General features: G+C 72.0%; 98 protein-coding genes, 2 tRNA genes, 4 pseudogenes and 1 riboswitch (1 of these 105 running past the window's edge). Of the genes and pseudogenes, 40 read left to right on the top strand and 64 right to left on the bottom strand.

All coding sequences use genetic code 11. The features are described from left to right. From AC3CH1_RS18295 to AC3CH1_RS18285, 3 genes and pseudogenes are all read left to right on the top strand, one after another. Positions 1-37 (top strand): annotated as a pseudogene (locus AC3CH1_RS18295) (UBP-type zinc finger domain-containing protein); its annotated part reaches 161 nt to the left of the window's first position; the annotation flags it as partial. Positions 38-326: 289 nt separating this feature from the next. Then, complete coding sequence (locus AC3CH1_RS18290; RefSeq protein ID WP_003966375.1) at positions 327-740, top strand: ATP-binding protein; 414 nt, start codon at positions 327-329, stop codon at positions 738-740. Between the two features lie 23 nt (positions 741-763). Beyond that, a complete protein-coding gene (locus AC3CH1_RS18285) occupies positions 764-1,693 on the top strand; it encodes an RNA polymerase sigma factor SigF (RefSeq protein ID WP_488464434.1) in 930 nt (309 codons plus the stop codon). Positions 1,694-1,781: 88 nt separating this feature from the next. Here the strand turns inward: AC3CH1_RS18285 and AC3CH1_RS18280 are convergent, their stop codons facing one another. Continuing rightward, positions 1,782-2,231, bottom strand: coding sequence for a hypothetical protein (locus AC3CH1_RS18280; protein WP_488463907.1), 450 nt, complete (start codon positions 2,229-2,231; stop codon positions 1,782-1,784). A 165-nt stretch (positions 2,232-2,396) separates the two neighbouring features. Between AC3CH1_RS18280 and AC3CH1_RS18275 the strand changes: the two genes are divergently transcribed. Both AC3CH1_RS18275 and AC3CH1_RS18270 read left to right on the top strand, forming a co-directional pair. Continuing rightward, positions 2,397-3,365: a diacylglycerol/lipid kinase family protein gene (locus AC3CH1_RS18275; protein WP_329159439.1), complete on the top strand. Its 969-nt coding sequence runs from the start codon at positions 2,397-2,399 to the stop codon at positions 3,363-3,365. 320 nt (positions 3,366-3,685) lie between these two features. Next, on the top strand, positions 3,686-3,943 hold the full coding sequence (locus tag AC3CH1_RS18270) for a WhiB family transcriptional regulator (protein WP_003953983.1): 258 nt from the start codon (positions 3,686-3,688) through the stop codon (positions 3,941-3,943). A 192-nt stretch (positions 3,944-4,135) separates the two neighbouring features. On the opposite strand, the gene AC3CH1_RS18265 is transcribed toward AC3CH1_RS18270, so the two are convergent. Continuing rightward, the gene (locus tag AC3CH1_RS18265; protein ID WP_488464433.1) at positions 4,136-5,602 is read right to left on the bottom strand and encodes a sensor histidine kinase; all 1,467 of its coding nucleotides are present in this window, start codon (positions 5,600-5,602) and stop codon (positions 4,136-4,138) included. Between the two features lie 468 nt (positions 5,603-6,070). Then, on the bottom strand, positions 6,071-7,153 hold the full coding sequence (locus AC3CH1_RS18260; protein WP_488463906.1) for an SIS domain-containing protein: 1,083 nt from the start codon (positions 7,151-7,153) through the stop codon (positions 6,071-6,073). 266 nt (positions 7,154-7,419) lie between these two features. Between AC3CH1_RS18260 and nagB the strand changes: the two genes are divergently transcribed. Further along, positions 7,420-8,205, top strand: a complete 786-nt coding sequence (gene nagB, locus AC3CH1_RS18255) for a glucosamine-6-phosphate deaminase (protein WP_361878963.1) — start codon at positions 7,420-7,422, stop codon at positions 8,203-8,205. Positions 8,206-8,527: 322 nt separating this feature from the next. Here nagB and AC3CH1_RS18250 read toward each other — a convergent pair whose 3' ends face one another. The 4 genes from AC3CH1_RS18250 to AC3CH1_RS18235 form a co-directional block, all read right to left on the bottom strand. After that, entirely contained in the window at positions 8,528-10,057 is a 1,530-nt protein-coding gene (locus AC3CH1_RS18250) for a glycoside hydrolase family 3 protein (RefSeq protein WP_488463905.1), read from the bottom strand. A 9-nt stretch (positions 10,058-10,066) separates the two neighbouring features. Further along, positions 10,067-10,930 carry a carbohydrate ABC transporter permease gene (locus AC3CH1_RS18245; protein ID WP_488463904.1) on the bottom strand — a complete coding sequence of 288 codons (864 nt, stop codon included), beginning with the start codon at positions 10,928-10,930 and terminating at the stop codon, positions 10,067-10,069. Further along, positions 10,927-11,934 carry a carbohydrate ABC transporter permease gene (locus tag AC3CH1_RS18240; RefSeq protein WP_488463903.1) on the bottom strand — a complete coding sequence of 336 codons (1,008 nt, stop codon included), beginning with the start codon at positions 11,932-11,934 and terminating at the stop codon, positions 10,927-10,929. The genes AC3CH1_RS18245 and AC3CH1_RS18240 overlap by 4 nt, the downstream gene beginning before the upstream one ends. A gap of 116 nt (positions 11,935-12,050) precedes the next feature. Further along, entirely contained in the window at positions 12,051-13,349 is a 1,299-nt protein-coding gene (locus tag AC3CH1_RS18235) for a sugar ABC transporter substrate-binding protein (protein ID WP_488463902.1), read from the bottom strand. Between the two features lie 279 nt (positions 13,350-13,628). Here AC3CH1_RS18235 and AC3CH1_RS18230 point away from each other — a divergent pair, with 279 nt between their 5' ends. After that, positions 13,629-14,393, top strand: coding sequence for a GntR family transcriptional regulator (locus AC3CH1_RS18230; RefSeq protein WP_007458216.1), 765 nt, complete (start codon positions 13,629-13,631; stop codon positions 14,391-14,393). An 89-nt stretch (positions 14,394-14,482) separates the two neighbouring features. Here AC3CH1_RS18230 and AC3CH1_RS18225 read toward each other — a convergent pair whose 3' ends face one another. Genes AC3CH1_RS18225 through AC3CH1_RS18170 form a run of 12 tightly spaced genes read right to left on the bottom strand, consistent with a single transcriptional unit; the run spans position 14,483 to position 26,108 of the window. Then, on the bottom strand, positions 14,483-15,493 hold the full coding sequence (locus AC3CH1_RS18225; protein WP_488464432.1) for an aldo/keto reductase: 1,011 nt from the start codon (positions 15,491-15,493) through the stop codon (positions 14,483-14,485). Continuing rightward, on the bottom strand, positions 15,450-16,538 hold the full coding sequence (locus AC3CH1_RS18220) for an endonuclease/exonuclease/phosphatase family protein (protein WP_488464431.1): 1,089 nt from the start codon (positions 16,536-16,538) through the stop codon (positions 15,450-15,452). The genes AC3CH1_RS18225 and AC3CH1_RS18220 overlap by 44 nt, the downstream gene beginning before the upstream one ends. A gap of 58 nt (positions 16,539-16,596) precedes the next feature. Next, a complete protein-coding gene (locus tag AC3CH1_RS18215; protein WP_488463901.1) occupies positions 16,597-17,754 on the bottom strand; it encodes a glycosyltransferase family 4 protein in 1,158 nt (385 codons plus the stop codon). Then, positions 17,751-18,899, bottom strand: coding sequence for an endonuclease/exonuclease/phosphatase family protein (locus AC3CH1_RS18210; protein WP_488463900.1), 1,149 nt, complete (start codon positions 18,897-18,899; stop codon positions 17,751-17,753). Before AC3CH1_RS18210 ends, AC3CH1_RS18215 begins: the two co-directional genes overlap by 4 nt. Next, positions 18,896-19,927: a glycosyltransferase family 2 protein gene (locus AC3CH1_RS18205; protein WP_488463899.1), complete on the bottom strand. Its 1,032-nt coding sequence runs from the start codon at positions 19,925-19,927 to the stop codon at positions 18,896-18,898. Before AC3CH1_RS18205 ends, AC3CH1_RS18210 begins: the two co-directional genes overlap by 4 nt. 28 nt (positions 19,928-19,955) lie before the next feature. After that, the gene (locus AC3CH1_RS18200; RefSeq protein WP_488463898.1) at positions 19,956-20,789 is read right to left on the bottom strand and encodes a UbiA prenyltransferase family protein; all 834 of its coding nucleotides are present in this window, start codon (positions 20,787-20,789) and stop codon (positions 19,956-19,958) included. Continuing rightward, positions 20,786-21,025 (bottom strand): hypothetical protein, encoded by a 240-nt coding sequence (locus tag AC3CH1_RS18195; RefSeq protein ID WP_488463897.1) that lies wholly within the window; start codon positions 21,023-21,025, stop codon positions 20,786-20,788. The genes AC3CH1_RS18200 and AC3CH1_RS18195 overlap by 4 nt, the downstream gene beginning before the upstream one ends. Positions 21,026-21,042: 17 nt before the next feature. Beyond that, positions 21,043-22,089, bottom strand: coding sequence for an NAD-dependent epimerase/dehydratase family protein (locus tag AC3CH1_RS18190; protein WP_488463896.1), 1,047 nt, complete (start codon positions 22,087-22,089; stop codon positions 21,043-21,045). Then, positions 22,077-23,525, bottom strand: a complete 1,449-nt coding sequence (locus AC3CH1_RS18185; RefSeq protein WP_488463895.1) for an aspartate aminotransferase family protein — start codon at positions 23,523-23,525, stop codon at positions 22,077-22,079. Before AC3CH1_RS18185 ends, AC3CH1_RS18190 begins: the two co-directional genes overlap by 13 nt. After that, positions 23,522-24,730: a lysylphosphatidylglycerol synthase domain-containing protein gene (locus AC3CH1_RS18180; RefSeq protein ID WP_488463894.1), complete on the bottom strand. Its 1,209-nt coding sequence runs from the start codon at positions 24,728-24,730 to the stop codon at positions 23,522-23,524. Before AC3CH1_RS18180 ends, AC3CH1_RS18185 begins: the two co-directional genes overlap by 4 nt. Continuing rightward, the gene (locus AC3CH1_RS18175) at positions 24,727-25,755 is read right to left on the bottom strand and encodes a glycosyltransferase family 2 protein (protein WP_488463893.1); all 1,029 of its coding nucleotides are present in this window, start codon (positions 25,753-25,755) and stop codon (positions 24,727-24,729) included. Before AC3CH1_RS18175 ends, AC3CH1_RS18180 begins: the two co-directional genes overlap by 4 nt. Then, positions 25,725-26,108 carry a hypothetical protein gene (locus AC3CH1_RS18170; RefSeq protein WP_488463892.1) on the bottom strand — a complete coding sequence of 128 codons (384 nt, stop codon included), beginning with the start codon at positions 26,106-26,108 and terminating at the stop codon, positions 25,725-25,727. Before AC3CH1_RS18170 ends, AC3CH1_RS18175 begins: the two co-directional genes overlap by 31 nt. A gap of 507 nt (positions 26,109-26,615) precedes the next feature. On the opposite strand from AC3CH1_RS18170, the gene AC3CH1_RS18165 reads away from it, so the two are divergent. The 7 genes from AC3CH1_RS18165 to AC3CH1_RS18135 all read left to right on the top strand — a co-directional run bounded on the left by AC3CH1_RS18165 (position 26,616) and on the right by AC3CH1_RS18135 (position 35,348). Then, positions 26,616-27,608: a helix-turn-helix transcriptional regulator gene (locus AC3CH1_RS18165; RefSeq protein ID WP_488463891.1), complete on the top strand. Its 993-nt coding sequence runs from the start codon at positions 26,616-26,618 to the stop codon at positions 27,606-27,608. 175 nt (positions 27,609-27,783) lie between these two features. Further along, complete coding sequence (locus AC3CH1_RS18160; protein WP_488463890.1) at positions 27,784-30,009, top strand: carbon starvation CstA family protein; 2,226 nt, start codon at positions 27,784-27,786, stop codon at positions 30,007-30,009. Then, positions 30,006-30,209 (top strand): YbdD/YjiX family protein, encoded by a 204-nt coding sequence (locus AC3CH1_RS18155; RefSeq protein WP_488463889.1) that lies wholly within the window; start codon positions 30,006-30,008, stop codon positions 30,207-30,209. The genes AC3CH1_RS18160 and AC3CH1_RS18155 overlap by 4 nt, the downstream gene beginning before the upstream one ends. A 135-nt stretch (positions 30,210-30,344) precedes the next feature. Next, positions 30,345-31,022: a hypothetical protein gene (locus AC3CH1_RS18150; RefSeq protein WP_488463888.1), complete on the top strand. Its 678-nt coding sequence runs from the start codon at positions 30,345-30,347 to the stop codon at positions 31,020-31,022. A gap of 61 nt (positions 31,023-31,083) precedes the next feature. Continuing rightward, positions 31,084-31,593 (top strand): GNAT family N-acetyltransferase, encoded by a 510-nt coding sequence (locus tag AC3CH1_RS18145; protein ID WP_488463887.1) that lies wholly within the window; start codon positions 31,084-31,086, stop codon positions 31,591-31,593. A 64-nt stretch (positions 31,594-31,657) separates the two neighbouring features. After that, positions 31,658-31,781: riboswitch (cobalamin riboswitch) on the top strand. A gap of 136 nt (positions 31,782-31,917) precedes the next feature. Beyond that, entirely contained in the window at positions 31,918-34,332 is a 2,415-nt protein-coding gene (locus AC3CH1_RS18140) for a ribonucleoside-diphosphate reductase subunit alpha (protein ID WP_488463886.1), read from the top strand. Further along, positions 34,332-35,348, top strand: coding sequence for a ribonucleotide-diphosphate reductase subunit beta (locus AC3CH1_RS18135; protein WP_018959144.1), 1,017 nt, complete (start codon positions 34,332-34,334; stop codon positions 35,346-35,348). Before AC3CH1_RS18140 ends, AC3CH1_RS18135 begins: the two co-directional genes overlap by 1 nt. A gap of 23 nt (positions 35,349-35,371) precedes the next feature. Here the strand turns inward: AC3CH1_RS18135 and AC3CH1_RS18130 are convergent, their stop codons facing one another. Further along, positions 35,372-35,587 (bottom strand): hypothetical protein, encoded by a 216-nt coding sequence (locus AC3CH1_RS18130; protein ID WP_488463885.1) that lies wholly within the window; start codon positions 35,585-35,587, stop codon positions 35,372-35,374. A gap of 81 nt (positions 35,588-35,668) precedes the next feature. On the opposite strand from AC3CH1_RS18130, the gene AC3CH1_RS18125 reads away from it, so the two are divergent. Further along, a complete protein-coding gene (locus AC3CH1_RS18125; protein WP_488463884.1) occupies positions 35,669-36,649 on the top strand; it encodes a GlxA family transcriptional regulator in 981 nt (326 codons plus the stop codon). A gap of 43 nt (positions 36,650-36,692) precedes the next feature. Here AC3CH1_RS18125 and AC3CH1_RS18120 read toward each other — a convergent pair whose 3' ends face one another. The 7 genes from AC3CH1_RS18120 to AC3CH1_RS18090 all read right to left on the bottom strand — a co-directional run bounded on the left by AC3CH1_RS18120 (position 36,693) and on the right by AC3CH1_RS18090 (position 42,463). Further along, positions 36,693-37,430: a D-Ala-D-Ala carboxypeptidase family metallohydrolase gene (locus AC3CH1_RS18120; protein WP_488463883.1), complete on the bottom strand. Its 738-nt coding sequence runs from the start codon at positions 37,428-37,430 to the stop codon at positions 36,693-36,695. A gap of 167 nt (positions 37,431-37,597) precedes the next feature. Beyond that, the gene (gene def, locus AC3CH1_RS18115) at positions 37,598-38,236 is read right to left on the bottom strand and encodes a peptide deformylase (RefSeq protein WP_018959148.1); all 639 of its coding nucleotides are present in this window, start codon (positions 38,234-38,236) and stop codon (positions 37,598-37,600) included. Between the two features lie 115 nt (positions 38,237-38,351). Then, positions 38,352-39,347: a tetratricopeptide repeat protein gene (locus AC3CH1_RS18110; RefSeq protein ID WP_018959149.1), complete on the bottom strand. Its 996-nt coding sequence runs from the start codon at positions 39,345-39,347 to the stop codon at positions 38,352-38,354. A gap of 298 nt (positions 39,348-39,645) precedes the next feature. After that, positions 39,646-39,966: a mycothiol system anti-sigma-R factor gene (gene rsrA, locus AC3CH1_RS18105; RefSeq protein WP_018959150.1), complete on the bottom strand. Its 321-nt coding sequence runs from the start codon at positions 39,964-39,966 to the stop codon at positions 39,646-39,648. Beyond that, the gene (locus AC3CH1_RS18100) at positions 39,963-40,619 is read right to left on the bottom strand and encodes a sigma-70 family RNA polymerase sigma factor (RefSeq protein WP_007458152.1); all 657 of its coding nucleotides are present in this window, start codon (positions 40,617-40,619) and stop codon (positions 39,963-39,965) included. Before AC3CH1_RS18100 ends, rsrA begins: the two co-directional genes overlap by 4 nt. 323 nt (positions 40,620-40,942) lie before the next feature. Further along, positions 40,943-41,584 (bottom strand): alpha/beta hydrolase family protein, encoded by a 642-nt coding sequence (locus tag AC3CH1_RS18095; protein WP_488463882.1) that lies wholly within the window; start codon positions 41,582-41,584, stop codon positions 40,943-40,945. Between the two features lie 63 nt (positions 41,585-41,647). Continuing rightward, on the bottom strand, positions 41,648-42,463 hold the full coding sequence (locus AC3CH1_RS18090) for an SOS response-associated peptidase (protein ID WP_488463881.1): 816 nt from the start codon (positions 42,461-42,463) through the stop codon (positions 41,648-41,650). 53 nt (positions 42,464-42,516) lie between these two features. On the opposite strand from AC3CH1_RS18090, the gene AC3CH1_RS18085 reads away from it, so the two are divergent. The 4 genes from AC3CH1_RS18085 (at position 42,517) to AC3CH1_RS18070 (ending at position 46,151) form a co-directional block, all read left to right on the top strand. After that, positions 42,517-43,230 carry a M50 family metallopeptidase gene (locus AC3CH1_RS18085; RefSeq protein WP_488463880.1) on the top strand — a complete coding sequence of 238 codons (714 nt, stop codon included), beginning with the start codon at positions 42,517-42,519 and terminating at the stop codon, positions 43,228-43,230. Positions 43,231-43,334: 104 nt separating this feature from the next. Continuing rightward, positions 43,335-44,687: a 3-phosphoshikimate 1-carboxyvinyltransferase gene (gene aroA, locus AC3CH1_RS18080; RefSeq protein WP_488463879.1), complete on the top strand. Its 1,353-nt coding sequence runs from the start codon at positions 43,335-43,337 to the stop codon at positions 44,685-44,687. Between the two features lie 3 nt (positions 44,688-44,690). After that, positions 44,691-45,707, top strand: a complete 1,017-nt coding sequence (gene rsgA, locus AC3CH1_RS18075) for a ribosome small subunit-dependent GTPase A (protein ID WP_488463878.1) — start codon at positions 44,691-44,693, stop codon at positions 45,705-45,707. Positions 45,708-45,827: 120 nt separating this feature from the next. Next, positions 45,828-46,151 carry a DMT family transporter gene (locus tag AC3CH1_RS18070; protein WP_010061553.1) on the top strand — a complete coding sequence of 108 codons (324 nt, stop codon included), beginning with the start codon at positions 45,828-45,830 and terminating at the stop codon, positions 46,149-46,151. Here AC3CH1_RS18070 and AC3CH1_RS18065 read toward each other — a convergent pair. After that, positions 46,108-46,725, bottom strand: a complete 618-nt coding sequence (locus AC3CH1_RS18065; RefSeq protein ID WP_488463877.1) for a TetR/AcrR family transcriptional regulator — start codon at positions 46,723-46,725, stop codon at positions 46,108-46,110. The two genes, AC3CH1_RS18070 and AC3CH1_RS18065, sit on opposite strands and share 44 nt — an antisense overlap. A 124-nt stretch (positions 46,726-46,849) precedes the next feature. Here AC3CH1_RS18065 and hisN point away from each other — a divergent pair, with 124 nt between their 5' ends. Together hisN and AC3CH1_RS18055 are read left to right on the top strand one after the other, a co-directional pair. Continuing rightward, positions 46,850-47,650 carry a histidinol-phosphatase gene (hisN, locus tag AC3CH1_RS18060; RefSeq protein ID WP_382238841.1) on the top strand — a complete coding sequence of 267 codons (801 nt, stop codon included), beginning with the start codon at positions 46,850-46,852 and terminating at the stop codon, positions 47,648-47,650. 201 nt (positions 47,651-47,851) lie between these two features. After that, positions 47,852-48,250, top strand: coding sequence for a CBS domain-containing protein (locus AC3CH1_RS18055; protein WP_488463876.1), 399 nt, complete (start codon positions 47,852-47,854; stop codon positions 48,248-48,250). Positions 48,251-48,377: 127 nt separating this feature from the next. On the opposite strand, the gene AC3CH1_RS18050 is transcribed toward AC3CH1_RS18055, so the two are convergent. Then, on the bottom strand, positions 48,378-49,847 hold the full coding sequence (locus AC3CH1_RS18050) for a catalase (protein ID WP_488463875.1): 1,470 nt from the start codon (positions 49,845-49,847) through the stop codon (positions 48,378-48,380). Between the two features lie 170 nt (positions 49,848-50,017). Between AC3CH1_RS18050 and AC3CH1_RS18045 the strand changes: the two genes are divergently transcribed. Further along, positions 50,018-50,437, top strand: coding sequence for a Fur family transcriptional regulator (locus tag AC3CH1_RS18045; protein WP_361325496.1), 420 nt, complete (start codon positions 50,018-50,020; stop codon positions 50,435-50,437). Between the two features lie 100 nt (positions 50,438-50,537). Here the strand turns inward: AC3CH1_RS18045 and AC3CH1_RS18040 are convergent. The 4 genes from AC3CH1_RS18040 to AC3CH1_RS18025 form a co-directional block, all read right to left on the bottom strand. Then, a tRNA-Met gene (locus AC3CH1_RS18040) sits at positions 50,538-50,611 on the bottom strand. An 83-nt stretch (positions 50,612-50,694) separates the two neighbouring features. Continuing rightward, on the bottom strand, positions 50,695-52,758 hold the full coding sequence (locus AC3CH1_RS18035) for a tetratricopeptide repeat protein (RefSeq protein WP_488463874.1): 2,064 nt from the start codon (positions 52,756-52,758) through the stop codon (positions 50,695-50,697). 226 nt (positions 52,759-52,984) lie between these two features. Then, positions 52,985-53,058 (bottom strand) — tRNA-Met (locus tag AC3CH1_RS18030). Between the two features lie 42 nt (positions 53,059-53,100). Beyond that, positions 53,101-56,136, bottom strand: coding sequence for a UPF0182 family membrane protein (locus AC3CH1_RS18025; RefSeq protein ID WP_488464430.1), 3,036 nt, complete (start codon positions 56,134-56,136; stop codon positions 53,101-53,103). A 135-nt stretch (positions 56,137-56,271) separates the two neighbouring features. Between AC3CH1_RS18025 and AC3CH1_RS18020 the strand changes: the two genes are divergently transcribed. Then, entirely contained in the window at positions 56,272-56,832 is a 561-nt protein-coding gene (locus AC3CH1_RS18020) for a PPA1309 family protein (protein ID WP_488463873.1), read from the top strand. 48 nt (positions 56,833-56,880) lie between these two features. Here the strand turns inward: AC3CH1_RS18020 and AC3CH1_RS18015 are convergent, their stop codons facing one another. The 3 genes from AC3CH1_RS18015 to AC3CH1_RS18005 all read right to left on the bottom strand — a co-directional run bounded on the left by AC3CH1_RS18015 (position 56,881) and on the right by AC3CH1_RS18005 (position 60,115). Further along, a complete protein-coding gene (locus AC3CH1_RS18015) occupies positions 56,881-57,996 on the bottom strand; it encodes a YlbL family protein (protein ID WP_488463872.1) in 1,116 nt (371 codons plus the stop codon). A gap of 399 nt (positions 57,997-58,395) precedes the next feature. After that, a complete protein-coding gene (locus AC3CH1_RS18010) occupies positions 58,396-58,857 on the bottom strand; it encodes a molybdenum cofactor biosynthesis protein MoaE (RefSeq protein ID WP_488463871.1) in 462 nt (153 codons plus the stop codon). A gap of 106 nt (positions 58,858-58,963) precedes the next feature. Further along, on the bottom strand, positions 58,964-60,115 hold the full coding sequence (locus AC3CH1_RS18005) for an SDR family oxidoreductase (protein ID WP_488463870.1): 1,152 nt from the start codon (positions 60,113-60,115) through the stop codon (positions 58,964-58,966). A gap of 190 nt (positions 60,116-60,305) precedes the next feature. Here AC3CH1_RS18005 and AC3CH1_RS18000 point away from each other — a divergent pair, with 190 nt between their 5' ends. After that, positions 60,306-61,805 (top strand): zinc-dependent metalloprotease, encoded by a 1,500-nt coding sequence (locus AC3CH1_RS18000; RefSeq protein WP_488463869.1) that lies wholly within the window; start codon positions 60,306-60,308, stop codon positions 61,803-61,805. Beyond that, positions 61,802-62,341: an NUDIX hydrolase gene (locus tag AC3CH1_RS17995; RefSeq protein WP_488463868.1), complete on the top strand. Its 540-nt coding sequence runs from the start codon at positions 61,802-61,804 to the stop codon at positions 62,339-62,341. Before AC3CH1_RS18000 ends, AC3CH1_RS17995 begins: the two co-directional genes overlap by 4 nt. 76 nt (positions 62,342-62,417) lie before the next feature. On the opposite strand, the gene AC3CH1_RS17990 is transcribed toward AC3CH1_RS17995, so the two are convergent. The 4 genes and pseudogenes from AC3CH1_RS17990 to AC3CH1_RS17975 all read right to left on the bottom strand — a co-directional run bounded on the left by AC3CH1_RS17990 (position 62,418) and on the right by AC3CH1_RS17975 (position 66,244). After that, positions 62,418-63,173 (bottom strand): AIM24 family protein, encoded by a 756-nt coding sequence (locus tag AC3CH1_RS17990; protein ID WP_488463867.1) that lies wholly within the window; start codon positions 63,171-63,173, stop codon positions 62,418-62,420. 19 nt (positions 63,174-63,192) lie between these two features. Beyond that, positions 63,193-63,873, bottom strand: coding sequence for an AIM24 family protein (locus AC3CH1_RS17985; RefSeq protein ID WP_097935650.1), 681 nt, complete (start codon positions 63,871-63,873; stop codon positions 63,193-63,195). An 11-nt stretch (positions 63,874-63,884) separates the two neighbouring features. Then, a pseudogene (locus AC3CH1_RS17980) lies at positions 63,885-65,500 on the bottom strand (TerD family protein). Between the two features lie 120 nt (positions 65,501-65,620). After that, complete coding sequence (locus AC3CH1_RS17975; RefSeq protein ID WP_488463866.1) at positions 65,621-66,244, bottom strand: M48 metallopeptidase family protein; 624 nt, start codon at positions 66,242-66,244, stop codon at positions 65,621-65,623. Between the two features lie 261 nt (positions 66,245-66,505). Here AC3CH1_RS17975 and AC3CH1_RS17970 point away from each other — a divergent pair, with 261 nt between their 5' ends. Both AC3CH1_RS17970 and AC3CH1_RS17965 read left to right on the top strand, forming a co-directional pair. Beyond that, entirely contained in the window at positions 66,506-67,666 is a 1,161-nt protein-coding gene (locus AC3CH1_RS17970; RefSeq protein ID WP_488463865.1) for a ThiF family adenylyltransferase, read from the top strand. A 64-nt stretch (positions 67,667-67,730) separates the two neighbouring features. Further along, complete coding sequence (locus AC3CH1_RS17965; RefSeq protein WP_488463864.1) at positions 67,731-69,227, top strand: ABC1 kinase family protein; 1,497 nt, start codon at positions 67,731-67,733, stop codon at positions 69,225-69,227. Positions 69,228-69,246: 19 nt separating this feature from the next. Here the strand turns inward: AC3CH1_RS17965 and AC3CH1_RS17960 are convergent, their stop codons facing one another. The 5 genes and pseudogenes from AC3CH1_RS17960 to AC3CH1_RS17940 form a co-directional block, all read right to left on the bottom strand. Next, positions 69,247-69,450: a hypothetical protein gene (locus tag AC3CH1_RS17960; protein ID WP_488463863.1), complete on the bottom strand. Its 204-nt coding sequence runs from the start codon at positions 69,448-69,450 to the stop codon at positions 69,247-69,249. Between the two features lie 98 nt (positions 69,451-69,548). Continuing rightward, entirely contained in the window at positions 69,549-69,908 is a 360-nt protein-coding gene (locus tag AC3CH1_RS17955) for a hypothetical protein (protein ID WP_265599456.1), read from the bottom strand. Next, positions 69,905-70,273, bottom strand: coding sequence for a WhiB family transcriptional regulator (locus AC3CH1_RS17950; RefSeq protein WP_007460056.1), 369 nt, complete (start codon positions 70,271-70,273; stop codon positions 69,905-69,907). The genes AC3CH1_RS17955 and AC3CH1_RS17950 overlap by 4 nt, the downstream gene beginning before the upstream one ends. Before the next feature lie 176 nt (positions 70,274-70,449). Continuing rightward, positions 70,450-70,779: a hypothetical protein gene (locus tag AC3CH1_RS17945; protein WP_361879145.1), complete on the bottom strand. Its 330-nt coding sequence runs from the start codon at positions 70,777-70,779 to the stop codon at positions 70,450-70,452. Positions 70,780-70,946: 167 nt separating this feature from the next. Further along, a pseudogene (locus AC3CH1_RS17940) lies at positions 70,947-73,161 on the bottom strand (ATP-dependent DNA helicase UvrD2). A 240-nt stretch (positions 73,162-73,401) separates the two neighbouring features. Between AC3CH1_RS17940 and AC3CH1_RS17935 the strand changes: the two are divergent. Beyond that, complete coding sequence (locus tag AC3CH1_RS17935; protein ID WP_006127421.1) at positions 73,402-73,656, top strand: glutaredoxin domain-containing protein; 255 nt, start codon at positions 73,402-73,404, stop codon at positions 73,654-73,656. Between the two features lie 79 nt (positions 73,657-73,735). On the opposite strand, the gene nudC is transcribed toward AC3CH1_RS17935, so the two are convergent. The 5 genes and pseudogenes from nudC to AC3CH1_RS17910 all read right to left on the bottom strand — a co-directional run bounded on the left by nudC (position 73,736) and on the right by AC3CH1_RS17910 (position 84,092). Further along, positions 73,736-74,692, bottom strand: coding sequence for an NAD(+) diphosphatase (gene nudC / locus AC3CH1_RS17930; protein ID WP_488463862.1), 957 nt, complete (start codon positions 74,690-74,692; stop codon positions 73,736-73,738). Positions 74,693-74,830: 138 nt separating this feature from the next. Further along, positions 74,831-76,224, bottom strand: a pseudogene (locus tag AC3CH1_RS17925) (dipeptidase). Positions 76,225-76,234: 10 nt separating this feature from the next. Further along, on the bottom strand, positions 76,235-79,729 hold the full coding sequence (locus AC3CH1_RS17920; RefSeq protein WP_488463861.1) for an ATP-dependent helicase: 3,495 nt from the start codon (positions 79,727-79,729) through the stop codon (positions 76,235-76,237). 55 nt (positions 79,730-79,784) lie between these two features. Continuing rightward, the gene (locus AC3CH1_RS17915; protein ID WP_488463860.1) at positions 79,785-83,276 is read right to left on the bottom strand and encodes an ATP-dependent helicase; all 3,492 of its coding nucleotides are present in this window, start codon (positions 83,274-83,276) and stop codon (positions 79,785-79,787) included. A gap of 249 nt (positions 83,277-83,525) precedes the next feature. Next, complete coding sequence (locus AC3CH1_RS17910; protein WP_488463859.1) at positions 83,526-84,092, bottom strand: MGMT family protein; 567 nt, start codon at positions 84,090-84,092, stop codon at positions 83,526-83,528. A 221-nt stretch (positions 84,093-84,313) separates the two neighbouring features. Here AC3CH1_RS17910 and AC3CH1_RS17905 point away from each other — a divergent pair, with 221 nt between their 5' ends. The 3 genes from AC3CH1_RS17905 to AC3CH1_RS17895 all read left to right on the top strand — a co-directional run bounded on the left by AC3CH1_RS17905 (position 84,314) and on the right by AC3CH1_RS17895 (position 90,663). Beyond that, on the top strand, positions 84,314-87,175 hold the full coding sequence (locus tag AC3CH1_RS17905; protein ID WP_488463858.1) for a lysylphosphatidylglycerol synthase domain-containing protein: 2,862 nt from the start codon (positions 84,314-84,316) through the stop codon (positions 87,173-87,175). Between the two features lie 184 nt (positions 87,176-87,359). Continuing rightward, positions 87,360-88,952, top strand: a complete 1,593-nt coding sequence (locus tag AC3CH1_RS17900) for an alpha/beta hydrolase (protein WP_488463857.1) — start codon at positions 87,360-87,362, stop codon at positions 88,950-88,952. Positions 88,953-89,067: 115 nt separating this feature from the next. Continuing rightward, positions 89,068-90,663, top strand: coding sequence for an alpha/beta hydrolase (locus tag AC3CH1_RS17895; RefSeq protein WP_488463856.1), 1,596 nt, complete (start codon positions 89,068-89,070; stop codon positions 90,661-90,663). 87 nt (positions 90,664-90,750) lie between these two features. On the opposite strand, the gene moeZ is transcribed toward AC3CH1_RS17895, so the two are convergent. From moeZ to AC3CH1_RS17860, 7 genes are all read right to left on the bottom strand, one after another. After that, positions 90,751-91,929 (bottom strand): adenylyltransferase/sulfurtransferase MoeZ, encoded by a 1,179-nt coding sequence (moeZ, locus tag AC3CH1_RS17890; RefSeq protein WP_488463855.1) that lies wholly within the window; start codon positions 91,927-91,929, stop codon positions 90,751-90,753. A 99-nt stretch (positions 91,930-92,028) separates the two neighbouring features. Further along, positions 92,029-92,862 carry a spherulation-specific family 4 protein gene (locus tag AC3CH1_RS17885; RefSeq protein ID WP_488463854.1) on the bottom strand — a complete coding sequence of 278 codons (834 nt, stop codon included), beginning with the start codon at positions 92,860-92,862 and terminating at the stop codon, positions 92,029-92,031. Then, positions 92,850-93,815, bottom strand: coding sequence for an NAD-dependent epimerase/dehydratase family protein (locus AC3CH1_RS17880; protein ID WP_003966459.1), 966 nt, complete (start codon positions 93,813-93,815; stop codon positions 92,850-92,852). The genes AC3CH1_RS17885 and AC3CH1_RS17880 overlap by 13 nt, the downstream gene beginning before the upstream one ends. A 304-nt stretch (positions 93,816-94,119) precedes the next feature. Next, positions 94,120-95,286, bottom strand: coding sequence for a hypothetical protein (locus AC3CH1_RS17875; protein WP_488463853.1), 1,167 nt, complete (start codon positions 95,284-95,286; stop codon positions 94,120-94,122). Positions 95,287-95,413: 127 nt separating this feature from the next. After that, positions 95,414-97,303 (bottom strand): DUF3492 domain-containing protein, encoded by a 1,890-nt coding sequence (locus AC3CH1_RS17870; protein ID WP_488463852.1) that lies wholly within the window; start codon positions 97,301-97,303, stop codon positions 95,414-95,416. A 231-nt stretch (positions 97,304-97,534) separates the two neighbouring features. Then, entirely contained in the window at positions 97,535-98,980 is a 1,446-nt protein-coding gene (locus AC3CH1_RS17865) for a DUF3152 domain-containing protein (RefSeq protein ID WP_488463851.1), read from the bottom strand. Positions 98,981-98,988: 8 nt separating this feature from the next. Beyond that, on the bottom strand, positions 98,989-99,954 hold the full coding sequence (locus AC3CH1_RS17860) for an alpha/beta fold hydrolase (RefSeq protein WP_488463850.1): 966 nt from the start codon (positions 99,952-99,954) through the stop codon (positions 98,989-98,991). Positions 99,955-100,065: 111 nt separating this feature from the next. Between AC3CH1_RS17860 and AC3CH1_RS17855 the strand changes: the two genes are divergently transcribed. The 4 genes from AC3CH1_RS17855 (at position 100,066) to AC3CH1_RS17840 (ending at position 101,936) form a co-directional block, all read left to right on the top strand. Beyond that, positions 100,066-100,281 carry a hypothetical protein gene (locus tag AC3CH1_RS17855; RefSeq protein ID WP_488463849.1) on the top strand — a complete coding sequence of 72 codons (216 nt, stop codon included), beginning with the start codon at positions 100,066-100,068 and terminating at the stop codon, positions 100,279-100,281. Positions 100,282-100,448: 167 nt separating this feature from the next. Then, complete coding sequence (locus AC3CH1_RS17850) at positions 100,449-101,090, top strand: TetR/AcrR family transcriptional regulator (RefSeq protein WP_488463848.1); 642 nt, start codon at positions 100,449-100,451, stop codon at positions 101,088-101,090. 140 nt (positions 101,091-101,230) lie between these two features. Beyond that, positions 101,231-101,458: a DUF3107 domain-containing protein gene (locus AC3CH1_RS17845; RefSeq protein ID WP_003966467.1), complete on the top strand. Its 228-nt coding sequence runs from the start codon at positions 101,231-101,233 to the stop codon at positions 101,456-101,458. 205 nt (positions 101,459-101,663) lie between these two features. Continuing rightward, positions 101,664-101,936: a hypothetical protein gene (locus AC3CH1_RS17840; RefSeq protein WP_488463847.1), complete on the top strand. Its 273-nt coding sequence runs from the start codon at positions 101,664-101,666 to the stop codon at positions 101,934-101,936. 7 nt (positions 101,937-101,943) lie between these two features. Here AC3CH1_RS17840 and AC3CH1_RS17835 read toward each other — a convergent pair whose 3' ends face one another. Then, a complete protein-coding gene (locus tag AC3CH1_RS17835; protein WP_007446800.1) occupies positions 101,944-102,690 on the bottom strand; it encodes a ferritin-like fold-containing protein in 747 nt (248 codons plus the stop codon). 474 nt (positions 102,691-103,164) lie between these two features. Here AC3CH1_RS17835 and AC3CH1_RS17830 point away from each other — a divergent pair, with 474 nt between their 5' ends. Together AC3CH1_RS17830 and AC3CH1_RS17825 are read left to right on the top strand one after the other, a co-directional pair. Further along, positions 103,165-105,414 (top strand): DEAD/DEAH box helicase, encoded by a 2,250-nt coding sequence (locus AC3CH1_RS17830; RefSeq protein WP_488463846.1) that lies wholly within the window; start codon positions 103,165-103,167, stop codon positions 105,412-105,414. A 161-nt stretch (positions 105,415-105,575) separates the two neighbouring features. Further along, positions 105,576-106,433, top strand: a complete 858-nt coding sequence (locus AC3CH1_RS17825) for an alpha/beta fold hydrolase (RefSeq protein WP_488463845.1) — start codon at positions 105,576-105,578, stop codon at positions 106,431-106,433. A 73-nt stretch (positions 106,434-106,506) separates the two neighbouring features. On the opposite strand, the gene AC3CH1_RS17820 is transcribed toward AC3CH1_RS17825, so the two are convergent. Beyond that, positions 106,507-107,418 (bottom strand): NYN domain-containing protein, encoded by a 912-nt coding sequence (locus tag AC3CH1_RS17820; protein WP_361883508.1) that lies wholly within the window; start codon positions 107,416-107,418, stop codon positions 106,507-106,509. 207 nt (positions 107,419-107,625) lie between these two features. On the opposite strand from AC3CH1_RS17820, the gene AC3CH1_RS17815 reads away from it, so the two are divergent. After that, on the top strand, positions 107,626-107,778 hold the full coding sequence (locus AC3CH1_RS17815; RefSeq protein ID WP_097870088.1) for a hypothetical protein: 153 nt from the start codon (positions 107,626-107,628) through the stop codon (positions 107,776-107,778). A 116-nt stretch (positions 107,779-107,894) separates the two neighbouring features. Here AC3CH1_RS17815 and AC3CH1_RS17810 read toward each other — a convergent pair whose 3' ends face one another. The 4 genes from AC3CH1_RS17810 to AC3CH1_RS17795 all read right to left on the bottom strand — a co-directional run bounded on the left by AC3CH1_RS17810 (position 107,895) and on the right by AC3CH1_RS17795 (position 111,020). Next, positions 107,895-108,500 (bottom strand): MarC family protein, encoded by a 606-nt coding sequence (locus AC3CH1_RS17810; RefSeq protein WP_488463844.1) that lies wholly within the window; start codon positions 108,498-108,500, stop codon positions 107,895-107,897. A 150-nt stretch (positions 108,501-108,650) separates the two neighbouring features. Next, positions 108,651-109,517 (bottom strand): PHP domain-containing protein, encoded by an 867-nt coding sequence (locus AC3CH1_RS17805; protein WP_488463843.1) that lies wholly within the window; start codon positions 109,515-109,517, stop codon positions 108,651-108,653. A 167-nt stretch (positions 109,518-109,684) separates the two neighbouring features. Continuing rightward, positions 109,685-110,362 carry a DUF6758 family protein gene (locus AC3CH1_RS17800; protein WP_488463842.1) on the bottom strand — a complete coding sequence of 226 codons (678 nt, stop codon included), beginning with the start codon at positions 110,360-110,362 and terminating at the stop codon, positions 109,685-109,687. Between the two features lie 43 nt (positions 110,363-110,405). Further along, positions 110,406-111,020 (bottom strand): suppressor of fused domain protein, encoded by a 615-nt coding sequence (locus AC3CH1_RS17795; protein ID WP_488463841.1) that lies wholly within the window; start codon positions 111,018-111,020, stop codon positions 110,406-110,408. Positions 111,021-111,465: 445 nt separating this feature from the next. Between AC3CH1_RS17795 and AC3CH1_RS17790 the strand changes: the two genes are divergently transcribed. Continuing rightward, complete coding sequence (locus tag AC3CH1_RS17790; RefSeq protein WP_488463840.1) at positions 111,466-112,593, top strand: magnesium and cobalt transport protein CorA; 1,128 nt, start codon at positions 111,466-111,468, stop codon at positions 112,591-112,593. A gap of 34 nt (positions 112,594-112,627) precedes the next feature. Next, positions 112,628-113,164 (top strand): hypothetical protein, encoded by a 537-nt coding sequence (locus tag AC3CH1_RS17785; protein ID WP_488463839.1) that lies wholly within the window; start codon positions 112,628-112,630, stop codon positions 113,162-113,164. 63 nt (positions 113,165-113,227) lie between these two features. Here the strand turns inward: AC3CH1_RS17785 and AC3CH1_RS17780 are convergent, their stop codons facing one another. After that, complete coding sequence (locus AC3CH1_RS17780) at positions 113,228-113,998, bottom strand: hypothetical protein (RefSeq protein WP_488463838.1); 771 nt, start codon at positions 113,996-113,998, stop codon at positions 113,228-113,230. Between the last annotated feature and the right edge of the window lie 95 nt (positions 113,999-114,093).

Genomic DNA, 114,093 nt, shown 5'->3' with positions numbered 1-114,093 from the left:
CGAACACGTCCGGGCGACCGGTCACCCCGTGACGCGGAGCTTCGGGGCGGGCGAGAACCGGCGCCGGCGCTTCGGGGACGGTTCGATCGTCCGACGCCTGGGTACGTCAATGCGGCGCTGGTTCTTCGCAATTGGACGCCGCAGCCCCCTAGCCACTGTCCGTACGCATGGGCTTACCATGAGTGACGGTCGAGGTATGGGGTCCGTACGACACGGCATCATGGATCCGATAACGTCGCCGAGCCGAAGAACCGTCGACGGACCGCATGGCTCCGGGCCACCCTTCCCGGAACCTCGAAAGAGTTTGTGCCACCTTGGAGGTGAGGGTGTCCCAGATCGCAGGCGAGCCCGGGAATCAGGACTTCGTAGAAGTCCGACTGCCCGCTGCGGGTGCCTACCTGTCGGTGCTGCGAACGGCCACGGCCGGTCTCGCAGCGCGTTTGGACTTCACTCTCGACGAGATCGAGGATCTTCGCATCGCGGTCGACGAGGCCTGCGCGATCCTGCTCCAGCAGGCCGTGCCGGGCTCCGTCCTCAGCTGCGTCTTCCGACTCGTCGACGACTCCCTCGAAGTGACGGTGTCGGCGCCCACCACGGACGGCCGGGCGCCCGAGCGCGACACCTTCGCCTGGACGGTGCTCTCCGCACTGGCCGGCAAGGTCGACTCCACGGTCGCCGACGACCGTACGGTCAGCATCAGCCTCTACAAACAGCGCGGCGCGGGCCCCGGGCCGGCGTGAGCGACGGGAACGGGGACGGTCCTGTGCGGGACGAGACGATCCGGTCCGGGGTGGTGCGCCCAGCAGCCATCCCGGAGCAACAGGCCCGGCCGCATCCGGTGGACGGAGCGGACGGGCCCGAGAGCATCGACGTCGCGGTGGAGCAGCAGTCGCAGGCAGAGCGGGCGGGCCAGATGAGCGAGCACGGGCACCACGATCCACACGACCGCAGCGGGGCCCGGGCCCTCTTCTTCGAGCTGCGGGAGCTGCCCGACGGCTCGACCGAGAAGGCCGAGCTGCGCAACAGGCTGGTGCGGATGCACCTGCCGCTGGTGGAGCACCTGGCCCGCCGCTTCCGCAACCGCGGGGAGCCGCTGGACGACCTGACCCAGGTGGCCACGATCGGGCTGATCAAGTCCGTGGACCGGTTCGACCCCGACCGGGGCGTGGAGTTCTCGACGTACGCCACCCCCACGGTGGTCGGCGAGATCAAGCGCCACTTCCGGGACAAGGGCTGGGCGGTGCGGGTGCCGCGCCGTCTCCAGGAGCTGAGGCTGTCGCTGACCACGGCCACCGCGGAGCTCTCCCAGCAGCACGGCCGCTCGCCGACGGTGCACGAGCTGGCCGAGCGGCTGGGCATCTCCGAGGAGGAGGTGCTGGAGGGCCTGGAGTCGGCCAACGCGTACAGCACGCTGTCGCTGGACGTGCCGGACACGGACGACGAGTCGCCGGCGGTAGCGGACACGCTGGGCTCGGAGGACGAGGCGCTGGAGGGCGTGGAGTACCGGGAGTCGCTCAAGCCGCTCCTGGAGGACCTGCCGCCGCGCGAGAAGCGCATCCTGCTGCTGCGCTTCTTCGGAAACATGACCCAGTCGCAGATCGCCCAGGAGGTCGGCATCTCGCAGATGCACGTCTCCCGGCTGCTGGCCCGGACCCTGGCGCAGCTGCGCGAGCGGCTGCTCGTCGAGGAGTAGGCGAGAAGGCCGTCCGTCGGTTCGGAGGCTGTCGGGTGGGCTCGGGACGGACCGCGTCCGCCGTCCGTCGCGAGGTGACCCCGGTCCCTCAGGCCTCGGGGGTCGCCCCGGCGCCCCGGCGGACGCCCAGGTCCTGGGTGGTCGCCGGCTTGAGGGCGAGCACGAGGCCGGTGACGGCGACCACGGCCAGGACGATCCCGGCGGGGATCAGCGCGCCCTGCGAGCGCAGCAGCGTCCAGGCCACCGGCAGCGCCATGATCTGGGTGATCAGCGCGGGTCCCCGGCTCCAGCTGCGCAGCAGCAGCAGCCCGCGGGCGGCGATCAGCGGGATCGCGCCGAGCGCGACCAGCGTGATCCCGACCGTCTCCGCCTGCTGCGTGCTCTCCAGCTTCCCGAGCACCCCCATGACCACCATGTAGACGCCGCCGAGGGCGAGCGCCAGGCCTTCGAGGGCGTTGACCCCGGCGAGGACGGTGATTCTGGTCGGGCGCTCCGCGGCGGAGGGCGACGGCGTGGAGGGGGTCGCTTGAGTACTCACGCCTTTCAGGTTGGCATCCCGGGGACCCGGAAGTGAAGCCGGGGTGCGGAGGAGCCTCCCCCGTTCGGGCGCACGACGGGGCGGTCGGTCACGTTCCGTCACCGGGCCGGAGCGCAGCGAACCGGGACTACGGCCCCGAACCGCCCGGTAGGTAGGCTGGCCGTCATGCGCGCACTCCTCGTGGTCAACCCAGCTGCTACCACCACCAGTGCCCGCACCCGTGACGTGCTCATCCACGCGCTGGCCAGCGAGATGAAGCTGGAGGCGGTGACCACCGAGTACCGGGGGCACGCACGGGATCTGGGACGGCGGGCCGCGGACAGCGACGACATCGATCTGGTGGTCGCCCTCGGCGGCGACGGCACGGTGAACGAGGTCGTGAACGGGCTGCTGCACCGGGGCCCGGACGTGGACGGCCTCCCGAAGCTCGCCGTGGTCCCCGGCGGGTCCACCAATGTCTTCGCGCGCGCCCTGGGGCTGCCGAACGACGCGGTGGAGGCGACCGGCGCGATCCTGGACGCCCTGGAGAACCGGACCGAACGCACGGTCGGGCTCGGCCTGGCGGCCGGCACCCCCGGGACCGAGGACGAGTCCGTCCCCGAACGCTGGTTCACTTTCTGCGCCGGTCTCGGATTCGACGCCGGAGTCGTCGGCCGGGTCGAACAGAAACGCGAGCACGGGAAGCGTTCGACCCATGCCCTGTATGTGCGCCAGGTGGTGCGGCAGTTCCTCAACGAGGCCAACCGCAGACACGGGCAGATCACGCTTGAGGTGCCCGGCCAGGACCCGGTCACCGACCTCGCGCTCTCCATAATCTGCAACACCGCCCCCTGGACCTACCTGGGCAATCGCCCGGTCTACGCCTCACCGAAGGCCTCCTTCGACACCGCGCTGGACGTCCTCGGACTGAAGCGTCTGTCCACCCCGGCGGTGGCCCTCTACGGCACCCAGCTGCTCACTTCGAGCCCCGAGAAGGGGCCGCGCGGCAAGCATGCCGTTTCACGGCATGACCTCACGGACTTCACCTTGCATTCAAAGGTTCCACTGCCCTTCCAGATGGACGGCGACCACCTGGGACTGCGTACGAGCGTGACGTTCACAGGCGTACGCCGTGCACTGCGTGTGATTGTGTGAGTGGAAGGGCCTAAAGTCCTTTAACTCGAACGTTTGGACTGGGTCCCACCCCTAAGAAGTGCGCCTGTGACCTAGTCGACACCGAGGAATCAAAAAAAACTTTCCAGAAGGGGTTGTATCCGCCGCCGAGGTTTGCGAATCTCTACATGGCGATCGAGACGGCCCGCACCACCGGCCTCCACTGAGAGCCAGAACCCCTCCTCACCATCACAGACCACACCCAGTCCTTCTGGGGGTCGGCCCGTCATCTACGGGGGGATTCGTGAAAGCGTTCACATTCACAAGCAACAGACGTGTAATACCAAGGAGAGGTAGCAGCCATGGACTGGCGTCACAACGCCGTTTGTCGTGAGGAAGACCCTGAGCTTTTCTTCCCCATCGGCAACACCGGTCCTGCGCTGCTGCAGATCGAGGAAGCCAAGGCTGTCTGCCGCCGCTGCCCCGTCATGGAGCAGTGCCTGCAGTGGGCGCTCGAGTCCGGCCAGGACTCCGGCGTCTGGGGTGGCCTCAGCGAGGACGAGCGCCGCGCGATGAAGCGCCGCGCCGCTCGCAACCGGGCGCGCAACGCAAGCGCCTGAGCGAGAACCGCACCAAGCCTCAGCCCGGCGGCGCGTACAGAGCGTACGCACAGCCCCGCCTTCGAGTCGCAGCGCGCAGTACCCCGAAGCGCATCGCAACGTGAGCATCACGGAGCGGGCCCGGACCGTCACCACGGTCCGGGCCCGCTCTGCTGTGTGCTCCGCGTTCCGTGCTGGTCGGCGCGGGATGTCCTACTTGTCGGAGCGGACCGGGAGGTCCAGCACCACCTGGGTGCCGCGTTCGGGCGCCGGGACCATGCCGAACGTGCCGCCCAACTCTCCCTCCACCAGCGTCCGTACGATCTGGAGCCCGAGGTTGCCGGCCCGCTTCGGGTCGAACCCCTCGGGCAGCCCGCGCCCGTCGTCGGTGACGGTGATCAGCAGCCGCCCGTCGGTGGGCGATCCGCCGCGCACGGCGGAGACCTCCACCGTCCCGTGGTCGGCCACGGCGAAGGCGTGCTCCAGGGCGTTCTGCAGAACCTCGGTCAGCACCATGGAGAGCGGGGTGGCGACCTCGGCGTCGAGGATGCCGAAGCGTCCGGTGCGCCGGCAGGTCACCTTGCCCGGGGAGATCTCCGAGACCATCGCGATGACCCGGTCGGCGATCTCGTCGAACTCGACCCGCTCGTCCAGATTCTGGGACAGCGTCTCATGGACGATGGCGATCGAACCGACGCGCCGGACCGCCTCGTTGAGCGCCTCGCGGCCCTGCTCGGAATCCATCCGGCGGGCCTGGAGGCGCAACAGGGCCGCCACCGTCTGGAGGTTGTTCTTGACCCGGTGGTGGATCTCCCGAATGGTCGCGTCCTTGGTGATCAACTCGCGTTCGCGGCGGCGCAGTTCGGTGACGTCACGGAGCAGGACCAGGGAGCCGATGCGGACGCCCTTGGGTTTGAGCGGGATGGCCCGCAGCTGGATCACCCCGCCCGCGCACTCGACCTCGAACTCGCGGGGCGCGTAGCCGCTGGCCACCTTGACCAGGGCCTCGTCCACCGGCCCCCGGGACGGGGCCAGTTCGGCGGTGGTGGTGCCGAGGTGGTGGCCGACCAGGTCGGAGGCGAGGCCGAGGCGGTGGTAGGCGGAGAGGCCGTTGGGGCTGGCGTACTGGACGATTCCGTCGGCGTCGAGCCGGATCAGGCCGTCGCCCACGCGCGGGGAGGCGTCCATGTCGACCTGCTGGCCGGGGAAGGGGAACGACCCGGCGGCGATCATCTGGGCCAGGTCGGAGGCGGACTGGAGGTAGGTGAGCTCCAGCCGGGAGGGGGTGCGCACGGTGAGCAGGTTGGTGTTGCGGGCGATGACGCCGAGCACCCGGCCCTCGCGGCGTACGGGGATGGACTCGACCCGTACGGGCACCTCCTCGCGCCACTCCGGGTCGCCCTCGCGCACGATCCGGCCCTCGTCGAGGGCCGCGTCCAGCAGCGGGCGGCGGCCCCGCGGCACCAGGTGGCCGACCATGTCGTCCTGGTAGGAGGTGGGGCCGGTGTTGGGGCGCATCTGGGCGACGGAGACGTACCGCGTGCCGTCGCGGGTGGGGACCCACAGCACGAGGTCGGCGAAGGACAGGTCGGAGAGCAGCTGCCACTCCGAGACCAGCAGATGGAGCCACTCGAGGTCGGTATCGCTCAGAGCGGTGTGCTGGCGGACGAGGTCGTTCATGGAGGGCACGTGTGGAGCGTACCTGGGGTTACCGGAGGCGTTCGAACCGAGCGACCCGCCGGGCCGTGCCATGGGTACGACGGTGGAGCCGTGCCACGGGTACGACGGTGGAGCCGTGCCACGGGTACGACGGTGGAGCTGTGCCACGGGGACGACGATGGACTGGCGCGGTTGGACAGGCGCGGGGCCGATCCAGAATGTCGTGCACATGGATGGACACAGGCAATTGGTCTAGTCCACAATGAATACATCACGACCTCCGCTCTCCCCGCACAGGAGAGCGGACCGAGGCTCCGGCACTCTCTGCCCTGACTGCGCCGGCGCCTCCAGTGGCCGACGGCACCGCACACCGTCGGCCGGTAGCTCCGGGCTGCGGTGCCGGGTGGGCTGAGGGTCCCGCTCTGGCGCCGCGGCCCGCGGGTGCTTACGGGGCCTTCGGCGTTTCCGGGACCCTTCCGCCTCGGCGCCTCAGCGGGTCTCGGTGACCTTGGCCAGGGCGCGGGGCGCGTCCGGATCCTGGCCCCGGGCGATCGTCACCTCGTACGCCAGCAATTGCAGCGGCAGGATCTCCAGGATCGGCTGCAACTCCTCCGGGACCCCCGCCGTGGGCAGGGAGAAGCCGGCCGAGGCCGCCTCCACCTGCGCCTTGGGGCCGACGACGAAGAGGTCCGCCCCGCGTCCGCGCAGCCGGTCCAGCACCGGCTGGAGGGCCTCGCCGCCCCGGCCGTCGGTGACCACGGCGATCACCGGGGAGATGTTGTCCACCATCGCCAGCGGCCCGTGCAGCAGATCCGCGCCGGAGTAGGAGAGAGCGGGGATGTAGCTGGTCTCCATCAGCTTCAGGGCCGCTTCCTTGGCCGTCGGATAGCCGTAGCCGCGCGAGGTGATCACCATGCGTTCGGCGAAACGGTAGCGCGAGGCCAGCGCCTTGACCTCGGACCGGCGGCCCAGGATCGAACCCGCGAGGTCGGGCAGACCCGCGGCGGCCTCGGTGCCGTCGCGGCCGCCCAGGCCCTCCACGAACAGGTAGAGGGAGAGCAGGGAGGCTGTGTACGTCTTGGTGGCCGGGAGCGCCTTCTCCGGGCCCGCCAGGATGTCGATGTGGTATTCGGAGACCGCCGCCAGCGCGGAGTCCGGGTTGTTGGTGACGGCGAGGGTGACGGCCCCGGCCTCCCGGGCGGCCCTCGTGGAGGCCACCAGGTCCGGCGAGCCGCCCGACTGGCTGACGGTGACCACCAGGACGTCCCGCAGGTCCGGCCGGGCGCCGTAGGCCGTCGTGGTGGACATCGAGGCCAGTCCGCAGGGCAGCCCGAGGCGGATCTCCAGGAGGTACTTGGCGTACAGCGCCGCGTTGTCCGACGTACCCCGGGCGGTGAGCAGTACGAACCGGGGCTTGCGGGCCGCGATCTCGGCGGCGACCTCGCGGATGCGGGGCGCACCCTGTTCGAGGATGCGGCGGAGCATCGCGGGCTGCTCGGCCATCTCGCCGGACATGATGCGGCCGGGCTCGTCGCCCTGGCCGCCCGGGCCGGCCGGAGGGGTGGCGGACATGTGGGGGCCTCCTGCGCTGTCGGCGTACGGGACGGCGCGGGCGCGCGGGTGCGCGATCCTCGCCGTCCGGTCGGGCCTCCCCAGTCGACCAGGCAATGCCGTGCGCCGCCAGCGGGCCGGGGCGGGCGTGTGTGCCGGCGTGTGTGCATGCGTGTGTGCGTGCGCCGATGGGCGGACTGTTCACCGTACGGCTGCCCGATTCTGCTAAATTGGGAGACTGATTGGTCTATACCACCGGCTCCCCTAGTCAGATCGGCAGGCACAGCGTGGAAGTTGTCATCGTCCCGGACGCCGCGGCAGGCGGCGAACTGATCGCGGAGGCCATCGCCGCGCTGATCGCCCGCAAGCCCGACGCCCTGCTCGGCGTTGCCACCGGCTCGACCCCGCTGCCCATCTACCGCGCGCTCGCGGCGAAGGTCGCCTCCGGTGCGGTCGACGCGTCGCGCGCCCGGATCTGCCAGCTCGACGAGTACGTCGGGCTGCCCGCGGGCCACCCGGAGTCGTACCGCTCCGTGGTGCTGCGCGAGGTCATCGAGCCGCTCGGGCTGCCCGAGGCCTCCTTCATGGGCCCCGACGGGTCGGCCGAGGACGTCCAGGCGGCCTGCGAGGCCTACGACCGGGCGCTGGCCGAGGCCGGCGGCGTCGACCTCCAGCTCCTGGGCATCGGCACGGACGGGCACATCGGCTTCAACGAGCCGTGCTCCTCGCTCGCCTCCCGTACCCGGATCAAGACGCTGACGCAGCAGACCCGGGTGGACAACGCGCGCTTCTTCGACGACGACATCGAGCAGGTGCCGCACCACGTGATCACGCAGGGCATCGGGACGATCCTGGATTCCCGCCACCCGATCCTGCTGGCCACCGGTGAGGGCAAGGCGGAGGCCGTCGCCCAGACGGTGGAGGGGCCCGTCGCCTCGATCGTGCCGGCCTCGGCGCTCCAGCTGCATCCGCATGCGACGGTGGTGGTGGACGAGGCGGCTGCGTCGAAGCTGAAGCTGGCGGACTACTTCCGCGCCACGTATGCGGCGAAGCCGGGGTGGCAGGGGCTGTAGCTCGCCCTGCCCCTCGCGCCGCTGAGGGCCGGGACGCCTTTACGGTGTCCCGGCCCTCAGCCGTGCTGTGGGGTGCGCCGCTCGTCCGGCGTGAGGTGGTGTCCTCAATCGCCGGACGGGCTTGATGTGGCCGCCTGAAGCTCGGCCCGCGGGCCCGTCCGGCGTGAGGTCCTGTCCTTAATCGCCGGACGGGCTTGATAGGGCCGCCTCAAACTCAGACCGCGGGCCCGTCCGACTTGAGGTTTCGTCCTCAAACGCCGGACGGGCTTGATGTTGCCGCCCGAGGCTCCGTCCTCGCTCGCCGGACGGGCTCGGGAGTGGGTCAGGTCCTCGTGCCGGTGATCTTCTCCGCCGCTGCCAGGCCGCAGACTCGGGCCGCTCCGCGGGTCGCTATGTGCAGCGAGCCGCGCGGGTCCGACTGGGGCAGGCCCATCTCGACCACGATCGTGTCCGGGCGGGCCGCCAGCAGTGCGTCGAGCGCGGCGCCCATCCAGGCGTGCCGGTGCTCGTCGCGGACCACGGCGACGATGCGCCGCTCCCCCGCCGCCGCCAGGATCGCCTCCGCCGGGGAGGCGCTCTGGTCGGTGTACGTGTCCGTGCCGGTGCCGGGCAGGATCCTGTCCAGCTCGGCGGCGATGCCCCACGGGGTCTCGTCGCCGACCGCGATGTTCGCCACCGCGCTGAACGAGGCCACGTACGCCGCCCCGGTCAGCCGGTCGCCGGAGCCGGTCACCCGGACCGCGCGGCGGGCGGCGGTCAGACCGATGTCGGAGCTGACTCCGGTGCCGGGCGCGGTCCCCTCCTGCACTGCCGCGCCCGACTCCCGGATGTCCCCCCGAACCCTCTGCGTCCAGGACGCCAGGGCTCGTACACGGGCGGCCGCGTCGGCGAGCCGCTCCTCCGTCAGTTCCCCGCCGCGCACGGCCGCGACGAGGGCGTCGCGCAACCGCAGCACCGTCTCCTCGTCGGCCAGGCCGCCGCCCACACAGATGGCGTCGGCGCCCGCAGCGAGGGCGAGGACGGACCCGCGCTCGATGCCGTACGTACCGGCGATGGCGTCCATCTCCACCGCGTCGGTGACGATCAGGCCCTCGTAGCCCAGCTCCTGGCGCAGCAGACCGGTGAGGATCTGCGGGCTCAGGGTCGCCGGGCGGTCCGGGTCCAGTGCGGGAAGCAGGATATGCGCGCTCATCACCGATTTGGAACCCGCGGCGATGGCCGCCCGGAAGGGCACCAGTTCACGTGCGTGCAGGGTGTCGAGGTCCACGTCGATGCGGGGCAGCGCCAGGTGGGAGTCGACCGCGGTGTCGCCGTGCCCGGGGAAGTGCTTGGTGCAGGCGGCGACGCCGGCGGCCTGGAGCCCCTCGATGTACGCGGCGGTGTGCCGGGCGGCCAGGCGGGTGTCGGCGCCGAAGGAGCGCACGCCGATGACCGGGTTGCCCGGGTTGGAGTTGACGTCGGCGGACGGCGCCCAGTTGAGGTTGACGCCGCACTCGGCGAGCCGGCGGCCGAGCTCCTGGGCGACGGCCCGGGTGAGGTGGACGTCGTCCACCGAGCCGAGGGCGAAGTTGCCGGGGAAGGAGGAGCCGTGCGTGACCTCCAGGCGGGTCACGTCGCCGCCCTCCTCGTCGATGGCGACGAGGACGTCCTCCCGCTCGGAGCGCAGCCGCTCGGTGAGGGCGGCGAGCTGTTCGGCCGAGGTGATGTTGCGGCCGAACAGGCCGACCGAGGCGAGGCCTTCACCGACGCGGCGCAGCAGCCAGTCCGGTGCGGTGGTGCCGGTGAACCCGGGCTGGAGCACGGCGAGCGCGTCGCGCGTCACGGTGTCCGTGGTGGAAACGAGGGTGGTCATGGGCCCGCACTATCCCTTCACAGCGCCGGAAGTGAGGCCTGCGGCCATCTTCTTCTGGATGATCATGAAGAACACGACGACGGGGAGGGCGATCATGGTCGACGCCGCCATGAGGGCGCCGTAGTCCGTTCCGCGCTCGGTCGTGAACGTCATGAGCCATACGTTGAGCGTGTACTTGGAGTTGTCGTTGATCAGGATGTACGCGAAGAGGTACTCGTTCCACGCGCTCACCAGGGCGAAGATCGACGCGGCGGCCAGCCCGGGGGCGAGCAGCGGGAAGATCACCCGGCGGAAGGCCTGGAAGCGGGTGCACCCGTCCACCATCGCGGACTCCTCCAGCTCCACCGGGATGTTCACGACGAAGCCGCGGATCATGATGGTGGCGAAGGGCAGCGTGGAGACGAGGTAGACGACGATCAGGCCCCAGTACTCGTCGATCCCGCCCATCGCGTTGAGCTGGGCGTAGATCGGGATGAGCATCGCCGTGGGCGGCAGCATCTGGACCAGGATCATGATCAGGACCAGGGCCTTGCGGCCGAAGAAGCGGAACCGGCCGATGGCCAGGGCCGCCAGGGTCGCGATGATCATGCCGCCGACCACCGCGGTGATCGCGACGATCAGGCTGGACTGGATGGCGGTGCCGAAGTTCGGCTGCTCCGTGGCCCGGACGAAGTTGTCGAAGGTGATCGACGTGGGCCACAGGGTCTGGTCGTAGCTGCGGATCTCCCGGTTGGGCCGCAGGGCGCTGATGACCAGCCAGTAGACCGGGAAGACCATGACCAGGGCGATGCCGAGGCCGATCAGGTCGAAGTGCAGCCGGCTCTTCTTGCGGTCGGGCCGCAGCGCCTGTGTCGTCTGGGTCGAGCTGCTCATTCGACCTCTCCCGTCTTCATGAGCTGGCGCAGGTAGTACACGGCCACGCCGGACAGCAGCAGCACCGTGATCAGGGCGATCGCGGTGCCCTGGCTGAAGGAGGTGGACTCGAACGCCTTGGAGTAGGAGTAGAGGCCGAGGGTCTCGTACTCCGGCTCGGGCTTGTTGCCGCGCAGCAGCCAGATCTGGCCGAAGACGTTGAAGTCCCAGATCACCGAGAGCGTGGCGACCATGGTGAAGACCGGCTTGATGACCGGCCAGGTGACGAACTTGTAGATGCCGTACGCGCTGGCGCCGTCGAGGGCGGCGGCCTCCTCCAGTTCCTGGGGGACCTGGGTAAGGGCGGCGTACAGGGTGACGACGACGAACGGGATGGCGCCCCAGACGACCAGCAGGGTGATGATGCCGAAGCCCTGGATCGGGTCGAGGTACCAGTTGTGTCCGAGCCAGTCCTCGCCGACGACCTTGGCGATCAGGGTGTTGATCAGGCCGTAGTCGGAGTCGGCCATGAACCGGAAGATCGAGGCGGCGACCATCAGCGGCATCGACCAGGCGGCGATGAGGCAGGCGGTGAGCACCAGCCGGACCCAGGTGGAGAGCTTGCGCATCAGGAGGGCGACCAGCAGCCCGATCCCCATGGTCAGCGTCACGCAGATGACCATGAAGACGACGGTGCGGAAGGTGACCCACCAGAACTCGGAGTCGCCGAGGATGTTGGTGAACTGCTCGAAGCCGACCCATGGCGCCGGCTCGCCGGACCACAGCTCACGGCGGCCCATGTCCTGGAAGGACATGATGACCGTCTTGCTGAGCGGGTAGAGGTAGACGGCGGCGATCGCCAGGACCGCCGGGAGGATCAGGAAGTAGGGGAGGAGTTCACCCTTCTTCCGCTTCCTCTTCTGCACCCGGGGCGCATCGTCGGGGGAGGACGACTTCCCGGTCGTCTGCGGGTCGGGTGGTACGGGGACCGGCGGCCCGGCGGCCTTGGTATCAGCGGCAGACACGTGGCTGACCTTCCATCGCGGGTCCGGGGCGGGCCCCGGAATTCACGGCGTTCACTTGCGGGGAAAGGAGCGGGGGCCCGGCGCTGACGCCGGGCCCCTGCCTGGCGATCGGAAGGTCAGGCTTCCTTGTTGATCAGCGCGTTGATCTTGTCGTCGGCCTTCTTGGTGGCGTCGGCGACGGAGGCGCCCTTGACGATCTCCAGGAGCATGTTCTGGAGGATCTCCTCCTTCTCCACGGAGGCCCAGCCCGGCGCGATCGGCGTGAACCAGGCGTCCGGCACCGCGTTGGCGATGGCGGCGGTCTCCGGCTTCGCCTTCAGCGGCTCGAGCTGCTTCTCGTTGTTGGGGAGGATGTTCTTCGACGCGAGGACCTCCATGGACTTCGCGTTGGTGAAGAGGGAGATCCACTCCTCGCCGAGGTCCTGGACCTTGGACTTGGAGATCGTGGCGAGGTCCGAGCCGCCGATGAAGGACGGGAGGGCCTTGCCCTCGGGGCCGGGCATACCGGCCGTGGCGATCTTGCCCTCGAGCTTCGGGTTGCCGTTCTCGCCCGTGGTGACGCTGCCGGCCTCCCAGGCCTGGCCGTAGATGACCGCGGCCTTCTCGTTGGCCATGACGTTGGCGTGGTCCTGCTCGTCCTTCGTCACGTCGGCCTTGTTGTACTTCTTGACCAGGTCGACGTAGTGCTGGATGCCCTTCTGGGCCTCCGGGGTGGACAGCGCGGCCTTCCACTCCTTGCTGCCCTCGTCGTACGTGGCTATCTCGCCACCGAAGGCGGCGACGTAGGACATCGCGGCGTACCAGTAACGGCCCGGGAAGTAGAGGGAGGAGGCGCGCTTGTCCTTCTTGCCCAGCTCGGCGGAGACCTTGTCCATCGCGGCGAGGAACTCGGTCTCGGTCTGCGGGAGGGCGTCGCTGCCGGTGCCGGCCTTCAGCATGTCCTTGTTGTACACGGCCAGACGGGCGCTCGCGTAGTAAGGAACGCAGTACGTCTTGCCCTCGAAGGAGCACGTGTCCTTCAGACCCTTGATCCAGGTGTCCGAGTTCTCGTACTTCTTGGGGTCGATTTCTCCGAGCGCACCATTGAGGATGTACTGCATGGTCTCGGTATTGCCGAGTTCCACGACATCCGGGAATTTATCGCCACCGAGGGAGGTGTCCAGCTTCTTGACCTTGTCGGCCCACTGCTGGTACTGAACCTTGACCTTGACGCCCGGGTACTTCTTGTTGAACTCGGCGTTGACGTCCTTGACCAGCTCCGGCCAGGTGGACTGGGCCTCGCCCATGAGCCAGACGGTCAGGTTTTCCTTGCGGTCCTTCGGCTCCGCGGACGACTTCTTGTCGTCGGAACCACATGCCGCGACCGAAACCAACATGCCCGCGACACCGATAGCCGCGATGAGCTTGCGCTTCACGTCAAACCCTCCTCAGGGATGCTGCAACCCCACCCACCGCGAAGACATTCGACGAGTTCTGCTGGGGCTGGACCTGGTCTTTAATGGTTTAGACCAGTACCGGGAGCTTGGCCTAGACCTTTAGGGGTGTCAAGGGTGTATAAGAAGTGCACTCGCGTCCGTTATAGGACCGACACCTAAGGGAGGGCGACGACCCGTGACCGGACCGTGCCACCATGTGAGCCGCGACAGACGGAGGAGCCGGTGACGGCAGCAACGCAGCAGTCGGGAAGGCGGGCCATGGGCGCCGACGGGGGCAGTACGGGGAGCGAGACCGGTGCAGGTACGCGCACAGCGCGCGTACCGAAGTACTACCGGCTCAAGCGGCATCTCCTCGACATGACGGACACCCTGCCGCCCGGCACCCCGGTGCCGCCCGAACGCACCCTGGCCGCCGAGTTCGACACCTCGCGCACCACCGTGCGCCAGGCGCTCCAGGAACTGGTCGTCGAGGGCCGGCTGGAACGCATCCAGGGCAAGGGCACCTTCGTGGCCAAGCCGAAGGTCTCCCAGGCCCTCCAGCTCACCTCGTACACCGAGGACATGCGCGCCCAGGGCCTGGAGCCGACGTCCCAACTGCTGGACATCGGCTATGTGACGGCGGACGACACGCTCGCCGGTCTGCTGGACATCTCGACGGGCGGCCGGGTGCTGCGCATCGAGCGGCTGCGGCTCGCCAGCGGGGAGCCGATGGCGATCGAGACCACACATCTTTCGGCCAAACGCTTCCCGGCGCTGCGCCGTTCGCTGGTGAAGTACACCTCGCTCTACACCGCGCTCGCCGAGGTGTACGACGTGCGCCTGGCTGAGGCGGAGGAGACCATCGAGACCTCGCTCGCCACCCCGCGCGAGGCCGGGCTGCTGGGCACCGACGTGGGGCTGCCGATGCTCATGCTGTCCCGCCATTCGGTGGACGGCCAGGGCGAACCGGTGGAATGGGTGCGCTCGGTCTACCGGGGCGACCGCTACAAGTTCGTGGCCCGCCTCAAGCGGCCGACGGACTGAGCACCCCCGCGGCACAGCGGTACGCACAGGGCGGTGGCCCGGGGACGAGCTCCCCGGGCCACCGCCCGTTTTCGGTCACGCGGGGTGCGTCAGCGCAGTTCGGGGTCGGTCTCGATGACGCTGTACGGGTACGGGAGCACCTGGTCGCTCGCGGCGGTCAGCAGGGCGGCGTCGGCCGGGTCGAGGTCCAGGTCCGCCGCGCCCAGGTTGGTCTCCAGCTGCTCCAGGGTGCGGGCGCCCACGATGGGGGCGGTGACCCCGGGCCGGCCGAGCAGCCAGGCGAGGGCCAGCACCGGCACCGCGAGGCCCGTGCGTCCGGCGACCTCGTGCAGGGCGTCCAGCACCCGCCAGGTGCGCTCGTCCCCCTCGTAGGCGCTCCACGACTCGCCCCAGCCGAGCCGCTCGGCGGTCTCCACGCGGGTGCCCGTGGGCGGCCGCTCCGCACCGCGCCGGATCGCGCCGCTCAGCCAGCCGCCGCGCAGCGGGCTCCACGGGATGACGCCCAGGCCCTCGTTGCGGCTGACCTCCATCAGCTCCCACTCGGCGGACCGGTCCAGCAGGTTGTAGAGCGGCTGGAGGGCCGTGAAGGGCTCCCAGCCGTGCCCCCGGCTCAGGTCGATCGCCTTCTGGAGCTGCCAGCCGGAGAAGTTGCTGGCCCCGATGTAGCGCACCTTCCCGGAGGTGACCAGCGCGTCCAGGGTGGCGAGGGTCTCCTCCAGCGGGGTGCCCGGGTCCCAGGCGTGCACCTGGTAGAGGTCGATGTGGTCGGTGCCCAGCCGGCGCAGGCTCGACTCGACCCCGGCGATCAGGTGACTGCGGCCCAGGCCGCGGTCGTTGGGGCCCTCCCCCGTGCCGTAGCGCACCTTGGTGGCGAGCACCACGTCGTCGCGGCGCTGTCTCTTCAGCCAGCGGCCGAGAATCTCCTCGGAGGCCCCGGCGGAGTAGATGTCGGCGGTGTCCACGAAGGTGCCGCCCGCCTCGGTGAAGCGGTCCAGCAGGGCGTGGCTGGTGGTCTCGTCGGCCTCGCGGCCGAACGTCATGGCGCCGAGGCAGAGTTCACTGACCCGCAGGCCGGTCTTTCCCAGGTAGCGGTAACGCATGGTGAGTTCCTTCGTCGTGGTGGCGGGATCGGTGGTCGGCGAGCGTCCGGTGGGCCGGTTCGGCGAGCGACACGGACACCTCCTGGACGCTGTGGTCGGACAGGCCGCGCGGATCGCGGAAGCGGTAGCGGTGGACCCGGGCGCCCGGTGTGGTGAGCACCCAGTCCAGCCGCCACCAGCGCAGGCCCGGGCGGGCCTGCCACGAGGTGGGGCAGAGGCGTCCGGACAGGGCGACCGCGTCGGAGCCCAGCCGGGCGATGCGGCGGGCGTCCCCGATCGCGGCGGTGGTGTTGAAGTCCCCGGCGACCAGGGCCGGATGGGGGCAGCCGGCGACGTCCCGAGGAGCCCCCGGTACTCCCGTGCCCGGTCGGCGGCCCGGGTGCGGACCGCGCGGTAGAAGTCTGCGCGCAACGGGCTGATCAGTCGCAGCTGTACCGGGATGTGGACGTTGAAGGTGGCGAGAATCCGACCGTCGCCCGGCATCTCCAGGTCCACCCGCAGGGTCCTGCGGGCCGCCGTCTCGACGGTCGCGGCGACCGGCAGCCGGGACAAAGTGATCAGACCGCGGGCGATGACGGCCCGGTGGCCGGGGAAGGTCTCGCGCAGCCGCCGCTCGTCGTCGATCAGGCGGTACGTGCCGTCGAACTCGTCGTGGTGGTACTCCTGGAGGAGGTAGACGTCGGCGTCGAGCCCGCGCAGAAAGGCGTAGAAGGGCTCCGGGTCGGTGGACTGGCACCAGTGCTGGGTGTTCCAGGACACGACGCGCACCGCCCCGTCCGGCGGCGGTGGCGGGCAGCGCCCCGGCCGTACGAGCGCGCCGGGCACGAGGCCGGACTGCCGGCCCCCGAGCAGCAGGGCCGCGCCCGCCACGACGGCGGCCGTGAGGTCGCCCGTGGCCCAGGCGAGCGGCAGGAGCAGGGCGGGCACGACGACGAACACGGGCGGCGGCAGCAGGGAGGGCAGCAGCCAGAACCACCAGCGGCCGTTGAGGACGAGGTGCGCGGCCAGGAAGACCGCCCAGGTCCCGGCCGCCCAGAGCACCCATCCGCCGCCCGGCCAGGCGGCGTTCGCCCCGCCGCCCGCCGCCAGGACGTCCGCCGTTCTCACGCGGGGGCTCCCTGTACGGCCCCGGCCTCCTGGAACAGCGCGTCGTAGGCGTCCAGGCAGCTGTCCGTCCCGTACCGGGCGCGGGCGTCCCGGCCTCCCTCGGCGCGGCACCGCGGCGCGTAGGCGGCCACCTCCAGGAGGGCCCCGGCCAGGGCGCGGGAGTCGCCGGGCGGGAAGAGGCGGCCGAAGCCCGTCTCGGACACCGGCACGCGCATGCCCGGCGCGTCGCTCGCGACGGAGGGGACGCCGAGCATCATCGCCTCGGCCTGGGAGATGCCGAAGGACTCCTCGGCGACGGACGGCAGGGCGAAGGCGTCCAGCGAGGCGTAGAAGCCCGCGACCCGGTCGTCGGCGAGGAAGCCGGTGAACCGGATACGGGTGTCGTCGCCGGCCCGTGCGCGCAGGGCCCCGACGACGCTGCCGCCCGCGACCTTGGAGTAGTCGCCGGCGATCAGCAGCCGGGCCTCGGGGTCCTGGATCGTCCGAAACGCGTCGACCAGGTGGTGCAGCCCCTTCTCGGGGGCGATCCGGCCGAGGAAGCCGAAGTGCGGGCCCGCCGTCTCGCGGAAGGCGGCGGGGGCCGGCTCGCGTTCGCGGCAGGGCGGGGCGATGGCCAGCAGCCGGCGCCCGCGCATCAGGGGCCAGTGGCGCGAATGCTCCGCGTGGTCCACGTTGTTGACGACCACGGCGGCCGATCGGCGCAGCGCCCAGGCCACCGAGGCGTCGACGGCCTTCACCTGGAGCGGGGCGAGAGCGCCCCCGGCCAGCCAGACGTCGTCGTGGTGGGTGGCGACCACCGGGGTGTTCCCGGCGAGGCGGGCGACGAGCCCCGCCTCCAGCATCGGCAGGTGGAGGTTGACGACCCGGGAGGCGCGGGCGATCCGCCCGGCGAGCGGGGCGAACCCCGGGCTGATCACCCCGCGTCCGAGCCGGGCGGCGACCGGGGCGCGGAACACCTCGACCCCGTTCACGGACTCCCGTGCGGGGCGGTCCGGATCGTGCCGGCAGGCGACGACGGCGACCCGGCGGCCCCGCGCGGCCAGCCCCTCGGCGACCGTGCGGGCCACTTCGGTGAGCCCGCTGGTGTACGGGAGGTAGTAGGTGAGCACGATCGTCGCGTCGAAGCGGGGCGAGCGCGCGGTGCGCCGGGTCATGACCGGTCCTTCTCGGTGGCCGGGGCGGACGCCCCGGGGGCGGGCAGGGAGAGGCGGAGATCGATCAGCCGGTGGGTGGAGAGGGCGGCGGGCGGGTCCTGGACGGACTGCCGGTGCAGGTCGATCCGGGGCGAGACGAACGCCCAGTCGAGCCGCCAGAGCGCCGGTCCGCTCACCGGGAACGTCGCCGGGTGGACCGAGTCCCCCGCGTCGGCGGCGTCCCGCAGCCCGTCGAACCAGCGCAGGTCCCCGGTTCCGGGCAGCACGTTGAGGTCCCCGGCGAGGACCACCGGGTGGCGGTTGGCGTCGAGGTCCTCGCGCAGCGCCTCGAAGTGCCGCTCGCGGCGCTCGGAGAGCTGTCGTACGGAGCGGTGGTAGGCGGGCGTCAGCGGGTTGCGGTCGACGTTCAGCAGATCGGGCAGGTGGGTGTTGTAGAGCGACAGGGTCTCGCCGTCGACGGCGATGTCGGTGCGCAGGACGCGGACGTTCCAGTAGTCGGCCCAGGAGGTGTCGGGCGGGGCGAGCCCGTCGGGGCGCAGGGCCCGCGCCGAGGTGATCGGGAAGCGGGACAGGGTGAGGAACTCGCCCTCGGTGGCGATGTGGAAGCCGGGGAACTCCTTCCGGAGCCTGGCCAGGTCGTCGATCGGGGCGGGTTCGTCGCCGCGGGCGTTCTGGTACTCCTGGAGGAGGTAGACGTCGGCGGAGCGGGACTTGAGGTAGGCGTAGAACGCGTCGGTGTCGCTGTCCTGGTCCCAGAAGAAGGTGTTCCAGCTGACCACCCTCAGGGCGTCCGGGGGGACGGCGGGCCGCCCGCGCAGGAGCGCCCCGGGGTGCAGCCCGGTCTGCCAGGAGCCGAGCAGCAGCGAGAGCAGGACGACGCCCACCGCCGCCCGTCTGCCGTGCCGGATCAGCGCGGCCGGAATCAACAGGGCGAGCGGGAAGAGCAGATGGAGGACGGGCGGGGCGAGGCCGAGGCCGTTCCACGCCCACCACCGGCCGCTGAGGAGGGCGCGGGCGGCGACGAACAGGGCCCACAGGACGGCGACGGCGAGCAGCAGGCGGCCGGGCCAGCGGCGGGGCGGCCCTGCGGGCTCGGGCGGCGCGGCCGGATCTGCCACCGGGCCCGGCGCGAGGGTCCCGGTCATGTGGCGGCCCGCACCGGCGCGAGGTGCTCCCCCGGCTCGTACAGCCGGCGGAAGCGGCGGGAGGTCAGCCACTGGAGGACGCCGACGCCCGCGCCCGCCGCGATGACCGCGTTGACCACGGTGTGCGTGAAGGCGAAGTAGGCGGCGAACAGGGGGCCCCGGCGGCGCAGGACGAAGCGGTGGAGGGCGGTGTCGGCGAGCAGGGTGAACGCCAGCAGGGCGGCGGGGGCGAGCAGCCAGGGCAGGGCGATCAGGCCGAGCGGCAGGGTCAGCAGGGCGAGCAGGGCGGCGACGCTGGCTCCGGCGCGGGGGCCGGTGGCGATGCCGCCGGGCAGGTCGCCGCGGCGGACGTACAGCGGGATGTGCAGGCGGGTGCGGTGGAAGACCTTGCGCAGCACGACGCGCCAGGTGTCGTCGTGGTCGTGCCGGCCGCGCACGGTGGTGGAGCTGTGGACCTCGTAACTCCGGCAGATCCGGGCGGCGTAGTCGCCGTCCTCGGTGTGCCGCAGCCGGGGGTTGAACGGGCCGATCTCGGCGAAGACCCGGGCGGGCATGGCGCAGATCGCGGTGTGCAGGGTGCCGATGCGGCCCTCGGTCTCGGCCAGCCAGTAGAACTGGTGGAGGCAGCGGTACTCCTCGATCAGGCTGTCCCTGATGAGGGGTTCGGCGTCGTAGGTGCCGCAGACCGCGCCGATGCGGGGGTCGGAGTCGAGCAGGGCCACCGCGTTCGCGATGGCGTCCTGTTCCATCGCCACGTCGGAGTCGACGAACACGATGATCTCGCCCCGGGCGTGGGCCGCCCCGGTGTTGCGGGTGGTGGCCACTCCGCTGTTGACGCCGGTGCTGATCACCCGGACGCCGCAGGCCCGGGCGACGGCGACCGAGTCGTCGGTGGAGCAGTCGTCGATCAGCAGCACCTCCAGCGGTTCGTAGGTCTGGGCGAGCGCGGCGCGCAGGCAGAGCTCCAGGGCGCGGCCGTAGTTGTAGTTGGGGATGACGACGGAGACGAGCGGTTGCTTCCGGTTCACGGGGCGGCGCCTTCGGGCGGTCGGTGGGTCATGCGGACGCGTGCGGGAGGAGGAGGGCGAGGGCGACGAGCACCGCCCACAGCGCCGCGTTGACGAGCGTGGCGCGGTCCCGGAAGAGGACGTGGACGGGGTTGCCGCCGCCCTCCTCGACGAAGAGGAGCTGGAGGTAGCGGGCGAGGCCGAAGACGGCGCAGGGGGCGGAGAGCAGGGTGACGAGGGAGGCCCCGGCGGCGAGGGCCGCGTCGTCGCGCAGGTAGAGCACGTAACTGACGGCGGTCAGCACGGCGACCAGGACGACGAGGTGGTCGAGGAAGGCGAGCGTGTAGCCGCGCAGGGCGGGGCGGTGGGCGCGGCCCGCCGCCGTCATCTCGTGCCGGCGTTTGCCGAGCGCCAGCATCAGGCAGAGCGAGAAGACGCACAGCGCCAGCCACTCGGACAACCGGGAGCCGACGAGCAGCGACCCCTGGACGAGCCGCAGCACGAAGCCGGTCGCCACGATGAACGCGTCCACCAGCGGTACGTGTTTGAGGCCCTGGGAGTAGGCGAGGCTCAGCGCCAGGTAGAGGGCGGTGGGCCACCACTGCCAGGCGGGCCCGGCCACCGCCCAGCCGGTCAGCGCCAGGGCGAGGCCGCCGGTCAGGACGATGGCCGCGGCGGTGGACACCCGGCCGGAGGCGATCGGGCGGTGGCGTTTGACCGGGTGCAGCCGGTCCCGCTCCCGGTCGGCGAGGTCGTTGACGACGTAGACGAGCGCGGAGGCGAGGGTGAAGCCGAGGACGGCCCAGCCGGTGCGCAGGAAGGCGGCGGTCCCCCAGGGGTGGGTGTCGAGCAGGGCCAGCGGGACGACGGCCAGGTTCTTCACCCACTGGCCGGGGCGCAGGAGCGCGAGGAGGTCGCGGGGGCGGTTGCGGCGGCGCCGGCCCGTACGTCGGTGGTGGTCGGGGTCACGCTGACGCTGACGGTCACGGTCGCGGGCGGAAGCGGCTGAAGCGGTTCTACGGTGGTGGGTTCGGGCAGGGCGGTGAGGTCGGCGGGTTCGGGTTCGGGCGGGACTGCCACCACGCGCGCGGGCGCGGGTGAGGACCGGGTGATGTCCACGGCAGGGCTCCAGGGGATCAGAAGAAGACCTTGGCCAGGCCGAGCGCCCCTTGGCGCCACGGGTCCCGGCTGGTCCGGCCGGCTCCGGGAGCGGGTGTACCGGCCCCCCGCTGGGTGCGCCACCACGCGTACGTGCCGAGGATGGCGTCCTGGTTGGAGAGCGCGGGACGGAAGCCGAGCCGTTCGGTGGCCCGGCCGATGTCCACGTAACTGTCGTCGAGGAGCTTGAAGAGCAGCCGCCCGTAGACCGGGGAGAGCTTGGTGCGCTCCAGCAGGCGCAGGACCGCGAGTGCCGGTGCTGCCGGCAGCGGGACCACGCGTTTGCCGTGCCCGGCCGCGTCCAGCACGGCCTGGAAGTCCTCGCGCAGGGTGCCGAATCGGGCGGCGCCCAGGTTGTAGACGTCGTTGGCGATCTCGGGGGGCGCGTCGAGGGCGAGCACCACGGCGTCGACGAGGTCGGCCATGCCGAACATCTGGATGCGGACGTCGCCCCGGCCGAGGACGGGGAAGTTGCGGCGCTCCTCGGCCCATTCGAAGAGCATCGAGAAGAGGCCCATGCGGCCGGGCCCGAGGAAGGTCTTGGGGCGCAGCACCGGCAGGCACATCCCGCGCGCCCGGAACTCCTCGCAGACCTCCTCGGCCTCGGCCTTCGCCCTGCTGTACGGGTCGACGGGCTCGCGGGGGTGCTCCTCCGGGGTGGGGACCCGCTTGGGCAGTCCGTAGACGGCGGTGGAGGAGATGTGCACGACCCGGTCGACCCGGGCCCGGTGCGCGGCGGTCAGGACGGTACGGGTGCCGTCGACGGTGATGGACCGGATCTGGTCGACCGGGTAGCTGGGCAGCGCCGCGGCGCAGTGCACCAGCGCGTGGGCCCCGTCGAAGGCGCGGGCGAGCGCCGCCGCGTCGCGGATGTCGGCGACGATGTGGCGGGCCCCGGCGGGCGGGTGGGGGTCGTCGCGCAGGTCGACGCCGACGACGTCGTGGCCGTCGGCGGCGAGCCGGGTCACCAGGTGGGAGCCGAGCATGCCGGCGGCTCCGGTCACGGCGATGGTCAGGCCGCCCATCGGGACACCGCCTTGTCCTTGAGGAAGGCGGTGAGCAGCCGGTTCATGCCCTTGGCCAGGGTCTTGTCGAAGGCGTCGAGGAAGATCTCCACCTCGTCGGGTCCGGCGACCAGGCAGGGCGCGGCCACCAGGGGGCTGCGGCCGTTGAGCGTGTAGTACATGTACACGTCGTGGTCGTGGTACATCGCGTTGACGACCGCGCAGGTGATGACCTTGGTGCGCAGCAGCGGGTCGCGGGCCAGTCCGCCGGGGGCGATCTTCGCGGCGAAGTCGAGGATGCGGGGGCCGCCGTCGAGGAAGATCCCGTACAGCGCTCCGGCGCCCCGGACGTCCGCGATGATGTCGGGGTACTGCTTGCGCAGCCGCTCCAGGCCCGGGGCGAGGACGCGTTCGATGGCGCGTGCGCGGGCCGGATAGTCGTCCTCGACGGCGATGTTGACGGCTTCCAGCGCGGTGGCGGTCTCCTCGCCGAAGCCGTAGTAGGTGGTGCTGGTGGACTGGAGCATGGCGTCGCCGAGGCTGTCGTAGGCCTTGCGGAAGACGGGTTCGCGGGCGACGAAGGCGGAGACGGAGGACTTGCCGCCGCCGAAGGACTTCGAGGTGGTGACCACGTCCGGGACGAGCCCGGGGTAGCGCATGAAGTGGAAGAGGCTGCCGGTCTTGCCCCAGCCGGTGTAGATCTCGTCGAAGATCAGCACGATCTTCTCCTCGGTGCACAGCTCCCGCAGGCCGCGCAGGAATTCCTCGGAGCACTCCGTCATCGTGGAGGCGGAGAAGGGCTCGATGAGGATCGCGTAGACGTCGCAGCGGCCCTTGGCGTCCCGGGCTCCGGCGACCGCTTCCCGTACGGAGCCGAGGTCGCCGTAGCGGAAGGCGGAGACGCCGGGGATGCCGGGGAAGGCGAAGGCGTTCTGGGCGCTGCCGGTGAGGCTGCCGGAGCCCAGCAGTTTGCCGTGGAAGCTGATGTCGGCGTGCAGGATCTGCTGCCGATTGCCGCCGTGGTATTTGTACGCGAGTTTCACCGCGCCCTCGACGGCCTCGGCCCCCGAGTTGGGGAAGAACGAGAGGTTCAGGTCGCCGGGGAGGAGCTGGGCGAGGTTGTGGCCGAGGGCGGCGATGTAGGGCGAGAAGTAGGTCTTGTGGACCTCCATCCGGCGCTGTTCCTGGAAGCGGCGGCGGGCGGCGAGGATCCGCGGGTGGTTGTGGCCGTGGTTGAGGACGCCCACGCCGCCGGTGAAGTCGAGGATGCGGCGGCCGTCGCGGGTGTGGATCCAGGACCCCTCGGCGTGGTCGACGAGTTCGCGGCCGAAGCCGAAGGAGGTCATCAGGGAGACCTGGCTCTTGTTGACGTGGGACCGGTACAGCTCGTGCACCTGGCTCGTCGACAGTTGTTCGCAGTCGTCCACGGTGAGCAGGGGGGTGGCGTCGGAGGTCATGCGGCTCCTTCCTGGAGCGCGGGTCGGGGGGTGGGCAGGGGTCCGGCGGCGCGGGCCCAGGCGAGTGCGGCGCCGGTGGCGGCCACCTCGCTGAGCACGCAGACCAGCCGGCTGGCGATGACGGCCGCGGTGGCGGCGGACAGCGGCATGACCGCGCCGAGGGGCGCGAGGAGGACGAGTTCGCGGGCTCCCCAGCCGTCGGGCAGGACGAAGGCGAGGCTTCCGGCGACGGTGGCCAGGGCGAAGCCGCCGACGCAGACCGGCAGGGAGAGCAGCGGCGGGGCGCCGAGGAGGACGACGATCGCCCACAGGTGGAGTCCGGAGACGGCCCAGGAGGCGCAGGCCCAGCCGATGGAGAGCCGCAGGGCCCGGGGCGAGCCCTCGGCGGCTCCGTCCGGGCGGCGGGCCAGTCGCATCGTCCACGCGACGAGGCGGCCCACCCAGCCGGGCCGGGCCACGGCGGCGGCGGCGAGCAGGACGAGCGGGGCGAAGACCCAGGCGCCCGTGCCGAACACGGCCGGTGCGACGAGGAGTCCGGCGGCGGCCCCGGTGGTCATCCCGATGACGAGGCCGAGGCCGAAGGCGGCGATCATCCGCTCGGGGGCGATGCCGACGGCCTTGCCGAGCTGGATGTGGGCGAGGACGCCCCAGATGCGGCCGGGGACGAATTTGCTGATGACGCCGATGAAGAAGATCCGGGCGGTGTCGCTGGTGCGGGCCGTGGAACCGCCGTCCACGACGAGGACCCGCCAGGACAGCATCGACAGGACGAGCCCGGCCGCGTTGGCGAGGAGGGCGGCGATGAGCAGGAGCACTCCCCCGGGCCGTCCGGCGGCCTCGGCCATCTCCGTACCGGCGCCGCGCAGCGAACCGCCCACGGCGAAGGCGGTCGCCGCGATGAGCACGAGGGCGGCGGCCGTGCGCAGCAGCCGGGCGCGGCGGGAGGGCGGGGCGGCTTCCGGCGCCGCGGGTCCGGCTCCCCCCTCTCCGGCCTTGGGCGACCCGGGCCCCGACTCGGGCTCCGGGGGTCCGGCTACCCCCGCCTCGGGCTCCGCGGGTCCGGCGCCCCCCGCTCCGGCCTCGGGCGTATGAGGTCCGGCCTCGGGCGACCCGGGCCTCGCCTCGGGCGTCCCCGCCTCGGGCGTCCCCGCCTCGGGCGTCCCCGCCCCGGCGGCCCCGCGCCCCTGGTCCACTCCGGCGCTCACGGGGCGGCCACCGGGGCGGGCCGTTCGCGGCGGCCCCGCACGGAGGGGCCGAAGCGGGGGTCGACCAGCCAGCGCAGCCCGCCGACCACCGCGCCGAGGACGAGGGCCAGGTGCACCGCGAAGTGCAGCACGGTGAAGCGGAGCAGGAAGGGCCACCCCTTGCGGCGGGCCACGAAACGCGACAGCCCGGGGTCCGCCAGTGCGAAAGCCAGGGCGCAGGCCAGCGGGACGGCGAGCAGCCAGGGGGTGAGCAGGGCGAGCGGGAGGGTCAGCGGGACCAGACCGGCGGCCAGGACGCCGCGGGTCGGATTGGCGCGCAGCCCACCGCCGCGTCGGCGCTCGACGGCGGCGACGGGGACGAGCAGCTGGGAGCGGCGGTACTGCTCGGCGAGCATGGGCAGCAGCCGGTCCACGTCGTCGTGACGGCCGGTCACCCGCTCGCTGAGGCGGATGCGGTGGGTTGCGGCGAGGCGGTCGCTGTACTCGACGTCCTCGGAGTCGCGGAGGTTCTCGTCGAAGGGCCCGGTCGCCTCGAAGACGCCTCGCTCGATCGCAGCCAGCGCGAAGAAGGCGGTGCCGACGACTCCGGCGCTGCGGTGTCGCCAGAAGTGGGCGTGCAGACAGTGGTAGACCTCCACCGGGCCGTCGTCGAAGAGCGGTTCGGGGTCCAGGACGCCGTGGACGCAGCCGGTCTCCGGGTCGTCCATGAGCAGGTCGACGGCGTTCTCGATCGCGTCGGGGGCCAGCGCGATGTCGGAGTCGAGGAAGAACAGCACCTGGCCGGCGGACGCGGCGACGCCGAGGTTGCGGGCGGCGGAGACCCCGCCATTGTCCGGGCGGGCGACGAGGACGCAGGGGAACTCCCTGGCGATGTCGCGCGAGCGGTCGGTGCTGGCGTCGTCCACGACGACCACGTCCCGAGGGCGCAGGGTCTGGGCGTAGACGGATTCCAGGCAGGCCCGCAGGGTCTTCTCGTAGTTGTGGTTGGGGATGATCACCGACACGGTGGGGCGCTCCCGTGGCATGGCGGGTCCGGTCCTTTCGGTTCGGGGGATCGGTGCGGATCCAGGCCTCCCAGGGCCGCGGGCCGCCAGCCGAGGGAGGCGGGGCGCGCGGCGCCCAGGAGGGCCAGGAGGAAGTCCAGCGCGGCCAGTTCGGCGTGCACGAAGTCGGGGCTCTCCATGTAGAGCGCGGCGCGGACCGAACCGTCCGCGCTCTCGGAGACGTACACATGGACCGGGCCCCCGGGGTGTGGTCCGGCGCGTTGGACGCGCGCGCCGACGCGGGGGGCGCGCAGCCGCCCGGCCAGGTCCCGTGCCGTCCACCGGTCGGGGTGCGGGGGTTCGGTACGCACCAGGAGCGCGGTCACCAGGAACACGGAGGCGTCCCGTCCTCCCGGGGTCACCCCCAGGAGAAGCCCTCCCGGCCCGTGGCGGCGAGTGCGGCCGGCGAGGGGCGGCGGGTCGGGGAACGGAACGCACGCATCGGGAACTCCTCGAAGATGTAGCGGTGTGTGAATGGCTTGTGACGGCCTGATCCTGTCGCCATCGCCTCCCCGGAGGCCACGGTCTCCGGGTGGCCGGGAGTTGCGGGGCAGCAGGCTGCCAGCCCCACCGGCGGCCGTATGGGGCCCGCAGCCTGGGACGATGCGGTGATGGCAGGCAACTGCCAGACACCTTGCGGCCATTCACGCCACCGCCGACGCCCGTCCCGGCCGCTCGCCCGCCTCGGCCTTTCCGGCCACGTGCGGCCTCTCGGGGCCCATCCATCCCGTGGACCTGGTCTATACCTTCACAACGGGTCGGCCCTACACTCGCGCCCGGTGCTGAAGTGGCGTCCCGTACCGGAGTGCGGGGACGGCGTGACATCTGCGGGGGAGCCAGAGATGTTAGAGGTACTGGGGCTGGACGCACGGACGGAGCTGGTCTATCGGCTCGTTCTGGAGGAGCCGGAGCTGCGGCTGGACGAGATCGTGGCGCGGCTCGGGCGGAGCGAGGACGATGTGCGTCGGGCTCTGGACCAGCTGGCCGAACTCTGCCTGCTGGATGACGACCCTCGCTGTACGGAGCAGGGCCCGCCGGTCTTCCGCGCGCTGGACCCGGCCGCGAGTCTGCCCTTCCTCCTCTCCCGCCGGGAGGCCGAACTGGCCCGGCAGCAGCGGGGACTCGAGGTCGCGCGGGACGCGATGTCGGCCCTCACGACGGACCGGGGGCGGCGGACGGGCGGGGGCTTCGACGTCGTCAAACGGCTGGAGGGGCTCGACGCGGTGCGCGAGCGGCTGACCGAGCTGGCCGAGCTGGCCCGGGTGGAGTGCCTCTCGCTGCTGCCCGGCGGCGCGCAGTCCCCGGACACGCTGGAGGCCAGCGGGCCGCTGGACCGGCGGGCGCTGGAGCGCGGCGTGCGGCTCCGCAGCATCTATCAGGACAGCTTCCGCAACGATGCGTCGACCCTGCGCTATGTGAACCGGCTGGGCCTGCTCGGCGCGGAGAGCCGTACGCTGCCCACCCTCCCGCTGGTCATGGTCGTGGTCGACGGGGAGGTGGCCCTGGTGCCGCTGGACCCCGACGACGGCCGGGCGGGCGCGCTGGAGTTGCGGAGCAAGGGGGCCGTCGCGGTGGCCCGGCTCCTGTTCGAGCAGCTGTGGGCCACCGCCACCCCGCTCGGCTCCGCTCCCCGCCGCGACGGCAACGGGCTGACCCCGCAGGAGGACGAGTTGCTGTCCCTGCTGGCGAAGGGGCACACGGACGCGACGGCCGCCCGCAGGCTGGGAGTGTCCCTGCGCACGGTGCGCCGGATGAACGCGGAGCTGACGGCCAGGATGCAGGCCCGCAGCAGGTTCCAGGCGGGCGCGGAGGCGGCGCGCCGGGGCTGGATCTGACCGGCCGGAGGACCGACGTATCCCGGGTGAACCGAAACGCGTCGGCGGCCGTGTCCCCGTGCGATACATCATCGTTGCCGGACCGCAATGCGGACGGGGGGTGACGCTGGGCGGACGCGTCCCCTAGATTTCCTGCCCATTGCACCGGTGATCAGCGAGGGGACGGAGTCACCACATGGCGAAAGCGCCCACACCAGCACCATCGGCACCGCAGGTGCCGGGGAAACGGGGCCTCTCCCCCAGGTCCATCGTGGTCTGGAGCCTGGTAGCCCTGGTCGGCGCCATCGGCTGGGCCACCCTCGCGCTCTCGCGGGGTGAGGAGGTCTCCGCCGCCTGGATGCTGGCCGCGGCCCTCGGCTCGTACGCCATCGCGTACCGCTTCTACTCCCGGTTCATCGCCAACCGGGTCCTGAAGGCCGACAGGGACCGCGCGACCCCGGCCGAACGGCTGGACAACGGCGTCGATTTCCACCCCACCGACCGCCGGGTCCTGTTCGGCCACCATTTCGCCGCCATCGCCGGGGCGGGGCCCCTGGTCGGCCCGGTGCTCGCCGCGCAGATGGGTTACCTGCCCGGCACGATCTGGCTCGTCGTCGGCGTCATCTTCGCCGGCGCCGTCCAGGACATGGTGACGCTCTTCTTCTCCACGCGTCGCAACGGCCGTTCGCTCGGCCAGATGGCGCGCGACGAGATCGGCCCGGTCGGCGGGATCGCCGCCCTGGTCGCGGTCTTCATCATCATGATCATCCTGCTCGCGGTCCTCGCGCTGGTCATCGTGAACGCGCTCGCGCACTCGCCGTGGGGCGTCTTCTCCATCGGCATGACGATCCCGATCGCCCTCTTCATGGGCGTCTATCTGCGCACCCTGCGGCCCGGCAAGGTCAGCGAGGTCTCCTTCATCGGCGTCGCGCTGCTGCTCCTCGCGATCGTCTCGGGCGGCTGGGTCGCCGAGTCCTCGTGGGCGGACTTCTTCACGCTGGAGCCGGGCACGCTGGTCATCTGGATGATCGTGTACGGGTTCTTCGCCTCCGTGCTCCCCGTGTGGCTGCTGCTGGCCCCGCGGGACTACCTCTCCACCTTCATGAAGGTCGGCACGATCGGGCTGCTGGCCCTGGGCGTGGTCGTCGCCATGCCGACGCTGAAGATGCCCGCGGTCACCGACTTCGCCTCCAGCGGCGCGGGCCCGGTCTTCGCCGGCTCGATGTTCCCGTTCGTCTTCATCACCATCGCCTGCGGCGCGCTCTCCGGCTTCCACTCCCTGGTCTCCTCCGGCACCACGCCGAAGATGGTCCAGAAGGAGACGCAGATCCGGATGATCGGCTACGGCGCCATGCTGGTCGAGTCGTTCGTGGCGATCATGGCGATGATCGCCGCCTGCATCATCGACCCCGGCCTCTACTTCGCCATCAACGCACCCGTCGGCGTGATCGGCGACAGCGTCCAGTCGGCCTCCCAGGCTGTGGCCGACTTCGGCTTCACCATCACCCCGGACGCCCTGGCCCAGGCCGCCAAGGACGTCGAGGAGGGGAGCCTGCTCTCCCGGACCGGTGGAGCGCCCACCTTCGCGCTCGGCATGGCGGAGATCTTCTCGGCGGTGGTCGGCGGGACCGCGATGAAGGCGTTCTGGTACCACTTCGCCATCATGTTCGAGGCGCTCTTCATCCTCACGACCGTGGACGCCGGCACCCGGGTCGGGCGCTTCATGCTCCAGGACATGCTGGGCAACGTCTACAAGCCGTTCCGTGAGGTCAGCTGGAAGCCGGGCGTCTGGTTCGCCAGCGCCGTCGTGGTCGGCGGCTGGGGCTACTTCCTCTGGGTCGGCGTGCACGACCCGCTGGGCGGCATCAACCAGCTGTTCCCGCTCTTCGGCATCGCCAACCAGTTGCTGGCGGCCGTCGCGCTGGCCGTCTGCACCACCCTGCTCGTCAAGTCCGGCCGTCTGAAGTGGGCGTGGGTCACCGCGGTCCCGCTCGCCTGGGACGTGGCGGTCACCCTCACCGCGAGCTGGCAGAAGATCTTCTCCGAGGACGTCAAGATCGGGTTCTTCGCCCAGCGCGACAAGTACCAGGCGGGCATCGACGCGGGCGAGGTGCTGGCCCCCGCGAAGAACATGGACGACATGCGGACCGTCGTCACCAACTCCACCGTCGACGGGGTGCTGAGCGCACTCTTCGCGCTCCTCATCATCGTGGTGCTCGTGGACGCCGGGCGGGTCTGCTACAAGGCCATCCGCGACCCGGAGAGCGTCAAGCTCCACGAGACGCCCTACGTCGAGTCCAAGCTCGTCGCCCCCGCCTCGCTCTTCGCGACCAAGGAGGAGAAGGCCGAGCTGGTCGCCGCCGGTGTCGGCCCCGAGGGCGGCATCCGCAAGGACGCGGCGGAGACGGGGAGCCGGACATGACGGTCGCGGACGTACGACGGGTGGCCGGACGGATCCGCTGGTACGTCCGTGAGCTGACCGGTGAGTCCACGTACGACCGCTATGTGGCGCACGCGAGGACCCACGCCCCGGACACGCCGGTGATGAGCCGTCGCGCCTTCGAACGCAGCCGCATGGACGCCCGCGAGGCGGACCCCCGCGAGGGCTTCCGCTGCTGCTGAGCACCACCGGCCGGAGATCGGGCCGCCGCACCCCTCCCAGGGGCGCGGCGGCCCCTTTTCGCACCCTCGCACGGTCCCGGGCGGCCGCTCGATTTCCCGGTGCGCGGAGCCCTCACCGTACGAAAGAATGTGCCCATGACATCGCATCCCCGGCCGCCCCGGCTCCGTCCCGTACTCACGACCGTGGCACTGGTGCTGAGCCTGGCGGCGGCGACGGGCTGCGGCACCGAGGTGGCGACCGGCACGGAGGCGACGCGGAGCGGATCGGCGGACCCCGCGCCCGACCGGGCGGAGCTGGAGGCGCGGGCGCAGGCCGTGCAGACCGTCGCGGAGCACGTGTGGGTGACCGAGGTCCCGGGGTACACCCTGGCCCGCCAGTCGGTCGGGGTGATCGGCGACGACGGGTTCGGCAGCGTCTACACCACGCCCGACGGCGGGCAGATCCAGCTGCGGGTGGAGCGCCGGGCGCACGCCGGGGCCGACTGTACGAAGGACCCCGCGCCCGCCGGCGGCCAGGAGCCCCTGAAGACGTGCGAGCGGGACGGCGAGCAGTGGTACCGGGCCACGGAGTCGGGCCACGCGTACGCGCGGGAACAGGGCGGACTCGTGGTCACGCTGAGCGGGTCGCCCGAAGAGGTGGACCGGGCGACGCTGCGGTCGGCCGCGCGGGCCGCCCACCGCGCCGACGACCACGAGCTGGACCGGGTGCTGCCGCCGGCCGACGAGGCCGGGGGGCGGCAGCCGGTCGAACGCGGCGACCTGCCGCCGGTGGGCGACGGCGCGCCCGACAACGACGTGGGGGCGAGTGGCTGACAGGGGAACGAGGGGCTGACGTGGGAGCCGGCGTGGGAGTCGACGTGGGAGCGAGTGGCTGATGGATCTGACGATCAGGGCGGCGGAGCCCGGCGAGTACGCCGCCCTCGGCGGGATCATCGCCGAGGCGTATCTCGGCGACGGTCTGCTGGACGGCCCGCGGGACCCGTATCTGCTCAAACTGCGCGCGGTGGAGCAACGCGCGGCCGAGGCCGAGGTGCTCGTCGCGCTCGATGTGGACGGGGCGGTGCTCGGTGGCGTGACGTATGCCGCACCCGGCACCCCGTGGCGCGACATCGCCGGCCCGGACGAGGCCGAGTTCCGGATGCTGGCGGTGGCCCGCGAGGGGCGTGGGCGGGGCGTGGGAGAGGCTCTCGTGCGGGCGTGCGTCGAGCGCGCCCGGTCCGCCGACGGGGTGCGGGCGCTGGTGCTGTCGACGCAGCCGGCCATGCTCGGAGCCCATAGGATCTACCGTCGGCTCGGCTTCGTACGGACCCCCGAACGGGACTGGGAACCGGTGCCGGGACTACGGCTCATGACCTTCCGGCTGGGGCTGGAGGCGCCCTCCTGAGGGGCGTGTTGGATCGTCGCGACACAACATGTGGGGGCCGCTTCATCCGGCGGCCCCCACATGTATGCTCGACCTCGCTGTCGCCGCAGGGGAATCCGGTGCGAATCCGGAACTGTCCCGCAACGGTGTGATCGGTGCGCTTTTGCGCACCCGCAAGTCCGAAGACCTGTCGACAGCGCGTCCGGCTCGACCGAACCGGACGCCAGACGTCCGGGTCTCGCGGATAGGCCGGTGGACGCCGTGAGCTGTGCTGCCCTGCCCCGGGTCTCGCGCTGCCCGGCTTCCCCGCCTGCCGCCGGCCCCTGCCGAGCGAGGGAAAGCCCAGTGACCATCGCGCCCGCCGATCCGGTTTCAGCCACCGAATCCGCTGCCTCCACCACGTCCGGAGCAGGTACGAACGACGGACCCGGGACCGCCCTGCTGCGGACCCTGACCGACCTCACCGTCGATCTTCCCGACACCGACCCCGGACGGGTCGCCGCCGCCGCGCTGCGCGGACGCAACGCCCGCTCCGACGAGGCCGAGCTGCGCTCGCTGGCCACCGAGGCCGCCGCGGGGCTCATCTCCGAGGACCCGGCGTACTCCCGACTGGCGGCCAGGCTGCTGACCCGCTCGATCGCGGACGAGGCCGCGGGCCAGGGCGCGACGTCCTTCTCCGCCTCGGTCGCCGTGGGCCACCGTGAGGGCCTGATCGCCGACCGCACCGCCGCGTTCGTCGCGCTCCACTCGGCCGCCCTCGACAAGCTCGTCGAGCAGGCCCTGGCGGACGGGGCCGACGACCGCTTCGGCTACTTCGGTCTGCGGACGCTGCACAGCCGCTACCTGCTGCGCCACCCGATCACCCGGCAGGTCATCGAGACCCCGCAGCACTTCATGCTGCGCGTGGCGGCCGGTCTCGCCGAGGACGAGTCGGTGCGGGCGCTGGACGAGGTCGCCGCGCTCTACGGGCTGATGAGCCGGCTGGACTACCTCCCCTCCTCCCCCACGCTCTTCAACTCCGGCACCCGGCACCCGCAGATGTCCTCCTGCTATCTGCTGGACTCGCCCAAGGACGAGCTGGACTCGATCTACGACCGCTACCACCAGGTGGCGCGGCTCTCCAAGCACGCGGGCGGCATCGGTCTTTCGTACTCCCGCATCCGCGCCCGGGGTTCGCTGATCCGGGGCACCAACGGGCACTCCAACGGCATCGTGCCGTTCCTGAAGACGCTGGACGCCTCCGTCGCGGCGGTGAACCAGGGCGGCCGGCGCAAGGGCGCGGCGGCGGTCTACCTGGAGACCTGGCACGCGGACATCGAGGAGTTCCTGGAGCTCCGCGACAACACGGGCGAGGACCAGCGGCGTACGCACAACCTGAACCTGGCGCACTGGATCCCGGACGAGTTCATGCGCCGGGTCGACGCGGACACCGAGTGGTCGCTGTTCTCCCCCGCCGACGTGCCGGAGCTGGTCGACCTGTGGGGCGACGCGTTCGACGCGGCCTACCGGGCGGCCGAGGCCAAGGGCCTGGCGCGCAGGACGATTCCGGCGCGCGAGCTGTACGGCCGGATGATGCGGACCCTCGCGCAGACCGGCCAGGGCTGGATGACCTTCAAGGACGCCTCCAACCGGACGGCGAACCAGACCGCCGAGCCGGGCCGGGTCGTCCACTCCTCGAACCTGTGCACCGAGATCCTCGAAGTCACCGACGACGGCGAGACGGCCGTCTGCAACCTGGGCTCGGTCAACCTCGGCGCGTTCGTGGCGGACGGCTCGATCGACTGGGACCGGCTGGACGCCACGGTCCGTACCGCGGTGACCTTCCTGGACCGGGTCGTCGACATCAACTTCTACCCGACCGAGCAGGCCGGGCGCTCCAACTCCCGCTGGCGGCCGGTCGGCCTGGGCGCGATGGGCCTCCAGGACGTCTTCTTCCAGCTGCGGCTGCCCTTCGACTCCCCCGAGGCCCGCGCGCTCTCCACGAAGATCTCCGAGCGGATCATGCTCGCCGCCTACGAGGCCTCCTGCGACCTGGCGGAGCGCTCCGGCCCGCTGCCGGCCTGGTCCGAGACCCGCGCCGCGCGTGGTGTGCTGCACCCCGACCACTACGACACCGAGCTGAACTGGCCGGAGCGCTGGGACACCCTGCGCGCCCGGGTCGCGAAGACCGGCATGCGCAACTCGCTGCTGCTGGCCATCGCCCCGACCGCCACGATCGCCTCGATCGCCGGGGTGTACGAGTGCATCGAGCCGCAGGTCTCCAACCTGTTCAAGCGCGAGACGCTCAGCGGTGAGTTCCTCCAGGTCAACGCCTACCTGGTGGACGAGCTGAAGAAGCTCGGCGTGTGGGACTCCCGCACCCGTGAGGCGCTGCGCGAGGCGAGCGGCTCCGTGCAGGGCTTCGGCTGGATTCCCGAGGACGTCCGGGCGCTCTACCGCACGGCGTGGGAGATCCCCCAGCGCGGCCTGATCGACATGGCGGCGGCCCGTACGCCGTTCCTCGACCAGAGCCAGTCGCTCAACCTGTTCCTGGAGACGCCGACGATCGGCAAGCTCTCCTCGATGTACGCGTACGCCTGGAAGCAGGGGCTGAAGACGACGTACTACCTGCGTTCGCGCCCGGCGACCCGGATCGCCCGTGCCGCGTCCGGCCAGGCGTCGGCCGCCGCCCCCATTCCCGTACAGCAGGCGTCGGCTCCCGACGCGGACGCCATCGCCTGCTCCCTCGAAAACCCCGAGTCCTGCGAGGCCTGCCAGTAATGAGCACCAACGACCACAAGAACCTGCTCGACCCGGGCTTCGAACTGACCCTGCGTCCCATGCGCTACCCGGACTTCTACGAGCGCTACCGGGACGCGATCAAGAACACCTGGACCGTGGAGGAGGTCGACCTCCACTCGGACGTCTCCGACCTCGCCAAGCTGTCGCCGGGCGAGCAGCACATGATCGGCCGGCTGGTGGCGTTCTTCGCGACCGGTGACTCGATCGTCTCCAACAACCTCGTGCTGACGCTGTACAAGCACATCAACTCCCCCGAGGCGCGGCTGTACCTGTCGCGGCAGCTCTTCGAGGAGGCCGTGCACGTCCAGTTCTATCTGACGCTGCTGGACACCTATCTGCCCGACCCGGACGACCGGGCGGCGGCGTTCGACGCGGTCGAGGAGATCCCCTCGATCCGTGAGAAGGCGCAGTTCTGCTTCAAGTGGATGGATTCGGTCGAGAAGATCGACCGGCTGGAGACGAAGGCCGACCGCCGCCGTTTCCTGCTGAACCTGATCTGCTTCGCGGCCTGCATCGAGGGGCTGTTCTTCTACGGCGCGTTCGCGTACGTGTACTGGTTCCGCTCGCGCGGTCTGCTGCACGGTCTCGCCACGGGCACCAACTGGGTGTTCCGTGACGAGACGATGCACATGAACTTCGCGTTCGAGGTCGTGGACACCGTCCGCAAGGAGGAGCCGGAGCTCTTCGACGACGCGCTGGAGCAGCAGGTCACCGACATGCTGCGGGAAGCGGTCGAGGCGGAGCTGCAGTTCGGCCGTGACCTGTGCGGCGAGGGCCTGCCGGGCATGAACACCGAGTCGATGCGGCAGTATCTGGAGTGCGTCGCCGACCAGCGGCTCGCCCGCCTCGGCTTCCCGACGGTGTACGGCTCGGAGAACCCGTTCTCCTTCATGGAGCTCCAGGGCGTCCAGGAGCTGACGAACTTCTTCGAGCGCCGCCCGTCCGCGTACCAGGTGGCCGTGGAGGGCTCGGTCGGGTTCGACGACGACTTCTAGACCCTCCGGGCCCGAGGGGTCTCTCAGACCCCGGCCCACTTCCTGAGGTAGGGGCGCCGCGCAGCCGTCACCGGTCGCGCGGCGCTCCGCGTTTCCGGGGGCCCGGCAATCGGCCGCCCGCGTTCCGCCTCCCGCAGCTGGCGGTCGATGCGGCGTTCGCGGACGACGCCGAGGGCCACGGGCGCGAGGACGAAGGCGAAAAGTGCTGCTACGACCAGGTAGTTCAGGAATGTGTTCATGCCTCTACTCTGGACCGCCGGAACGAAGAACATCAGTGGCAGGACTGCCATGGGACATCAAATAGCTGCCACACTCGGGCCATGCTGACCAATGTCGCCGCCCTCCTCCTCGATGAGGTCCACCCCTTCGAACTCGGCGTCCTGTGCGAGGTGTTCGGCCTGGACCGCAGCGAGGAAGGCCTGCCGGTGCACGATTTCGCGGTGGTCTCCGCCGAGGGGCCCGTCCTGAACACCCACGCGGGCTTCACCATCTCCACGCCGCACGGCCTGGAGCGGCTGGAGGAGGCCGACCTCATCGCCGTGCCGGCGGGCAGCCACTTCGCACGGCGGGAGTATCCCGAGGAGGTGCTCGACGCCCTGCGCCGGGCCGTCGCGCGCGGTTCGCGGGTGCTGAGCGTGTGTTCGGGGTCCTACGTCCTGGGCGCGGCCGGGCTGCTGGACGGCCGCCGCTGCACCACGCACTGGCGGCACGCGGCGGAGCTGTCGCGGCGCTTCCCGAAGGCGATCGTCGAGCCGGACGTGCTGTACGTGGACGAGGGCGCGGTGATCAGTTCGGCGGGCACCGCCGCCGGGATCGACGCGTGCCTGCATCTGATCCGGCAGGAGTACGGCCAGGAGGTGGCGAACACCCTCGCCCGGCGAATGGTGGTGCCGCCGCACCGGGACGGCGGGCAGGCGCAGTACATCAGCCGCCCGCTGCCCCGGAGCTCCTGCGACACGGTCGGCTCGACCCTGGCCTGGATGGAACAGCACCTCGACCAGGAGATGAGCGTGGAGCAGCTGGCGGCGCTGGCGCACATGTCGCCGCGCACCTTCGCCCGGCGGTTCCAGCAGGAGACCGGGACGACGCCCTACCGGTGGCTGCTGCGGCAGCGGGTGCTGCTGGCCCAGCATCTGCTGGAGACCTCCGACCTGACGATCGACACGATCGCGGGGCAGACGGGCTTCGGTACGGCGGCGACCCTGCGACACCAGTTCGTGCGGTCGCTGGGCACCACGCCGAACGCCTACCGCCGCACCTTCCGGGGTCCGGCGGCCACCTCCGTGCCCGACGTCGCCTGAGCGCGCCGGGCACGGTCACCGGCTGCCCGCCATCCGATGCGGGTCAGATACCGCAGCTGGGCGCCGACCAGAAGCGGCTGGGGCCCTGGTTGACGTGCACGTGGTCGTTGTGGCCGCTGTAGCCCGGGCCGAGGATTCCCCGGAAGCCGTGGTGGCGGGCCTGCTTGGCCAGCGTGCACAGCGAGTGCGGGGAGGCGCCGAGGTCGACCGCGTCGCCGTACATATGGCGGCTGTTGGAGGCTCCGCCCACGGCCGCGTTGCAGGAGGCGGAGCGGAAGCCGCTGGTGACCCGGATGGACTGGTCGCCCAGCGCGTGGCGCAGTGCCTCCAGCTTCCACATGCTGCTCAGCGCGTTGGCCTTGGCGGTGCCCGCGGCGACCTTCCCGCCGGCCCAGGTGCTGTTGCACTGGTTCAGCTCGGGGTACGTGAAGTGGGCCGGGGTGCAGTCGTTGTCCTGGAGCGCGTAGAGCTTGGACTGGGTGGCGGGTCCGGCGACCCCGTCGGCCGCCAGGCCGTAGGCCGCCTGGAACCGCTTGACGGCGGCGGTGGTGGCGGGGCCGTAGGAGCCGTCGATGGCGAGGACCGCGTCGTAGCCCGGGTAGCCGGCCACCCGGATCTGGAGCTGGGTGACATCGTTGCCGGTGGCCCCGGCTTGCAGGGTGCGGGTCCAGGTGTAGCAGCCGTCGGCTCGGGCGGTGCCGGCGGTCAGCACCGCACCCCCCAGAGCGAACGTAATGGTCATGACAAGTCCGAGCAGAACGCGTGCGGTACGTCTCAGCACAGGGGTCTCCCTCTGAACGTCACGGTCGATGTGCGGGCGAGCCTGGCCCAGACAGCTACGCGCGTCAACTACCCCTGGGGAAATTGCGGTTATCTGCCAGGGGGTGGAGCGGAAACCGCCAGGGGCCCGGCGCCGGCGAACCGGTACCGGGCCCTGCGGGGGCGTCCTCAGGCGTTCGGGACGACCTCGTAGCGCGGAGTGCCCTCGTCCATCTGCCGCAGCGCGTCCTTGCGCTCCCGCTTGGAGAGCCGGTCGATGTACAGGTAGCCGTACAGGTGGTCCGTCTCGTGCTGGAGGCACCGCGCGAAGTAGCCGCTGCCCCGCACCTTGACCGGATTGCCCTGCGCGTCCTGCCCGCGCACCACCGCGTAGTCGGGGCGGGCGAGCGAGGCGTACGCGGTCGGGACCGAGAGGCAGCCCTCGTTGGAGTCGTCCAGCACCCGTGCCTCGGGGGCCAGCTCCTCCAGGACCGGGTTGCAGATGACGCCGGTGTGGCGCACCCCGTCGTCGTCGGGGCAGTCGTAGACGAAGACCTTCAGGTCCACGCCGATCTGGTTGGCGGCCAGGCCGACGCCCTCGGCCGTCTTCTGGCTGGCGAACATGTCGTCGATCAGCCGCGCCAGCTCGTCGTCGAACGCGGTGACGTCCTTGCACTCCTTGTGCAGCACCGGGTTGCCCACGACCGTGATCGGACGGGAGGTGCCGCGCTCGCGGTAGGCCGCCTCGCGCTCCTCGCAGTCCTCCGTGTCGACGAGGAACCCCTCGTCGTCCACTCCGATGCGCCCGTCCGTCTCCTGCTGCGACATGTCCGCCGTACGCCTTCCTGCAAAACCTCAGACTCGGTGACCCGAGCGCCCCGGATACCCGGGCGCTCGGAGGAACAGCACCGCGATCGGTGCGCGTACAGCCTACGGGCAGAGGTCAGCAGACTTCTTCGAGATCCCGCCACTCGCGGCTGTCCGGGCTGTCGGCGACCCAGCCGTCCAGCAGCCCGCGCACCAGTCCGGCGGGGGCCGCGAGACCGCACTCGCGCTCCGGGACCCACAGGTCTCCGGCGCCCGCGGTGCGGTGGCCCAGCGGCCCGGGGTGGCCCGGCTCGCTGTGATCGTGCGGGTCCAGGTGCTCCCCGTCGCCCTCGTCGCTCTCCATCCGGCTCTCCGAGCACGCCCGGCACAGCAGCCGTACGGAGGAGGACCAGTCCTCGGCGGCGAACCCGGCGTCCGAGGCCAGCTTCTCCAGCGCGTCCCGGTCGTCCTCGGTCGCCGCCTCCAGCAGCACCACCCAGGTCGGCACGGGTGAGGGAGCCCACAGCTCGATCTCGTCGAACACCGGATACGAGGGCCCGGCCGCGGTGACCCGCTCGCCGTTGGGCACCCCGTCGTGCAGGACGACCTCGCCCCAGCGCCGCCCGGAGGACGGCAGCGGGATCGAGAGCACCTCGATCCGGGCCGGGTCGAGCCGGCGGCCCCAGACCACCTCGGCCTCACCCTCCGGCGAGAGCCGCACGGCGGCGCTGCCCAGCTCCATACCGGTCGGCTCGGTGGTGGCCGCGCTGTGCTGACCGCCGCCGGGGACCTTCAGTCCGTACGCCTGCCAGGCCCGCCGCGCCAGCGGCCAGTCCTGGAGCGCGGTGGCCGCGATCCCGACGTTCCACCAGTCCGGGGCGCCCGACTCCCGGTCGAGCAGCGCGACGGCCCGCAGACCCGCCGCCCTCGCCTGCTCCCAGTCGTGCCGGAACTTGTGCAGCAGCGCCAGATTGAACCAGGACTCCGAGAGCCAGGGCTCCAGATCCGCCGCGCGCGTCAGCAGCGCCCCCGCGTCCTCGTACCGGCCGTCGCCGATCAGCGTGAACGCGCGGTCCGTGGCCTGCCGCCAAGAGGCGGACGGCCGATGCCGTACCTTCCCGAAGATCCTCACGATTCCCGCCTGTCCCGACTGGACACCCTCGTCATCCGCTCTGCTTTCGCATCCAACCATGCCCGGCCGGACGCCCGCTCATTACCCATGGGTTACCCAGCTCCCGCCGAGTCAGACCGCCCGCGCGAGGGCGCGTCCCAGCGCCTGGACCACCGGTTGCCGGTGGTCCCGCCCGGTGCCGGGGCCGAGCCGCTCCAGCGCTGCCCCGGACATGCGTGGGCCGCTGTGCCCGGGCGATCGGGGCACAGCGGCCGTCCCACCGGACCTGTCGGGATCCGCCGGTGCGTCTGCGGGTGGACTACTCGGCGGCGGACGCCGACCGGTCGGTGTCCTGCACGGTCAGATCCTGCTCGGGCACGGCCTCGCCGGCCCGGATCAAGTCGATCCGGCCCATCACCTTGGAGCGCAGGTCGGTGGGGACGTCGTCCTGCCCGCAGCAGCGCTTGACCAGCTTCTTCACGGCCTGTTCGAGGCCGTACTTCTCCAGGCACGGGGAGCACTCCTCGAAGTGCACCTCGAACTTGGTGCAGTCGCCCTCGGGCATCTCCCGGTCGAGAAACTCGTAGAGATGGTCGAGGACCTCCGAGCAATCCGTCTCGTGCGGCTCTCCGCAGCTCATGAGGCCGAGCCCTTCCGATCGTCCGAGTCACCGGCGCCGGCCGCGACGAGCCCGCGCTCACGGGCGTAGTCCTCCAGCATGCCGCGCAGCTGGCGGCGGCCACGGTGCAGCCGGGACATCACCGTACCGATGGGAGTCCCCATGATGTCCGCGATCTCCTTGTAGGCAAAGCCCTCGACATCGGCGAGATACACGGCGATGCGGAACTCCTCGGGAATCGCCTGGAGCGCCGACTTCACGTCGGAGTCCGGGAGATGGTCGAGCGCCTGGGACTCCGCCGACCGCAGACCGGTCGACATGTGCGACTCGGCCCGTGCCAGCTGCCAGTCCTCGATCTCCTCGGCCGCACTGCGCTGGGGCTCCCGCTGCTTCTTGCGGTACGAGTTGATGAAGGTGTTGGTCAGAATGCGGTACATCCACGCCTTGAGGTTCGTGCCCTCACGGAACTGGTGGAAGGAGCCGTACGCCTTGGCGTAGGTCTCCTGTACCAGGTCCTCGGCATCGGCCGGGTTACGCGTCATGCGCAGCGCGGCCGAGTACATCTGGTCGAGAAAACCGAGGGCGTCCCGCTCGAAGCGCGCGTTGCGCTCGGCGGACGTCTCCGGTGCACGGCCGTCGTCGGTCCCTGTGTCGGTCCCAGTGACCGGACCCACCTCCTCCAACGATGTGGCGGAGCCGAAACCGGACCCGCTCGCATCGGAGAATAGTCGACCTTGCTTCGGGACGGGCGCTCGATCGGCACCGCCCGGGGGCCGCTCGTGGCTGGTCCTCGCCGCGGGCAGCACGGTCCACTCCAGATCAGCGGCTTTCGAGCGACTGGGGCAGATGGTCGAACCCATGCGACGGACTCCCTCTCCACGGTGTGTGGGGTACCACGTGTCTGTACCGACGTCCCGAACAACAGCGCCCCCGGGCGGAGCATTCCCGGGCCTGCGCCACGTGCGTGAGGCCCCGGGCCGCCCCGGGGCCGATCCGGTCAGCCGAGTGACGCGATCCACCCGGCCACCGCGCCGGTGAGGACGCCCATCGTCTGCTCCTCGGTCGCCCCGGACCTCTTCGGCACCGCGAACCCGTGGTCGCCGTGGTCCACTTCGGCCAGCTCGTAGGGGCCGGGCGGGAACTCGTCGGGCCGGCCGAACGGATCGTTGCCGCCCTGCACCACCAGGGTGGGCACTCCGGCGCCGAGCAGTTCGTCGGCGCGGGACTTCTCGGGCCTGCCCGGGGGGTGCAGCGGGAAGCTGAGCGCGAGGACGGCGGCCGCGCCCAGCTCCCTGGCCGTACGGCAGGCGACCCGGGCCCCGGCGCTGCGGCCCCCGGAGACGACGGGGAGCCCGGGAGCGGCCAGGGCGGGCCACAGGCCGCGCCAGCCGGTGTCCAGGGTCTTCGGGGCGGGCGCGACCTTCTTTCCGGCCACCCGCCAGGGCTGCTCCACCAGGGCGACGGTGACGCCGTGCCCGGGCAGGGTCGCGGCCAGGGCCTTCAGATCGCGGGCCTCGATGCCGCCGCCCGCCCCGTGGCTCACGGCCAGCACGAGGCGGGGCGCGGGCGCTCGGACCCAGGTGATCCGGGCCTCACCGGCGTCGGTGGTGACGTTCTGGGTACGTGGTTGACGGCTCACACCGCCATCCTCTCCCGCGCGGCCTCCCGGGTCCCGCGCGGCCGCCCGCATCCCGCCCGCCGCTCAGAACAGCGTGGACTCCTCCGGCGCGGCCAGCTCCTCCAGCAGTTCGGGTCCGTTGTTGCGCACGTTGCTGACGGTGGTGGCGACCGGGTAGGCGCGCATCAGCCCGCCGGGCGGCGGCTCCAGCAGCGCCCGCAGCTCGTCGAGGCCCGTGTGCGTGGGGTCCAGCCAGGCGTCCCAGCGGTCGGGGGTGAGCATCAGCGGCATCCGGGGGTGGATGTCGGCGAGCGCGCCGGGCCCCTCGGCGGGGGCGACGGCCAGCGGGGTGGTCTCCGCCTCGGTGGTGATCACCGAGCACGTCACCCACCAGGCGTGTCCGTGGTCGCCGGGCAGGGTCGCGTCGCGCCAGAACTCGTACAGTCCGGCCATGGCGAGGACCGACCCGTCGGCGGGGGTCACGAAGTAGGGCTGCTTACGGGCCCGCTTCTTGCCCTTCGTCTCCTCCAGCCGCCGTTCCTCCGAGCCGGTGACCCACTCGTAGTAGCCGTCGGCGGGCAGGATGCAGCGGCGCTGGGCGAAGGCGCGGCGGAAGGAGGGCTTCTCGTGCACGGTCTCCGCGCGGGCGTTGATCATCCGGGCGGCGCCCTCGGGGGACTTCGACCAGGACGGCACGAGCCCCCATTTCAGGGCGCGCAGCTGGCGAACCGGACGCTGGTCGTCGGCGTCCTTAACAGGACGCTCCAGAACCGCGTAGACCTCTTTGGTCGGCGCCACGTTCCAGTCGGGCTCCAGGGCCTCGGTGGGTTCCCACTTCTCGACGCCGAAGAGCCCGGTCAGGTCCTCGGGGTTCCGGCTCGCCGCATACCGTCCGCACATAAGTGCCAGACTGCCACGACCGCCCACCCCGACCGCAAGGAGCCGCCCGGCCGATGAACAGCACCGAATTGGGCGATCTGTGGGATCGCGTCATCGGAACCCAGTCCGCTCCCGAGCAGTGGCTGGTGGTGGTGACGGCCACCCTGGCGCTCATCGCCGTCGTGCCCAACCCGATATGGCGGCTCGCGCGCAACACCATCACCATCGCGCACGAGGGCGGCCACGGTCTGGTGGCCCTCCTCACCGGGCGGCAGCTCTCCGGCATCCGGCTGCACTCGGACACCAGCGGCCTGACCGTGAGCCGCGGCAAGCCGACGGGGATCGGCATGATCCTCACGGCGGCGGCGGGCTACACGGCCCCCTCGCTGCTGGGCCTGGGCGGCGCCTGGCTACTGACCAACGGCAGGATCACCCTCCTGTTGTGGGTGGCGACAGCCCTGCTCGCGGTGATGCTGGTGATGATCCGCAATGTGTACGGGGCCCTCACCGTCATCCTGACCGGCGCCGCGTTCCTGCTGGTGTCCTGGCTGGCCTCCTCGGACGTCCAGTCGGCGTTCGCATACGCGGTGGTGTGGTTCCTGCTGCTGGGCGGGGTGCGGCCGCCGTTCGAGCTCCAGTCCAAGCGGCGCCACGGCGGCGCCCCGGACTCCGACGCGGACCAGCTGGCCCGGCTGACCCACGCCCCGGCGGTGCTGTGGCTGTTCCTCTTCCACGCGGTGTCGCTGTGCTCGCTGATCGGCGGCGGGCGGTGGCTGCTGGGGTGGTGAGAGCAGATTGGACCGCCGCGGTCCGTACCACCCCTTCACTACAGGCCGGTTTCCGCCCTTTTGATCAGGATCCGGGTCGGCGCGGAGCCACTAAAGTAAAGGCCATGACCGAGAGTTCCGTGCACCCCGCCCTCTGGCCCGCCCCCCACGCGAGCGGCGCCGTCGACGCGACCGTCACCGTGCCGGGATCCAAATCGGTCACCAACCGCGCGCTCGTGCTCGCCTCGCTGGCCGCCGAGCCGGGCTGGCTGCGCCGCCCGCTGCGCTCCCGCGACACCCTGCTCATGGCCGACGCGCTGCGCGCCATGGGCGTCGGGATCGAGGAGACCGTCTCCTCCTCGTCCGCCTCCAGCCCGTCCGCCGCGGCCTCCCCGGACAGTTCGGGCGAGGCCTGGCGGGTCATCCCGGCGGGGCTGCACGGCCCGGCGGCCATCGACGTCGGCAACGCCGGCACGGTCATGCGCTTCCTGCCGCCCGTCGCCACGCTCGCCGACGGCCCGGTCCGCTTCGACGGCGACCCCCGGTCCTACGAGCGCCCGCTGACCGGCGTGATCGAGGGGCTGCGGGCGCTCGGCGCGCGGATCGACGACGACGGGCGCGGGGCGCTGCCGCTGACCGTGCACGGAGGCGGGGCGCTGGAGGGCGGCCCGGTGGCGATCGACGCCTCGTCCTCCTCGCAGTTCGTCTCGGCGCTGCTGCTGTCGGGACCGCGTTTCAACCAGGGCGTGGAGCTCCGGCACACCGGGTCCACGCTCCCCTCGATGCCGCACATCCGGATGACCGTCGACATGCTGCGGGCCGTCGGCGCGCAGGTGGACGAACCGGAGACGGGTGGCGAGCCAAATGTGTGGCGGGTCTCCCCCTCCGCCCTGCTCGGCCGGGACCTGACGATCGAGCCGGACCTGTCCAACGCCCAGCCGTTCCTGGCCGCCGCCCTGGTGACCGGTGGCCGGGTCACGATCCCCGACTGGCCCGAGCGCACCACCCAGCCGGGCGACGCGCTGCGCGAGATCTTCACCGCGATGGGCGGCAGCTGCGAGCTGACCGAGCGCGGGCTGACCTTCACCGGCACGGGACGCGTCCACGGCATCGACGTGGACCTCGGCGAGGTCGGCGAGCTGACCCCGGGCATCGCGGCGGTCGCGGCGCTGGCCGACTCCCCCTCCACGCTGAGCGGCGTCGCCCATCTGCGGCTGCACGAGACGGACCGGCTGGCCGCGCTGACCAAGGAGATCAACGAACTGGGCGGCGACGTCACCGAGACGGCCGACGGGCTGCACATCCGCCCGCGCCCGCTGCACGGCGGCGTCTTCCACACGTACGACGACCACCGCATGGCCACCGCCGGGGCGATCATCGGCCTGGCGGTGAAGGGCGTGGAGATCGAGAACGTGGGCACGACCGCCAAGACCCTGCCGGACTTCCCGGACATGTGGACCGGAATGCTCGGGGCCTAGAAGATGCGCCGTTACGGGAAGAACCCCGACGAGGACGACATCCGCGTCCGCCCCAACCGCAAGGGCAACCGGCCGCGTACGCACATCCGGCCCAAGCACGAGGACGCCGAGGACGGCATGGTCCTCACCGTCGACCGGGGCCGGCTCACCTGCCTCGTCGAGGGCCGGACCGTGGTGGCGATGAAGGCCCGCGAGCTGGGCCGCAAGGCCGCCGTGGTGGGCGACACCGTCTCCATCGTCGGCGACCTCTCCGGCGAGAAGGACACCCTGGCCCGGATCGTGCGAATCTCCCCGCGCCGTACGGTGCTGCGCCGCACGGCGGACGACGACGATCCCTACGAGCGCGTCGTCGTCGCCAACGCGGACCAGCTGGCGATCGTCACCGCGCTGGCCGACCCGGAGCCCCGCCCGCGCATGATCGACCGCTGTCTGGTGGCGGCGTACGACGGCGGTCTCACCCCGCTCCTGGTGCTGACCAAGTCGGACCTGGCGTCTCCGGACAAGCTGCTGGAGGCGTACACCCCGCTGGGCGTCCCGTACATCGTGACCAGCCGCGAGGAGCTGGAGAGCGGGGACGCGGCGGACCGGGTGCGCGCGTTCCTCAACGACCGCGTCACCGCCTTCGTCGGGCACTCCGGGGTCGGCAAGACGACGCTGGTCAACGCCTTGGTGCCCCCGGAGCGGCGACGGACCACCGGCATCGTCAACGCGGTCACCGGGCGGGGGCGGCACACCACCACCTCGGCCTTGGCGCTGCCGCTGCCGGGCGACCGGGGCTGGGTGGTCGACACCCCGGGCGTGCGCTCCTTCGGGCTGCACCACGTGGACCCGTCCCGGGTCATCAACGCCTTCCCGGACCTGCAACCGGGCACCGAGAACTGCCCGCGCGGCTGCACCCACGACGAGAACCAGCCGGAGTGCGCGCTGGACGCCTGGGTGGCGGAGGGGCACGCCGACCCGGCACGCCTGGACTCCCTGCGCCGGCTGCTCGCCACCCGGGAACGGCGCGAGGGAGACTGACGGCTCGTCCGGCCGGAATCGGCCGGGCGGCGCGGGCATGTTTGCGAGCTTCAACGACCGGTAAAGGCATAATCGCACCGAGCGGGACGAAGCCGTCACCTACGCGGGAGGCAACTGACGATGCCCTGGCTGCTGGTCGTGGTCGCAGGACTGCTGGAGACCGGCTTCGCCGTGTGTCTGAAGCTCTCCCACGGATTCACCCGGCTCTGGCCGACCATCGCCTTCGCCGCGTTCGCACTGGGCAGTTTCGGCCTGCTTACCCTGGCGCTGAAGAAGCTCGACGTCGGTCCGGCGTACGCGGTGTGGACCGGGATCGGGGCGGCCGGGACGGCGATCTACGGCATGATCTTCCTCGGTGACGTGGTCTCCACGCTGAAGCTGGTGTCGATCTCGCTGGTGATCATCGGGGTGATCGGCCTCCAGCTGTCCGGCTCGGCCCACTGAGACCCCCCAAAACCGCGGCCCGCGCCCCTTCCCGTACGAGCCCGAGCGCACGGCTGTCCGCGGCGTCGTCGCCCGGCACCGGAACGATCACACAGGACAGCGCGAGGCGTAACGCGATCTCGCAGCGCCCGGCGGCGGCCCCGGGCGAGACCGCCGCCATCCGGTCCCGTACGAGCCCGAGCAGCTCCTCGGGGGCCGGCAGCGGTCTTGCGCCCGTACCTCCCCGGGGGCCCGGCAGGTGTTCCGGGCGGGGCAGCCCCTCCGCCCAGTATCCCGTGAGCAGCGCCTTGACCAGCACGTTCTGGCGGGCGGCCCGCACGGTCCAGAGCGCGACGGCGGCCGGACGGTCGGGGGCGGGGGCGGTCAGGGCACGGTCCACCCCGGCGAGATAGCCGTCGACGGCCCGTCGCATCAGGGCCCCGGCCAGTCCGCCCTTCGTGCCGAACTCGTTGTAGAGGGTCTGCCGCGAGACTCCTGCCAGGGCCGCGACGTCAACCATGCGCACCGTGCGCCAGGGCCTCTCGTCCAGCGCCCTGAGGGCGGCGTCCAGCAGTGCCTGCCGCGCTGTCGGCATCGTCGCCTCCCCGGCCCCGGGACCCTGCGGTTCAGAGTTGACGCGCTCCCGGGGGCTGTCAAGGGTCCCGGGAGGCGCGGGGGCGCTGTAGCCCGCGCCCGGCGGCGCTGGATACTGTGACGCCATGCCCGACTACCACGATGATCTGCGCCTGGCCCACGTACTGGCGGACGCCGCCGACGCGGTGACGATGGACCGGTTCAAGGCTCTCGACCTGAAGGTGGAGACCAAGCCGGACATGACGCCGGTGAGCGAGGCCGACAAGGCCGCCGAGGAGCTGATCCGGGGCCACCTGCAGCGGGCCCGCCCGAGGGACGCGATCCTGGGCGAGGAGTACGGGATCGAGGGCAGCGGACCGCGGCGCTGGGTGATCGACCCGATCGACGGCACCAAGAACTACGTGCGCGGCGTACCGGTGTGGGCGACGCTGATCTCGCTGATGGAGGCGGGCGAGGATGGCTTCCAGCCGGTGATGGGCGTGGTCTCCGCACCGGCGCTGAACCGGCGCTGGTGGGCGGCGAAGGGCGCGGGCGCCTTCACCGGCCGCAGCCTCACCTCCGCGACCCGGATGCACGTGTCGAAGGTGGAGCGGATCGCCGACGCCTCGTTCGCGTTCTCCTCGCTGTCCGGCTGGGAGGCGCAGGGTCGGCTCGACGGCCTCCTGGACCTCACCCGGGCCTGCTGGCGGACGCGGGGGTACGGGGACTTCTGGCCGTACATGATGGTCGCCGAGGGTTCCGTGGACATCTGCGCGGAGCCGGAGCTCTCGCTGTGGGACATGGCGGCGACCGCGATCATCGTGCAGGAGGCGGGCGGCCGCTTCACCTCGCTGGACGGGGTGGACGGTCCGGGCGGCGGGAACGCGGCGGCCTCCAACGGGCCGCTCCACGACGAGCTGCTGGGCTATCTGAACCAGCGCTACTGACCGTACCCCTCGGGCCCGTCCGAAACCGTGCGGTCCGTGAAACGTGCCGGGGGGGGCGCGTTGTGTGCTTTTCGGGCGCCCTCCCCACACTTCACCCACCCCTTGTCGACCCGCCCCAGGGGTGCGACTCTGAGAGTCCCCACACTTGTGAACTTGTGAATCGACTCACGCAGTCGGCTCGCCGAGGAGGTGGCTCGTTACATGCTCGTCCGTGACGCCATGAGCACGGTGGTCCTCACCATCGGCCCCACCCATACGCTCCGCCAGGCGGCCCGGCTGATGTCGGCCCGCCGCATCGGGGCAGCTGTCGTCCACGATCCGGACACCTGCGGGCTCGGCATCCTCACCGAGCGCGACATCCTCGACGCGCTCGGATCGGGGCTGGACCCCGACCGGGAGACCGCGTCCGCCCACACCACCACCGACGTGGTGTTCGCCGCCCCGGCCTGGACGCTGGAGGAGGCCGCGGAGGCCATGACGCACGGCGGGTTCCGGCATCTGATCGTGCTGGACGGCGACGGGCCGGTGGGCGTCGTGTCGGTGCGCGACATCATCCGCTGCTGGGCGCCCGTCCGGCGTACGGTCGCGGTCGCCGGCTGACCGCTCGCCCGGCGTCCGGTCGGCGCGGTCGGCGCGGTCGGCGCGGTCGGCGCGGTCGGCGCAGGAACGACCGGTGGGCCGGACCCCCGCGAGGGGATCCGGCCCACCGTCGACGACAGGCGTCCGGTCAGCCGCGGAGGGCCTGGACCGCGGCTTCCAGCCGCTTGCCGAAGTCGCCGTCCGCCTGGCGGAAGTTGTTGATCGCGCGCTCGGCGATGTCGTCGCGCGAGACCTTGGCGATGAACCCGGCGAGGTTCTCGATCAGCCGGCTCTTCTCGTCCTCCGAGTAGAGCCGGTAGAGGTTGCCCGCCTGCACGAAGTCGTTGTCCTCGGCGTGGACGGGGGCCTCGGTGTTGCCGGTGGTGCCGGTGACCGGGAGGGGCTGCCACAGCGGGCGGTCCGTCTGGGACGGGCCGCCGAAGCTGTTCGGCTCGTAGTTCTTGGCGCCCTGGTGACGGCCGTCGTAGAGGAAGCCGTCCCGGCTGTTGGTCCGCGCCTCGGTGGCGTGCGGGCGGTTCACCGGCAGGTGGTCGGCGTTGATGCCGACGCGGTAGCGGTGGGCGTCGCCGTACGCGAAGAGGCGGCCCTGGAGCATCTTGTCGGGGGACGGCCCGATGCCCGGCACGAAGTGCGCGGGGCTGAAGATCGACTGCTCGACCTCGGCGAAGATGTTCTGCGGGTTGCGGTTGAGCTCCAGCTTGCCGATCTCGATCGGCGGGTAGTCCGCGTGCGGCCACACCTTGGTGAGGTCGAACGGGTTGAAGCGGTAGCCGGCCGCGTCCGCCGCGGGCATGATCTGGACCTGCACCGTCCAGGACGGGAAGTCACCGCGCTCGATCGACTCGCGCAGATCGCGCTGGTGGCTGTCGGGGTCGACACCGGAGAGCCGGACGGCCTCCTCGGTGGTGAGGTTCTTGATCCCCTGGTCGGTCTTGAAGTGGTACTTGACCCAGAAGACCTCGCCGGCCTCGTTGTTCCACTGGAACGTGTGCGAGCCGTACCCGTTCATGTGGCGCAGCGTGGCCGGGATGCCCCGGTCGCCGAAGAGCCAGGTCACCTGGTGCGTCGACTCGGGCGACAGCCCCCAGAAGTCCCAGACGTTGTCCGCCTCCTGCGAGCCGGTGTACGGGTCGCGCTTCTGGGTGTGGATGAAGTCGGGGAACTTGATGGCGTCCTTGATGAAGAACACCGGGGTGTTGTTGCCGACGAGGTCGTAGTTGCCCTCCTCGGTGTAGAACTTCAGCGCGAAGCCGCGGGGGTCGCGCGCGGCGTCTGCGGAGCCGAGGTTGCCCGCGACGGTGGAGAAGCGCAGGAAGGTCTCGGTCTGCTTGCCGACCTCGGAGAGGAACTTCGCCCGGGTCCACTGCGAGACGTCGCGGGTCAGCGTGAAGGTGCCGTACGCACCGGCGCCGCGGGCGTGCACGATCCGCTCCGGGATGCGCTCGCGGTTGAAGTGGGCGAGCTTCTCCAGCAGCGCCTGGTCCTGGACGAGAACCGGACCGCCGACGCCAGCGGTCTCACTGTTCTGGTTGTCGGCTACCGGCGCGCCGGCCTCCGTAGTGAGCGGTCCCTGCGTCACGTGCGCCTCCTGCGTCATGTCCTGCACTTCCGAGATCGGCCGACTTCGATCGTCGGTCCGATGTTCCGCACAGCCTGTCCCTTGGCGTATGCCGGTCTCGATCCTACAATGGACATTGTCCAAGTCAAGTGAACATCCAAAGTCACACCCGATCGGGACTCGGTTCCCCCACTGTTAGGCTGGGCTGCATGAGCGACCTGCTGGAACGACTTCGTGGACGCGGCTGGCGCATGACGGCACAGCGGCGCGTCGTGGCCGAGGTCCTCGACGGGGACCACGTACACCTGACGGCGGACGAGGTCCACGCGAGGGCCGTTTCCCGGCTGCCCGAGATCTCGCGCGCCACCGTCTACAACACCCTCGGCGAGATGGTGTCCCTCGGTGAGGTGCTGGAGGTCTCCACCGACCGCCGGGCCAAGCGCTACGACCCGAACGCACACCACCCGCACCACCACCTGGTGTGCGCCCGGTGCGGCGCCATAAGGGACGTGCACCCGGCGGGCAACCCGCTGGCGGACCTGCCGACGGACGAGCGCTACGGCTTCATGGTCTCCGGCGTCGAGGTGACGTACCGCGGCATCTGCCCGAGCTGCGCCGCCACCGCCTGACCCCGTCCCTTCGGGCCCGCCTCCGGGCGGGCCCGGCTTCCCGGGTCGCCGGACATGACGAAGGCCCGGATCTCGATGAGATCCGGGCCTTCGTCTTCAGTAGCGGGGACAGGATTTGAACCTGCGACCTCTGGGTTATGAGCCCAGCGAGCTACCGAGCTGCTCCACCCCGCGTCGGTGAATGCAACATTACGTCAGCAGGTCGGACGGCGCAAATTCATTCACGCCGCCCCGTGGGCCCCACGGGGTCACACCGGTTACGCCGTCAGCTCCTGGTGCAGCGCCTCGCGCAGCCGCGCGGCCCGCTCCGCCACCTCGGCCGGGCCCAGCTCCACCGCCCGGGCACACCAGCGCTGCCCCTCGGTCAGCTCGCCCCGGCGGGCGGCGAGGAGCGCCAGGCGCAGTGCGGCCCGGCCGTGCCCGGCGGCCGCCGCACGGCTCCACCACAGGGCGGCCTCGCGCTCGCTGCCCTCGCGGGCCAGCAGCAGCCCGAGGTTGAAGGCACCGTTGCGGCTGCCCGCCTCGGCGGCCTCCCGGTACCAGTGGGCGGCGCTCTCCCCGTCCCCGCGAGCCGCGGCGAGCATGCCGACCCGGACCTGGGCGCGGCGGTGGCCCTGCTGGGCCGCCCGCTCGTACCACTCCTCGCACTCGGTCTTCTCCGGCATCGGCTCACCCAGCGCGGGCGGTCCCGGCGGCGGCTGGCGTGCGTCCAGCACCCCGGCCAGCCGGAACGCGGCCTCGGCGCTGCCGCCGCCCGCGGCGCAGCGCAGGTGCCGCTCGGCCTCCCGGTCCTCGCCGTCGCGCAGCAGGGCCATGCCGACCTGGAGCGCGGCGTCGGTGTGCCCGGCCGCCGCGGCGCGCTCGTACCAGCCCAGCGCCGTACGGTCCTCGTCGCGTCCGGCGTGCAGGATGCCGAGGTTGAAGGCCGCGTCGACGCTGCCCGCCTCGGCCGCCTTGGAGAACCAGGGCTCGGCCCCGGTGTGGTCGCCGGCCTGGAGGAGGAGCACCGCGAGCGCGTTGGCGGCCTCGCGGTGTCCGGCGTACGCGGCGCGGCGGTACCACTGCTCGGCCTGCGGGGTGCGGTCCTGGGCGGCACAGAGCAGGCCGAGGTTGTACGCCCCGTTGACGTCGCCCGCGTCCATGGCCGCCCGGTACCAGCGCTCGGCGGTCTGCTGCTCGCCGCGTGCGGCGTGCAGCGCGCCGAGCGCGTTGGCCGCGTTGCCGTCGCCGTCCTGGGCGGCGCGCAGCCACCACACGGCGGCGCTCTCCTCGTCGCCCGCGTCACGCAGCAGGAAGCCGAGCGCGCAGGCGGCGCGCGGCTCGCCGTCCTTGGCGGAGGTGAGGTACCAGCGTCCGGCCTCCTTGAGCTCGCCGCGCTGCTCCAGGATCGCGCCGAGGTGCAGGGCGGCGCGCCGGTGGCCCCGGGCGGCGGCCTGGCGGTACCACTGCTCGGCCTCGCCGACCCGGCCGGCGGCGGGTCCCGCCACGGGACTGTCGCCGTCGGCCGCGCTCCTGGCGCCCGTCGTCCGTCCGCCCCGGGCGGGTGCGGGCGGGTCGCCCGGCAGGCCGAGGCCCGTTCCGGTTCGCCCGGAAGCGGGGCCCCGGCCCAGGCCGAAGGCCTCGTGCGGGTCCTCGACGGCCTTCCGCTCCAGGGCGCGGGCCAGCCGGTAGGCGGCCTCACGGTGCCCCTGTTCGGCGGCGGCGCGCAGCCAGCGCTCGGTGCCGACGTCGCCGCGGTGCTCCAGCAGGTCGGCCAGCGCGTACGCGCCCAGCGCGTGGCCCTGCTCGGCGGACTGGCGCAGCCAGTACTCCGCGCCGGGCTCGTCGCCGCGCTCGCGGAAGTGCCGGCCGAGCGCGTGCGCGGCGGCGGCGGATCCGGCCACGGCGGCGATGCGCCACCAGCCGGCGGCCTCGTCCGGGTAGCCGCGCTGGTGCAGCAGGACGCCCAGGTTGTTCGCGGCGGCGCGGTCCCCGTCGGCGGTCGCGGCGCGCAGATACCGCTCGGCGCCGTCCAGCTCGCCGCGGCGCAGCAGCAGCGCGCCCAGGACGCTCATGGACGCGGTGTCCCCCGCGTCGGCGGCGCGCCGGTGGCGTGCCTCGCTCTCGGCGCTGTCCGCGGCGTCGACCGCGTCCGTGGTGTCCTCGTCGGACGCGCTCGCGGTGGCGCTCGCGTCGATGGCGGCGGTCCGCTGGACCGGTGCGCCCACCCCGGCGATGGCAGCAGCGAAAGCCGCGTCTACCGCGCTTTCCCCATCTTGGCCGCGCTGCTGCACAAACCGCCCTGTCTCCAACAGAGTTGCCCTGTCCCCCATAAATACCATCGTCGCACCACCTGTAACCCGCGTACACCTGGTATATCGCGGGCAGTAAGGTCACTACAGCGTTTTGTCGACATGCCCACAGAGAGACAAGTCAAACACGTTCCGAAGCAACTGCTGCCCAGCGAACCGCACTTCACGCCCACAGCTTGGGACCGACACGGCCTGCACGCACAACGGGCACGACGAAGGCCCGGATCCCTTGGGATCCGGGCCTTCGTCTTTTCAGTAGCGGGGACAGGATTTGAACCTGCGACCTCTGGGTTATGAGCCCAGCGAGCTACCGAGCTGCTCCACCCCGCGTCGTTGTGTTCAAACCGTACCACGACGCGGGGTGGACTCTGCTCAGCTGCCCTGGTCGGAGCCCTTCTCGGCCCCATCGCCCGCATCCGGCTTCCTCGCCGGATCCGCCGTGTCCGCGTCCGTCGGCTTACCGGCGCTCGCGGGCTCGGCCGAGCTGTCCGGCTTGGCGTCGCCCGCCGGCTTCTCGGCGCCGTCGGCCTTGTCCCCCTCGCTGCCCGCCTTGGGCTGCGCGGCGGCGGCTCGCTCCAGGGCGTCCTGAAGAGCCTCCTGGGCCTTGCCGTAGGCCGGCCAGTCCTGCTCCTGCAGCGCCTTCTCGCCGTCGGAGTACGCCTTCTGGGCATCCGCGATGGCCTTCTTGAGCGCTGCGCTGCCGGTGGCCGGGGGCTCGTCGGTCTCGCCCGGCGGCTCACTGGGATCGGGCGGCGTCGTGGCCCCGTCGTCCTCGACCCCGAAGACGGCGTTGAGCGCCTCCCCGAGGCTGTTCTCGAAGACGATCTTCGAACCGTACGAGGCGGCCACCTTGCGCAGCAGCGGGTAGTTCTGGTTGCCACCGCGCGTGTAGACCGGCTCGATGTAGAGGAACCCGCCCTCCAGTGGAACCGTCAGCAGGTTTCCGTACTCGATGTCCGAGTCGGTGCCCTTGAGGTTCCTCACGAACTCGGCGACGTCGTCGTTGCCGTTGAGCTCACTCTGTACCTGGCCCGGGCCCTTCACGGTGGAGGTGACCCGTAGCAGCCGCATCTCGCCGTAGTCCTTGCTGGCCGCGTCCGCGTTCACCGCCATGAAGGCACCCAGGTTGGGACGCCCTCTGGGAGTGAACGTGGTGGTCAGCGAGAACTGCTGCTCGTCCTGGCCCGGCATCTTCATGCTCAGGTAGTACGGCGGGACGGAGCCGGGCTCCTTGTTGGTCGGGTCGTCCGGCACCTGCCACGCGTCACTGCCGCTGTAGAACTGCGCGGGGTCCTCGACGTGATAGCGGGTGAGCAGCTCGCGCTGCACCTTGAAGAGGTCCTGCGGATACCGCAGGTGGTCCATGAGCTCCCGCGGAATCTCCCCGCGGGACTCGACCGTCCCCGGGAACGCCTTGCGCCAGGTCTTGAGGACCGGGTCCTTGGTGTCCCACTCGTAGAGCTTGACCTTGCCGTCATAGGCGTCGACGGTGGCCTTCACCGAGTTGCGGATGTAGTTGACCTGGTTCTGCTGGGCGACGACCGCGCGCTGGTTGGTGGTCAGCGAGTCGGCCGTGGTGTCGCCGAGCGTGGTCCGGGACGCGTACGGGTAGCCGTTGCTCGTGGTGTACGCGTCGACGATCCACTGGATCCGGCCGTCGACGACCGCCGGGTAGGCGTCGCCGTCGATGGTCAGCCACGGGGCGACCGCCTCGACGCGCTCCTTGGGCGTGCGGTTGTACAGGATCCGTGAGCCCTCACCGATGGCTCCCGAGTACATGATCTGCGGCTCGCTGAAGGAGACCGCGTACGCGGCACGGTTGAAGGTGTTGGAGAGGTTGACCCCGCTGTCGCCCTTGTAGCTGGTGGTCTTCTCACCGTCCTCCTCGTAGTCGAGCTCCTTCTGGGGCCCGCCGACGATGGAGTACTGCTGGGTGTTCTCGCCGTAGTAGATCCGCTGCTCGTACTTGTCGAACTCACCGGTGGTGGGCAGCCCCGACTCGCTGAAGTCCGGGGACCCCGTCGGGTTCGTCCCGGTGGTCGTGCCCCGGGCCGCGATGGCGCCGTAGCCGTGGGTGTACGTGAAGTGGTCGTTGATCCAGTTCCGCTTGGGCAGGCCCTGGATGTTCAGCTCACGCAGACCGATGACGGTGTCCTGCTCCTTGCCGTCCTTGTCCTTGTAGCGGTCGACGTCCAGCGTCTTGGGGAACTGGTAGTAGTTCCTCCGCTGCTGGAGCTGCTGGAAGGCCGGGGAGACGACGTTGGGGTCCATCACGCGGTAGCTGGCCGCCGTGTTGGCCGCCGCCCGCAATTTGGTGTCGTCCTCCGTCGTCGCCTGGCCCTCGTAGTCGTCCACCGTGGCGTCATCGATGTCATACGCGTCGCGTGTGGCATTGATGTTCTTCTGGATGAACTCCGCTTCCTTGGCCTGCTCGTTCGGCTGGACCTGGAACTTCTGCACGATCGCCGGGTAGAGCCCGCCGATCAGGATCGCCGAGAGCACCATCAGACCGAAGCCGATGACCGGAAGCTGCCAGGTGCGGCGCCACAGCGTCGCGAAGAACAGCACGGCGCAGATGGCCGCGATGCAGAACAGGATGGTCTTCGCCGGGAGGTAGGCGTTGGCGTCGACGTACCGCAGGCCCGTCCAGTTGTCCGCGGCCTTGAAGTCACTGGACTTCACCGCCAGCCCGTACCGGTCGAGCCAGTACGCCACGGCCTTCAGGGAGACGAAGATGCCCAGCAGTACCGAGAGGTGGCCGGTGGCCGCCCCGGTGGCGCGGGCGCCGGGGCTGGTGATGCGCAGCCCGCCGTACAGATAGTGGGTCAGCGCGGCGGCGATCAGCGACAGCACGGTCGCCGCGAAGCCGAAGCCCAGCAGGAAGCGGTACCACGGCAGGTCGAACGCGAAGAAGGCGACGTCCAGCTGGAACTGGGGGTCCTTCTGTCCGAACGGCACGCCGTTGACGTACAGGAGCCACGTACGCCACTGACCGGAGGCGGAAGCTCCGCCGATCAGTGCGACGAGCGCCGTGACGGCGAGCAGCACCCACTTCTTGTAGGGGGCGATGCTCATCCGGTAGCGGTCCAGGCTCTGCTGCTCCAGGGACATCGCGCTCAGCGGCGGCCGGAGCCGGTGCGCGAGCCAGATGTTCACTCCGATGGCGATCGCCATCAGCAGTCCGAAGACGAGGAACAGCCCGATCTTGGTCCACAGGGTGGTGGTGAAGACGGATGAATACGCGACCGACCTGTACCAGAGCCAGTCCGTCCAGAACCCGGCGAACATGACGAAGGCCATGGCGAGAACCGCCAGGACACCCAAAGTCATGAGCAGGGTACGGGCGCGCCGGGACGGGCGGCCGACTCTGATCCGTGGCCCGGTCGGGCCTCCGCCGCGGTCCGGCATCTGGAAAGCCAACGTGCGCACCTCGTAGTTCGCGGTCGTGTGGACAGGCCCAGCGATCCTAGAGCCCACCTATGCAACTTACTGAGGCTTTACCTAGTTCCCGTTCCCGGGGCGGAAGGAGGCAGGATATTGCCCATGCCCAACGTTTCCCCCGCAGGACCCCCGATGGCCGCGAGTCCGCTCACCGTCGCCGTCCTCGAAATCGACGCCTATGCCTCCCAACTCGGCTGGGACCAGCCCGCCCGGCTGTTCGCCCTGGTCGACACCGCGCAGTTGCGGGTCCAGGAGCCCTCTCTCGCCGTTCAGCTGGGTCTTGAGGACCCCAGCTCCTCCGTCGCCGCGCTCACCCCGGTCGAGCAGGACGAACTCCCGCCGGGCACCGCGCTCGACGACTTCCTCGGCACGATCGCCTGGCCCGACGCCGTGGTCGGCTGCGCCATGACGGTGGAGCGGCTGATGCTGCCGCCGTCCGCCGAGACCTCCGTGCCGGACGGTCTGAACGACAAGCAGCTGACCCAGTGGGTCGCCAAGCACCCCGACCGGCAGGAGGTACGGATGACCGTGGCCGTCCTGCGGGACGGGGCCCGCGAGTCCGCCGTACGGCTGCGCGAGAAGGACTCCCCCACCGAGGTTCTGACCGGCGCCGGTCTGGTGCCCGGCCTCGCCGAGGCGCTCGCGGCGACGTTCGAGTCCTGATGGGGCCGCTGCCCGGGGCCGTCGTACGGTTCCCGGGCGGCGCGGCCGTCAGCCGGTCGAGCAGCTCGGCAGACCCGCGGTCTTCCCCGTACGGATCTGCTCCATCGACTTCGTGGCGTCCTCGATGGTCTTGACCCGCACCAGGGTGAGCCCGCCGGGCGTGTCGGCGGCGGCCGACGCGCAGTTGTCGTCGGGCGTGAGGAAGTAGCGGGCGCCGGCGTTCCGGGCGCCGACCAGCTTCATGTTGATGCCGCCGATCGGGCCGACCGTGCCCGCCTCGTCGATGGTGCCGGTGCCCGCGACGAACTTGCCGCCGGTCAGGTCACCCGGGGTGATCTTGTCGATGATGCCGAGGGAGAACATCAGGCCGGCGCTCGGTCCGCCGACGTCCGCGAGCTTGATGTCGATCTCGAACGGGAACGTGTGGTCCGTCCCTGCCCTGATCCCGACGATCGCCCGGTCCTTGCCGCCCTCCGCGCCGTCGCCCTCGGCGGCGGGGGCCTTCGCGGTCCTGATGGTGATCTCCTCGCCGCCCTCGGGGGCACGCCCGGCCTTCTCGGCCGCGGCGGCGGTCTTCGCCGGGATGATGGTGAAGGTGACGTCTTCGCCGGGCTGGTGCTTGGTGACGAGTTTCGCGACGTCGCCGGGCTCCTTGACCACGGTGCCGTCGACTGCCTTGATCACGTCGCCCGCGTGCAGCTTGTCCTCGGAGGGGCTGCCCTTGACCACCGTGGAGACCACGACCTGCGTGGCGACCGGGATGTCCAGCTCCTTCAGGGCGGCCACCTTGGCGCTCTCCTGGGACTGGCTGAACTCCTCGGCGTTCTCCTGGGTGGACTGCTCCTCGGTCTTGCCGTCCGGGTACAGCGTGTCGTGCGGCACCACGACGCTGTCGTGGGCCAGCCAGCCGTAGACCGCCTCGAAGATGTTCATCCGGTAGTCCGCCCCGGTGACGCGGACCGTCGTCATGTTGAGGTGCCCGGATGCCGGGTACGTCTTGCGACCGGAGATCTGCAGGACGGGCTCGCCACGCGCGTCGCCCAGCGTGTTCACCGTCGGTCCGGGGGACATCTCCGAATACGGCACTTTGACCAGCACGCCTGCGCAGAGCAGCGCGATGAGGACGAGGGCGGAGGCGAGCATCGTCGCGGTGCTGCGTGGCATGGAACGACAGTACGGGAAGGGCCTGTCAGTGCACCGCCGGGGCCGGTCCGTACGGGGGGACCGGAACGCGGCGGAAGGTGGTCACGCGGCGTGCGTCGGTCTTCAGAGAGCCCCGGAACCGGAGTGCGATTTCTCCATCGCGTCACGGAACCTGGCGTAGCCGGCGAGTTCGGTGACATCGCCGGTCGTACGATTGCGGGCAGCCCAACTCGCCCATATCGCACCACCGACAGCAGCGAAAAGTGGAATCAACAGCCAAGCGAGTGCCGCCATCACGACCTCCCTACCCCATGAGCGACCGGATGCCCGATCAGCAGATTAACGATCCGGAAGACCAACGCTCATGGCGGGGGTGCCATTACGCAAATCGGGGCGGATGCGCTCCGGTCCGGTTTGCGCTCAGCAGGCTCCGACCCACTCCTCCGTGCCGTCCGAGAAGCGCTGGTGTTTCCAGATCGGAACCTCGTGCTTGAGGTCGTCGATGAGCTTGCGGCAGGCGTCGAAGGCCTCGGCGCGGTGCGGGCAGGCGACGGCGACGACCACGGCCAGGTCGCCCACCTCCAGTTCACCCACTCGGTGGACGGCCGCCAGTGCGCGGACCGGGTGGTCGGCGACGACCTTCTCCGCCACTCGGCGCAGTTCGTCCTCGGCCGTGGGGTGACAGGAATAGCCGAGCGCGCCGACGTCCTGTCCCGCGTCGTGGTTGCGCACGGTGCCGACGAAGAGCGCGATGCCGCCCGCCGCGTCGTCGCCGACCGCGCGGAAGACCTCGTCGACGGAGAGCGGGGTGTCCCGGATCGCCAGCAGCCGGATGGGGTCGGCCGCCGCGTGCTCGCCGGGATGGTCGTGGGTGGGTGCCATGCTCCCATCGTGCCGTACGGCTCCGACATCCCGGAATTGCCTGTTCTTCCGGCGGCCGACCGGCCGCTTTGGAGCCTCCTACAGGGCCACGGGCGCCGTTGCGCGGTCAGATGCGGCGGCGGGCCTTGCGGGCGCGGCGCACCACGGCGGCCGCGCCGAGCAGGGCGACCGTCGCTCCGGCGGCTCCGGCGGCGGTGGCGTCCTTGCGCCCGAGGCGGCGCCCGGCGAGCGTGTGGCGGCCCTCGACCTCTTCGAGGAGGGCGCCGAGCACCTCCTCGTTCGTCCACTTCGGCCGCCAGCCCACGTCGTGCAGCCGGCTGACGCTGACCACCCAGGGGTGCATCGTGTACGCCAGGTCACCCGCAGGGGACGGGGTGAGGCCGATCCGGTGCAGCCGGGCGGCGGCCCCGAGTGCCACGGCGGAGGGCAGCTCCATCCGGCGCACACCGCTGAGCTCCTCGACCTCCTCCTGCTCCAGCCAGCCGTCGCAGCCGACCGCGAACTCGCCGTCGATCTTCTCCAGGGCGGCGTACTCCAGCGCCGTCACCAGGTCCTCGACGTGGCAGAACTGCCAGGTGGGGCGCGATCCGGCGACGACCAGGAGGCGCGGGGACTCGAAGTAGCGGGTCAGGGCGGTGTCGGTGCCGCCGACCAGGACGGTGGGGCGCACGACGGTGACATTGAGCCCCGGGTGAGCGCGCGGGGCCCGGCGGCCGAGCCGCTCGATCTCCAGGAGGTCGCCGACGCCGGTGGCCTCGGCGGTGGCCCGCAGTTCCGCGTCCTCGGAGAGCGGCACGTCGTTGTCGGCGAGCGCCCCGTAGACCATCGCCGAGGTGCACAGCACGACCCGGTGGACCCCGACGGCCGCCGCGGCGGTGAGCACGGTCTGGGTGCCACGTACGTTGTACGCGGTGCGGGCCGCGGGGTCGGTCTCCAGGTCGAGGTCGAGGGCCAGGTGGACGACGACGTCCGCGCCGCGCAGCTTCTCGGCGATCGCCGGATCGCGTACGTCCAGGATATGCCAGGTCGCCTCGGACACGTCTCCCCGGCGCTCGTCGATCGCGATGACCTGCTTGATCGCGTCGGATGCGGCGAGGTGGGCGGTCAGCAGTTCGCCGATGCCGGTGGCGGCGCCGGTGACCGCGACGACGGGGCCCCGGTTTCTGGGGGTCCTGGGGCGTTTCGTCTCGGGTGTGCTCTCGGGCGAGGGGTCGGTCAGGTTTCGCGCTGCGCGAACCTGCGGATCTGGGGAACTCACCGGGCGTCTCCAGCGGTTGTCTTCAGTACGTACCCGAATGACGCGTACGTACCAGGTGGCGTCCATCCTGCCGCAGGCCGGGAGTCGGCGGAGCACTGAGGCCCGAAGCGGGCGTGGTGTCTACGCTGGATGGTGATGTCGGGCAGTCGCCGTCGGTTCGAGCCGGCGGCCCTACGAGCCGAGGAAACCCGTGAGTGACACCCCATTCGGATTCGGCCTTCCGCCGGAGGAGCCGGAGAACGGCGACGAGGGCAAGAAGAAGGACCCCACCGAAGGTGGGCAGGGCGCGGGCGGGCCCGGAGGCCCGTTCGGATTCGGTCCGGGAGCGGGCGGGGACAACCCGTTCGCCGCGATGTTCGGCTCGATGAATCCGAACGATCTCGGTGCCGCCTTCCAGCAGCTCGGTCAGATGCTGAGCTACGAGGGCGGTCCCGTGAACTGGGACATGGCCAAGCAGATCGCCCGCCAGACGGTCTCGCAGGGCGCCCCGGACGGCTCCAAGGACGCCAGTGTGGGCCCGTCCGAGCGCACTGCGGTCGACGAGGCGCTGCGGCTGGCCGATCTCTGGCTGGACGGTGTGACGTCGATGCCGTCCGGTTCGGTCTCCACCGTGGCGTGGAGCCGCGCGGAGTGGGTCGAGGCCTCGCTGCCGGCCTGGCAGCAGCTGGTCGACCCGGTGGCCGAGCGGGTGGGCCTGGCGATGGGCGATGTGCTGCCCGAGGAGATGCAGGCCATGGCGGGCCCGCTGATCGGCATGATGCGGTCGATGGGCGGCGCCATGTTCGGCCAGCAGATCGGGCAGGCCGTGGGCGTGCTGGCCGGTGAGGTGGTCGGTTCCACCGACATCGGGCTGCCGCTGGGGCCGGCGGGCAAGGCCGCGCTGCTCCCGCTGAACGTGGAGAAGTTCGGCAAGGACCTCAGCGTCCCGCAGGACGAGGTGCGGCTGTATCTGGCCCTGCGCGAGGCCGCTCACCAGCGGCTCTTCGCCCATGTGCCATGGCTGCGGTCGCATCTGTTCGGTGCTGTCGAGGCGTACGCCCGCGGTATCAAGGTCGACACCAGCAAGCTGGAGGACGTCGTCGGCCAGTTCGACCCCTCCCAGCCGGAGCAGTTGCAGGACGCCCTTCAGCAGGGCATGTTCCAGCCGGAGGACACGCCCGAGCAGAAGGCGTCCCTGGCCCGTCTGGAGACGGCTCTCGCGCTGGTGGAGGGCTGGGTGGACGCGGTGGTCCACGAGGCCGCGAAGTCCCGGCTGACCTCGTCCGACGCGCTGCGCGAGACGATGCGCCGGCGCCGTGCCTCCGGTGGACCGGCCGAGCAGACGTTCGCCACGCTCATCGGTCTCCAGCTGCGCCCGCGCCGGCTCCGGGACGCCTCGCGCCTGTGGGCCTCGCTCACGGACGCCCGGGGTCTGGAGGGCCGGGACGCGCTCTGGGCCCACCCGGACATGCTGCCGACGGCCCACGACCTGGACGACCCGGACGGTTTCGTCCATCACGAGCAGGCCGACTTCTCCGAGCTGGACAAGATGCTCGGCGAGGCGGCGAAGGGCTCGCGGAAGCCCGCGGCGGAGGACGAGGCGAAGCCGAAGCCCGTCGAGGGCGAGGACGACGGCAAGGGCAACGGCGACGGCGACGGCGACGGCGACGACAAGGGTACGGACGAGGGCAAGGACGGCCGCGACCAGTGACCCTGCGCGACGACGCCGTTCTCGTACTGAAGGGCTATGCCCAAGGGGACGAGGCCGGTGACCAGGCGGAGCTGCGTCAGGCCTACCTGGATCACCTGGCACAGCACGAGGACGGCATGTGGAAGGCGTGCGGGGCCGGGCATGTCACGGCCGGCGCCCTGGTGATCGATCCGGAGCGGGAGAGGGTTCTGCTGACCCTGCACCGGAAGCTGCGGATGTGGCTCCAGATGGGCGGTCACTGCGAGGAGCGGGACGTCACCCTGGAGGCGGCGGCGATCCGTGAGGCGACGGAGGAGTCCGGCATCACGGGGCTCACCCTGCTGCCCGGCGGACCGGTCCGGCTGGACCGGCACCCGATTCCGGCTCCCTGCAACCGGCACCTCGATGTGCAGTACGCCGCGCTGGCCCCGCCCGGAGCGGCGGAGCGGATCAGCGAGGAGTCCCTGGAGCTGCGCTGGTTCGGCTACGCGGACGTGCCGGGGGTGGCCGACGCGTCCGTGGTGCGTCTGCTGGCGGCAACGCGGTCCCGGTTGTAGCGGCGGGCCGCAGGGATGTGCGTAAGGGGCGGCCTCCGAGAGGCCGCCCCTTATTGCTTCGGCTTGCGGGTGCGGGTCAGTTCCAGGCGTTGTTCTGGTTCTGGCCGTGGGAGCCCTGCTGGCCCGCGCCGAACTGGGCGCGGGCGCCCTGGCCGATCTGGGCGTTCTGCGGCGGCATGACCTCGCTCGGCTGGACCAGGGCGAAGCCCTGGCCGAGGAAGCTCAGCTCCCAGCCCTCTCCGGTGTTGCCGCGGCGCCTGAAGACACCCGAGGAGTGCGTCTGGGCCTGCATCTGCACACGCAGGGAGCTGGACCAGGCGACGATCGCGTCCGCGTCGACGTTGACGTACTTCTCGGGCGTGACCTGCATCATCAGGGGCTGGCCCGAGGTCATGAGGGCGACCTTGCCCGAGCCGGAGATGTTGAGCTGGTACTTGCCGCTGCCGGAGATCCCGTACTGGCTGTCCACCGCGATGACCTCGGTGTGCAGCGAGGAGTCGAGCGCGAGGACGTAGGAGCTGTCCACGGTCATCCCCTCGCGGTCGACGTCCACGACGTGGATGTACTGCGCGAGGTTGGCGAGGTAGACGGTGCCCTGGCCGGACACGCGCATCAGGTCGAGGCCCTCGCCGGTGTTCGCGCGGGCGCGACGCCGGTCCTGGGACTGGTACTCCCCGTCGAAGTCCATCAGGCCCTGGTAGGCGACCATGGCGCCCTTGCGGGCGAGGACGTCGTCGTGGCCGGTCAGCGAGACCCGCAGGAGCTGCGGGTTCTGGATCGCGTAGCGGTCCTGGGTCTGCTGCTCGGTGTGGCTGAAAAGCGGACTCTGCATGATGTGTTCTCCCTCCCCGTCAGTTCCGGATCCGCAGCCGGTCCGTGCTGTCCTCGCTGGGCTGGACGACGACGATGCCCTGGCCGGAGAAGGCCATCTGGTACGCCTCGCCGCTGCCGCGGCCGATCAGCGAGCCGGCCTTGAAGCTCCGCTTGCCCTTCACCTTGAGGTTCGGGGACCAGGCGACGAGCGCGTCCGGGTCGACGTACGTCTCGTCCTCACCGCGTCCGCAGTCGACGACGATCGGGGTGCCGCGCGAGGTGATGGCGACCCACCCGGTGCCCTGGACGACGACGTTCCACAGGCCCTGTCCGGCGAACTTGGCGAGCCCCTTGACCTTCTCGACGCCCCAGGTGAGGTGGGCGTCGAAGGCGAGGAGGTTGGTGCCGTTGACGGAGATGGAGTCGTTGTCGAGGTTGATGACGACCACGTCGGCGCCGTAGTCGGCGAGGTAGAGCAGTCCGTCGCCGGAGCACTTCATGACGGGCGCGCCCTCGCCGGTGATCCACTGGGAGGCGATCTGCCGGGCGGCGGGCGGGTTGGGCTCGTACTGGATGAAGCCCTCGTACGCCACCATCGAGCCGGTGCGCGCGAAGAGGTCCTGCCCGGAGGCCATGGCGACCTTGAGCATGGTCTTGCCGTGGTTCTCCATACGGGCCGTGACAGGGGTCGGGGCGAAGCCCGCGAGTTGCTGGTTCATGACGGGCTCCCTCAGACCTCGTAGGGCTGGACGACGATGAAATTGCCGGGGGCTCCCCGGAACTGGAGGTTCACGGTCTCCCCGCTGTGGCCGGGGTACGCGTTGCGGCGCAGCCGGACCTGGCTGGAGACGATCACCTGGGAGGCGGCCGACCAGGCCACCACCGCGTTGCAGTCGGCGAAGGTGGTGGGCGTGACCGGCAGGACGACCGGGGTGCCGTGGGTCTTCACGATCACGGTGCCGGTGCCCTGGAACTGCATGGTGAACAGGGCGCCGCCGGGGATCCCGTGCCCTTCGACCCGGCGGACCTCGTACTGGAGGGATTCGTCGAAGGCGAGGACGCTCTCGGCGGAGACGCAGATGGCATCGCCCTGCAGCTCGATCGGGTGCAGGTGCGAGCCCTCCTCGGCGAGGAAGACCTGGCCGCGGCCGGTACAGCGCATCAGCTGCATCTCCTGGCCGGTGGCGTTGCCCACGGCGCGGCCGACGAATCCGGCGCTCTTGTAGCCGAAGTCCACCTTGCCCTGGTACATCACCATGCTGCCCTGGCGTGCCAGGACCCCGGAACCGCCCATGGTCAGGTCGACCCGCATGAGCTGCTGGTTCTGCGGGGTCCAGCGCTGCCCGGTCGCGGTCTCCTTGTACGGCTGCAGAGCCGCCTGGAGACCCGCGCCCGTGGCCGGCACTCCCTGGGGCACGCCTTGCGGCATCCCGACGGGGGGCTGCTGGCCGTACGGGGCCGGCGCGGGCTGACCGTAGGGGGCGGGGGCGTGCTGACCGAAGGGAGCGGCGGGCGGTGCGCCTTGGCCGGGGATCTGGCCGAACTGGGGCTGCTGCGGCTGCTGGGGTTGGCCGTACGGGGACGGGGCGTGGGGCGCCTGCGGCGTCTGGGGAGCGAGCGGCGCCGCGATCGTCGGCGCCGCGTGCATCGGCTGCTGCGGTGCGGGCGGCGGCGTGGGCGCGGACGGGGCGCCGAAGGCCGGTGCGGGCTGCTGGGCCTGGGCCGAGGGCGGCGCGCCGAAGGCGGGGGCGCCGCGGCCTGGGCCGGCGGGGCGAATCCCGGAGCGGCGGCCGGTTCGGCGGCGGGCGGCGCCTCTTCCTCGGCGACCTCGCCCCCGAAGTTCTTCAGGAGCGCGTCGAGACCGCCGTCGAAGCCCTGGCCGACGGCGGCGAAGCGCCAGACGTCCTTCAGGTAGAAGTCACCGAGCATCACGGCGCGCTCGGTGGTGAACTCCGACCCGGTGAAGGCGTACCTCACCACTTCCTCGCCGCCCGCGACGATCCGGATGTATCCCGGGCCGATCTGCGACATCTGCCCGGAACCGTCGAGCGTCGCGGTGAAGGAGAGCTTCTGGATGGCTGCCGGAATGCGGTCGAGCGTGACGCGGAAGGACTCGGTGTCACCGGACTGCGCGCCGAGGAGCTGAATGGACTCCTCGGGCGATTTCGGCTGATTGAAGAAGATGAAGTACCGGTCGTCGGAGAGCTGCTCATGGGCGTCGAGGCCGAAGCAGCTGATGTCGAAAGTCAGCCCCGGGGCCGCGATCTGCACGCCTACGTACAGATCCGTCCCTGCCGTGAGATCACTGATCTTGGCCTTGTGGCCGCGTTGGAATTCCCTGGCCATGCGTAACGACCGTCCCCCATCCCGAAGGTAAATGCGTCGCGTCAGGCTAACCGCAAAGGACGACATCCGACCAAGCCGGTACACACCCGGTACAGAATCGGCGAACGCGACCGGCCCGGGTCACTCCTCGCGGGCGGCGGGCAGGTGGGGCAGCCGCCCGGCCGCCACGACGCCCTCCAGGTAACCCCGGGCGCGCTCGGTGCGCGGATAGGCCTCCAGCAGCCGCCAGAACCCGGGACCGTGTCCGGGAACGAGCAGATGTGCCAGCTCATGGAGGAGTACGTAGTCGACCACGTACTCCGGCATGCCCTGCAGACGGTGCGAGAGCCTGATGCTGCCCTCGGCAGGGGTGCACGAACCCCAGCGGGTGTTCTGGTTGGTCACCCAGCGCACCGAGACGGGCCTGGCGCGACCGTCGAAATACTGGGCGGACAGCCGCCCGGCACGCTCGACGAGTTCGGTGTCACCCAGGACGCGCTTGCTCTCCTGGGCGGCGAGCTTGTCCAGCATCACGCCCACCCAGCGTCGTTCCTCCGCCTTTGACATCCGGGCGGGGATGAGCACGATCGTGCGGTCGCCCTCGCGGTACGCGGAGACCGACTTCCGGCGCCGGGTGCTCCTGCGGACCTCGACCGCGCTCGTCGCCGAAGCGCGGGCCGCATGGGCTGCCGCGCCGCGCTGATGGCTTCCGGCACTGGGCGCGGGGGTCTCCCCGGCGAAGCCGGACGACGGGTCGGCGGACACGCCACGACGTTACCCGCTGTCCGTAGGGGTAGTCCCGCCCCCGGGAACGGTCGGCGCGATCTGCACCACGGCACGCGCCATGTGAACGATCACACGCTTGAACGACTGAGGGCTTGAATGACTAACGACCTGTGCCTGTGGACAACTCCGGGCGAGGTTCGGCGCGGGCCCGCATTCTGGCGGAGGTCCTACGGAAAGACTCGTGGATCAACCGGTCTGCGGGCACAGCTGTGCCCGCGACACCGCTCGGGGGGAGAAATCATGTATCCGATGCTGAAGCCCGCACTGCGCCGCGCCTGGCGCGGACGGAACACCGTGCAGTTCGGTGTGACACCCGCACATGCCGTGACGCTCGGACCGGTGGACCTCGCCACGGGGAGCTTCCTGGAACTGCTCGACGGCACGCGAGGACTGCCACTGCTGCACGAGGAGGCCCGCGCCCTGGACCTGTCGGAACGTCATGTGGACACCCTGCTGTCGCGGTTGGCGGAGGCCGGGCTCTTGGACGACCCGAAATCGGCCGGTCCGGGGGCCGATGTCCTGTGCCGTCGCGCCGAGATGATGGACCGCCAGCGTCCCGATGTGGCCTCTCTGTCGGTCGTCCGTCCCGAGCCGGGCGGCGGGACGCTCCGGATGGCGGCCCGGCGGGCGATGCGGGTCCAGGTGCGAGGAGCGGGCCGGGTCGGGGCGTCCATCGCCTCGGTGCTGTCGGGCGCCGGAGTGGGGCACGTGGAAGTGCTCGACGGGGGCCGGGCCGAGCACTGGGACGTGGCGCCCGGGGGGCTCCCCCCGGAATCCGTGGGGGAACGGCGCGACGTGGCGGCCCGTCGGCTCGTCCGCCGGTGCGCGCCCGGGCCCGCTCCCCGGCGGGCGAGGACGGACGGAGCGGTGGCCGACCTGCCGGGGAGCGCCGGGCAGCCCGGTCTGTCCCTGATCGTCGTCGCCCCCCGGGACGGCCTCGCGGTGTACGCACCCGTCGCGGACACGGCCGGTCCCTGGATCGCCTCGGGCACTCCCCATCTCTATGCGGGAGTGATCGAGGCCACCGGCGTGGTCGGGCCTCTCGTCCTGCCCGGGGGCACCGGGTGCGCGGGCTGCCTGGAGCTGCACCGCGCGGACCGGGATCCGCAGTGGCCCCGGATGCTGGCGCAGTGGCGTTCCGGGCGGCGGGGAGCGGTGCCCGCCTGCGATCTGGGACTCGCGACGGCGGTCGCCGGTCTGGCCGCGGCACATGCCCTGGCCTTTCTGGACGGGGACCTCCCTGCCTGTACCGGGGCTCGCTGGGAGGCCGCTCTGCCCTTGCTGGACTGGCGTTCCGAGCCGATCGGCCCGCATGCGGACTGCTCCTGCGGGGCGGCCGGGGGCGCTACGAGGGAACGGCCCTCCGGTGCTCTTCCGGCGCAGGACACAATGGCAGGGTGACCGCCGTCGCCGGAGAGATCCGGGAGGCCGGAGCGGCACGGCAGTCTGGGAACTGGAGGGGCACATGTCTGATCTTCCCCGGAAGGCGGTTACGCGTACGGCCAAGCTGGCCGCGCTTCCGCTCGGCTTCGCCGGTCGTGCCACATGGGGTCTGGGCAAGCGGATCGGCGGAAAGTCGGCCGAGCTGGTCGCCCGTGAGGTGCAGCAGCGCACGGCGGACCAGCTGTTCAAGACCCTGGGCGAGCTGAAGGGCGGGGCGATGAAGCTGGGCCAGGCCCTCTCCGTCTTCGAGTCGGCCCTGCCCGAGGAGGTCGCCGGCCCGTACCGTGCTGCGCTGACCAAGCTCCAGGAGGCCGCGCCGCCGCTGCCCGCGCGCACGGTCCACGGGGTTCTCGCGACCCGGATCGGGGAAGACTGGCGGGAGTATTTCCTGGAGTTCGAGGACACGCCGGCGGCTGCCGCCTCGATCGGGCAGGTGCACCGGGCGGTGTGGCACGACGGCCGCGAGGTCGCGGTGAAGGTGCAGTATCCCGGCGCGGGCGAGGCGTTGCTCTCCGACCTCTCCCAGCTCAGCCGTTTCGCCAGGCTGCTCGGCCCACTGGTCCCGGGGATGGACATCAAGCCGCTGATCAAGGAGCTGCGGGACCGGGTTTCGGAGGAACTGGACTACGAGCTGGAGGCCCGGTCGCAGCAGGAGCACGCGGCGGAGTTCGAGGGCGACCCTGATGTGGTGGTCCCTCAGGTGGTGCACCAGTCCGACCAGGTGCTGGTGACGGAGTGGATCGATGGGATCCCGCTGTCCGAGGTCATCGCGGAGGGGACGGCGGAACAGCGGGACCGTGCGGGACAGCTGCTGGCCCGCTTCCTCTTCTCCGGTCCGGCACGCACCGGCCTGCTGCACGCCGACCCGCACCCGGGCAACTTCCGGCTGCTGCCCCCGGCGCCGCAGAACGCCGAGCATCCGGAGAACGCGGAACATACGGAGGGCGCGGAGCATACAAAGGGAGCGGCGCTCGCGGAGGAGGACGACGGCTCGTTCGGGTCGTGGCGGCTGGGGGTGCTGGACTTCGGCACGGTCGACCGGCTGCCGGGCGGGCTGCCGCGGACCATCGGCGACTCCCTGCGGCTGACGCTGGAGGGCGACGCGGCGGGAGTGTACGGGCTGCTGCGCGAAGAGGGCTTCGTGAAGGAGTCGATCGACCTGGACCCGGACGCGGTGCTCGACTACCTGCTCCCGATCATCGAGCCCACGCAGGTGGAGGAGTTCACCTTCAGCCGGGGCTGGATCCGTGAACAGGCGGCCCGCATAGCCGATCCGCGCTCCCCCGCCCATCAGCTCGGCCGGCAGCTGAATCTCCCGCCGTCCTACGTCCTCATCCACCGGGTGACGCTCAGCACGATCGGGGTGCTGTGCCAGCTGGGCGCGACGGTCCGGCTGCGCGACGAGCTCGAGGCGTGGTTGCCGGGGTTCCTCGCGGAGGACGCCGAGGAGACCGAGGTGGAGGGGGCGGAGTACGCCGAGGAGGGGGGCGAGCCGGAGGGGGAGCCCGTCCAGGCGTAGGAGAGGTCAGGAGCCTCGGTCACCACCAGAGTGAGTCGAGGCGGCTCTCGATGGCACGGATGTGGAGGCGGGCACAGCCCTCGCAGAAGAGGAGACGGCGTCCGTCCTCCACGGAACAGAGCCAGGTCCCAGGGGCTGTGTCGCCCTCTGCGGCGGTGCCGCAGCGGGCGCACACCACGCTGTGCTCGGCCGGTCGTTCGGGGGGATGGGTCTCCTCGTCCACGGTCTGACGATATCCCCGTGACCGGATGGGCGGCGGTACAAAGCACCGCGGGGCCGTCCGTGTCCGGACGGCCCCGCGGCGAGGTGACGGGTGCACGGTCAGTGCATGACCGCCATGGCCAGCGCGCGGCGGGCGCGCAGCGAGGCGCGCTCCGCTCGGCGCTGCATCCGGCGGGCGGCGATCAGGCGGGCCGACTGGCGGTCCTCCTGGGCCTCCCGCAGGCGGTCGCGCATATGCGCACGCGCCATGGCTTCTGGGATGAGTTGCATTTCGCGGGTCCTGTTCTGACGCGAGTCGTTCGCGCCGATGATGGTGACGTCGGGGGTGGCGGAGCCGACGGGCTCCTTCGTGGGGGTGATCATCGGTGCCTGATTCCGGGGGTCATGGGTCTGGGGACGGTCGATCGTTCCGAGGCGGAGCCTGCGTGTGGGGGCGGGGACCCCACAGGTCGCGGTCACGCTGCGACCGGGTTCTTGCGCGGACGGCCACGCGGACGCTTGCGGGCCACGACGACGCCCTGGACGAAGAGCTCGCCACCCCAGACGCCCCACGGCTCGCGGCGGTCCTTCGCCCCGGCGAGGCAGGCCTCGACGAGCGGGCAGGTGCGGCAGAGGGACTTGGCGTACTCGACGTCGGCGGGCGACTCGGCGAAGAAGACCTCCGGGTCGTAGGAACGGCAGGGAACGGGTACGCCGAGGTTCTCGATGGCGTCGTCGAGCGCGGTGAGCGTGGTGAGCGGGGTCAAGGCGGAGTCCTCCGTGGAGCCGGGCGGCGAGATCGGGGTGGAAAGCGGTACTGACGGGGCGTGCGTTTCGATGTGCACGGTGGGTGGTGTCCTCGTCTGGTCGTGCCGGCCTGTTGGCCGGTTGGCGGCTGCTGGTACCAGGTCCTGCTTGTCCCGAGGCTCCTTCGCTCCGTCCTGTCCGTTCGGACAAAACAAAAGGGCCGCGGATCCCGAGTGGGGTTCCGCGGCCCTGAAGGCGCCGGCCTGATGCTGGATCAGGCTGGATCGCTCCAGGGTTCAGGCCCACGGAAGGCCCACATCGTGTGGTGGTGCTGCGTCTGCTTCTCGGCTCCGGCACCGGCTGCCGCAAAGGCATAGGCCTGAGCCTGTGCTGCCTTCGCTACTGCTGCCGCCGGTGCCTCGATCGGTCGCTCATTACGCTCCCGCGTCACGGGGAGGCTCACCAGGGACAGCGGACGGACGGCGGAGACGCCGGACAGACCGGTGGCACGAAGCGAGGCAACCGAGGAGCGGGTGAGGCCGAGCGAGCAGGCGGAGACGACCGAGAGATCGGTCATTTTCTGGGTTTCGATGATGCTGATCACTTCAATCGCCTCCTCTCGGCGTCTCAGGGGGACCGGCCGGGACCGGTCCTGCGTATTCGGATAAGTACAGCACGGAATCAGGGCTTCAGAGAAGTCGCTGTTCCCGTGGTTAAGAACCTATGGTGACGACTGGGGCGGGCGCAAACTATTTTCTGGACGAGTTTTCCTCAGGTCTCGTCCGCGCCCTCCTCGGACTCGCCATCAATCGCCTCACCTGCGCAGATGGCCAGAACATCGGTGCCGAAGCGGCTCAACTTCCGGTTGCCGACACCGGCGATGACGACCAGCTCGCCCGCGGTGGACGGCACGGCCTCGGCGATCGCCATGAGGGTCTTCTCGGTGAACACGCAGAAGTCCGGCTGCCCCAGCAGGGCCGCCTGTGCGGCACGCCAGTCGTACAGCCGCCCGTACAGCGCCTCGTCCATGTCCGAGGGGCACTCCTCGCAGCGCATCAGCTTCATCTCGCCCGCGTCGGTGAGTGTGCGTCCGCAGACCCGGCAGCGCACCGGGCTCCTGGGCTTGCGCTCGACGGCCGGGGTCCGCCCGACGGCGGACCGGCCGGTTCCCCGGTCGATCCCTCCGCCGCCGCCCGCGCCGCTCCGCGCGCCCGAGGCCGTCGAACCCGGGCGCAGCCCGTTCAGGAAGCGGGTCGGCCGTCGGCTCGCCCGGCCGCCCGGCGACCGGGACAGCGCCCAGGAGAGCGAGAGGTGGACGCGGGCGCGGGTGATTCCGACGTACATCAGGCGCCGCTCCTCCTCGACCTGCTCGTCGGTCCTGGCGTAGGCGATCGGCATCATGCCCTCGGTGAGTCCGACCAGGAACACGGCGTCCCATTCGAGGCCCTTCGCCGCGTGCAGCGAGGCCAGGGTCACCCCCTGGACCGTCGGGGCGTGCTGGGCGGCGGCCCGCTCGTCCAGCTCACGGACCAGGTCGGTGAGGGTCGCCCCCTCTCGCCGTCTCGAAGTCCTCCGCGAGGCGCACCAGCGCGGCCAGCGACTCCCAGCGGTCGCGCACGGCTCCCGATCCGGCGGGCGGCCGGCTGGTCCAGCCCTTGGTGGAGAGCACCGCCCGCACCTGGGAGGCCAGGTCCTCCGCCCCGTCGAGGAGCGAGTCGTTGCCTCCGGCGCGGGCCGCGCCGCGCAGGGCGGTGCCCGCCTCGCGGACCTCGGCCCGCTCGAAGAACCGCTCGGCGCCGCGCAGCTGGTAGGGCACCCCGGCGTCCGCGAGTGCCTGCTCGTAGACCTCGGACTGGGAGTTGACGCGGTAGAGGACGGCGATCTCACCGGCCGGCACGCCCGCGGCGACGAGATCGCGGATCCGCCGGGCGGTGCCCTCGGCCTCGGTGGGCTCGTCGGAATACTCCGTGTATACGGGCTCGGGCCCCTTGGCGCGCTGCGAGACCAGCTCCAGCCGGTGGTCGGCCGCCTTGCCGTGGGCCTGGCTCAGCAGGTCGTTGGCGAGGTGGACGACCTGAGGGGTGGAGCGGTAGTCCCGCACCAGCTTGACCACGGTCGCCCCGGGGTGGCGGGTGCGGAAGTTCAGCAGGTGGTCGGGGGTGGCCCCGGTGAAGGAGTAGATCGTCTGGCTGGCGTCGCCGACGACGCAGAGATCGTCCCGGTCCCCGACCCAGAGATCGAGCAGCCGCTGCTGGAGCGGGCTCACGTCCTGGTACTCGTCGACGACGAAGTGCTGGTACTGGCCGCGCACGTGCTCGGCGATGTCGGCCCGGTCCTGGAGGATGCCGACGGTGAGCAGCAGGACGTCCTCGAAGTCGATCACCGAGCGGTCGCGCTTGAGCTGTTCGTACGTGGAGTAGATCTGGGAGAGGACCGCCGGATCGCGGGGGGCGTCGCGCTGGGTCTTGGCGACGGCCGCCGGATAGTCGGCGGGGACGGTCTGGGTGACCTTGGCCCACTCGATCTCGCTGGTGACGTCCCGCAGCTCGTTGCGGTCGAGCCGGAGCTCGCAGCGGGCGGCGGCCTCGGCGACCAGCTGCACCTTCCGCTCCAGCAGCCGGGGCAGCTCGCCACCGACGGCTTTCGGCCAGAAGTACTGGAGCTGGCGGAGGGCGGCGGAGTGGAAGGTCCGTGCCTGGACGCCGGTCGCGCCGAGCTGTCGCAGGCGGCCGCGCATCTCTCCGGCGGCCCGGTTGGTGAAGGTGACGGCGAGCACCGTGGCCGGCTGGAGGATGCCCGCACGCACCCCGTACGCGATGCGGTGCGTGATCGCGCGGGTCTTGCCCGTACCGGCTCCGGCCAGCACGCACACCGGTCCGTGCAGGGCCAGAGCCACCTCGCGCTGCTCGGGGTCGAGCCCGTCGAGCACGGCGTCCGGGGTCTCGGGGACCTGGGGGAAGAGGGTGGAGTGCGTTGCTGCTGTCACCCCGCCATGCTGCCAGGTCCCACGGGGCGGATGCGGCGGTCGTCCACAGGGGTGAGGTATTCGTCGTACCGGCTGCCGCGGCACGGGGGCGGCTACCGGGCCGATACGGGGGCGTGGTGGGAATGGTGGCCGCGTCCCGTACGTTCCCTATCCAAGCGGAGGGGCCGTCGACAGCGGCCCGACCGCTGGTGACGCTGCCGGCCGCGCAGCGTACGGACGAGACGAAGGAGCGCCAGCGACATGGCGGGCACTGTGACGATGTACAGCACCACCTGGTGCGGCTACTGCCGTCGGCTGAAGAGCCAGATGGACCGCGAGGGCATCGCGTACAACGAGGTCAACATCGAGCACGACCCGGAGTCGGCCGCGTTCGTCGAGAAGGCGAATGGCGGAAACCAGACGGTCCCCACGCTGCTGATCGTGGCCCCCTCGGGCACCGAGTCGGTCATGACGAACCCGTCGCTCGCCCAGGTGAAGCAGGCGCTCGCCGCCTGATCCCGGCCGATGGACGACCGCCCGCCGCGCACACCGCTGCCCCCGGCACCGCCGGGGGCAGCGGTGTGTCCGGGGGTGCTCAGTCGGTCCGCTTCGCGCTGCCGGGCCTCGGGAGCGGCCTGCCGTACCAGAGCTCGATCAGGCGGGCCGCGATCGAGATGCCGAACGGGGGCATGACCTCGCCGGACTCGAAGGCGGCGGTGAGGTCCTCGCGGGAGAACCAGCGGGCCTCCTCGATCTCCTCGCCGTCGACGGTGATGTCGAAGGTGGTCGCCCGCGCCATGAAGCCGAGCATCAGGCTGGAGGGGAACGGCCAGGGCTGGCTGGCGATGTACTCGACCTCGCCGACGGTGACCCCGGCCTCCTCGTACACCTCGCGGGCCACGGACTGTTCGATCGACTCCCCCGGCTCGACGAATCCGGCGAGCGTGGAGAAGCGGCCTTCCGGCCAGTGCACCTGGCGGCCGAGCAGGGCCCGGTCCTGGTCGTCGGTGACCAGCATGATGACCGCCGGGTCGGTGCGCGGGTAGTGCTCGGCGCCGCAGGCCTGGCAGCGGCGGATGTGGCCGGCCGCCGCGATGACGGTGCGCTCGCCGCAGCGGGAGCAGAAGCGGTGCAGCCGCTGCCAGTTCTCCAGGGCGACGGCGTGCGCCATCAGGCCCGCGTCGCGGGGGCCGAGGAGGAGTCCCGCCTCGCGGAGCCCCGCGGGCCGGGCCGACTGGTCCATGCGGCCGGGCAGCGAGTCCTTCTGGAGCGCGAAGTAGCTGACGCCGTCCTCGTCGGTGCCGAGGAAATACCGGTGGGTCTCGGTGACCGGGGCCTCGAAGGCCTGGGTCATGACGATCTCGGTGCCCCCCTCGGGGGTGTCGTCGATCAGCACCTGCCCGCCGGAGACGACGAAGACGCGGGTCGTCGGGTGGCTCCACGCCACGGCCAGCCACGCCTCGTCGAGGCGGTGGTGTGCCGCGCGGTCGATGCCACTCGGCGCGGTGAGGCCGATCGGGCGGTCTGCGGTGGCGTTGTCGAAGGTGCTCACAGGTGCTTCCTACTCCCCCTGGGTGGATCGGGTGTGCACAGGTACGTGGAGGGTGTGCAGAGGATTCAGCGGAGTGCCGGTTCCGGCGTCCAGCAGTTCCGGGCGTTCAGCAGGTACGGGCATTCAGCAGGTACGGGCTCAGCGCAGTGCCGTGGCCAGTTCGCCCCACAGGTGGGCGGTCGTCTCCACGCCCTTGAGCAGCAGGTCGAGCTCGACCTTCTCGTCGGGGGCGTGCCAGCCGTCGGAGGGTACGGAGATGCCGAGGAAGAGGACGGGTGCACCGAGCACGTCCCTGAGGTCGGCGGCGGGGCCGGAGCCTCCTTCGCGGGTGAAGAGGATCTTCTTCCCGAAGGCCCGGCCCATCGCGCGGGCCACCGCCTTCAGGGCGGGGTGGTCCAGCGGGGTCAGGCAGGGGCGGGTGGCCGGCTGGAAGGCGATCCGGTGGCGGACGCCCGCCGGGATACGGGACTCGGCCCAGCTCCGGACGGCCGCCTGGACGCGGTCGGGCTCCTGGCCGTCGACCAGCCGGAAGCTGATCTTCACCAGGGCCGAGGAGGGGATGATCGTCTTGCTGCCGGCGCCCTGGTAGCCGCCGCCGATGCCGTTGACCTCGGCGGTGGGGCGGGCCCAGACGCGCTCCAGCGTGGAGTACCCGGCCTCGCCGGCCGCGGCCCCCGACTTCGCGGTGCGTAGCCAGGTGGCCTCGTCGAAGGGCAGCTCGGCGAAGAGGGCCCGCTCGGTGTCGGTGAGGTCGGTGACCCCGTCGTAGAAGCCGGGGACCGCGACCCGGCCGTCCGCGTCGTGGAGGGCGGCGACGAGGCGGGCGATCTCGGTGGCCGGGTTGGGGACGGCTCCGCCGAACGATCCGGAGTGGATGTCCTGGGCGGGGCCGTACAGCTCGATCTCGCACTCGGCGAGGCCGCGCATCCCGGTGCAGACGGTCGGGGTGTCCTCGTCCCACATGCCGGTGTCCGAGACGATCACCGCGTCGGCGGCGAGCCGGTCCGCCCGCTGCTCGGCCAGGGCGCGGAAGTGCGGGGAGCCCGACTCCTCCTCGCCCTCGATCAGCAGCTTGAGGTGGACGGCGGGAGTGGAGCGGCCGGTCGCCGCGAGGTGGGCGCGGACCCCCAGGGTGTGGAAGAACACCTGGCCCTTGTCGTCGGCCGCGCCGCGTCCGTACATCCGGCCGTCCCGGATCACCGGCTCGAACGGGTCGGTCGCCCAGCCGTCCTCGCGGGCGGCGGGCTGCACGTCGTGGTGCCCGTAGACCAGGACCGTCGGGGCGTCCGGGTCCTCGCTGGGCCACTCGGCGAAGACCGCCGGCGCCCGGGGGTCTCCCAGATCTCGCTGACCGGGAAGCCGGTCTCCTGGAGCTTGGCGCTCAGCCACTCCGCGCTGCGCCGTACGTCCCCGTCGTGCTCCGGCTGCGCGGAGACGGACGGGATGCGCAGCCACTCCGCGAGGTCGTCGAGGAAGGCTGCGCGGTGCTGTTCGGTGTACGTACGGACGGCGCTGTCCGGGGTCTCGCTCATGCTCTTGAGCCTATCCGTCCCCGGGGGCCGGCTCGTCCAGCAGGATCCGCTCCAGCTCGGCCCGGCCGGGCAGTCCCCGCGGGTGGACGGTCTCCCCGCTGCGTACGTAGAGGAAGGTGGCGGTGACCTCTTCGAGCGGCAGGTCGTGCAGTTCGGCCCAGGCCAGCCGGTAGACGGCGAGCTGGAGCGGGTCGGCGGTGCGGTGGCGGGTGGTCTTCCAGTCGACGATCTCGTACCGGTCGCCCGTGCGGTAGACGGCGTCGATCCGGCCCCGGATCACGCGGCCCGCCAGGGTGATCTGGAACGGGGTCTCCACCCGGTACGGCGTGCGCCGGGCGTAGGCGGTGCGCTCGAACGCCTCCTTCAGCTCGGCGAGGTCCCGCTCGTCGGCGATCTCCGCGTCGCTCTCGTCGCCCCCGGGCAGTTCGTCGGGGCCGAGCATGGGCAGCGGCAGTTCCTCGTACCGCGACTCCACCCAGGCGTGGAACCGGGTGCCCCGGCGGGCGGCGGGCTGGGGCGGGCGGGGCATGGGCCGGGCCAGCTCCCGGGCGAAGGCGTCGGGGTCCTCGGCCAGGCGCAGCAGCTGGGTGGCGGAGAGCGCGGCGGGCACGAGGACCTCGCGCACGGTGGCGCGGGCGCGGCGCAGCTCCCCGGCCAGCGAGTCCAGGTCCCGGTCCCAGGAGGCGAGGGTGCGAGCCTCCTCGGGGGTGAGCCGTTCCGCGGGACCGGACTCCTGGGGGTGGCGGGCGGCCGGGATGCGCGGGGGCGGTGCGGTGCCCGTGCCTGGCAGGGTCTCCGGGGTGACCTGCGCGGTCTCCGGTCCCGTATCGGGTGCGTCCCGGGGGCGTTCGGTGGGGAGCGCGTCCCAGTCCCAGTCCTCGTCCACCGGTTCCTCCTCGGACAGTTCCTCGTCCACCGGTACGTCGGCGGGCGCCGGTCCGTACGCCGGTGACTCCTCGTCCCCGTGGACGGCCAGCCGCTGCAGGTGGGCCAGCACCGTGTCGCGGGCGGCGCGGCGTCGGGCGAGGGCGTCGGCGTCCAGCGGGAGCGGCCAGGCCAGGTCGGCGTCCCGTTCCGCGAGGGCCGGGTTCTCCTCGTCCTCGGCGGGTTCGTCCGCCCAGGCCTCGATCTCCCCGTGGCCCGCCGCGCAGTGCTCGTACAGGGCGTCGAGGAAGGCGGACGGGCCGCGGGTGCGCTTCTGGGACGGGCCCCACCAGTGGCCGGAGCCGAGGAGCAGGGAGCGGGGGCGGGTGAAGGTGACGTAGCCGAGGCGCAGTTCCTCCGTGTGCTGGTGCTCCTTCATCTCCGCCTTGAACGCCTTGATCTCCTTGGCGTCGAGGCCGTCGCGCGGGTCGAGGGCCGGGAGCGTCTCGGCGTCGCCGCGCAGGGCGTGCGGGAGCACCTGGGGCTGGGCGGTCCACGCCTCCCGGGCCCGGTCGCTCGGGAACTGGCCCGTGACCAGTCCGGGTACGGCGACGACGTCCCATTCCAGGCCCTTGGACTTGTGGGCGGTGAGGACCTTGACGGTGTTCTCGCCGCCGGGCAGCGCGTTGTCGAGGCCTTTCTCGTACTGTGCGGCGGTCCGCAGGAAGCCGAGGAAGGCGAGCAGGGTCGCCTCGCCGTCCAGGGAGGCGAACCGGGCCGCGGTGTCCAGGAAGTTGGCGAGGGTCTCCCGGCGGCGGGCGGCCAGCGCCTGCGGGGACGCGGACAGCTCGACCTCGAGGCCGGTGGTGGCCAGGACCCGGTGCAGGACGTCCATCAGGGGGTCCGCGAGCGAGCGGCGCAGGTCGCGCAGCTCCCGGGCGAGGCGGGCGAAGCGGACGCGGGCCTCGGCGGAGAACGGCAGCCCGTCGTCGGCCGCGTCCCCCACGACCAGGAAGGTGTCCAGCGCGTCCGCGAGCGATATCACCTCGGCCGGGTCCGTGCCCTCGACCGCGTCCGCGAGCCGCTGGTCCGCGTCGGCGTCGTCCGCGTGGCCGGCCCGGTGCACGAGGAGGCGGGCGCGGCGGCCCAGGAGCGCTAGGTCGCGGGGGCCGATGCGCCAGCGTGGTCCGGTGAGGAGGCGGACCAGGGAGGCGTTGGCCCCCGGGTCCTGGAGGACCTCGCAGACGGCGACCAGGTCCGCCACCTCGGGCAGGTGGAGCAGTCCGGCGAGGCCGACGACCTCGACCGGGATGTCCCGGGTGACCAGCGCCGCCTGGATCTCGGGGAAGTCCCCGGCGGTGCGGCACAGGACGGCGATCTCGCCCGGCGGGGTGCCGGTGCGCACGAGGTGGGCGAGGGAGTCGGCGAGCCAGTCGATCTCCTCGGTGTGCGTGGTCAGCAGGGCGCAGCGGACCATGCCGTCCCGCTCGGCTCCCGGGGCGGGGCGCAGCGCCTCGACGCCCTCGTGCATCGCCCGCAGAGGTTCGGCGAGGCCGTTGGCGAGCTGGAGGAGACGGCCGCCGCTGCGCCGGTTCTCGCTGAGGCTGTAGCGGGTGGCGGGGGCGCCGTCCGCGTGCGGGAAGTGTTCGGGGAAGTCGTCGAGGTTGGCGACGGACGCGCCGCGCCAGCCGTAGATCGCCTGGCAGGGGTCGCCCACGGCGGTCACCGCGTGGCCGGTGGGCGTGCGGCCGCCCTCCCCGGACTCCGTACCGGCTCCGAACAGCGCGGAGAGCAGCAGCCGCTGGGCCACCGAGGTGTCCTGGTACTCGTCGAGGAGGACCACCCGGAACTCCTCGCGCAGGATCCTCCCGACCTCGGGCCGGGTCAGGGCCAGCTCGGCGGAGAGGGCGATCTGGTCGCCGAAGTCCAGCAGGTCCCGGCTGCGCTTGGCGGTTCGGTAGCGCTCGGTGAGGCTGAGGAGGGAGCGGCGGGCCTCGGCCGTCTCGGGGATCTTGCGGAGGTCGGCGTTGCTGAGTTTCGTGTGCTCCAGGGCGCTCAGCAGCTCGGTGTCGTGACGGTGCAGCGCGCCGGGGCTCACGAGGTGTTCGGACAGCTCCCCGTCGAGCGCCAGGAGATCGTTGACCAGGGTGGGGAAGGACCGGGTGAGCGCCGGATAGGGGCCCGGGGCCTCGCGCAGCACCTTCGCGGCGAGCTGGTAGCGGGTGGCGTCGGCGAGGAGGCGGGTGGTCGGCTCCAGGCCGATGCGCAGGCCGTGCTCGGTGAGGAGGCGGCCGGCGAAGGCGTGGTAGGTGGAGATGGTGGGTTCGCCCGGGGGGTTGTCCGGGTCGATGACGTCGGGGTCGGTGACCCCGGCGGCGATGAGCGCCCTGCGGACGCGCTCGGCCAGCTCGCCCGCCGCCTTGTTGGTGAAGGTGAGGCCGAGGACCTGCTCCGGCGCGACCTGTCCGGTGCCCACCAGCCAGACCACGCGGGCGGCCATCACCGTGGTCTTGCCCGACCCGGCCCCGGCCACGATCACCTGCGGGGCGGGCGGCGCGGTGATGCAGGCCGTCTGCTCCGGGGTGAACGGGATCCCGAGGAGCTCCTTGAGCTGCTCGGGATCGGTGAGGCGTGGGGACACGTGAGAAACGGTAACCGGAGTCACTGACAACCCGGGCCGATGCTCACGAAAGGCCCTACTCCACCACCTGCCGACCTTCCGGCTGCGCGCTGCACGAGGCGCGGAAGGCGCAGTGGGCGCAGTGGGCGCCGGTGGTGGGGGTGAAGCGTTCGTCCAGGACCTTTCCCGCGGCGGTGGCGAGCAGGCCGGAGACCCACTCCCCCGCCAGCGGTTCCTGGGCCTGGACCTTGGGGAAGGCGTCGCCGCCCTCCTTCCGGGGCGCGGGCTGGCGGAGCTGGACCAGCTCGGCTCCGCCCGGCTCGGGGCGCCGGCCGTCGAAGACCTCGTCGACCGCGCCCTCGCGGACGGCGAGCTGGTAGACGGCGAGCTGGGGGTGGGCCGCGACCTCGTCCTTGGTGGGCGCGCTCTTGCCGGTCTTGAAGTCGACGACGTACGCCCGGCCCTCGGCGTCCTGTTCGACCCGGTCCATCGAGCCCCGGATGCGGACGGCGTACTCGCCCGCCTCCAGCGTCACGTCGAAGTCGTGCTCGCTCGCGGTGGGTGTGCGGCCGCCCCGGTCCAGGACGTGCCACTTGAGGAAGCGTTCCAGGGCGGCACGCGCGTGGTCCTTCTCCTGCTCGGACTTCCAGGGGGCGTCGAAGGCGAGGCCGTTCCACACGGAGTCCAGGCGTTCCATGAGGACGTCCAGGTCGGCGGGGGTCCGGGAGGAGGCGACCTCGTCGGCGAGTACGTGGACGACGTTGCCGAACCCCTGTGCGGCGGTGGCCGGGGCGTCGGCCTTCACCTCGCGGCCCAGGAACCACTGGAGGGCGCAGGTGTTGGCGAGCTGGTCCAGCGCGCTGCCGGAGAGGGTGACGGGCTGGTCGCGGTCGCGCAGCGGCACGGCGGAGCGGGTCGGCTCCTCCAGGCCCCACCAGCGGTACGGGTGGGCCGCGGGCACCAGCGGCTGCCCCTCGTCGTCGGTGAGCGCGGCGAGCCGGGCGAGTCGGTGGGCGGCGGCCTCGCGCAGCACGTCGGACGCGGCCGGGTCGACCGTGGTGGCGCGCAGCTCGGCGACGAGCGCGGCGACGGCGAGGGGGCGGCGGGGGCGGCCGGTGACGTCGCGGGGTTCGACGCCCAGCTCGGTCAGGAAGCGGGAGGGCTGGTCGCCGTCGTCGGCGGGGGCCTTCACGGCGGTGACGACCAGGCGGTCGCGGGCGCGGGTGGCGGCGACGTAGAAGAGCCGGCGCTCCTCGGCGAGGAGGGCCCCGGGCGTGAGGGGTTCGGCGAGCCCGTCGCGGCCGATCCGGTCCGCCTCCAGCAGGGAGCCCCGGCGGCGCAGGTCGGGCCAGACGCCTTCCTGGACCCCGGCGACGACGACGAGCCGCCACTCCAGGCCCTTGGAGCGGTGGGCGGTCATCAGGCGTACGGCGTCGGGGCGGGCGGTCCGCCGCGAGAGGGTGTCCGCGGCGATGTCCTGGGCGTCGACCTCTTCGAGGAAGTTGAGGGCCCCGCGCCCGCCGGTGCGCTCCTCGGCGCGGGCTGCCGTCTCGAACAGGGCGCACACCGCGTCGAGGTCGCGGTCGGCGTTGCGCCCGCCCGCCCCGCCGCGCAGGGCGGCCCGCTCCAGTCTGCCGGGCCAGGGGGTGCCGTTCCACAGGGTCCACAGGGCCTCCTCGGCGGTGCCGCCGCCTTCGAGGAGTTCGCGGGCCTTGCGCAGGAGCGCGCCGAGGCGCTGCGCGCCGTGGGCGTACGCCGGGTCGTGGGTGACGAGCCGCTCGGGCTCGGCGAGCGCGCGGGCCAGCAGTGCGTCGGAGGGTGCGGGGACCCGGATCCCGGCGGCGCGCTCCTCGTCGCGCAGGGCCCGGCCGAGGCGGCGCAGGTCGGCGGCGTCCATGGAGCCGAGCGGGGAGGTGAGAAGGGTGAGGGCGGTCTCGGAGTCGAGCCAGGGGGCCGCTTCGTCCCGCTCCTCGTCGGCACGGGCGGCGCGCGACCCCTCGTCGCCAGGGGCGGTGTCCGGCCCCTCGTCGGCACGAGCAGTGTCCGGCCCCTCGTCGGCGCGAGCGGTGTCCGGCCCCTCGTCGGCGCGAGCAGTGTCCGGCCCCTCGTCGGCGCGAGCAGTGCGCAGCGCGGCCGCGGCCACCGTCCGCAGCGCCGTCAGCAGGGGGGCGACGGCCGGTTCGTGGCGCAGCGGCAGGTCGTCGCCGTCGACCTCCAGGGGGACTCCGGCGGAGGTGAGGGCGCGGCGGACGGCGGGCAGCGAGCGGCCTCCGGCCCGTACCAGCACGGCCATCTCCTGCCACGGCACCCCGTCCTCCAGGTGGGCGCGGCGCAGCAGGTCCGCGATGTTCTCCAGCTCCGTGGACGCGGTCGGGTAGGTGTACGTCTCGACCTGGCCGCCGTCCCGGACGGCGGCCGGGTCGCGGTGGGCGCGGACCATGTCGGCGGGCAGCCGGGTCAGCGGCATCCGGCGAGTGAGCAGCCGGGTCGCCGCGAGCAGTCCGGCCCCGGAGCGGCGGGAGGTGGTGAGGACGCCCACGGGCGCGGGGCCCCCGTCCGCCCGGCGGAAGGTGTCCGGGAAGTCGAGGATGCCGTTCACGTCGGCGCCACGGAACGTGTAGATCGACTGGTCGGGGTCGCCGAAGGCGATCAGCGTCCGCCCGCCGCGCGCTGCCGCCCCGCGCTCCTCGGCGTACCCCGGCGCTGGCCCCCGGTTGCCCGCCAGCGCGTGCAGCAGGCGCACCTGGGACGGGTCGGTGTCCTGGTACTCGTCGACGTACACCGCGTCGTAGCTCCCGGCCAGCCGCTCCGCCACCTCGGGGCGCTCGGCGAGCAGGACCGCGCGGTGCACCAGCTCGGCGTAGTCCAGGACGCCCTGGGCGTCGAGGATGTCGAGGTACTCGGCGAGGAACTGGGCCGCCGCCGTCCAGTCCGGGCGGCCGGTGCGGCGGGCGAAGGCGGCCAGCGCGTCCGGGCCGAGGCCCAGTTCACGGCTGCGGGCCAGCACGGCGCGCACCTCGTCGGCGAAGCCGCGGGTGGTCAGGCAGGACCGCAGCTCGTCCGGCCAGCGGACGTGGGCCAGGCCCTCCTTCTCCAGGTCGAGCTGGCCCGCGAGCAGCTCGCGGACGGTGACGTCCTGTTCGGGGCCGGACAGCAGACGCAGCGGATCGGCGAACAGATCGGCGTCCTGGTGGGCCCGGACCAGGGCATAGCAGTACGAGTGGAACGTGGTGGCCTGCGGGCCCCGGGCGGCCCCGAGGCGGGCGGCCATCCGGTCACGCAGCTCGACGGCGGCCTTGCGGCTGAAGGTGACGACGAGGATGCGGGCGGGGTCGGTGCCCCGGTCGACCCGCGCGGCGACGGATTCGACGAGGGTGGTGGTCTTCCCGGTGCCGGGCCCGGCGAGGACCAGCAGCGGGCCGCCCGGGTGGTCAACCACCGCGCGCTGGGCTGCGTCCAGGAAGGGGGGATCCACGGAACCCGGCGGAGTGCGGACCAGGCGGTACGCACCCGTGGTCCGCGGCCGTGACTCACGGTGCGGACTGTGCCGGGTGGAGGAGGAACTCACGTGGATCGCCGGTCCTGGTGGGTGTGCGCGGGTGTACGAGTGACGGATGAGGGACGGGGTCGGTGCGGGCGGAGAAGCGGGGTGGGGCGGAGCGTGCCGCGCGATGACGACGCTACGCCAGCGACGGCACGGGAGGCATCGGCTGTGCCGCGTCGCTCGACACGTGCGCTGCCGCCATCACGTGCGCTGCCGCCGTCACGTGCGCTGCCGCGTGGGGCCGTATCCGTCGGGGGCCGATGGCGGAAGCTGTCAGGTGTGAGCTTTCTCGCCCCGACCGCCCGCGCCGCCGGCGTCACGGCCCGCGCCGCCGACGTCACCGCCCGGATCGCGCCCGTCACCGCCCGCACCGCCGACGTCACCGCCCGCACCGCGCCCGTCACCCCCAGCATCGCCGACGTCACCGCCCGCACCGCGCGCGTCACCATCGGCGTCACCGTCCGGTCGTACGCCGCCGTCCCAGCGGGCGCGCCGCATGTCGATGCGCGGAATGTGCCCCTCCGCCCGGTGCGACGCCTCGCGCAGCGGGGTGCCCTCGGCGCGGTAGTGGTCCAGCGCCCGCAGCTCGTGGGCGGGGAGCAGGGTCCCGTCGGAGCGGACGACGCGCCACCACGGCACGGCCGATCCGTACAGCGCCATGACCCGGCCGACCTGGCGGGGTCCCCCCTCGCCCAGCCACTCCGCGATGTCGCCGTACGTCATCACCCGGCCGGGCGGGATCAGGTCGGTCACATCGAGGACGCGCTCCGCGTACTCCGGCAGTTCGGCGCCGGTCGGGGCGGTGCCGGAGACGCCCTCGTCCGTCTGGTCCTGGCTCATCCGTCCCATCCTGCCGTACGCCACCGACAGCCCGGCCGGAACGGTGACCGTCCGGGCACACCGCGTGCACACGGGTGGAAAGGGGCGTATGTTGCGCTTCCCGCGCCCGTGCGATGCACCCTGATGCCCTCCTCCGTCTACGGGCCGTGCCACCATCATGCGGGCGGTGACCGGTGATACCAGAACACGAAGACGGACCAGAGGCGATGAAGGAGCAGGGCGTGCAGCCACCGAAGGCGGCGGACGCCTCCGATGCCGGGGAGCGCCCGCAGGGTGATTCCGAGTCCTCCGGAGCGCCCCGTGCCGACGGCCCCACGGCGTCCACCACCGGACATCTGGCCGGCTCCACCCTGGCCTCGGCCGAGGCCGCTCTGACCGACCGCGTCTCCGGCGACGAGCCGCTCCTCCCCGCCCGGGTGCACCGCCCCTCCGACCTGATGCGCCTGCTCATCGGGGTGCTCGCGATCGCGGTCCTGTTCTCGATCGCCGCGTTCGCCCAGGGCACCACCACCGGCCTGGAGGACGACATCTCCAAGGGCACCGAACAGGCGCCCGATCTGTTGATCAAGATCGCCGGTCTGGTGTCCAGCATCGCCGTGCTGCTGGTGCCCGTCGCCTTCGCCATCGAACGCCTCATCAAACGCGACGGGCTGCGCATCGCGGACGGTGTGCTCGCGGCCGTGCTCGCCCACGGGGTGACGCTCGCCACCGACCTCTGGGTCTCGCGGTCCGCGCCCGGCACCATCCAGGACGCACTGACCCAGCCGCAGACGGCCGGCGGTCTGACCGACCCGGTGCACGGCTACCTCGCGCCGGTCATCGCGTACATGACGGCGGTCGGGATGGCGCGGCGGCCGCGCTGGCGCGTGGTGCTGTGGGTGGTGCTGCTGCTCGACGCGTTCGCGATGCTGGTGGGCGGGTACACCACCCCGTTCTCGATCATCCTCACCGTGCTGATCGGCTGGACCGTGGCGTACGGGACGCTGTACGCGGTCGGCTCGCCGAACGTCCGCCCCACCGGCCAGCACCTGATGGCGGGGCTGCGGCACGTGGGCTTCCGCCCGGTCGCGGCGATGCGCACCGAGGACGCCCCGGACCACGCCGACCAGAGCGACCGGGGACGGCGCTATCTGGTCACCCTGGAGGACGGCCCCCCGCTGGACGTCACCGTCGTCGACCGGGAACAGCAGGCCCAGGGGTTCTTCTACCGGGCCTGGCGGCGGCTCACGCTGCGCGGGATCACCCAGCGGCGCTCGATCCAGTCGTTGCGCCAGGCGCTGGAGCAGGAGGCGCTGCTCGCGTACGCGGCCATCGCCGCCGGGGCGAACGCGCCCAAGCTCATCGCCACCTCGGAGCTGGGCCCCGACGCGGTAATGCTCGTCTACGAGCACATCGGCGGCCGGACGCTGGACTCGATGGAGGACGAGGAGATCACCGACGATCTGGTGCGTGGCACCTGGCGTCAGGTGAAGGCTCTCCAGTCACGCCGGATCGCGCACCGGAGGCTGACCGGTGACGCGCTCCTGGTGGATCGGTCCGGCAGGGCGTTCGTGACGGATCTGCGCGGCGGTGAGATCGCCGCCGGTGATCTGGTGCTGCGGATGGACGTGGCCCAGCTGCTGACCACGCTGGGGCTGCGGGTGGGGGCCGAGCGGTCGGTCGCCGGCGCGCTGGCCGTGCTGGGCCCGGACGCGGTGGCGGACTGTCTGCCGCTGCTCCAGCCGATCGCGCTGAGCCGCTCCACCCGGGCGACGCTGCGCCGGATCGCCCGCGAGCGTTCGCAGCGCGAGCGGGAAGCGGTGGTGGAGGCCTCGCAGGCGGCCAAGCAGGCGAAGGCGCAGGCCGCCGCGGAGTCCACCGGGGATTCCACCGCGGACTCCATCGGGGACTCCGCCGGTGGGACTCTCCCGGATCACGGCGCGGACCGGGAGTCCGAACCGAAGGCGGGCCCCAGGACGAGCCCCAAGGCAGACCACAAAGCGGACCACAAGGCGGAGCGCAAGTCGCTGCGCACCGAGAAGCAGGCCGAGAAGCGCGCCATGGACGACGCGCTGGAGGAGGCCCGCGAGGAGGATCTGCTCGCCCAGATCCGGCGTCAGGTGCTGCTGATCCGCCCGCAGGCCCCGGTCGAACCGGTCCGTCTGGAGCGCATCAAACCGCGCACCCTGTTCAGCTTCATCGCCGGGGCCATCGCCGCGTACTTCCTGATCTCACAGGTCACCCAGGCGAACTTCGGGGTGGTCGTGGAACAGGCGGAGTGGGGCTGGGTGGCGGCCGCCCTCGGATTCTCGGCGCTGAGCTACGTGGCGGCCGCGATGAGCCTGCTGGGCTTCGTGCCGGAGCGGGTGCCGTTCTCGAAGACCGTGCAGGCGCAGGTGGCCGGCTCGTTCGTGAAGATCGTCGCGCCGGCCGCCATCGGGGGCGTGGCCCTGAACACCCGCTTCCTCCAGCGCGCCGGGGTGCGCCCCGGGCTCGCGGTGGCGAGCGTCGGGGCCTCGCAGCTCTTCGGGCTCGGCGCCCACATCATGCTGCTGGCGCTCTTCGGGTATCTCACCGGTACGGAGCGGACCCCGGACTCGCTGACCCCGTCCCGGACGGTGATCGCCGGTCTGCTGACGGTCGCGGTGCTGGTGCTGGTGGTGACGGCGGTCCCGTTCCTGCGGAAGTTCGTGGTGACGCGGGTGCGCTCGCTGTTCGCCGGGGTCGTGCCGCGCATGCTGGACGTGGTGCAGCGGCCGCAGAAGCTGCTGACGGGCATCAGCGGCATGCTGTTGCTGACCGGCCTGTTCGTGCTCTGCCTGGACGCCTCGATCCGGGCGTTCAGCGGCCCGGACGTGCCCCAGCTGAGCTACGCGAGCATCGCGGTGGTCTTCCTGGCGGGGAACGCGATCGGCTCGGCGGCCCCGACGCCGGGCGGAATGGGTGCGGTGGAGGGCGCGCTGACGCTGGGCCTGATCGCGGTCGGCCTGCCGGCGGAGGTCGCGGCGCCCGCGGTGCTGCTCTACCGGGTGATGACGCTGTGGCTGCCGGTGCTGCCGGGGTGGATCGCCTTCAACCAACTCACCCGCAAGGGCGAGCTGTAGCCGTAGGCCGTGGCCGGGCGAGCAGACCCGCCGCCGGGCCCCCGCTCGGGCGAGCTGTGTCCCCGGCCCTGACGTCGAACTCCCGTCGTCGCCCGGAGGGCGGTCCGGCAGGGGCAGTGGGGCCCGCCACCCGCATGGACCGCGCCCGGCCGCGCTCCCCGGCGCCCCGCCGCACGATGGGGGCATGAGGACTTCCCCCGCTCTGCGTGCCGCCGCCCTCGCCGCCACGGCCACCGTGTTGCTGCCGCTGGCCGCCTGTTCGGACGACGGTGACGGGGAGGGGTCCTCGACGCCCACCGGGGCCTCGACCGCCTCTCCGTCGTCCACCGCCGACGACCTGGCGTCGCAGCAGCTCGCATGGTCCCCGTGCCCGCCCCCGAACTCGGCCCAGGGCGGCGGCGAGTCGCCGTCGCCGCTGCCCGGCGGCGTGGTGTGGGAGTGCTCCTTCATGGATGTACCCCTCGACTACGCGGAGCCGGACGGCCGCACGATCGAACTGGCGCTGGTGCGGGCGAAGGCCAAGGAGCAGAAGCGGCGGATCGGCTCGCTGGTGTTCAACTTCGGCGGACCCGGCGCGTCCGGCGTCGCGACGCTGCCCGCGTTCGGCACCGAGTACGACAAGCTCCGCACCCGGTACGACCTGGTGAGCTTCGACCCGCGCGGGGTCGGCCGCAGCGAGGGCGTCGAGTGCGCCGACGACGCCCAGCTCGACGCCTTCTACCAGGAGGACTCCACCCCGGACGACGCGGCCGAGGAGAAGCAGTTCGTCCAGGGGCAGAAGGACTTCATCGCGGACTGCGAGGAGAACTCCGGCCCCGAACTCCCCTTCGTGGGCACGACGAACGCCGCCCGCGACATGGATCTGATGCGCACGGTGCTGGGCGACGACAAGCTGCACTACTTCGGCATCTCGTACGGCACCGAGCTGGGCGGCGTCTACGCCCACCTCTTCCCCGACAAGGTCGGCCGGGCGGTCTTCGACGCGGTGGTCGACCCCACGAAGGACGCCGAGCAGTCCTCCATCGGCCAGGCCCAGGGCTTCCAGCTGGCCCTGGACAACTTCACGAAGGACTGCGCGGAGCGCGACGACTGCGCGCTGCCCGGGGCCACCCGGCAGGAGGTCGAGCAGGGCATCGCCGATCTGCTGGCCGAGCTGGAGGAGGAGCCCGTCGACGGACTCGGCGACCGGGCGCTGACGCAGACGCTGGCCACCACCGGCATCGCGTCCGCCCTGTACTCCAAGGAGACCTGGCCGTTGCTGGAACAGGGCCTGGACGAGGCGGGCGGCGGGAACGGCGGGCTGCTCCTCGCCCTGGCCGATTCGCTGAACGGCCGCTCGGAGGACGGGCGGTACGACAACTCCAACGCCGCCAACATCTCCATCAACTGCGCGGACAGCGAGCAGCGGTTCTCGCTGGAGCAGACGAAGGCGGCGCTGCCCGCGTTCCGCAAGGCGTCCCCGCTGTTCGGGGACTACCTGGGCTGGGGCCTGATGAGCTGCACCGGCTGGCCGGTGGCGGGCGCCTGGAAGACCCCGGATGTCAGCGCCCCCGGCTCCGCCCCGATCCTCGTCATCGGCAACACCGGTGACCCGGCGACCCCGTACGCGGGTGCGAAGGCGATGGTGGAGAAGCTGGGCAAGGGCGTCGGCGTCGAGCTCACCTACGAGGGCGAGGGGCACGGGGCGTACAACAGCAAGGACGCGTGTGTGCAACGGACGGTGGACGGCTATCTGTTGAACGGTACGGTGCCGAAGTCCGGCACGGTCTGCGGGTGACTTCGACCCCCGACTCCCGTGTCGCGCAAGGCGGTTAGCATGGCCGCACATCTCAGCCGCCCGACGCGCCACCACCGGCTCCGGGCAGGACGCCCTCAGGGAGGGAAGCCGGATCATGCGTGCGCACCGTCGTGGCCAGCGGGCCGCCGTCTCGACAGGAGCAGCCCTCCTCGCGGCGGGACTGCTCGCCGGCTGCGGCCTGTTGCGCTCGGAGCCGGAGGTGAGCGAGCCGGCCCACGGCCGACCCGGAGGCGCCTTGGCCGCGCCCACGCCTTCGGACCTCAGGGACTCCCCCAGGACACGGGAGCTGCCCTCCGCCCTCACCTCGCAGCGCCTCGACTGGAAGCGCTGCCCGGCCCCCCGGGGCGGCGAGGCCCCCGGCTCCGCCTGGCGTTGCGCGAGCGTGGACGTACCGCTGGACTACGCGGAGCCGTCGGGGGAGACGCTCTCCGTCGCGCTGGTCCGCAAGGAGGCCCGGGACAAGGAGCGGCGGCTCGGCTCGCTGCTGTTCAACTTCGGCGGACCGGGCGGATCCGGCGTCGGAATGCTGCCGCGCTCGGGCGACGCGTACGCGAACCTCAACTACCGCTACGACCTGGTGAGTTTCGACCCGCGCGGGGTCGCGGCCAGCTCCGGGGTTCGCTGCCGCACCGACAAGGAGCAGGAGCAGGCCCACCGGAACGTCGACCTGACTCCGGACACGGCGGCCGAGGAGACGGCGTTCATCGAGGACGCCGCGGACTTCGGCGCCGGCTGCGAGCGTCGCTCGGGCGCGATCCTGCCGCACGTCGGGACGGTCGACGCCGCCCGCGACCTGGACCTGATCCGCGAGGTCCTGGGCGACGAGAAACTGTCCTACTTCGGCTTCTCCTACGGTACGGAGCTGGGCGGAACGTACGCGCACCTCTTCCCGCACAAGGTGGGACGCACCGTGCTGGACGCGGTCGTCGACCCGACGGCCGATGGGCCCGGGCACGCACGCAACCAGACCACGGGCTTCCAGCGCGCCCTGGAGAACTACCTCAAGGACCGCGGCCAGGACCCGGAGGCAGGCTCCGAGCGCATCGCCCGGCTGCTGGCCCGCATGGACCGGAGCCCGCTGCCGACCGATTCGGGCCGCGAACTGAGCGAGTCGCTCGCCATCACCGGCATCGTCACCCCGCTGTACTCCGCATCCGACTGGCCCGCCCTGACGGCCGCGCTCGACGAGGCGGAGAACGCCGGAACGGGCAACGGTCTGCTCCGGCTCGCCGACTCGTACAACGGCCGGGACGAGCAGGGGCGTTACGACACCCAGAACCACGCGCAGCGGGCGATCTCCTGCGCCGACTCGGCGTCCCGTCCCACCGTGGACGAGGCCCGTGCGCTGTTGCCGGAGTTCCGGAAGTTGTCACCGGTCTTCGGCCCGTTCTTGGCCTGGGACACCGTGGGCTGGTGCGCCCAGTGGCCGGTCGAGGGGGAGCACGAGACGCCGGAGACCAGCGCGCCGGGCGCGGGCCCGATCCTGGTCGTCGGGACGACCGGCGACCCGGCGACCCCGTACGAGGGGGCGCGGCGGATGGCGGACGAGCTGGGCAAGGGCGTCGGCGTCCTGCTGACCAACAAGGGCGAGGGGCACGGGGCCTACGGCGGCAACGACTGTGTGACCTCGACGATCGACGACTACTTCCTGGACGGGAAGGTCCCCGAGGACGGCACGACCTGTTCGTAGGAGGGGCCCGGGAGCCCGGGCACACGGAAGGGGCCGGCCCGCGCGTGCGCGGACCGGCCCCTTCCGTACGGCATCGGTACGGAACGTCTAGTACACCGGCTTCTCGGGCTCGATCTGGTGGACCCAGCCGATCACGCCGCCGCCGACGTGCACCGCGTCGGCGAAGCCCGCGGACTTGAGGACCGCGAGGACCTCGGCGCTGCGGACGCCCGTCTTGCAGTGCAGGACGATGCGCTTGTCCTGCGGGAGGTCCTGGAGGGCGGTGCCCATGAGGAACTCGCCCTTCGGGATCAGCTTCGCGCCGGGAATCGAGACGATCTCGTACTCGTTCTTCTCGCGGACGTCGATGATCTCGATCTTCTCGTCGCCGTCGATCCACTCCTTGAGCTGCTTGGGAGTGATCGTCGCGCCGAGCGCCGCCTCCTGCGCCTCCTCGGACACGACACCGCAGAAGGCCTCGTAGTCGATGAGCTCGGTGACGGTGGGGTTCTCGCCGCAGACCGCGCAGTCGGGGTCCTTGCGGACCTTGACCTGGCGGTACTGCATCTCCAGGGCGTCGTAGATCATCAGGCGGCCGACCAGCGGGTCGCCGACCCCGGCGAGCAGCTTGATGGCCTCGGTGACCTGGATGGAGCCGACGGACGCGCAGAGCACGCCCAGCACGCCGCCCTCGGCGCAGGAGGGGACCATGCCCGGCGGCGGGGGCTCCGGGTAGAGGCAGCGGTAGCAGGGCCCGTGCTCGGACCAGAACACGGAGGCCTGGCCGTCGAAGCGGTAGATCGAGCCCCAGACGTACGGCTTGTTCAGCAGCACCGCGGCGTCGTTGACGAGATAGCGGGTGGCGAAGTTGTCCGTGCCGTCCACGATCAGGTCGTACTGCGCGAAGATCTCCATCACGTTCTCGGCTTCGAGCCGCTCTTCGTGAAGGACCACGTTGACGTACGGATTGATGCCCAGCACGGAGTCCTTGGCGGACTGCGCCTTGGACCGGCCGATGTCGGCCTGGCTGTGGATGATCTGGCGCTGCAGGTTCGACTCGTCGACCTCGTCGAACTCCACGATGCCGAGCGTGCCGACACCGGCCGCGGCCAGATACATCAGGGCCGGCGAGCCGAGGCCGCCGGCGCCGACACACAGCACCTTGGCGTTCTTCAGGCGCTTCTGCCCGTCCATCCCCACATCCGGGATGATCAGATGGCGGGAGTACCTGCGGACCTCGTCGACGGTGAGCTCAGCAGCTGGCTCGACCAGGGGTGGCAGCGACACAGGAACCTCAACAATGCAGGTGGTCGGATTCTACGTAGACCGACTTCTTACGGTCGACTACGTACGGTTGTTCTCCCCGTAACACTGCCACGCCCCTTCTCATTCCGAGATACCAGGTCCGATCCGCGAGACGATTTCGTCCCAGTACCTGGGCAGTGCCGCGAATGGGTCTCTTTGTCCGCTTCGCTCGTCCCGGTCGTTCCGGTCCGTGAAGAAGATCGTCCCGGCTCCCTGCCAGCGGGCGATGCGCATGGCCTCCTCCAGGTGGGTGCGCGGCACCCCGTGGACGAGGTGGGCGAACCGCTCCGGTGGATACGCGGCCGTCCACTCGGCCACCTGGGACCAGCGGTAGTCGGTCCAGGGGCCCTGGAAGGTGACCAGCTGGTCGGCCGCCTCCGCGTACCCGGGATACGGGTGCGTGCCGTGGCCCAGCACCAGCCGGCCCCCGTCGTCGGCGCTGTCGCTCTCCGCCAGCAGGGCGTGGAGCGTACCGGTGAGCCTGCGGACGGCCGGCAGCTCGGCCCGCTCGGCGGGGCAGCGGGCGAGGTAGAACCCGCCGATCCGGTACCAGTCGATGAAGGAGCGGGCGTCCGCGATCAGCTCCTCGAACGGCCGCTCGCCCCAGACCAGGTCGAGGTGGCCGAGCAGCCTGCCGCCGGAGGCCCGGACGGTGTCGTCCGGGGAGCAGCCGTGCAGGGCCCGTTCGCGGGCGTTGCGCAGCCGGCCCGCCGCCTCCAGGCAGTGCGGGTCGGGCCGGGAGCCGGGGCCGTCCGCGATGTTGAGGACGGCCCAGTGCAGCGGGGTGCCGGGGCGGGCCAGTTCGGCCCATTCGGCGGGGGCGAGCAGCGGGTGGGCGTAGCCGGGGACGCCGAAGCCGAGCTGTTCGCCGCCCGCGGTGCGGCGGGCGTCGGCGGGAGCGGTCAGATACGGCACGCCGCCTCCATCCAGATGTCCGCCAGGGACTCCTCCAGATTGATCCGGGGCCGCCACCCGAGCCGGTCCCGCGCGGTACGGACGTCGGCCTGCTGCCAGGCGCCGCAGCCGTCGGGGTACGGGGACGGGGTGGCGGCGAGGTGCTCCATGACGGACTCGGCGGAGGTGCGCGGAGCCCCGATGGGCAGGCGCGCGGGGGGCGTGTCCAGCTCGTGGAGCGCGCCCGCGTACCCGGCGACTCGCGCCAGGACGGCGGCGGCGTCGCGGAGGCGGACGGCCCGGCCGGTGCCGATGTTGACGACACCCTGGGCGGCGGAGAGCGAGGCGGCGTGGACGGCCCGCGCCACGTCCCGTACGTCGACGAAGTCCCGCTGCACACCGAGACCGCTGAGTTTCAGCTCGCCGTCGCCGGACTGCATGGCCCGGCGCATCGCCTCGGCGAGCCGGCCGAGCGGGGAGCCGGCGGGGGTGCCGGGGCCGACGGGCGAGAAGACCCGCAGGACGACGGCGTCGAGGCCGGAGCCGAGGACCAGTTCGGTGGCGGCGAGCTTGCTGACGCCGTACGGGCCGCCGGGGCGCGGGACCGCGTCCTCGGCGGTGGAGGACCCGGGCTGCGAGGGTCCGTACTCCGAGGCGCAGCCGACCTGGACGAGCCGCGCCCCGCAGCCGCTGCGGCGCAGGGCCTCGCAGACGGTGGCGACGGCGACGGTGTTGTGCCGGGTCAGGTCGCGGGCACCGCCGCGCGTGGCGCCCGCGCAGTTGACGACGACTCCGGGGTGGACGGCGTCCAGGAAGCGGGTGAGCGCCCCGGGGCTGCCGCCCGCGAGGTCGAACCGGACGTCGGCGTCGTCGCCGCGGCCCAGAGCCGTGAGGTGGACGGCCGGATCGGCGAGCAGACGGTCGGCGACGAAGCGGCCGAGGAATCCGTTGGCTCCGAGCAGCAGCACCCTCATCGCGCACCGCCTCGGTGCCGACGGCTCACTGCCGGTGCGGGGGATTGGGGGGTCATGGCGGGTTTCTCCTAGGTCATCGAGTCGGTCGTGCGGTGCTGGACGAGCCCGCGGCGTCGGCTCCGCGGAAGCAGGGCGGTGAAGCGGTGGAACGGTCGGAGGGGCTGGTGCGGTGGTCGGTAGGCGGGTCGCGCGGTGGTTCGTGGGCACGTCGGGCGGAGGAGGTACGTCGGTGGGTCGGGCGGTGGTACGTCGGTGGGGCCGGCTCAGGTCCGGGTGTGGGCGGAGGCAGGTCGGTGGGGCGGGCTCAGGTCCGGGTGTGGGCGGAGGCGCGGGAGAGCGCGAACGCCGCGTGCAGCAGGAGGCCGACGGCGGCCCCGCCGCACGCGAGGGCGGACACGGCTCCGGTCCCGCCCGCCGAGACGAGGGCGTTCACGGGCCGGGCGAGGGGTTCGAGTCCGGGGAGCCGGGCGGCGAGGACGAGGGCCGGGGCCCCGGCCTCGACGGCGCAGGCGGCGGCGAGCGCGACGGTGCCCGGTTCGGGCAGCCCGTGCGCGGCGAGCAGCCGGGCCACGAAGAACAGGACCCCGAGGGCGACGGCCGCGACGGGCGTGCCGCCGCCGAGGCCGAGGTCGGCCAGGTACAGCAGGGGCAGCAGCGAACCGAGGAAGAGGGTGACGGCCGCCAGGAGCAGGGGGCGCACGCCCGCGCCGAACTCCTCCAGGGCGCGGCTGCCGGTCAGTTTGCGGTGGGCGTTGACGGTGAAGAGGTGGGCGCACCAGGCGGCCGGGGCGACGGCGGCGGCGAGACCGAGCAGCGGGGCCGGGGTGCCGTCCCAGGGGCCGTCCGGGCCGCCGGTCATGACCTGGGCGAGCAGTTCCTCGCCGTACACCGCGTAGCTCAGCAGCCAGCAGCCGTACATCCCGGCGCGGCCCGCTCCGTCGGGGGCGCGCAGCGGGCCCCGGCCCAGGCACGCCCGGAGCGCCAGGCAGGCCAGGACGGCGCCGACGACGGTGACGAGGGCCCGCGTCCCGTCGCCGAGGACGCCCTCGGTGATCCGGAGCACCCCGGCGGTCGCCAGGCAGGCGGCGCCCGGGAGCAGGGCGAGGAGCGTCCACGCGGCCCGCGCGTCGGTGTCGGGACCGGGGCCGGGAGGCCCGTCGGCGACGCGCTCCCGCGTACGGGGCGGGATGCGGGCGTACAGCTCCTCGGCGAGGGCGAAGACGTCCCGGTGGCGGTAGCGGGCGGCGGTGCGGTCGGTGAGGCCGTGCGCCTCCAGTCCGGCGGCGATCTCCAGGGGGTCCACGGCCCGTTCGCACAGGTCGCGGTGGTGGTGCAGGAGGGACTTCACCGGGTCGGCCGGGCCCCGGCGGGCGGCGGCGCCCGGCACCCGGCGCGCCGTGGTGCGAGGCCGGATCTCCGCGGGGCGTTCCGGGGCGGCAGCGGGGGTCGCCGGGTCGTCCGGACGGGTCATCGGGGGGTCTCCGTGGTCGGGGCGGCCTCCGGGGCCGGGGAAGCTCGCTTCGTGGAAGGCCGGTTCGTGCAAAGCCGGTTCATGCACAGCCGGTTCATGCACAGCCAGTTCGTGGAAGGCCGGTTGGTCACGCATCGCCGTCCCCCGCCGGTCCGGACGCGATCGCGCAGACGCCCTCGGGCTCCGGCTCCCGCGTTTGCTGCGGCTCGGGCTCCCCGGGCCCGGCCGGCAGTCGGCTCCCGGGCGCGGACGCCCGGCCCGGCACGGAGGCGTCGGACTGCTCCGGGCCCGGCCGTGGACGGAGATGCGGCCCGGACTGCATCCAGTGGCCGAGGAGGCGGGCCTCCGGCGGGGTGGCGAAGGGCAGCGGGTCGCCATGGGCGTCCAAGGTGTCGGCCTCGCGGCGCACCGGGGTGTGCGAGATCAGCTCCAGGTAAATGCCGCGAAATGCCGCGAGGTTCTGTTCGACGGTGAAGAGTTCGAGCGCGCGGGCCCTTGCGGCGGCGCCCAGGCGTGCTCGACGCTCGGGGTCGCGCAGCAGGGCGACGCAGGCGTCGGCGAGCGCCTTGGGGTTGCGCGGGGGCACCACCAGGCCGGTGCCGCCGATGACTTCGACGACCGCTCCCACGTCGGTGGAGACGGTGGCCCGGCCGCAGAACATGGCTTCGACGAGGCTGACCGGGAAGCCCTCGACGACGCTGGACAGCACGATCACGCCGCCCGCGCCGTAGGCCTCGGCGAGGTCGGGGACCTCGGGGCCGCCGATCTCCTCGAAGGTGACCGGACTGACGCCCTCGGTGTGCGCGCCGACGGCCTCGTCCGGGAAGAGCTGGGCGGCCAGGGCCGTGCAGTGGGCGAGGTAGGCGGTGGCCTCGTCGCCGTCCGCCGGGGGGCCGAAGACGCGCAGCCGGGCGCCGGGCTCGGCGCGGCGGACCTCGGCGAAGGCGTGGAGGAGGGCGATCAGGTCCTTGGCGGGCTCGATTCTGCCGACCCAGACCAGCGTGTCGGGGTCGCCCGCGCCTTCGCCCCCGCCGACCGCGGCGAGGCGCTCGGCGTCCTCGCCGACCTGGCCGAAGCGCTCGGCCGCCATGCCCGGGTAGACCGTGCGCTGCTTGGCGGGGTCCGCTCCGCAGCGCTGCTGCCAGCGGCGGACGTGGGTGTTGCCGGGGGTGACGATGGCGGCCTGCCGGTAGACCTCGGTGGTGAGGCGGCGGTGGAAGCCGGCGAGGAGGGCGCGCACAGGGGTTCCGTACGGGGTGTCGCGGGAGGCCAGGTAGTGCGCGCGCAGCGGGACGCCGTGCTCGGTGACCAGCAGCGGCACCCCGAAAAAGTGTTTGGCCAGGAGTCCCGGGAGCGCGGCCGCTGCGCCGGAGGCCGCATGGCAGAGGTCGACCGCTCCGAGGCTCTCCTGGTCGTACCAGTCCAGCGAGAGCGGGCGCAGCGCGCGTTCCAGTTCGGCGGCGAAGGCGAGGTGGTCGGGGACGGTGGCACTCTGCACGGTGCGGCCGGTGCCCCGGGCGCGGGAAGCGGCCTCCAGGATCCGGACGGTGTCCTCGGAGCGCAGGGCGAGATGGAGTCCGCCACGCTCGCGGGCCAGCTCGGCGAGGCCGTAGAGCCCTTCCGCGAACAGCTCCGCGCCGATTCCCTCACCCGCTCCCGTACCGGCCACGTCGGGGGTGCAGATCGCGGTGGCGAGGGCGGTGAGGCGGTCGGTGAACCGCCTGCGGTCGCGCCGCCCGTAGGACTGTTCGCCCCCGGTCACCAGCCGGGCCAGCAGGCCGCGTTCGCCGCTGCCGCGCAGGGTGCCGTCCTCGGGGGTCCACAGCGGCGCGGTGCGCACCCGGCTGACCTGGGGCGGCAGCCGGACCCAGCCCTGGTCCTCCTGGTGGGCGGAGCGGCTCAGGGCGAACAGGTCGAACTCGTGCTGCGGCAGCCCGCGCACCAGTCGGTCGCACCAGAGTCTGGACTCACCGGTCGCATACGGATAGCCACCGTCGGTGAGCAGTCCGATCCGCACGATTACACCCCCGATCTCCCTTGTGGGCGGCCGCCGTTGAAATGGCGACTCGCAGCGGGACGACCGTAAGCGGATACGTCGGTGGCGCGACGGACGGTTGTCCGTCGCGCCACCGAAAGGGGTGAACCGTCGTAACTTTCCCGCCCCGGTCGCGTTCCGTCGCGATACAGCGGTCGGTTGTTACGGAGAGTCAGGCCCGGGCCAGCCCCTTGCGGGCCGCGCGTGCCGGGGTCAACCGGTGGGGTGCACCCACGGGTTGGGCTTGCACTTGATGCCGTCGATCTCAAGGGTCTTGGTCTGCTGCTGCATGACCGGAGCCAGGGCGCCGGGGGTGCGGCAGTTCACGTGGTTGTGGTGCAGGCGGTGGCCGACCTCGTGATTGATGAGCATCTGACGGTAGGGCAGCAGTTTGTCCGGGCCGAAGGTGGCGGCGCCCTGTGCCCAGCGATAGGCGTTGATCATGACGCGGTCGGTCGCGGCGGAATCACAGGAGACGTTGTCGACCGTGGTGTCGAGACCGGACTTGGCACACCAGTCGCCGGTGGTCCCGGGGCTGGCGAGCGTGATCACGAAGTCCGGGGTCCCCGACGAGATGCGCTCGAAGGTCATCGCGCCGTTGTGCGCCCAGCTCCGGTCGTCGTTGAGCGTCTTCTGCACGGCTTCGGCGAACAGACCGGCGTCGAGGCCGAGGCCCTTCTCCACATCGATCCGGTAGCGGTGCTTCTGCCCCTTCCCCGGGGCCTTCGCGAGCCCGGGCACCGCCTCGAACGTGCCACTCGCCTTCAGGTCCGCGGCGAGCGGAAACGGCTGCGCCATCTTGTCCGCGTACGAGAGGGGTTTGACCTCGGGCTTCACCGAGGGCCGCTGCGGGGTCGGTCGGGCGTCGGAGCGCGAGGCAGCGTCGCCCGGGCCCTGCCGCTCCACCTCGGCGGCGCGCGCGGCGGCCGCACGGTCACCGGAGTCCTCGGCGACCTGACCGGCCACCACGACCGCGAGCACGGTGGTCACCGCGGCGGCGGCGATGCCGGTGAACGTCCGCCCCTTGCCACCCCGGGTCGCGGCGCGTTCGTCCGGCTCCCCGGCCTCAGCCTCGGTGTCGGTGTCGGTGTCGGTGTCGGTCTCGTCCACGCCGTCCGGAGGTCCGGCCGGCGGCGCGGCGGGTGCGCCCGGCGCGGCGTCGGCGTCGAAGGCGTCGACGAACTCCCGACGCGGGCCCGGCACCGAGGGGCCGGCGGGCGTCGGCTGCTGCGCCGCCCGGCCGTCCGCGGCGCGCTGGGCCGCGCGTTGGGCGGACACCTGGCGGGCCACGGCCCGCTGCCGGGCGGCGGTGTCCTGGGGCGCGGCCGGCCCGCTGTCCGGATCGGAGTAGCGGCCCGGGTGGGACGGCTGGGGATGGGGGGCGCCGTGGGGCGCGGGGGCGCCGGGCGCTTGGTCGGAACGGGGTACCGGTCCGGTGCCCCAGCCGCCGCCCCGCTCACGCTGTTCGGGGTGGCCGCCGCGCACCTGCGGAGCGTCGGCGGAGAACGGGCCCCGCCCGTCACCGGTCGGCGTGGGAGCGGTCCGCCTGCGCCGGCCGCCGCCGACCGCGGGCCTCGCCGCGGCGCGCTCGCCGCCCGGTTCCGTCGCGGCCGCGTCCGGGCGGATCGCCCCGGAGCCCTTTCGACTGTGTCGTCCCACGCCCCGGATCAGCTCCCGCCGCAATCGTCCAGCAGTTCCCGGAACGCCTGGGCGACCGTCTCCGGGTACTCCATCATCGCCACGTGCCCCGCGTCGGGCAGCGTCAGCAGCCGGGCGCCGCGGAAGGCCGCGGACGCCCTGCGTGCCATCCGGTACGAGACGAGCTGGTCCCGTCCGCCGTACACGAGCTGGGTCGGTGCGAGCACCCGCTCGGCCTGGCGCCACAGTCCGTGCTGGCCGCCCAGGGTGTACGCGTCGACGAGGCCCCGGGCCGAACGCGTCATCGCGTCCCAGAAGTACGGCAGCTCCAGCCGTCGCTCCATCTCGGCCACCGCGTTGCGGAAGGCTTCGTCGGAGACCCGTGCCGGATCGCCGTAACAGAGTGCCATGACTCCGCGCGTCCGCTGCTCCGCCGTCCAGCCCTTCGTCAGTCGGGCGAACAGGGATGCGATTCCCGGCACCGCGAGGAGGCCGGTCGGGACGGCGGGTCGCTGCACCCGCCACTCCGGCAGGGCGGGCGAGATCAGGGTGAGGGTGCGCACCAGGTCGGGGCGGACCGCGGCGACCCGGGTGGCGACGGCGCCGCCCAGCGAATTGCCGAACAGGTGGACGGGCCCCCGCTCCTCCGCGTCCAGCAGCCGGATCACCGCACGGGCGTGCCCGGTCACCGAGTAGTTGCCGTCGTCCGGCGGCGGCGAGTCCCCGAATCCGGGCAGGTCGACCGCCTCGCCGTCGACCAGGTCGGACAGCAGCGGCATCAGCGCGGACCAGTTCTGCGACGAGCCGCCGAGCCCGTGCACGTACAGCGCGGGGGGCAGTCCGGTCCGGTCGCCCGGCCGGCAGCGGACGTTCAGGCCGATCCCCGGCAGCGACACGGAGCGCAGCCGTTCGCCGTCGGCGACCCGGACGGCACTGACCGTGGGAGCCACCGCGGCGGCGGCGGCCTGGACACCCGGCAGCTCGGTCGAAGACATACGGCAATGTTACGAGACGATCACGCCCCCATTCATGTGTTCGCTATCACAGGCCGCATCGCGGGGTAGGCGGGTAGCTCCTACGCTTCAGGGAAGGAAGGGAGCTGCGACATGACGGTCGACCCGAGCGACCCGGACACCTTCGAGAACGCCGAACCGGACGAGGCGGGGCCCGAGGCCCCGGAGGCCGACGCCGCCGAGCAGCGCACGGATGTCCGGCCCGAGGACGACGATCGGGCGGAGAGCGTCGAGCCGGGCACCGCCAATGAGGCCGATGTGGCGGAACAGCGCAGGGTGATTCCCTTCGATGAGGACGATTACCGGTAGTACGCCCCGGTTTGCTCACGACCAGGGAGAACTGTGGCTTCCACAGCCGTCCGGTCCATGAAATTCTGCGTCCGCGCCGCGCATACCCGGGTTACCCAAAAGTACGATGGCTGTACGGCGCAGCGTGCACGGACCGGCTGTGCTGGAACACATATTTGGGAGGCGGCGTGACAGCCATCGAGCAGACAGAGGCCGCGCGCCCGCGGGGTACACGCCTTCCCCGCCGCGCCCGGCGCAATCAGCTGCTGGGCGCCGCACAGGAGGTCTTCGTCGCACAGGGCTACCACTCCGCCGCGATGGACGACATCGCCGAGCGGGCCGGAGTCAGCAAGCCGGTGCTCTACCAGCACTTCCCCGGAAAGCTGGAGCTCTACCTGGCCCTGCTCGACCAGCACTGCGAGTCCCTGCTCCAGGCCGTGCGCACGGCGCTGGCCTCCACGACGGACAACAAGCTGCGCGTCGAGGCGACGATGGACGCCTACTTCGCGTACGTGGAGGACGAGGGCGGCGCGTTCCGGCTGGTCTTCGAGTCCGACCTGACCAACGAGCCCGCCGTGCGCGAGCGGGTCGACCGGGTGTCCCTCCAGTGCGCCGAGGCCATCTCCGACGTGATCGCCGGGGACACCGGGCTGTCCAAGGACGAGTCCATGCTGCTGGCCGTGGGCCTCGGCGGGGTCTCCCAGGTCGTGGCCCGCTACTGGCTCTCCAGCCGGTCCACCATCCCCCGCGACACGGCCGTCCAGCTCCTCACCTCGCTGGCCTGGCGGGGCATCGCGGGCTTCCCGCTGCACGGCGCCGACCAGACCTGAGCCCTCCGGCGGGGGACGCCTGCCGCCGTGTTCGCTGCGGGCGTTGCCGGTCGGGCCCTGAGCCCCGCTCCCGCCGGGCTAATGTGGCTGCGTACGGCGCGGTTCGCCGCGCGAGGACTGACCGTCGGAGGGACATAGCCGTGGAGGTCAAGATCGGGGTGCAGCACACGCCCCGCGAGATCGTTCTGGAGAGCGGGCTTTCCGCCGAGGACGTCGAGAGCGCGGTCGCCGCGGCACTGGGCGGCAAGGCGGAGCTGCTCAGCCTCACGGACGACAAGGGCCGCAAGGTCCTGGTGCCGGCCGACCGGATCGCGTATGTGGAGATCGGTGAGCCGACCACCCGGCGGGTGGGGTTCGGGACGCTGTAGTCCACCGGACGCGTTGATCACAGGAGCGGCCCGGCGGGGATGTCCCCGCCGGGCCGCTCCTGTGTTTTTCCGCCGGTCTCTCTGCCCGTCCCGGATCCCGTACGGGTCGGAACGGTCCGCCGGAGGGTTGCTCCTCACGAGCTGGGGGTAGTACCGCCTACGACCGATTTGCCCGCCCCGCACACCCCTCGCGAGGTGATCCTCTGTGATCTGGGAATCCTTCGGCGCCGCCGTCCTCGGACTCGCCCTGTCCTGGGCGGCGCTCCGATCACTGGCCGACCGACTGCCGTCCGGCCGTGCGGTATATCTCACGGGCGCGCTGGGCGCCTTGTTCGGCGCGTATCTGACGCATGCCGCGCTGGGTACCGGCCACGTCCTGACGACGCTGATCGGAGCCGTGTCCGTCGGGGCGGTGACGCTGTCGCTCCTGATCCGACCACGCGGCCGCCGCCTCGGCCGGTCGGCGGCGGCCCAGTAGCCGGGTGTTACGCGGCCAGTCCCAGCGCGGCCATCCGCTTGGTGTGGGCCTCGGTGATCCGGGAGAACATCCGGCCCACCTCGGCCAGGTCGAAGCCGTCCGCGACGCCGCCCACCAGCATCGTCGAGAGGGCGTCGCGGTCGGCGACCACCCGCTGGGCCTGCGACAGCGCCTCGCCCATCAGCCGACGCGCCCACAGGGCGAGCCGTCCGCCGAGCCGCGGGTCGGCCTCGATCGCGGCGCGCACCTTCTCCACGGCGAAGTTCCCGTGGCCCGTGTCGTCGAGCACGGACAGCACCAGGGACCGGGTGTCGGTGTCGAGCCGGGCCGCGACCTCGCGGTAGAAGTCACTCGCGATCGAGTCGCCGACGTACGCCTTGACCAGGCCCTCCAGCCAGTCGGACGGCGCCGTCTGGCGGTGGAAGTCGTCGAGCGCCTTGGCGAAGGGCTCCATCGCGGCGGTGGGGTCCTCGTCCACGGCGGTGAGCCGCTGGTTGAGCTGCTCGAAGTGGTGGAACTCGGCAGCGGCCATCTTCGCCAGCTCCGCCTTGTCGCCGAGTGTCGGCGCGAGCTTCGCGTCCTCCGCCAGCCGCTCGAAGGCCGCCAGCTCTCCGTAGGCGAGGGCGCCGAGCAGGTCCACGACCGCGGCGCGGTACTGCGGGTCGGCTGCCGCGGTGGCCCAGTCCTGGGCGGCGATCCCGGTGGCTGCGGAAGCTTCGGCGGGGGTCTCAGTGGCGTGGTCAGGCGTCTCCATGAACGGAACGATAGCCCGCTCCGCGCAGGGCGGAAGGGCCTGGTCAGCCGGGGACCTCATACCGTTCCGATGAATTCGTCCAACACACATGCGCGAATCCGGGGTACAGTGGTATTGCGCTTACTGAGCACTGTGCTGTGCCAGAGGCGCGCCCTTGAATGAGGATGCCCGGTCGGTGGCCCGATCGGCTCCGACCCGACAGCCCTCCACGCGGTGCGTACGACACGTACGACCGCAGCTGAGGGGCCCCCTCAGCGGCACGAGCGCTCGAGCGACGGCAGTGGTCCCGCGCCACCCGGCCCATCCACGGCCGGATGACCAACCCCGGCACGGTACGACCCCCAGCGTTCGCCTCGGACCGCGTCTCACAGAAGAGGCAGCACCCTGACTACGTTCCGCGACCTCGGTATTCTTTCCGAGACGGCCGAAGCCCTTGAGGCTGTCGGCATCACGTCCCCCTTCCCCATCCAGGAGATGACGCTCCCCGTAGCGCTCTCCGGCTCGGACGTCATCGGCCAGGCCAAGACCGGCACCGGCAAGACGCTCGGCTTCGGCCTCCCGCTCCTGGAGCGTGTGACCGTCCCCGCCGACGTCGAGGCGGGCCGCGCCAAGCCCGAGCAGCTGACCGACGCGCCGCAGGCGCTCGTCGTCGTCCCCACCCGCGAGCTGTGCCAGCAGGTCACCAACGACCTGCTCACGGCCGGCAAGGTCCGTAACGTCCGCGTTCTCGCGATCTACGGCGGCCGGGCGTACGAGCCCCAGGTCGAGGCCCTCAAGAAGGGCGTCGACGTGATCGTCGGCACCCCGGGCCGTCTCCTGGACCTGGCGGGCCAGCGCAAGCTCGACCTCTCCCACATCCGCGGGCTCGTCCTCGACGAGGCCGACGAGATGCTGGACCTGGGCTTCCTGCCCGACGTCGAGCGCATCATCACGATGCTGCCGCCCAAGCGTCAGACGATGCTGTTCTCGGCCACCATGCCCGGCGCCGTCATCAGCCTCGCGCGCCGCTACATGTCGCAGCCGACGCACATCAACGCCACGTCGCCCGACGACGAGGGCACGACCGTGAAGAACACGGTCCAGCACGTCTACCGCGCCCACAACATGGACAAGCCGGAGATGCTCTCCCGCATCCTCCAGGCCGACGGCCGCGGGCTCGCGATGATCTTCTGCCGTACGAAGCGCACGGCGGCCGACATCGCCGAGCAGCTGGAGAAGCGCGGCTTCGCCTCCGGCGCGGTCCACGGCGACCTCGGCCAGGGCGCCCGCGAGCAGGCGCTGCGCGCCTTCCGCAACGGCAAGGTCGACGTGCTGGTCTGCACCGACGTCGCCGCGCGCGGTATCGACGTCGAGGGTGTGACCCACGTCGTCAACTACCAGTCGCCGGAGGACGAGAAGACCTACCTCCACCGCATCGGCCGCACCGGCCGCGCGGGCGCCAAGGGCATCGCGATCACGCTGGTCGACTGGGACGACATCCCGCGCTGGCAGCTGATCAACAAGGCCCTGGACCTGAAGTTCCCGGACCCGCCCGAGACGTACTCCACCTCGCCGCACCTCTTCGAGGAGCTCGGCATCCCGGCGGGCACCAAGGGTGTGCTGCCGCGCGCCGAGCGGACCCGTGCCGGTCTGCGCGCGGAGGAGGTCGAGGACCTCGGCGAGACCGGCGGCCGCGGCCGCAAGGCCGCCGCACCGGCCCCCGCCCGCGAGGAGCGCGAGCCCCGCACCCGTACGCCGCGTCAGCGCCGCCGCACCCGTGGCGGCTCCGCGGCGGAGGAGGGCGCCGCCACGGTGCCCGCACCCGCCAAGGAAGCAGCCCCGGTCGCACCGGCCGGTGCCGAGGCGTCCGACGACGCGCCGCGTACGCCGCGCCGTCGCCGCCGTACCCGCGTCAGCGCCACCGACGCCGTCACCGAGGCGGCCGTGGCCGTCGCCGAGGCTCCGGTGGTTCCCGCGCCGGTGGTTCCCGCTCCGGTGGCCGAGGCCGCACCCGTGATCGAGGCCGCACCGGTGGCCGAGCCGGTCGCGGAGGCCGTGCCGGAGACCAAGCCGCGCCGCCGTCGCAGCCGTGCCGCCGTGAAGCCGGTGGCCGAGGAGACGGCTTCGCCCGTCGCCGCGGCTCCGGCCGCGCCGGCCCCGGCCGAGTTCCAGACCGTGGCCGCCGCCGCGGGCGTCGCGGAGCCGGTCGCCGAGCCGAAGGCGCTCAAGCCCCGCCGCCGCACCCGGGTCGTGAAGCCGGCCGACGAGGTCGACTTCCAGATCGCCCCGGCCGCCGAGCCGGAGCCCGACGTGAAGACGCGTCGTCGTCCGGCCCGCGCCACGACGAAGGCCAAGTCGGAGCCGAAGGCCGCGGCCGCGTCGGCCGAGCCGAAGGCCCGGGCGACCAGGACGACGAAGTCCCGGGCGAAGGCGGAGACGGAGGAGATCGCGGAGACCACGGAGAAGGTCACCGCGAAGGTCGCCACGAAGGCCACGGCGAAGAAGGCCACCGCGAAGGCAGTAGCCGTCGAGCAGCCCGTCGTCGAGGCCCCGGCCGCCGAGGCGGACGCCAAGCCGCGCCGCCGCCGCGCCACCCGCAGCGTCACCTCGACCGCGACCCAGGAGGCCGCCGTGGTCTCCGAGGCCGAGGCCGTGGTGAGCGAGGCCGCCGCCGAGACGAAGCCGCGCCGCCGTCGCGCCACCCGCCCGGCGGGCAAGGCGTCGGCGACGACGACCGAGAGCTGACGCTCACGGCGATACAGCACCACCTACGGCCCCGGCCCCCGCGCACGCGGGGGCCGGGGCCGTTCCGCTGCCCGGTGCCGCCGTGAGGGCCTCCCGGCGCTTCTCGCCGGATGAGCTGCCCGGTGAGGCGAGGACGGGTGCGGCGGGGATAGCCTCGCCGTATGAGCCGCCCGCCCACCTTCACCCCGCCGCCCTGTGCCCGCGCCCGTGTCCTTGAGACCGAGCGCGGGGACTTCGCCGTCCTGGACGCCGTACCGCGTACCCCGGAACGGGCCACCGCCCTGCTGCTGCCCGGATACACCGGCAGCAAGGAGGACTTCATCGCGCTGCTGGAGCCGCTGTGCGCGGCGGGCTACCGGGTGGTCGCGGTGGACGGCCGGGGGCAGTACGAATCGAAGGGGACGAACCGTCAGGAGAGTTACGCACAGGCGGAGTTGGCCCGCGATGTACTGGCCCAGGCGGCGGCTCTGGGCGACGGGGACGGTCGGCTGCACCTGCTCGGGCACTCGCTCGGCGGTCAGATCGCCCGCGCCGCCGTACTGCTGGACGCCACCCCGTTCCGCTCGCTGACCTTGATGTCCTCGGGCCCCGCCGAGGTCGTCGCGGCCCAGCGGGACAAGGTGAGGATGCTGAGCGACGCGTTGTCCGTGCTGTCCATGGACGAGGTGTGGGAGGCGATGCGGGCACTCGATCCGCCGCAGGACGCGGACACCGGCGACGGTGCGGACATGCGCCACCGCTGGCTCGCCCACCACCCCGCCCAGTTGATCGCCACCGGGGCCCAACTGGCCGCCGAACCGGACCGGGTGGACGAGCTGGCCGCCGTCGGCCTGCCCGTCCACGTCCTGTCCGGGGAGCGCGACGACGTGTGGCCGGTGGAGCTGTTCGACTCCATGGCGCTGCGTCTCGGCGCCCGCCGCACCACGATCGCCGGCGCCGAGCACTCCCCCAACACCGCCCGCCCGTCGGAGACCGCGAAGGCGCTGGCCGCGTTCTGGGACGGTCTGCCGGCCGTCTGACGCGCCCGAGGCGCCCCCGACGCGTCCCGCCGGTCGTCGGAGGCACCACCACCGGCCGGCCGCCCCTCTTCCGTCAGTACTGCGACTGCAGGTGCTGCCAGAAGCCGTCGCGGAGCGCCCGTCGCAGGTGCGCGTGGCCGCGCAGCGAGTGCTGGAGCAGGCGTTCCGCCTCCACCAACAGGTCCTGGTCGACGGAGCCCGGCAGATAGGGGTGGCCGGGCAGCAGGTCGGCCAGGGACTCCCGGCCGCGCGCGGCGAGCCAGGCGGCCGCGATCTGTGCGCCGACGAAGCGGACGTCCTCCCGGGAGGGGGCCGGGCTGTCGTCCTCGTACGTGGTGACGGGCCGCCGCGTGACGTAGGGGCGGCAGAAGTCGAGTTCGAAGGTGCGCTGGCTGTCGACCTCCCACAGCAGCGGTTCGGCCTGGTTGCGTCCGTCGGCGGCCTCGATGCCCCAGAGGTGCACACGCGCCCCGTAGCCCTGGGCGGCCTCGACCGCCGAGACCAGGTCCTCGTCACCGCCGACGAGCGCCGCGTCGCTGATGGCGCGGTGCCGGGCGAGGGATTCGAGGTCGGTGCGGATGAGCGAGTCGACGCCCTTCTGCTGGTTGTTGGCGTTGAGGTTGCCGAGCCGCACCTTGACGTCGGGGAGTTCGGCGATGGCCTGCTGCTCGGTGGTGTGGATGCGGCGGCGGGCCCCGTCGTACCAGTAGACGCGCAGCAGCCTGCTGTCCGCGAAGATCGTGCGGGCCTTGTCGATGAAGGCCTCGATCAGCCCTTCGGCGTCGAGGTCGAAGGAGCGCCGGTCCTCGGTGCCGGTGACGAGCAGCCCGGCCGCGGCGTACACGTAGCCGGCGTCCACGAAGATGGCGTGCGTCGACGGGGTCTTGGAGACCTCGATGAGCATCCGCTGGAGCAGCTCGTTGGTGCGGTCCAGGCGGGCGCCGAGACCGGCTCCGCCGAAGGACTGCGGGTCCGCCTCGTTCATGCGAACCTCATGGTCTGTGGTGGCGTGACTACCAACGGGTACTTAGACATCCAAAAAATTTCCTTAGCGTAGGGAATGTTTGCAGGGGGCAAGCCGTTGTCACCCATGTGGAACGCGAGGGAAACCTCGCGTTCCTAGTCTTGCCGGTGGGACGCCCCACCGGCGCCAGCAGTTCTCCAGCAGGAGGATCAGACGAAGGGAAGCCCTATGCGCTTCGAGATCATGCGACTCGACGACGTCGACGGTACCGCCGTGGACAGCACCGTCGTGGACGCCGCCTCCGTCAACCGGATCGTGCAGCAGGCCGCGGCTACGGGCCAGCGCCTCTACATCCGGCCGGCCGACAGTTCGGCTTCGTAACGCATCGGGGCTCATGACCCCTGACGAGGCCCCGCGCCTCACCGCATTGCGCCGCTAAAGACGAAGCGCCCCCGCACGGAACGTCCGTGCGGGGGCGCTGTGGTGCGCGGGGGGAGTCAGGAGGTCTGGATGACCTGGGTGACGCCGTTGATGATCTGTTGGACGGCGATGGCGGAGAGCATCATGCCCGCGAGCCGGGTCACCAGCACCACGCCGCCGTCCTTGATCACGCGGATGATGACCAGCGAGTAGCGCATGGCCAGCCAGAGCACCACATGCATGGCGACGATCGCGGACCACACCGAGAGCTGGCCGCCCACGCCGTCGGCGTGCTGCACCGCGAGGATGACCGAGACGATCGCGCCGGGCCCGGCCAGCAGCGGCATGCCCAGCGGTACGAGCGCCACATTGACGTCCTTGGTCTGCGCCGGCTCGTCCGTCTTGCCGGTCAGCAGGTCGAGCGCGATGAGCAGCAGCAGGAGCCCGCCCGCGATCATCAGGGCGGGTACGGAGACGTGCAGATAGTCGAGGATCTGCTGACCGAGCAGACCGAAGACGGCGATCACGCCGAACGCGACCATGACCGCCTGGAGCGCCATCTTGCGCTGCACCTTGGCGGGGCGGCCCGCGGTCAGCGCGAGGAAGATCGGCGTGATCCCGGGCGGGTCCATGATCACGAATAGGGTGAGAAAAAGGGATCCGAAGACAGCGACGTCGAACACAGTGAGCCTTGCGAGAGAAGAGCGGGCGGTACGGAGGGGCGCGGGGTCCGGGCGGCGGCCGTCGTCGTGTCGGGCACGCGGCGGTACGCACAGGAGCGCGCGGGGAGCGCGGAAGGTGGTGCGGGCCGGACGGGAGTTCGACGACAGGGCCTAGCGGGGACCGGTTCCGCCGGCGCCAGGCACCGGGAAGGCTCCTGTGGCGCGCCGGGTGATCTCGCCGTAGATCTCGGGGTCGGTGGTGCACGCGCCGAGCGCGACGGGTTTCCGGGTGCCGTGGTAGTCGCTGGAGCCGGTCGTGAGCAGCCCCAGCTCGCGGGCGAGGCCGCGCAGTCGGGCCCGGGCGGGCTCGTCGTGGTCCATGTGGTCGACCTCGACGCCGTCGAGACCGGCTTCGGCGAGCGCGACGATCGTGGACTCGGGGACCACCGCGCCGCGTTTCACGGCGGCCGGGTGGGCGAAGACGGTGACCCCGCCCGCCGCCTTCACCAGGCGGATCGCCTCGAAGGGGTCGAACTCGTGCTTGTCCGCGTACGCCCGGCCGCCGGTACCCAGCCAGTCGGACGTGAAGGCGTCGGAGACCGTGGGTACGACGCCGAGTTCGACGAGGGCGGCGGCGACGTGCGGGCGACCGACCGAGCCGTCCCCGGCGATGCGGGCCACCTGCTCCCAGGTGATGGGGACGTCGAGGGCGCGCAGCTTGCGGACCATCTCCTGGGCGCGCGGCACCCGGTCGTCGCGGACGAGTTCCCGGGCGCGCTCCAGCTCGGCGTCGGCGGGGTCGAAGAGGTAGGCCAGCATGTGCAGGCCCACGCCGTCGACGCGGCAGGAGAGTTCGGCGCCGGTGACGAGGGTGAGCCCCTCGGGCAGCGCGTCGATGGCCTGTTTGTGGCCGCCCACGGTGTCGTGGTCGGTGAGCGCGACGACGTCCAGCCCCGCGGCGGCGGCGTTCGCGACCAGCTCGGCGGGGGTGTCCGTGCCGTCCGACGCGGTGGAGTGGGTGTGCAGGTCGATGCGCACGACGCTTGACTCCGGGGCTCGCGGGCGGACGGGGGACTGCTCAAGGATAACCGCCGCACGCGGGGCGTCCGGCCGCTCACGGACCCGGCTCCCGGACCCGGCTCCCGGACCCGGCTCACGGGCCCGCGCGCCGAAGCCGCGCTCGCCCTCGGCCGTGCTCGACGCCGCTACCGCTCGCCCGTCGCCTGCCGGGGCGGCGCCTCGGGGGCGGTCAGCAGACGGGGGGTGAGCGCGCCGCAGGGGACGAGGTCCACCTCTCCCCCGGCGTCCCGCAGGTCGGTGAGGACCAGCTCGTCGTACATCAGCAGCCCCGACTGCTCGGGCCACAGGATCGCCCACAGCCAGAGCCCCCGCGCCTCGCCCGCGAAGACGGCGCGGTCCGGCGGAGCGTTCCTGACGTGCCAGAGGGGGGTGGGGCGGCCGGCGGCGTGGACCTTGGCGTCGGGGGCGGAGTCGACGTCCAGGTGGCGGCCGGGGTCCGGGCCGTCGATCCCGGCGTACCGCGCGCCGAGCCCGACGCCCAGCTCCTCGGCGACCAGCAGCAGCTCGCCCATCCCGCCCAGCGGCCCGGGCCCGGAGCAGGCCACGGCGCTCGCTCGGCCGCCGCTGCGGTCGTCGCCCGCGCTGGCGACCCCGGTGAACAGCCAGCCGACGGGGAGCGGCCAGGGCATCCAGACGGGAACCTGGGCGCGGTGCACCACGACGCCGAGACCTTCGACGCTCGGCGGGATGACCGGCTGCATCGGGTGGACCTGGCCGTGCACGGAGCACTGCCAGGCGTCGGCGAAGAGACCGGGCGCCCTGACCCGGCCACCGCACTTCGGGCAACTGGGTTCGCCCCTCATAGGGACCAACCGTCCTCCCCGCCGGTCCTCGCGTCAAGGACGATCACCCGTCCGCAGCGTGGCTCGGGCCCGGCTGGTCCAGGACTACGGACGTGCGCAGCGGGTCGCGCAGGTCCGTACCGTGCGCCAGCCACCGCTCCTGGAGCTCCTGCGCGCCGCGCACCCGCTTCCAGGCGGCCTCGTTGTGCGTCATCGGCAGCAGCGGCAGGAAGCGCACCGGGTCCATCGGCTCGTCCAGCTCCAGGTCCTCCACCAGACCGCCGGACTCCGCGACCAGCACCGAGGTGAACGGCGCCCCGGTCCACAGCGGCTCCCCCAGGTCCAGCGAGGCGCCGGCGGCCACGATCACCCCCTCGACCTGGGGGGAAGCGGCCAGCACGGCGAGCGGGCGCAGCACCTGGTCGGTGTCGGCGACTCCGCCCCGTACGGAGAGGATCAGCTCGGCACGGGGGCCCTTCACCGGGTCGGCGAGCGGGGAGGTGGGGTCGGCCATCGGCTGACCGGACATGCCGAGCGTCGCGTAGCGGACCACGTCGCCGTCGAGGAAGCGCAGCACCTCGACGCGGTCGGTGCCCAGGAACGTCACGTCGGCGCGGGCGTCCGGTTCCCCGAGGGCGGAGATGAGCCGGGCCTCGACCAGAGCGAGAATTTCTGCCATCCCGCGAGCATAGATCGCGTAGGGAATGGGCAAAGTACGGGATTGGGCCTTGGGTGGCTGATAGCCTGGCCGCCGGTCGGGACAGCACGCAGAAGCGTTGCTCTTCTTCGTCCCGACGACATGTCGTCCCCCACGGGGGACCGGCCGGAGGAGGTGGGGACTGCTATGGATCCAAGTCGACCGTGCAGTACCAACCGCTCTTCCGTGCCTCTTATGTGCCGTTGATCCGACGCCTCGTCGGTCGCCCGGTGCCGACATCGCCGTCGTATCCGGATGACTCCTCGACAGCAGTTCGCGCGACGGAAGAGCCCTTCGTTTTTGCCTGTCTGTAGCGAACGCCGTCATCGCGCCCGCGCGGTGCCGCCCGCTTTGCGGACGTGAGCACACGTCCTCGTTCCGGGCTGTTCCACGCCCTCGCCGACGGCCCTCCGTGAAGGAGCCAGCCATGTCGATGATCCGTGACCTGCGCGCCGCCGTGCGCCCGTCCCTGCGCCCGTCCCTCCGCAAGAACAGCGCCCCCTACAGCGCGTACGACACCACCCGCGACCCGTCCGCCTCCAGCGCCGTCGTCGACTGCGCCGTCTACCGCGACGGCCGCCGGCTGGTGACGCCCGCGACCCCGACGCCGCACGAGGCGATGCTCCAGGTCCGGGAGAAGGGCGGCTTCGCGTGGATCGGTCTGCACGAGCCGACCGAGGCCGAATTCGCGGGCATCGCGCGGGAGTTCGGGCTGCACCCGCTGGCCGTCGAGGACGCCGTCCACGCCCACCAGCGGCCCAAGCTGGAGCGCTACGACGACACGCTGTTCACCGTCTTCAAGACGATCCACTACGTGGAGCACGCCGAACTGACCGCGACCAGCGAGGTCGTGGAGACCGGCGAGGTGATGTGCTTCACCGGCCGGGACTTCGTCATCACCGTCCGGCACGGCGGCCAGGGCTCCCTGCGCGCCCTGCGCCACCGCCTCCAGGACGATCCGGAGCTGCTCGCCAAGGGCCCCTCCGCCGTGCTGCACGCCATCGCCGACCATGTGGTCGACGGGTACATCGCGGTCGCCGAGGCGGTGCAGGACGACATCGACGAGGTGGAGATCGATGTCTTCTCCACCCCGGCCAAGGGCAGCCCGCGCGGTTCGGACGCGGGCCGGATCTACCAGCTCAAGCGCGAGGTGCTGGAGTTCAAGCGGGCCGTCTCTCCCCTGCTGCGGCCGATGCAGCTGCTGAGCGAGCGCCCGATGCGGCTGATCGACCCCGACATCCAGAAGTACTTCCGCGACGTCGCCGACCACCTCGCCCGGGTCCAGGAGGAGGTCCTCGGCTTCGACGAACTGCTGAACTCGATCCTCCAGGCGAATCTGGCGCAGGCGACCGTCACGCAGAACGAGGACATGCGCAAGATCACCTCCTGGGCGGCGATCATCGCCGTGCCGACGATGATCTGCGGTGTCTATGGCATGAACTTCGACCACATGCCCGAGCTCCAGTGGAAGTACGGCTATCCGCTGGTGCTCGGCGTCATCGGGGTGGTCTGTTTCTCCATCCACCGCATCCTCAAGCGCAACGGCTGGCTCTGAGTGCCGGCCTCGGCCGCTGAGTAAGCTCGCGCCCATGACTGACGACGCCGCGCCCGATGCCGCCGCCGACCTGCTGGAGAGGGCCCTCGTCGAGGAGGCCACGAAGAAGTCCGGTCTCGTCTGGGTGCGGGGCGACGGGCCGGCCCGTGCCGTCTGGCACGTCTGGCACGACGGCGCGGCGCACCTGGTCGGTGGCGGCCCCGGCGAGCAGCCGTTGCCCGAGGGCCTGGCCGACGGCGGCCGCGCCGAGGTGACCGTACGGAGCAAGGACAAGGGCGGCCGGATCGTCGCCTGGAGCGCGGTGTGCCGTTTCCTCCCGCCGCGCTCCGAGGAGTGGAAGGCTGCGGTCGCCGAGCTGAAGGGCAAGCGGCTGAACGCGCCGGACGCCGAGTCGATGACGGAGCGGTGGGCCCGCGAGTGCACCGTGGTGCGGCTGACGCCCGACACCGTCAGCACCGCGCTGCCGGACACCTCGCTGGCGGCCGTCCCGCTGCCGACCGGGGCCACCACCCGGCAGCCGGCCCCGGCGGCGCTCCCCCGGCTGCTTCTGAAGCGTCGCGGGAAGCGCTGAGCCAGGGGCGGGCATCGTTCGGCGGGCGGTCGTTCGACGACAGGGGCCCGCGGTCCGGGTCGCTCAGCCGGAGGACTTGGGGAGCTGGCCGCCGTAGTCGACGGTGTCGTCCTCCTGGGGCGCCTCCAGCGGGAAGGCCTGCCCCCAGTCGGCCAGCGTGACCGTGCCCCCGCCGCCGCCCCGGGCCACCCGGACCGGGTACGGCTGGTCCTCCAGCGAGACGTCGAACGCCCCGCCCTCGCCCTTGCCGCCCAGGATCTGGATGGTGCGCTGCCCGGCGACCGTGTCCCGGCCGCCCTTGCTGAGCTTTCCGTTCAGCGCCAGGATCCCGTCGAGCAGGACCTTCTTGTCCGTGAAGCCGCGCAGCTGGCGGTAGCTGGGGTCGCCCTCGGGGACCTTCACGTACTTGCCGCCCAGCTTGTCGGCGGCCGTTACGTCGGAGGACCCGTCCTCGCCGCCGCCGCTCTCCTCGTGGGTCCAGAACTCCGCGGGCGCCTTCAGGTAGAGCTCGTCGTCCACCCGCAGCAGGGCGAAGCTCTGCTGCTTGGAGGTCACCGAGCCCATGCCGCCCTCCGCGTTGAGCTTCATCTCCAGCCGGTAGGTGCCGCCCTTGCTGACGAGCGTGCCCGACAGGCGTACGGCGCTCGCCGCTCCGGCCGCCGCTCTGGCCTTCTCGTCGATCTCGGTGGCGGAGAGTCTGGCGACGCCGTTGGTCCCCTTGTCCGGGTCCTCCTCCGTGCCGCAGGCGGCCAGGGCCGCGGTGAGCCCTCCGCACAGCACGAGAGCGAGGGCGGTCCGGCGATGGTTCCGCACGGCCGGGGCGAAAGAGGTCACGGGCGCACTGCCTCTCAACTGCGATCGGGGGTGGCAGACGGCAGCGTACCCGGGAGACGCGTGCCTCCCGGCAGCCAGCCGTACGGACCGGTCCG

This window comes from Streptomyces sp. MGP-P1 (assembly GCF_057766565.1).
Note: the sequence above shows the minus strand (reverse complement) of the source record. Positions and strands in the feature narration are given on the sequence as shown.

Coding starts and splice junctions, on each gene's coding strand:
- AC3CH1_RS18275 (WP_329159439.1), top strand. CDS start 2,397: ATGCGCGCACTCCTCGTGGTCAACCCAGCTGCTACCACCACCAGTGCC.
- AC3CH1_RS17900 (WP_488463857.1), top strand. CDS start 87,360: ATGAGGACTTCCCCCGCTCTGCGTGCCGCCGCCCTCGCCGCCACGGCC.
- AC3CH1_RS18160 (WP_488463890.1), top strand. CDS start 27,784: ATGGCGAAAGCGCCCACACCAGCACCATCGGCACCGCAGGTGCCGGGG.
- AC3CH1_RS18215 (WP_488463901.1), bottom strand. CDS start 17,754: ATGACCCGGCGCACCGCGCGCTCGCCCCGCTTCGACGCGACGATCGTG.
- AC3CH1_RS18085 (WP_488463880.1), top strand. CDS start 42,517: ATGAACAGCACCGAATTGGGCGATCTGTGGGATCGCGTCATCGGAACC.
- AC3CH1_RS18055 (WP_488463876.1), top strand. CDS start 47,852: ATGCTCGTCCGTGACGCCATGAGCACGGTGGTCCTCACCATCGGCCCC.
- AC3CH1_RS18035 (WP_488463874.1), bottom strand. CDS start 52,758: ATGGTATTTATGGGGGACAGGGCAACTCTGTTGGAGACAGGGCGGTTT.
- AC3CH1_RS18165 (WP_488463891.1), top strand. CDS start 26,616: ATGTTAGAGGTACTGGGGCTGGACGCACGGACGGAGCTGGTCTATCGG.
- AC3CH1_RS17860 (WP_488463850.1), bottom strand. CDS start 99,954: ATGTCTTCGACCGAGCTGCCGGGTGTCCAGGCCGCCGCCGCCGCGGTG.
- AC3CH1_RS18045 (WP_361325496.1), top strand. CDS start 50,018: ATGAGCGACCTGCTGGAACGACTTCGTGGACGCGGCTGGCGCATGACG.
- AC3CH1_RS18010 (WP_488463871.1), bottom strand. CDS start 58,857: ATGGCACCCACCCACGACCATCCCGGCGAGCACGCGGCGGCCGACCCC.
- AC3CH1_RS17895 (WP_488463856.1), top strand. CDS start 89,068: ATGCGTGCGCACCGTCGTGGCCAGCGGGCCGCCGTCTCGACAGGAGCA.
- AC3CH1_RS17835 (WP_007446800.1), bottom strand. CDS start 102,690: ATGGAGACGCCTGACCACGCCACTGAGACCCCCGCCGAAGCTTCCGCA.
- rsrA (WP_018959150.1), bottom strand. CDS start 39,966: ATGAGCTGCGGAGAGCCGCACGAGACGGATTGCTCGGAGGTCCTCGAC.
- AC3CH1_RS18190 (WP_488463896.1), bottom strand. CDS start 22,089: ATGGGCGGCCTGACCATCGCCGTGACCGGAGCCGCCGGCATGCTCGGC.
- AC3CH1_RS18265 (WP_488464433.1), bottom strand. CDS start 5,602: ATGAACGACCTCGTCCGCCAGCACACCGCTCTGAGCGATACCGACCTC.
- AC3CH1_RS18220 (WP_488464431.1), bottom strand. CDS start 16,538: ATGGGTGCTCTGGGCGGCCGGGACCTGGGCGGTCTTCCTGGCCGCGCA.
- AC3CH1_RS17820 (WP_361883508.1), bottom strand. CDS start 107,418: ATGAACGAGGCGGACCCGCAGTCCTTCGGCGGAGCCGGTCTCGGCGCC.
- AC3CH1_RS18025 (WP_488464430.1), bottom strand. CDS start 56,136: ATGCCGGACCGCGGCGGAGGCCCGACCGGGCCACGGATCAGAGTCGGC.
- AC3CH1_RS17795 (WP_488463841.1), bottom strand. CDS start 111,020: ATGGCAGAAATTCTCGCTCTGGTCGAGGCCCGGCTCATCTCCGCCCTC.
- AC3CH1_RS18050 (WP_488463875.1), bottom strand. CDS start 49,847: ATGACGCAGGAGGCGCACGTGACGCAGGGACCGCTCACTACGGAGGCC.
- AC3CH1_RS18150 (WP_488463888.1), top strand. CDS start 30,345: ATGACATCGCATCCCCGGCCGCCCCGGCTCCGTCCCGTACTCACGACC.
- AC3CH1_RS17990 (WP_488463867.1), bottom strand. CDS start 63,173: ATGCAGAGTCCGCTTTTCAGCCACACCGAGCAGCAGACCCAGGACCGC.
- AC3CH1_RS18065 (WP_488463877.1), bottom strand. CDS start 46,725: ATGCCGACAGCGCGGCAGGCACTGCTGGACGCCGCCCTCAGGGCGCTG.
- AC3CH1_RS18155 (WP_488463889.1), top strand. CDS start 30,006: ATGACGGTCGCGGACGTACGACGGGTGGCCGGACGGATCCGCTGGTAC.
- AC3CH1_RS18070 (WP_010061553.1), top strand. CDS start 45,828: ATGCCCTGGCTGCTGGTCGTGGTCGCAGGACTGCTGGAGACCGGCTTC.
- AC3CH1_RS17880 (WP_003966459.1), bottom strand. CDS start 93,815: ATGAGGGTGCTGCTGCTCGGAGCCAACGGATTCCTCGGCCGCTTCGTC.
- AC3CH1_RS18210 (WP_488463900.1), bottom strand. CDS start 18,899: ATGACCGGGACCCTCGCGCCGGGCCCGGTGGCAGATCCGGCCGCGCCG.
- rsgA (WP_488463878.1), top strand. CDS start 44,691: ATGCGCCGTTACGGGAAGAACCCCGACGAGGACGACATCCGCGTCCGC.
- AC3CH1_RS18020 (WP_488463873.1), top strand. CDS start 56,272: ATGCCCAACGTTTCCCCCGCAGGACCCCCGATGGCCGCGAGTCCGCTC.
- AC3CH1_RS18225 (WP_488464432.1), bottom strand. CDS start 15,493: ATGCGTTACCGCTACCTGGGAAAGACCGGCCTGCGGGTCAGTGAACTC.
- AC3CH1_RS18130 (WP_488463885.1), bottom strand. CDS start 35,587: ATGAACACATTCCTGAACTACCTGGTCGTAGCAGCACTTTTCGCCTTC.
- def (WP_018959148.1), bottom strand. CDS start 38,236: ATGTCGCAGCAGGAGACGGACGGGCGCATCGGAGTGGACGACGAGGGG.
- AC3CH1_RS18250 (WP_488463905.1), bottom strand. CDS start 10,057: ATGACCACCCTCGTTTCCACCACGGACACCGTGACGCGCGACGCGCTC.
- AC3CH1_RS18230 (WP_007458216.1), top strand. CDS start 13,629: ATGGGCGCCGACGGGGGCAGTACGGGGAGCGAGACCGGTGCAGGTACG.
- AC3CH1_RS17970 (WP_488463865.1), top strand. CDS start 66,506: ATGTATCCGATGCTGAAGCCCGCACTGCGCCGCGCCTGGCGCGGACGG.
- AC3CH1_RS17985 (WP_097935650.1), bottom strand. CDS start 63,873: ATGAACCAGCAACTCGCGGGCTTCGCCCCGACCCCTGTCACGGCCCGT.
- AC3CH1_RS17790 (WP_488463840.1), top strand. CDS start 111,466: ATGTCGATGATCCGTGACCTGCGCGCCGCCGTGCGCCCGTCCCTGCGC.
- aroA (WP_488463879.1), top strand. CDS start 43,335: ATGACCGAGAGTTCCGTGCACCCCGCCCTCTGGCCCGCCCCCCACGCG.
- AC3CH1_RS18270 (WP_003953983.1), top strand. CDS start 3,686: ATGGACTGGCGTCACAACGCCGTTTGTCGTGAGGAAGACCCTGAGCTT.
- AC3CH1_RS18260 (WP_488463906.1), bottom strand. CDS start 7,153: ATGTCCGCCACCCCTCCGGCCGGCCCGGGCGGCCAGGGCGACGAGCCC.
- AC3CH1_RS17875 (WP_488463853.1), bottom strand. CDS start 95,286: ATGACCCGTCCGGACGACCCGGCGACCCCCGCTGCCGCCCCGGAACGC.
- AC3CH1_RS17910 (WP_488463859.1), bottom strand. CDS start 84,092: ATGAGCCAGGACCAGACGGACGAGGGCGTCTCCGGCACCGCCCCGACC.
- AC3CH1_RS18090 (WP_488463881.1), bottom strand. CDS start 42,463: ATGTGCGGACGGTATGCGGCGAGCCGGAACCCCGAGGACCTGACCGGG.
- AC3CH1_RS18175 (WP_488463893.1), bottom strand. CDS start 25,755: ATGCCACGGGAGCGCCCCACCGTGTCGGTGATCATCCCCAACCACAAC.
- AC3CH1_RS18135 (WP_018959144.1), top strand. CDS start 34,332: ATGAGCACCAACGACCACAAGAACCTGCTCGACCCGGGCTTCGAACTG.
- AC3CH1_RS17965 (WP_488463864.1), top strand. CDS start 67,731: ATGTCTGATCTTCCCCGGAAGGCGGTTACGCGTACGGCCAAGCTGGCC.
- AC3CH1_RS17935 (WP_006127421.1), top strand. CDS start 73,402: ATGGCGGGCACTGTGACGATGTACAGCACCACCTGGTGCGGCTACTGC.
- AC3CH1_RS18125 (WP_488463884.1), top strand. CDS start 35,669: ATGCTGACCAATGTCGCCGCCCTCCTCCTCGATGAGGTCCACCCCTTC.
- AC3CH1_RS17855 (WP_488463849.1), top strand. CDS start 100,066: ATGACGGTCGACCCGAGCGACCCGGACACCTTCGAGAACGCCGAACCG.
- AC3CH1_RS17815 (WP_097870088.1), top strand. CDS start 107,626: ATGCGCTTCGAGATCATGCGACTCGACGACGTCGACGGTACCGCCGTG.
- AC3CH1_RS17830 (WP_488463846.1), top strand. CDS start 103,165: ATGACGCTCCCCGTAGCGCTCTCCGGCTCGGACGTCATCGGCCAGGCC.
- AC3CH1_RS18015 (WP_488463872.1), bottom strand. CDS start 57,996: ATGCCACGCAGCACCGCGACGATGCTCGCCTCCGCCCTCGTCCTCATC.
- AC3CH1_RS17800 (WP_488463842.1), bottom strand. CDS start 110,362: ATGAGGGGCGAACCCAGTTGCCCGAAGTGCGGTGGCCGGGTCAGGGCG.
- AC3CH1_RS18185 (WP_488463895.1), bottom strand. CDS start 23,525: ATGACCTCCGACGCCACCCCCCTGCTCACCGTGGACGACTGCGAACAA.
- hisN (WP_382238841.1), top strand. CDS start 46,850: ATGCCCGACTACCACGATGATCTGCGCCTGGCCCACGTACTGGCGGAC.
- AC3CH1_RS17785 (WP_488463839.1), top strand. CDS start 112,628: ATGACTGACGACGCCGCGCCCGATGCCGCCGCCGACCTGCTGGAGAGG.
- AC3CH1_RS17825 (WP_488463845.1), top strand. CDS start 105,576: ATGAGCCGCCCGCCCACCTTCACCCCGCCGCCCTGTGCCCGCGCCCGT.
- AC3CH1_RS18245 (WP_488463904.1), bottom strand. CDS start 10,930: ATGAGCAGCTCGACCCAGACGACACAGGCGCTGCGGCCCGACCGCAAG.
- AC3CH1_RS18145 (WP_488463887.1), top strand. CDS start 31,084: ATGGATCTGACGATCAGGGCGGCGGAGCCCGGCGAGTACGCCGCCCTC.